Consider the following 83,466-nt stretch of genomic DNA (forward strand, 5'->3'; position numbering starts at 1 on the left):
TTAGCACAAGGGATTGAGTCCGGTGCAATACCGAACTCAATCCCTTTAGTTTTTGCTTGATTCGATCATGGTTGTAGTAATGGATATATTCCTTTAACTCGGTTTTAAATGATTGAACACTTTCAAACTTCTTTTGGTAAAAGAACTCCGTCTTCATAATGCCGAACCAGTTTTCCATCACGGCATTATCTAAGCAATTGCCTTTTCTAGACATGCTTTGATCTATGCCTTTTTCCTTTAAGGCTTGTTGATAGAGCCCCATCTGGTATTGCCAACCCTGATCTGAGTGCAGCATGGGTTGATCTTTTGGCCCCAGTTGTTTAAATGCGCTTTTGAGCATCTGCATGACGGTGCTAATCTGCGGCCGATCGCCAATCTCATAGGAGATGATCTCTTGGTTATAGAGGTCTAAGATCGGTGATAAGTACACTCGCTCGCCTTTGATGTTGAACTCAGTCACATCAGTTACCCACTTCTGATGAGGTTTACTTGCCCCAAAGTTACGCTCGAGTAAGTTAGGCGCCACCTTACCAACACCCCCTTTATAAGACTGATAGCGCTTGGGGCGTACGGTGGACTTGAGGCCAAGTTGGCCCATGAGCTTTTGTACGGTCTTGTGGTTTAAGTGTTGATGTTGATTACGTAGCTCTAGTAGCACCCGCCGATAGCCATAGCGACCCTGGTGGCGATGGTAGATTGCGCTAATTTGATTCTTAGCATCCAGATAGGGATCGGGCGCATGACTACTACTGGCTTTAAGCCAGTAGTAGTAAACGCTTTTAGCCATCTTGGCGATAGCGAGTAAATCGATTAAACGGTAATACGGCCTTAGCTCAGTGATGACTTGGGCTTGTTCTCTTTTGCAGCTTTGCTCTGAGCTAAGGCTTCTAACTTTTTTAGGTAGGCAGCCTCAGCCTCTGCGTACTCTAAGCGTCGTCGCATCTCTGCAGGTGTGAGTTCTGAGACAGGCTTTTTGAGCAGTGCTTTGATATTAAATTGGGACATAGGCGGTCGTCCTATAGGTCGATTAGCAAGGGCTGCAATACCGCCTTCATTGTAGAGTTTTTGCCATCGCAATACAGTGCTCATGCTGCGGATGCCAAAGTGGGCCGCAGTTGGTCTGGCCGATACTTGGTGCTTGGCCATGTACCGCAGAACCTGCAGTTTAAATTGGGGAGGGTGACGTTGATGGTCTGGAGTAAGGCCATCAGAGCCATGCGCCTGATAGGCTAAAGACCAGTCTCGGACCTGAGAGTGGTTCACTGTAAATAAATTGGCAACCCGCTTTAGACCGCCAAATTTTAAGAACTCTTTAACTACCTTTAGCTTGAACTGCTTGCTGTACTTGCTCATAAAACAAAACCCCCTTGGTTGGACATAACGTCCAACTTTTGGGGGTCAGTTCAGAGGGTGGCTTTTTTCCTTCTATAAATCCTACTACTTATTACTTGCGAATATGCGCTTTACGTGCAGCATCTTGTGACATACTAGCACCCGCACCTTCACGAGATTCTTTTTCTGCAGTAATTTCCTTGCGACGCTCTTTGCAAGAACCAGCAATCTCTTGTAAAGCCTTGCGAGCACGAGCAGCAGACGCTTTAATGCCTTTGCCTTGGAACTTCTCATTCTCCGCTTTATAAGTTTCAAAGGCCTCTAGCAATTTATCGTGATGGGACATATTTTCCTTTTTGAGTAGTGCGTCTGTGATTGATTACATTTCTTCTGCAGGTGCTACGTCCACCTTGGCGGCTTTGCCAGGTAACTTAGGAGCCTCAAAGTTCAACTGCACTTTGCCATCGGCATCAATATCCACATCGACATGACCGCCTTGCGCCAGCTTACCAAAGAGAAGTTCGTCAGCCAAAGCCTTGCGAACCGTGTCTTGAATGATGCGCTGCATTGGGCGAGCGCCCATTAAGGGATCAAAACCATGTTTTGCAAGGTGTGCGCGTAGTGCCGCACTGAAAGTGGCGTCAACCTTCTTCTCATGCAATTGCTCTTCTAGCTGCATTAAGAACTTATCAACTACGCGCATGATGATGGTCTCATCCAGCGCCTTGAAGGAAACAATGGCATCCAAGCGATTGCGGAACTCAGGCGTAAAGAACTTCTTAATGTCGGCCATCTCATCGCCAGACTCACGTGCGTTAGTAAAGCCAATGGTCGACTTCTGCATGGCTTCAGCACCAGCATTGGTAGTCATGATGATGATCACATTGCGGAAATCAGTCTTGCGACCGTTGTTATCCGTCAAGGTACCGTGATCCATCACTTGCAAGAGAATATTGAAAATATCAGGATGGGCTTTTTCAATTTCATCGAGCAAGAGGACGCAATGAGGCTTTTTATTCACCGCTTCTGTAAGTAAACCACCTTGATCAAAGCCCACATAACCTGGAGGCGCACCAATTAAGCGGCTCACTGCATGACGCTCCATATACTCAGACATATCAAAGCGCAAGAGCTCAATACCCAAAATGTAAGCAAGCTGTTTTGCAACCTCGGTCTTACCGACGCCAGTAGGACCCGAGAACAAGAAAGATCCAATGGGACGATCGATCTTGCCAAGCCCAGCGCGAGTCATCTTGATCGCACTCGCTAACGCTTCGATAGCAGGATCTTGACCAAAGACTACGCTCTTGATGTCACGATCCAAGGTCTGCAACTTACTACGATCGTCAACGGTGACAGATTGAGGCGGTATGCGCGCAATCTTAGCCACAATCTCTTCAATCTCAGGACGGCCAATGGTTTTCTTCTGCTTAGACTTTGGCAGGATACGTTGTGCAGCCCCCGCTTCATCAATCACGTCAATTGCTTTATCTGGTAAATGACGGTCATTGATATAACGAGCAGAAAGTTCTGCTGCTGCCACCAAGGCACCAGCAGCATATTTGACGCTGTGGTGCTCTTCGAAGCGAGATTTCAGGCCACGCAGAATTTGTACTGTTTGATCAACTGTTGGCTCAACCACATCGACCTTCTGGAAGCGACGCGATAAAGCAGCATCCTTTTCAAAGATGCCGCGGTATTCAGTAAAGGTGGTTGCACCAATACATTTGAGTTGGCCATTAGATAAAGCGGGCTTCAAGAGATTGCTTGCATCCAATGTTCCGCCTGATGCAGCACCGGCACCAATCAAGGTGTGAATCTCATCAATAAATAAGACACCATGTGCATGGTCTTTTAATGACTTGAGCACACTCTTCAGGCGTTGCTCAAAATCACCACGATATTTAGTGCCTGCTAACAAAGCGCCCATATCTAAGGAATACACTGTTGCGTTAGCCAAGATTTCAGGCACATCGCCTTTAACGATTCTCCAAGCCAAACCTTCAGCAATCGCAGTCTTACCAACACCGGCCTCGCCGACTAATAGCGGGTTGTTCTTGCGACGACGGCAAAGGACTTGAATCACTCGCTCTACTTCACTCTCACGGCCGATCAATGGATCAATCTTACCTTGGCGAGCGAGGGCATTGAGGTTTTGGGTGTATTGATCTAATGGACTCTCTTTACCTGAAGAAGCAGCTTCTTCGGTTTCTTGAGTAGTGTCAGCAGGTTTGACGTGCTCAGCTTGATCTTTGCGCACACCATGACTAATGAAATTCACCACATCTAAACGGGTGACCCCTTGCTGTTGCAAGAAATACACCGCATGAGAATCTTTTTCACCAAAAATCGCCACCAATACATTGGCACCAGTAACTTCTTTTTTGCCATTGGATGTTGACTGAACGTGCATGATCGCGCGCTGAATCACCCTCTGAAATCCTAAGGTTGGTTGTGTATCCACTTCATCATTGCCTGGCACCACAGGGGTGTTGTCATTGATAAAGTTTTTGAGTTGAGCACGTAGCTCTGCAATATTAACGGCGCAAGCCTTTAATACCTCGACGGCAGTAGCGTTATCGAGCAAGGCGGCGAGCAAATGTTCTACGGTAATGAACTCATGTCTTGATGCCCGCGCGTCAACAAACGCCATATGCAAGCTTACTTCTAGTTCTTGGGCAATCATACTTCCTCCATAGTGCACTGTAGTGGGTGACCCGCTTCACGGGATAATTCAATAACTTGATGCACCTTCGTGGCAGCAACGTCACGGGTAAATATTCCGCAAACACCTTTGCCAACCAAATGAACCTGCAACATGATGCGCGTTGCTGTTTCATGGTCCTTATTAAAATACTCCTGAATAACCATCACCACAAATTCCATTGGCGTGTAATCATCATTCAGTAATAAAACTTTATACATCGAAGGCGCCTTAACTTGCTCGACCTGTTTTTCGAGAAGAAGGGTGTCCTCAACATAAGGATTGGCAGGGACGCCAGTAGTGGGATTTTTAGGTGTGCGGCTCATGAGAAACATTCTAAACAGATATCTAAACTTGATTTAACCAGGGTCTTGTTGCGAAAACCCCTCAAAAACCCTTGTTTAACCCATATTGGGGCAATTTTCGATAAAAAAAGGGGTAATTACTGAGAGTGAAGTACATATAACTCCTTGACACCCCTACAAAAAGGGCAAACAATCGGGGGGTAGGCTTCAAAAGAGGTTCTATTTAGGCGTGTTGTGGATTGAGACTGATTAAAAAGTATTTACCCTCATCACGGTTGTTTTAAGTTTATGTAATGGAGTTCGCATGGCGACCGGAATTGTTAAGTGGTTCAATGATGCAAAAGGTTTTGGCTTTATCAAACCTGATGATGGTGAAGAAGAGTTGTTCGCGCATTTCAGCGCAATTACTATGCCTGGGTTTAAAACCCTTAAGGAAAACCAAAAGGTAACGTTTGACATTACCCAAGGCCCTAAAGGCAAGCAAGCTACCAATATCCAAGCGGCTTAATAGTCCTTAGATCATTATGGAAAACCCAGGATTCGTTCCTGGGTTTTTTTTCGCCTACAAATTGACTCGCCTAAAATTCTCAACATGGATACAAATAACAAACTAGTTCACACGCTTTTCTCTATTGCGTTTCTCATTTGCCCCGCCCTCGCATTAGCGCAGGTCAATGTTGGGCTACCGAGTATTGAACTCAAAACGGGAATCTATCGTATCCAAGCAGAGCTAGCTGATACGCCCAAGGCGAGAGAAGTGGGCCTCATGAATCGCACTAGCATGCCCACGAATTCAGGAATGCTGTTTATCTTTGAACAAAAAGCAGGTCATTGCTTTTGGATGAATAACACTAAGATTCCACTCTCGATTGCATTCATTGCTGACGATGGCAAGATTGTGAATATTGAAGAGATGCAAGCAGAGACCACCAACAATCATTGTCCCAAAGTAGCGATTCGTTACGCCCTGGAGATGAATAAGCAATGGTTCTCAGAAAGAGTGATTGCGCCTGGCAGCGTGATTAGTGGCTTACCTAAGAAATAATTAATCAACGCAGTGTGGCAAGGAAATAAAAAACGCAGACCTAGGTCTGCGTTTTCTTTAGGTGTAAATGCGTTTACTCAAAATGGCAAACGTAGTGCAATGGCTGCTCAGCACGAATGATGAAATAACCACCCTTTTCTACTTCCCAGCTTTGGCCAGCCTTAAATTCTTGCTCTGGAGCGCCGTTGATGCTGACAAAAGCATTGCCATCAACTACTTCCATGATCTCTTTGGTGCTCAGGTCAAAACGCAAAGTACTGGGTAGCACCACCCCAACTGACTTACGCACACCATTTGGCAAAGTCACTGTGTGGGAAACGCATTTACCGTCAAAATATACATTAGCTTTTTTGCCGACTGAAACTTGATCAAATTGCATCTGGGTTCTTTCTATTTTGTTTAGTTCTCAATATTTTTCTAATTACTTCTTGGCGCGCTTACGCTTTGCTATTTCGGCAATACGCATACGCAATGCATTGAGCTTGATGAAGCCACCAGCATCCGCTTGGTTGTATGCACCACCATCATCATCAAAGGTTGCAATATTTTGATCAAACAAGGTATTGGCTGAATCACGAGAAATCACCGATACAGAACCTTTGTAGAGCTTTAAGCGCACAACGCCATTGACCATCTGTTGCGTATGATCAATTAAGGTTTGCAAAGCAAGACGCTCAGGAGACCACCATAAGCCGTTATAGATCAAGCTTGCGTAGCGTGGCATCAAATCATCTTTCAAATGGGCCACTTCGCGATCAAGGGTAATACTCTCAATGCCGCGGTGCGCCTTCAGAAGAATGGTGCCACCAGGAGTTTCATAGCAACCACGGCTCTTCATGCCAACAAAACGGTTTTCAACTAAATCGAGACGACCAATGCCATGCATGCCACCAATACGATTGAGCTCAGCTAATAATTCATGTGGCTTGTAGGATTTGCCATCAATCGCAACTGGGTCGCCCGCTTTAAATTCGATTTCAATAATTTGCGGCGCATCGGGAGCTTTTTCTGGAGAAACTGTCCAACGCCACATAGACTCTTCAGCCTCGGCATTTGGATTTTCTAAATGACGGCCTTCATAGCTAATGTGCAATAAATTGGCATCCATAGAGTAAGGAGAGCCGCCTTGCTTATGTTTCATTTCAACTGGAATGCCATGCTTTTCTGCGTAAGCCATCAACTTCTCGCGTGACAGCAGATCCCATTGGCGCCAAGGGGCAATTACTTTGATTCCTGGCTCAAGTGCGTAGTAGCCCAATTCGAAGCGAACTTGGTCGTTACCTTTACCAGTGGCGCCATGAGATACAGAATCAGCGCCAGTTAAACGAGCGATTTCAATTTGACGCTTCGCAATTAATGGGCGCGCAATGGATGTACCCAAAAGATATTCACCTTCGTAAATCGTATTGGCGCGGAACATCGGGAACACAAAATCACGCACAAACTCTTCACGCAAGTCATCAATGAAAATATTTTCAGGCTTGATACCAAACTGTAACGCCTTGGCACGCGCTGGTTCTAATTCTTCGCCCTGACCCAAGTCAGCGGTGAAGGTAACGATCTCACAACCATAGGTATCTTGAAGCCACTTCAAGATCACACTAGTATCGAGTCCACCAGAATAGGCTAGTACAGCTTTTTTAATATCAGACATGATTTCTTATTCAATCAAAATTAATTAAAAACAAGTTACTTAATATTTTATTGCTTACGCTTTATTACTTAATCCAAATGACCGCAGAGCAAATACTCCATTAACGCTTTTTGAACATGCAAACGATTTTCTGCCTCTTCCCAAACAATACTTTGTGGACCGTCGATCACGCCCGCAGAAACTTCTTCGCCACGGTGCGCTGGTAAGCAATGCATGAATAAAGCATCTGGCTTTGCGACTGCCATTAGCTCCTCATCTACCATCCAGTCCTGGAAAGCATTCATACGTAAATTGTTTTCAGCCTCATAGCCCATGCTAGTCCAAACATCGGTCGTTACCAAGTCAGCACCTTTACAAGCATCTTTTGGATCAGCATAAATACTTAAATGTTTTGCGGCGTTCTTTGTTAAACGCGTTGGGTCTAGTTGATACCCCTCAGGCGCAGAGAAGTGCAACTGAAAATCCAAGCACTCGGCTGCCTGAATCCAGGTATAGGCCATATTGTTAGCATCACCAACCCAAGCTACGGTTTTTCCTTGAATCGGTCCACGGGCTTCAACAAAGGTGAAGATGTCTGCCAAAACTTGGCATGGATGATATTCATTGGTTAAACCATTAATTACTGGTACACGAGAGTTCGTAGCAAAACGCTCAATGATCTCCTGACCAAAGGTGCGGATCATGATGATGTCGGTCATCCGTGAAATCACCTGTGCAGCGTCCTCTACAGGCTCGCCACGACCTAACTGAGTATCTCGGGTGTTCAGGTATACAGCGTGGCCACCAAGCTGATGGATGCCCGCTTCAAAGGAGAGGCGCGTACGCGTGGAATGCTTTTCAAAAATCATGGCTAATGTGCGATCATGCAAAGGGTGCCAAGTCTCATAACTTTTGAACTTGGACTTTAACCATGCTGATCTTTTGAGCAGGTAGTCATACTCCTCACGAGTGAGGTCAGAAAACTGCAGATAGTGCCTTACCTGACCAGGCACTTGAGGCTTTGCCAGAGATGTCATAGTTGAGCTTTCTACTAAAGTTTTGGCTTGCATTTTTTTCTTAAAACATTCAACTGCACGAAAATAGAACATAAAGCCATCTTACGGTCACCTCCGGCTGTTAAGCTAGAGGGCTTAGCAATACGATTCTTACGAACTTCTTTACGCCAACTTGAACCACAAAAAGCTTTTCATTCAAGGCATCAACACTTCTGGCAAACCATTTCGGCCCAGTGATTGGGCGGAGCGTCTTTGCGGGGTAATGGCTACGTTTCGCCCTCCAGGAGATTCTGGAGACCCTCGCTTCACTTATTCGCCCTATGTCAGACCAGTGCTAATTGCAAAAGTGAAATGCGTTGTTATCGATACTAGACTAGGTGACCTCGATCCAAGAGCGCTCGACTTTGTCATGAACTTTGCCAAAGACAACAGTCTACCGATTGAAGAGGCCTGTGAGTTTGAACCCAAACCCCAAACCCAGTCCTAAAAACAAAAACCCGCTCTGATAAGGAGCGGGCTTAGGTCGAAATGATGATTCGACCAGCCTAAAACTTTTACTGAATTACGCTGCCATCGCCTTGATAGCTGCAGATAAACGTGACTTTTGACGTGCTGCAGTATTTTTGTGAGCAATCTTTTTGTCAGCAATCTTGTCGATAGTTGCTTGAGTTGCTGCGAACACTTTCGCTGCAGCAGCTTTATCACCAGTATCGATCGCCTTACGCACTGCCTTGATGGAAGTACGAAGCTTTGAACGCAAGCTGGAATTGTGCTCGTTCTGTTTTACTGCCTGGCGTGCGCGCTTACGCGCTTGTGCTGTATTGGCCATCTTTAAACCTTGCCTCTATAAATTGCAAAATGCGATTAGTTAAAAATCTCGCGGACTTGCCAGATTCATAAGCAAGCTCGCCAAAACCCAAGATTTTACCTGAAAGGGGCAAAAAAGCCCAGTCCACCCATAAATAGGTGAAAATCGGCTCATGAACCTGCTTTCTACCGCCGCCAAGGTTAGTTCCCTGACCATGCTTTCCCGTATTACGGGGCTGCTGCGGGAGACCCTGATCGCACGTAGTTTTGGGGCCTCAGAGTGGACAGACGCGTTTAATGTGGCTTTTAGGCTACCGAATTTGCTGCGCCGGCTTTTTGCCGAAGGGGCCTTTTCCCAGGCTTTTGTACCCATTTTGGGGGAAATCTCCACAAATGAGGACCAAAATAAGGCCAAAATCCTCATTAATGCGGTCGCTACGCTCTTATTTTGGGCCTTGTTGCTGACGGTACTCCTGGGAGTCATCGGCGCCCCCTTGCTCATTTTGGTGATTGCTACAGGCTTTTCCGGTGGGCCAGCCTATGACGCCAGCGTTGTCATGACCCAAATCATGTTTCCCTACATTGGGCTCATTTCCATGGTCTCTCTGTCCGCTGGGATTTTAAATACCTATCATCGCTTTGCGATTCCCGCATTTACCCCTGTTTTACTCAACCTGGCTTTAATCGGTAGCGCCCTCTTTTTGGCGCCCCACTTGGAGCAACCCATTTATGCATTAAGCATTGGCGTTCTGTTGGGCGGCGTTTTGCAATTAGCCATTCAAATTCCGGCGCTTGCTCGTCTTGGTCTTTTACCGCGCATTGGTTTATTGCCTGGCGCCATCAAAGCAGCAATCAGCAATCCTGATGCTCGGCGCGTTCTCAAGCTGATGGGGCCAGCAGTCTTTGCTGTATCGGTTGCGCAAATCTCTTTAATCATCAACACCAATATCGCATCGCGCTTACAAGCGGGTAGCGTCTCTTGGCTCTCTTATGCTGATCGTTTAATGGAGTTCCCAACTGCCCTACTTGGAGTTGCATTGGGTACAGTGTTGCTACCCAGTTTGAGTAAAGCCAATGCCAAAAATGACTTAACGCATGCAGGCGAATTACTCATTTGGGGATTACAACTTACCTTCTTGCTTGCAGCACCTGCCGCCATTGCACTCTTTATTTTTGGCGAGCCCTTAGCTGCTGTTTTGTATCACTATGGAAAATTTAATGCGCTGGATGTCTTAATGACGCAACGTGCCTTAGCAGCCTATGGCGTTGGTCTGATAGGCCTAATCCTCGTCAAGATTTTGGCGCCCGGGTTTTATTCCCGCCAAGACATTAGGACTCCAGTGAAGATTGGCTTGTTCGTGCTGATAGCTACGCAGCTGGCTAACCTGGTATTCGTGCCCTGGCTTGGTCATGCCGGCCTGGCTCTATCGGTTGGCGCCGGCGCCTGTCTGAATGCTGCCCTGCTCTGGGTTGGGCTGCATAAACGGGGCGCACTCCCAAGCGCCTCCTGGGCAAAGTATTTGGGACAACTCTTGCTGGCTTTAATTCCCTTTACGGCAGTGCTTTTTTATGCGGCAAATGCGCATAACTGGATCACCCTCCAGGCCGAACCCTGGATCCGTATTGGTCTATTGGCGATGTGGCTGGCTGCCGCAGCCTTGGTTTACTTTGGCGCCCTCGCTTTAGTCGGAATTCGCTGGCAAAAATTCTTGCGTCATGCAAAATAGAATGTATGCCAACACAACAACTCGACTATTTCACTTCATTAGTTGCTGAAGACGAACACTTTCCATTAACGGAAGCTGCCATCGCGGTAGCACAACATGCCTATCCAGATTTAGATGTGCAAGGTGTACTCGATCACCTCGATGAGTTAGGCAATAAATTAAAAACACGCATTACGCCAGATACTGCGCCGATGCAACGCTTACAAATTCTGAAGCACTTCTTTTATACCGAGTTAGGCTTTGGTCCAAACCCGAATGATTTCTACGCACCCGAAAATTCGTATTTGCACTATGTGCTCGAAAATCGCAGAGGCATTCCTATCTCACTAGCGATTTTGATTATCGAGCTAGGCCAGCAAATTGGTTTGAAGATTCGTGGTGTGTCATTCCCCAATCACTTCATGATGCGTATTTCATTACAACAGGGTGAAATCATCATGGATCCGTTGACTGGTGATTCACTTTCGAAGAATCAATTACAAGAGATGTTGGACCCCTACCTAGACGCCAAAGGCTATCGTGGTGAGCTCAGTCTTCCTCTTAACGTTTTCCTGCGGGCCTCTAGTCCAAGAGAGATCTTGTCGCGCTTTCTTAGAAACCTCAAAATGATCTACTCTGAGCATGAGCGCTGGGAGCGCTTACTGGGCATTCAAGAGCGCTTGGTCATTTTATTGCCCGATTCGGTTGAGGAAATTAGAGATCGCGGTTTGATCTTTGCACAACTAGAGTATTTGCGCCCTGCTATAGCCGATATGCATCGCTATCTCAGTGAAGCGCCTGAAGCGGAAGATGCTAGCGACATTCGTGAACACATCGCCACTTTAGAAAGTCAAACCAAGCTGCACTAAGTTAATGATTCAGTTTTGTTTGACTTGATTTAATTTTTCTTGCGCTGAAAAATTTTATAGAGTGCAGCTAAAACGACTGGTATCGCTGCTGCACCAATACCCACTAGTACGATCACATTTAAGTTTTGACGTATCACTGGAATATTTCCAAAGAAATATCCTGCAATCACCAAGCCAAAGACCCAGAGCACAGCGCCAGTGATATTGAATAACTGAAAGCGTGAGAAATTCATTTCCGAGACACCAGCAACAAAGGGTGCGAAGGTTCTGATGATGGGTAAAAAGCGTGCAACGATGATGGTTTTGCCGCCATGCTTTTCATAAAAAGCATGGGTCTTGAGTAAAGCGCCTTGGTCAATCCAGCGTGATTGACTGCTAAATACTTTCTTACCAATCCAACGGCCAATGAAGTAGTTCACTGTATTGCCAGCTATTGCTGCAATCAACAAACCAATACACAAAGTCCAAATGTTGAAGTGCTCGGTTGCACAGTAAGCACCCGCAATAAACAAAAGAGAATCCCCTGGGAGGAAGGGGGCGATAACCAGGCCAGTTTCTGCAAACACAATCGCAAATAGCAAGCCATATGCCCAAGGACCATATTGCGAGATCACAACATCCAAATGACGATCAATATGTAGCAATAAATCGCTTAATTGCAAAAGGGTATCAATCAACTTGCACTCCAAAGATAGGTTTGATGCGGATATTAACAGGCTCTTATAATGGATCATGCAATCTGAACCCTACATTCAGCCTATGCAGTCATCAGAAGTCAATCCCATACTCTGTATTGTGGGGCCTACTGGTGCAGGCAAAACCTATCTCGCCATGTCTTTAGCTGAACATGCTAAATCGATTGGCCTGACCATCGAACTCATCAGTATGGACTCTGCATTAGTCTATCGCGGCCTTGATATTGGCAGTGCCAAACCTAGCAAAGCAGAACAAGCTGCAGTGATTCATCACCTGATCGATATCCTGGAGCCGACAGAGGTTTATTCCGCAGCTCGATTTGCCAAAGATGCAAAACGACTTTGTGAAGAAATTCGTAATAGAGGCAATATTCCAGTAGTGGTTGGTGGAACCATGCTGTATTGGAGAGCTTGGGCGCATGGCCTTTCTACTTTACCAACAGCAAATCCTGAGATTCGTTCCCGCCTAGACGAAGAAGGCAAGACTCTAGGTTGGCCCGCGATGCATACCAAGTTGACCAAGGTAGACCCAGAAACTGCCGCTCGCCTAAAGCCCAATGATTCACAACGAGTGCAGCGTGCGCTAGAGGTATTTGAAATTACTGGCAAACCGATGTCGGCATTGCTCGCAGATTCACCTAGCGAAGATGGCAGAGAAGGATCGGCGATTCCTGCCTGGATTCATCTAGTATCCCTAGAACCAAGTGATCGAAAACGCTTGCATCAAAATTTAGAAAAACGGTTTGACGAAATGTTGCTCGCAGGATTTTTAGATGAAGTCAAAGCTCTACGAAATAATTCTGCGTTACATGCGGATCTGCCAGCCATTCGGTCGGTCGGTTATCGACAGGCTTGGGAATATCTCAACGGAGAAATCGACGCTGAGCAAATGCGCTACAAAGCATTAGCAGCAACCAGGCAACTTGGAAAGCGCCAACTGACATGGCTCAGAGCCATCGCCGGCAGAAATATCTTCGACCCCTTTAAACCAGCAGAGCTTAAGGCCGCATTGGATTACTGCAAAAGTCATTTGAAGAAGTAGGCTTGCAGCGATCGTTTAGATCACAATCGTTTGTGGTGCTCCCTGAGGGCGCTCAAGCACTTCACCAACTGTCCAAGCTTTTAAGCCATGTGCAGTTAATGATTTGATTGCAGCATCCGCTTGGGCTGGAGCAACAATCACCACCATACCAATACCGCAGTTAAACACTCGCACCATCTCCGCATCAGCCACCCCGCCCTTCATCTGCAACCAGCGAAAGAGTTGTGGCATTTGCCAACTGTCACGATGTAAAACTGCTTGCGTATTTTCTGGCAAGACACGTGGCACGTTATCCACTAAGCCACCACCCGTGATGTGCGCCATCCCTTTGACATCAATCTCAGAAATTAATTTCAGAAGCGGCTTCACATAAATTTCAGTTGGCGCCATCACCACATCGCCTAATGAGCGACCACCTAAATCATCAGTAGGTTTTGCACCAGCACGTTCGATAATTTTGCGCACCAAAGAATAACCATTGGAATGAGCGCCGCTGGAACCAATTGCCAACACCACATCTCCTGGAACAATGGTATTTCCCGTAATAATTTTAGATTTCTCAACTGCACCTACTGCAAAACCAGCCAAGTCATATTCACCTGGAGGGTACATGCCTGGCATTTCTGCAGTCTCACCACCGATCAATGCGCAGCCAGATAATTCACAGCCTGTGGCAATGCCACCAACGACGGTAGCTGCTGTATCTACCGTCAGCTTGCCGCAAGCAAAATAATCCAAGAAGAAGAGTGGCTCGGCGCCTTGCACCAAAATATCATTGACGCTCATCGCCACCAAGTCCTGGCCGATCGTATCGTGACGATTCCATTCAAATGCCAAGCGTAGCTTTGTACCCACACCATCGGTACCGGATACCAAAACAGGCTCTTTATAGCGCTTAGGCACCTCAAATAAAGCACCAAAACCACCAATTCCGGCCAAAACACCTTCCCGCATGGTCTTTTTAGCCAAAGGCTTGATCCGGTCTACTAAGGCGTCGCCAGCATCAATATCAACGCCCGCATCACGGTAAGAAAGGCCTTTTGAGGAAGAGTGAGTAGGTGAATTCATGTCTGAGCTGGAATATTAGTAAAAAATGCTACTGGGTCAGTAGAATCATTGAATTCTAGAGGATTACTAGTAATGGCTGAAATTTTTACCCCTTTTCTGACTGCATTCATTCTGGCATATGCCTTAAGACCCCTTTGCCTGTGGATGGAAAAGCGTCACCTTCCTAGGGCCTTAGCTGCAGCATTGGTCATGCTCATTGGTTTGAGCCTGGTTTTCTTTATTTTTGGTCTGTTGATTAGCCTTCTGAAATTCGAAATTCCCTTAATTAAGGCGCAGCTCCCAGAATGGATTGCCAATACCCAAGCCTGGCTTGGGCCTAAGTTGACAGAGCTTCATATCAATATTGATTGGGGGAACCTCAAAACCAGTGTGACCCAAAAAATCACTGAGCACATTAACGATAACGCTGACACTCTCATTAGCAACACACTGGATACCGTATTGGTATCTGGCAGCTCGGTTATCGCAGGCTTTGTAAATGGCGTATTAATTATTTTTGTAATGTTTTATTTGCTGATCGATTGGGATCATTTTTTCAGCCTTCTCAAAAATGCCGTTCCACTCCGCGCGCAAGAAACCGTTCATCACTTAGCGATGCATACCGATGGCTTACTTTCACAATATCTGCGTGGCATGTTGATTGTGATTTCCATCATGGCTATTTTCTATGGAGTGGGCTTGAGCATAGTCGGAATAAAGGGTGCCGTTGCGCTAGGTGTCTTTACTGCCCTCATGATTGTGATTCCTTACATTGGGATCGCCCTTGGTTTAACTCTAGCAATTCTTTCTGCGCTCTTGCAATTCGGCCTTGGCGCCCAACTTATTGGGGTGCTCCTTGTGTTTGGGCTTGGGCAATTTTTAGAAGGGTTCTTCTTAACGCCACGCCTAGTTGGTGAGCGCATTGGGCTACACCCTGTTGGAGTGGTATTTGCCTTGCTGCTCTTTGGAAAACTCTTTGGCTTCTTTGGCGTCCTATTGGCTTTACCAATCAGCGCAGTGAGCTTGGTGCTAGTGCAATATCTTTGGTCTGTTTATACGCAAAGCTCCTGGTATCAAAAATAATTTTGCTTGAATGAATACGCCCTCGCTTCCAAGACAATTCGCTTTAGACATCAGTCACACACCCAAAGCAAGTCTCGACAATTATCTGCCTAGCCAAGACCTCGCTCTTCTGTCGACACTACAAACACTTTGTAGCTCTTGGAAAGAATCATCCGAATTATCCGAATCAATACCAAACAATCCTCTGAATCACCGCTGGATGTATTGGTGGGGACCTGAAGGCTCTGGTCGCACGCATTTGCTCACAGCAATGACGAGTGCAGCTGATGATGCCGGCCTTGAATCTTTCTCTCTCAATCCGAATGAGCCAATCTCTTGGGTGCGCCTTGAGGAAAAATTGCCAAGCCTCACCCAAAGTAATGCCCCTTCAGTTATCGCCATAGACGATGTGGATTGTTTAGATGAGCGCTTAGTTGGAGCACTCTTTCGCATACTGAACGAGGTTCAGGCTAGCAAGAATATTCACATCTTCATGGCCGGCAACGAGGCCCCTGCCAACCTGACGCTCCGGGAAGACCTCAGGACACGCCTAGGATGGGGTTTGGTCTACCAAACCCAACTTTTAGATGATGATGAGAAAATACAAGCCTTAGAGCAAGCAGCCAAAGCTCGAGGGCTCGTTTTATCCCCAGACGTATTGCCATGGTTGTTAAACCGTTTTTATCGCGATATGCCCAATTTAATGGCCCTCATAGATGCTTTGGACGCCTATTCATTAGAAACAAAACGTGCTGTAACCTTGCCACTAGTACGCGAGCTCTTGCAACCTAAATAATTTATTCAATATTCCATTTGTGACCCAGCTAGCCCTTTTCGATTTAGATCACACCTTACTACCCTGCGATAGCGATTATGAGTGGGGTCAATTTTTAGCGCGTATTGGCGTTGTCGACAGTGCAGACTATGCGCACCAAAATGATCGCTTCTATCAAAACTACAAAGATGGCACGCTTGATATTCATGAATTTCTGCGCTTTGCCTTAAAGCCTCTGTCTCAGCACTCCCGCGCACAATTAAAAGAATGGCACGACCAATTCATGGAAGAAGTGATTCATGGGCAGCTTCGTCAAAAAGCAATTGATTTGGTAAAGCAGCATCAAGATGCTGGAGACTTGTGTTGCGTTGTCACTGCAACCAATAGCTTTGTTACCCGTCCGATTGTTGAAAGCTTTGGGATTGAACACCTCATTGCTACCGAGCCAGCAACCAGCAGTGAGAGCCCTTTAGCGAATTTCACAGGCGAAGTGAAAGGTATTCCAAATTTTCGTGAAGGCAAAATTCAGAATGTGCAAGATTGGCTAGCAAAACAGAAGCTTGCCTTGGGCGCATTGCCGCGGAGTTATTTCTACTCTGACTCCATGAACGACTTACCCTTAATGGAGCAAGTCAGCCATCCAGTTGCCACCAATCCAGATGATCGCCTTCGAAGTGAAGCTCAAAAGCGCAACTGGCCTATTCTTGAGCTGTTTGCATGATTACTAAATTCATTAATCGTATTTTGCGTCGTGACCCCATGGTCAAGCATACGCATGCGAACAATACGGGAGCACCAAAGCGTATCCCCAAAAAATCACATCACATCGATCCACACTTGCTTTCTAAAAATGCTGTCAAAGTAACCCAAACTTTACAGCAAGCTGGTTATGAGGCTTTCATTGTGGGCGGCGCCGTGCGCGATCTCGTCTTGGGGATTGGCCCCAAAGATTTTGATGTCGCTACTAATGCCACGCCCGATCAAGTACAAAGATTGTTTCGCAAAGCCCGCCTTATTGGGCGTCGTTTTCAGATTGTGCATGTGACTTTCTTTGGCAAAGGCCATCCCGAAATTATTGAGGTTTCTACCTTTAGAGCCTTACTAGATAACGCTGGTGACCATGTGGCAGAAAGTGGTCGCATTTTGCGAGACAACGTTTGGGGCTCACAAGGCGAAGATGCTGCACGCCGTGATTTCACTATCAATGCAATGTATTACGACCCGTCCACCGAGACTGTCTTGGACTATCACGGCGGCATGGTAGACATGCAAAAGAAAACCTTGCGCATGATCGGTGACCCCGCAAAGCGTTATCGCGAAGACCCAGTACGTATGCTCAGAGCAATTCGCTTTGCTGCTAAAACGGGGTTTGCTTTGGATGCCGATACGCGCGCACCAATTGCTAAGTTAGGCAAGCTATTACAAGACGTACCATCAGCAAGACTCTTTGATGAAATTCTCAAGCTCTTAATGTCAGGTTATTCTTGGGCGGCCATTCAGGGCCTCAGAGATGCTGGCCTGCATCATGGCCTGTTGCCGCTCCTAGATCACATTCTCGATAGCAGCGAATCCTCTAAAGGAGCCAATGATTTTGTCAAGCTTGCCCTAGCTAATACCGATCAACGCATTCAATCGGGCAAGAGTGCTTCGGCAGGATTCTTATTTGCCACCTTACTCTGGCCAGATCTTTTACAGAACTGGAAAGCGAATATCGCCAAAGGGATGGCCAACATCCCCGCACTGCATGATGCGATGGACGACACTATTGCCACCCAAAGCAGTGGCATGACGATTCAACGGCGCTTTGAAAGCGATATGCGGGAAATCTGGTCCATGCAGCCTCGCTTTGAAAAGCGGGTTGGACGCTACCCATACCGGCTCATCGAATCGCCCCGTTTTAGGGCAGGCTATGACTTCATGCTGCTACGTTGTGCAACTGGGGAGCAAAACCCAGCCATAGGAGACTGGTGGACTAACTTCATTGCGACCGATCCTGCAGGGCAAGAGGAGTTGATGGCTAGTGCCAAAAATGAATCCGGCTCAAGCGCAAGCTCTCCAGCCAAAAGACGGCGGCGCAGAAAACCCAAAGCAGCCATCGCACCAGAACCTTTAGCAGACTAAGCAGACTTAGAGAAATTTCAGTAAAGTAGTTTCATCTCTAGTTTGGAATCCTATGGCACGAGCTTTTATCGGATTTGGTGGCAATATCGGCGACACCCGTCAACTAATCACTGACGCAATCGTCTGCCTTGCACAACGCACAGAATTACATGTTCTAGCAAAGAGTTGCTTTTATCAAAGCGCGCCGGTTGAAGCCACTGGTGGTGACTACATCAATGCCGTGATTGAAATCGAGACGCAGTTAAGCCCCTACGGTCTTTTGCATGTTTGCCAAGCCATTGAATTAGAATTTGGCAGAGAGCGTCCTTATGCCAATGCGCCGCGTACTCTTGATTTAGATATTTTGTCTTTTGAGGGCGTTATTCAAAATGAGACTGAGCTCATACTCCCTCATCCAAAAATTATTGAGCGCTCATTTGTTCTTCTGCCCTTGCTAGAAATTGCACCCGACTTCTTTTTACCGAATGTTGGCGAACTCAAGGCTTACCTTCCCAAGGTGGCGCATCAAAAAATCGAAAAACTCACCTGCCGCAACTGCCATTGCGGGGGAAAAGACGTTTATAGCCAAACGGCCCATTAATTCATTAAACTCTCGCCATGGGTTACTTACAAGGCGACAAGCCAATCTCCATTACTAAGCTCTTGGCAATGCATGCCGAGCAAGAAAAAATCACGATGCTGACTGCATATGATTCGACGATGTCTGCATTGTTGAATCGCTGCGGGGTTGAAGTCATCTTGATTGGCGACTCTTTGGGTAATGTGATTCAAGGTCACTCTAGCACTACACCCGTCACTGTTGAGCAAATGGCTTATCACACTGAGTGTGTGGCGCGTGCCAATACCCATGCATTTTTAATTGCCGATTTACCATTTGCTAGCTATGGCGATCCAGTGCAGGCTTTAGATGCTGCAGCAGATCTCATGCGCGCCGGTGCTGATATGGTCAAGCTGGAAGGCGGAGATTGGCAAGTAGAGATCATTCAATACCTAGTTGAGCGTAGCGTTCCTGTTTGCGCCCACCTCGGATTACTGCCTCAATCGGTTCATGTCTTGGGCGGCTATAAGGTGCAAGGCAAATCAAAGGATGCCGCAACCCTCATGTTGGAACAAGCCATTGCGTGCCAAGAAGCCGGTGCTCAAATGGTCGTACTAGAAGCCATTCCTTCATCACTGGGTGAAAAAATTACAGCTGAACTACATATCCCGACGATCGGCATTGGTGCCGGTCTTGATTGCTCAGGTCAAGTATTGGTATTACAAGATATGCTGGGCATCAGCCCAGGCAAGCCTCCTAAGTTCGTGAAGAACTTTATGGAAGGCCAGCATTCGATTGAAGCTGCTATTAAAGCCTATGTACGGGAAGTGAAGTCCGGAAAATTTCCCGGACCCGAGCATAGCTTTGCTGGCTAATTAACTAAAGAAACTCTTAACACCATCAAACCAGCCTTTTTGCTGCGGGCTATGCTTATCCCCGGCAGATTTTAGACTGTCGTCAAACTGTTGCAGTAATTTCTTTTGCTCATCAGTCAACTTCACTGGCGTCTCTACCAAGACATGTACAAACAGATCGCCAACCAGTGCTGAACGCAGCCCTTTTATACCTTTGTTCCGTAAACGGAATGTTTTACCGGTCTGCGTACCTTCAGGAATCGGAAATTCGACGCGACCTGATAAGGTTGGCACTTCAATCTCGCCACCAATAGTTGCTATCGCAAAAGAGATTGGCATCTGCACATGCAAGTCACTACCGTCACGTTCAAATACTGGATGTGGCTTCACTCGCACTTCTACATAGAGATCTCCAGAGGGGCCACCATTAATACCGGGCTCCCCATTACCAACCGAACGAACACGCATGCCATCATCAATACCCGCAGGGATTTTGATTTCAAGTGTTTTTTGTTCTTTGTGTTTGCCTGTGCCATGACAAGTCTTGCAAGGCTTCGGAATATATTCGCCAGTGCCGCGACACTTTGGACAGGTTTGCTGCATCGAGAAGAAACCTTGCTGCACACGGACTTGACCATGACCATCACAGGTAGAACACTTCTCCGCTTTGGAGCCAGGCTCAGCACCAGTGCCGTGACATGGTTTGCAGTTACTCCAACTAGGCACCCGAATCTGGGTGGTATGCCCCTCAGCAGCTTGCTCAAGACTAATGTCCATGTTGTAGCGTAAGTCAGCACCTTTGTAGACCTGTGGACCAGCCTGACGACCGCCACCTTGACCAAAGATATCTCCAAAAATATCTCCAAAAGCATCTGCGAAGCCACCGCCAGCAAAACCGCCACCCCCAAAACCCCCACCACCCATAGATGGATCTACACCAGCATGGCCGTACTGATCGTATGCAGCGCGCTTGTTGGGATCGGTCAGCGTTTCGTACGCCTCCTTTACTTCTTTAAATTGGGCTTCAGCCGTTTTACTATCGGGGTTGCGATCAGGGTGATACTTCATTGCCATTTTGCGATAGGCTTTTTTGAGCTCTTCATCGCTAGCACCTTTTGCTACACCAAGCACTTCATAAAAATCGCGTTTACTTTTAGGCACGGCCTATTCCTCTCTACAACCTGAATGACACAAGTCGGCACGGGGCCGACTTGTTATTTAAGCACTGCAAAACTACGTTAATGAGTATGTAATTGAATGTCTAGCATTCGCTTACTTCTTATCATGAACTTCTTTAAAGTCAGCATCAACAACATCTGCGTCTGGAGCAGCTTTAGCTTCGCCGCCAGGGGCTGCACCAGCTGCAGCGCCAGCCTTCGCTTGCTCAGCAGCCATGACTTTTTCGCCCAGTTTCTGACTTGCTTTACCCAACGCTTCGGTCTTGGCTTCAATCGCTTCTTTATCGCTGCCTTTGATCGCTTCATCCAACTCTTTCAGAGCTGCTTCAATCGCTTCTTTTTCAGCAGCCTCTAAGCTAGCACCATGCTCTTCTAAAGCCTTCTTAGTAGAGTGAGCCAAGGCATCTGCAGTGTTACGGGCAGTGACTAGCTCTAATGCTTTCTTATCTTCAGCAGCATTGGCTTCAGCATCTTTCACCATGCGTTGAATTTCTTCTTCAGTCAAACCAGAGTTTGCCTTGATGGTGATCTTGTTCTCTTTACCAGTGGTTTTGTCTTTTGCAGTGACGTGCAAAATACCGTTAGCATCAATATCAAAAGTCACTTCAATTTGTGGCATACCGCGTTGCGCAGGCGCGATGCCTTCAAGGTTAAATTCACCAAGCAACTTATTAGCCGCAGCCATCTCACGCTCACCCTGGAAGCACTTAATCGTTACTGCAGGCTGATTATCTTCGGCAGTCGAGTAGACCTGTGAATGCTTGGTAGGAATCGTCGTGTTCTTTGGAATCATCTTAGTCATGACGCCGCCAAGAGTTTCGATACCCAAGGACAATGGGGTAACGTCCAAGAGCAATACGTCTTTACGATCGCCAGACAATACGGAACCCTGAATTGCAGCACCTACTGCCACCGCTTCATCTGGATTAACGTCTTTGCGTGGCTCTTTGCCAAAGATTTCTTTTACTTTGTCTTGAACAGCAGGCATACGAGTTTGACCGCCGACTAAAATCACGTCATCGATATCTGCTACGTTTACGCCAGCATCTTTAATGGCAGTTAAGCATGGGCCAGCTGTGCGCTTAATAAGCTCTTCAACCAAAGACTCTAACTTGGCACGAGTCAACTTTAAGTTCAAATGCTTAGGACCACTAGCATCAGCTGTCACATATGGCAAATTGATTTCCGTTTGCTGCGCAGATGACAATTCGATCTTGGCTTTTTCTGCAGCATCTTTCAAACGTTGCAATGCCAAAACGTCTTTGCTCAAATCCACGCCCTGTTCTTTCTTGAACTCAGCAATGATCCAGTCAATGATGCGCTGGTCAAAGTCTTCACCGCCCAAGAAGGTGTCACCGTTAGTAGAGAGGACTTCAAATTGCTTCTCACCATCCACGTTGGCAATTTCAATGATGGATACGTCGAATGTACCGCCACCCAAGTCATACACAGCGATCTTACGATCGACTTTGTCTTGTTTATCTAAACCAAATGCCAATGCAGCAGCAGTTGGCTCATTGATGATGCGCTTTACATCCAAGCCAGCAATACGACCAGCGTCTTTAGTTGCTTGACGTTGGCTGTCGTTAAAGTAAGCAGGGACAGTAATGACCGCCTCGGTCACTTCTTCGCCGAGATAGTCTTCGGCAGTCTTTTTCATCTTGCGCAAGATTTCAGCGGAAACTTGCTGTGGTGCCATTTTCTTATCACGTGCTTCAACCCAAGCATCACCGTTATCAGCAGCAATAATTGAATAAGGCATCAAGCCGATGTCTTTTTGCACTTCAGGATCTGTAAATTTACGACCCATTAAACGCTTCACTGCGTAGATGGTGTTCTTAGGATTCGTCACTGATTGACGTTTAGCTGGCGCACCAACCAATACTTCGCCATCTTCAACATAGGCAATGATGGATGGAGTTGTGCGAGCGCCTTCTGCGTTCTCGACCACTTTAGGTGCATTGTTTTCAACGACTGAAACGCACGAATTCGTGGTTCCCAAGTCAATACCGATAATCTTTCCCATAATTGCTCCAAAAAATTAAGTTACTTTGTTGTACTTCTAGGCTGTTTTAGGCGACTCATCTGAACCGCCGCGAATATTCCAATACTCAATAAATGGGGTCTAAAAATGCGAATTCAAGGGGTGAAATAGCAAAAAAGGCAGAAATCTGCCTTTTTTATCCCTTTTTTGAGGTTTTAGCCCTTATTGATGTGGCTTATTTCGGGGCGCTGACCGTCACTAAAGCAGGTCTGAGGACTCGATCGGCCACGGTATAGCCACGCTGGAGCACCGAAACTACGGTATTAGCTTCCTGCTCAGAAGGCACCGAAGCAATCGCTTGATGGTGGTGTGGATCAAATTTATCGCCCACCGCAGGATTGATTTCAGTCATGCGCCCCTTTTCAAAAGCGGATAAAAGCTGCTTTAAGGTGATTTCTAGGCCTTCTTTAAAAGCCTTCGCATCACCCGCATCCGTACTCAAGGCCGCATAGAGACTATCGGTCACCGGAACTAAGTGCTCAGCAAAACTCTCAATCGCAAATTTGTGAGCCTTGGCAACGTCCTCAACAGCACGGCGACGAATATTTTCACCTTCAGCCTTGGCACGCAAAAAGTTGTCTTGCAAATCAGACACCTGCTGATGGAGTTCAGCAATTTCTTGCTCAGGCGTTTTGATAGCCGGAGTTTCTGCTACAGCATCCGCCGCTGGCTCAGTTGCAGGATTGTCCTGCTCGGGTGAAGGATTTTGATTTTCTTGTGTCATAGACGCTATTTTACTTTTCTATCAAAGTGGCTAGTGCTTCTTCATATTGGGATAATTCGCTTTTTTTCAAGACTTAGATTTTTCGGCTAGCGCTGCTCTTTCGTTCCGCTTAGCTAATTCAGCTTCAGACTCAGTCCCCAAAGACCACCCTAGTAAGTGCTGATAGGCAATATCACGCAGCGCCTTGATCCACTTAGGGTTGCTGTTTAAGCAGGGAATATAACGATAGTCTTTGCCGCCATGCTCTAAGAAAGATTCTCTTGCTTCCATCGCAATCTCTTCTAAGGTCTCAAGACAATCTGCTGGAAAGCCTGGACAAAAAATATCTACTCGCTGGCAACCATCTTTAGCCAAGTTTTCGATCGTTAGTGCCGTGTAAGGCTTTAACCATTCCGCTTTTCCGAAACGGGACTGAAAGGTAACGATGTATTGACCTGGCTCTAAACCCAAAGACTCCCCAAGCAATCGTCCGGTCTTCAAACATTCGCAGTGATAGGGATCGCCCTGCATTAAATTGCGCTTGGGCAGGCCATGAAATGACATCACAAAACCATCACCCTTTGCAAAATCAGGCCTTCCATCTTGATCCCAATGACTGAGAACTTGATCACGCAGTGCTGCAATGTACGCAGGGTTGTCGTGATAGTGCTTTACCAAACGCAGCTCCGGCTGATCACGCCAAGTACTCAGAACACGGAATACTTCATCAAAACTTGAGGCGGTAGTGGTAGCTGAATATTGTGGGTAAAGGGGCAATAACAGTAAACGCTCCATCCCTTGAGCCTTCAGGCTCTCTAGGACCTCTTGGGCAGAAGGCTTGCCATAACGCATCGCCAAATCAACCAAAACAGTATGGCCCTCATTCGCAAACTTCTCCCCCAACTCTTTCGCTTGCAAGCGCGAGTAATGCATGAGTGGCGAACCGAATTGTGGCAACCAAATAGATGCATATTTTTTTGCAGAGGCACTACTGCGAATTGGCAAAATAATGCCATTCAAAATAAACCACCAAATAAAGCGTGGAATTTCTACGACGCGTGGATCCGAAAGAAATTCTTTCAAATACGATCTCACCGCTTTTGCTGTTGGCGCAGCTGGCGTACCCAAATTCAATAAGAGCACGGCTGTTTTAGAAGCGCGTAAGTGGGGATTTTGATTCAAAGTAATTTCTCTAGTAAATAATTTTCAGCATCAATGCATACTCAAGAGCTCAAGGCGCCTGATAATAACTTAGAGGTGATATCCACAATCGGAATCACTCGGTCATAAGCCATACGGGTTGGTCCAATGACGCCTAAGGTGCCCACGATCTGACCATCAACGCTATACGGAGCGCTGATGACCGCTAGGTCTTCATATGGCAAGAGATCGCTCTCGCCACCTATGAAAATCTGAATGCCGTCGGCATGGCTCGATACATCTAGCAATTGCATCAAGACCGATTTTTGCTCCAACATATCAAACATCTTGCGCAATTTATCAAGGTTAGAACTTAAGTCTCCTACATTCAGTAAGCGACGCTCACCAGAGAGCACCATCTCACCGCGACTCATATCGTAATCCGCAACACCACTTTGCAAGGCCAAGGCCATCAAACCAGAAATATCGGCACGCAAAGTATCGAGGTCAGATTTCAAATGTTGGCGCACTTGCTCAAAACTTTTACCAGCAAATTGTGCATTAATGTAATTTCCCGCCTCAATCAATTGACTTGGTGTGTAGTCTTGATTTGTTGGCAAGATACGATTTTGTACATCGCCCTCGGGAGTCACCATGATGAGCAAAATCTTGCCTTCACCCAAACGAAGAAATTCAATATGTTTAAAAACTTGGGCACGCTTTGGTGTCATCACCACACCAGCAAAATGGGTGAGATTAGACAGAATCTGGGCGGCTGAATTCAAAACCCTTTGTGGGGAGTCTGGCAAAAGCCCTTTTTCAACCTCACGGGCGGCGATCTCTTCGAGAGGACGAACCGTCACCATGGTGTCCACAAACAAGCGATAACCCCGTGGTGTGGGTATTCTGCCGGCAGAGGTATGAGGGCTAGTCACCAAGCCCATATCCTCTAGATCAGCCATGACATTGCGGATGGTGGCAGCAGAGAGGTCTAAACCCGAAAACCTTGAAAGCGTGCGCGAGCCAATAGGCTGACCCTCCTCGATATAGCGCTCGATGAGGGTTTTAAGTAAGGCGCGGGAACGTTCGTCCATGGTGGAAGGGATTTTATGCCTATGGTTTAATCGTTATATGTTAAGCCCATCCCCCAATTCCTCCAAGAAGGCATTTAGCCGGGTGGCACTCGTCGGCAAATTTCAAGCGGACGGCATTGAAGATCACCTGCGAGACCTGGCTAAATTGGTCTCAGGCTTGGGCTGTGAGGTCTTTATTGAGGCCGATACAGCCACTCACCTCGGTTTGAGTGACTATCCGACTAAAACCGCACAAGACTTTACTGGGGCAATTGACCTAGTTGTGGTTTTGGGTGGTGATGGCACCATGCTGGGCATTGCTCGCCAATTAGCAGGCAGCCATGTTCCCCTCGTGGGAATCAATATGGGTCGCCTTGGTTACATGACTGATATCCCGATTCAGTCTGTACAAACTACTTTGCCCAAAATTATTGAGGGCGACTATGAAGCGGATACTAGAACTCTCCTGCATGCTGTTGTTCTGCGTGACGGCAAGAAAATCAACCAGGGCTTAGCGCTTAACGATGTTGTTGTGAATCGCTCCGGCATTTCTGGGATGGTAGAGCTTGCTGTTCATGTCAATGGCTCCTTCATGTACAACCAACGCTCTGATGGTTTGATTGTCTCTACCCCGACTGGTTCAACTGCCTATGCACTTTCTGCTGGTGGCCCGATTTTGCATCCACATGTAGCAGGCATATTGCTCGTACCAATTGCGCCACACTCACTTTCCAATCGACCCATTGTTTTGCCACAAGATAGCGTGACGGTGATTGAGGTAGTCAACGGACTTGAGGTGATCGTCAATTTTGATATGCAATCACAAACAAATTTGCAAAGTGGCGATAAGGTTGAGGTGCGCCAATCCGACAAAACAATCGATCTGTTACACCCCAGCAATCACAGCGACTACAAAACTTTGCGTGAGAAATTGCACTGGAATGAATACCCATCGACTTTCTGATGTCGAGTTTATTGCTACGCTAATACATGCTTCAAACTATCTCCCTTCGTGACTTTGTCATTGTTGATCAGCTTGAACTCGACTTCGCTAGTGGCTTCACGGTGCTCACTGGTGAAACTGGGGCTGGTAAATCTATTTTGCTAGATGCCTTAAGCCTTGTCCTGGGTGAACGCGCAGATAGCAGTCAAATTCGTGAAGGTAGCAATCGTGCAGAGATTTCTGCCCTCTTTCGCATTGACGCAGAACTTATTCAATCCTTTGGCCAATGGTTAGATGCTCAAGGCTTCCCAGTTGAAGATAATGGTCAGAGTCTATTGCTCAAAAGAACTATTGAGAGCAACGGACGCAGTCGCGCTTTTATTAATGGAAGTGTTGCCACGCTAACTCAGTTGCGTGAAGCAGGCGATCAGTTGGTCGACATCCATGGGCAGCACGCGCATCAACTTCTTTTAAAGGGCGGCGCCCAACGTGAGCTCTTAGACCGTCATGCTGGATTACTGCCACTAGCCACAGAAGTAGCACAAGCCTTTAAAACGCTGAACGATTCTCGTCGTCGTTTAGAACAAGCAGAAAATGCTGGTCAGGATGTTGAGCGGGAACGTGAAAGATTGCAATGGCAATTAGAAGAACTCACCGAGCTCGCTCCACAAGAAGGTGAGTGGATCAACATTCAAAGCGAGCATGCTAGATTGGCTAATGGCGCCAAGCTAATTGGCGGCTGCCAAGAAGCTATAGACATATTGAGTGACGCGGATAACTCTCTAGAGTCTTCTCTATCTAAGGTCTGCGGTAATATCAGCGCCTTAGCCGAACACGACCAAGCCTTAAGTGGCATTAGCGAATCCTTGGAGAGTGCGCAAATTCAGCTAGATGAGGCGATTCATGGATTAAATCGCTATCTCCAAAAAATTGATTTAGATCCCGCTCGCCTTGAACAAGTCGAAGAACGTATGCAGGCCCTGCACAGTACTTCTAAAAAATATCGCACTGAAGTAGAGGCACTACCAACACTGCTTTTGGAAACTACCGAACGCTTGGAGGCACTGACTGCCTCACAAAATATGGATGCCCTCCGAGAAAAAGTAAAGCAAGAAGAGGCGGCCTATCTCAAGCTAGCAAAGCAACTCTCCCAAAAACGCAGTAAGGCAGCTACAGACCTAGGTCAGTTAGTGACAGATGCTATGCAAAATTTATCGATGGCTGGCGGACGATTGGAGATTGCTCTATCGCCACTACAAGAAGGTGGCTCGCATGGTCTCGAGCAAATCGAGTTTTTGGTGGCAGGCCATGCAGGTAGTACTCCTCGCTCATTAGCCAAAGTAGCATCGGGTGGAGAACTGGCTCGTATTAGTCTGGCAATTAGCGTAATCACCAGCAAAGCTTCATTCACCCCTACATTGATATTTGATGAGGTCGATGCTGGTATTGGGGGGGCTGTTGCAGAAACTGTTGGCAAACTTCTTCATCAGTTGGGTCAGTCCCACCAAATTCTGTGCGTTACCCATCTCCCGCAGGTAGCCGCCCAAGGCAATCATCACCTTAAAGTCAGTAAATCTCAAAGTGGCGACAAGACTGTGTCACAAGTTCAATCGCTTGGAAGAACAGAACGAGTAGAGGAAGTTGCCAGAATGCTAGGTGGCGCTACCATTACCGATACCACCCGTCGCCACGCACGCGAACTACTTGAGCAAGATTAAATTGATTTAAACGCTGGAAGGCGCTTCAAAAATTTCTTGCCACAGTTGTAAGACACAATCCCTAGCATTCAAGAGCTCAGGCTCACTCTCCAACAGAATGCGAGTTTTTTCTGCGCCGTCTAAGCGTAAACGGTGTTGACGCGCTCTTAATAAACGATAAGCGTCACCAACCTGTTTAGCACTAACTCCCTCGATTAGGCCCACTTCACCAGCAATTCGCAGTAAAGCAATATTGCCAAGATTGCCTATCAGCTGGGGATATTGATTTGCGTAGGCTAAGACTAGGAACTGCACCATAAACTCAATATCTACCATGCCGCCAGCATCGTGCTTTAAATCAAAATTCCCAGTTCCATTGGGATGCCCCTCATGCACCTTGCGACGCATAGCCAAAATCTCAGCACGCAAATGATCTACATTGCGCTTCTGACTCAACACCTCTGAACGAACTGCATCAAACTCAATACCAACCGAAGCATTACCAGCAGCAAAGCGAGCACGAGTTAAAGCCTGATGCTCCCATACCCAGGCGGCGTTGTCACCTTCACGCATCTGATATTTTTTAAACGCTTCTGTATTGGTCACCAAAAAACCAGCTGACCCATTGGGACGAAGGCGAGTATCAATTTCAAATAAGCTTCCGGTCGCAGTAAAGGTCGTCAACCAATTAATCATACGTTTAGCTAAAAGCGCATAAATTTCTTGGGCGGCATAATCGTTTTCACTCGACTGATATAAGAAGACTAAATCTAGATCAGAGGCATAGCCCAATTCTTTACCGCCCAACTTACCATATGCAATCACAGCAAAAGCGGGGGCTTCATTAGCGGGTAAGCCATACTTTTTCGCTACGGTAGGCCAAACGCGTTCAAGGGTAGCTTGCAAAATCAAATCCGCTAAAGCAGATAAATGATCGCTAACCTTTTCTACAGGAAGAGCGTGGTCCACCCCAATTCCCAAATCCGCTAGCAAGGTAATGAAGGTTTCGGTATGATGGGTCACGCGCAAAATATCCATTGCCTGCTCTGAACCATCTCCATCAGCCATGACATCGTCTAAACGAATATTTAAATTCATCTTTACTTCATGCCAATAGTCTTCTGGATGCTCAATCAGCGACCTTTCAGTACGAGAGTTCAGTAAATAATCTAATAAGTGTGGATGCTGGGTGAGGTACTGCGCGCCCCACTGAGATGCTTGGAGCAAAGCTAAGATATTCAACAGCGCCTTTGGATATTCGGCCAGGATAGATAAATAAGCGCTACGTCTCACAATGGCTTCGAGTAAATCGAAGAAGTGCAATAAAGTTTGATCTGCAGTCGCTAACTTACTATCTTCAGCCATCAAAATTTCTGCAGCACTACGAATTAAGTTATCAAAAATCAAGCGACTTTTATCTGGTAGCTGCTTTACCTTGGGGCTTGCAATCCATGATTGCCAATGGAGCAAGGACTTAGGAAAACAGGCTGCATCTAACTCCCAGTCATGACTTAAGGGTGCGAGATCCAGACGATTTTCATCATCTAATACAAAGGCTTTTTCAAATAGACGCGCTACATTATTTTGATGACGCTCTAACTCCGTCAAAAAACTTGACTCGTCTGAGAAGCCCATAGTATCAGCCAAACGAGCACGCACAAGCGCATCATCTGATAAATAATGGGTTTGCTGATCATCCCAAACCTGAATGCGATGCTCAAGGCGTCTCAGAAAAATATAGGCATCTTGTAGCTCATCAATCTCTTGTGCTGGCAATATGCCGCGCTGCTTGATAAGAGTAAGCACTTGTAATGTGGGACGCACTCTAAAACGAGGATCAGTACCACCCCGCATCAGTTGAAACATTTGCGCCAAAAACTCAATTTCCCGAATACCGCCGCGACCTAACTTAATGTCGTGTGATCGACCTTGATGTCCAGTAGATCGCTTCTCTGCCTCTTGCTGTATTTGTGCATGCAGATCTCGAATGGAGGCAATCACGCCATAGTCCAAATGCCGGCGATACACGAAGGGTCGAATCAGTTGCTCGAGGGCTTTTTCACAATGGGCAAAATCATGTGAGTCAGGCAAGGGCGCAATAAGCCTACCTTTAATCCAGGCGTAACGCTCCCACTCCCTGCCCTGTACTAGTAAATATTCTTCCAACATATCGAGACTGCATACCAAAGGACCGGAGTCCCCATTAGGTCGTAGGCGAATATCGACACGAAATACAAAACCATTCGCGTCCACCTCTGATAAGACCCTCATGAGGTTTCTCCCCAAACGGGTGAACCACTCGTGATGGGATAAGCTTTTGGGACCACCTTGCGTCTCGCCCTCATGCTCATACAAAAAGATCAGATCAATATCCGATGACAGGTTGAGCTCATACCCACCCAACTTACCCATACCCACCACCATCAAGGGCATTTCACTATTGGTTGAAAGACTCCAGGGCAGTCCAAAGCGATCTTGCAAATCTCTGCGCAGAAATGCAATGGAATCAGCAATCGCTAGTTGGGCAAAATGGCTGAGGCTATGCGTGACCTCATCTAAATCAGCCATGCCATTCAGATCACGAAAGGCCACCCATAGCATGAGGCGTTGACGAGCCAAGCGCAAATTGGCCATCCATCGCGCCTCATCATGCTCGCTACTCAGACTATCGACCTTACAGGTCTCAAGTAGACCTTGAATCCCGGGCAAATCAATTTTTTGGTGTCCATGGGCTTTTAGCCACTCAAGCCACTCGGGTTTGGCATGGAGCCAACGCCGCGCGTAATTGGAGTGCTGCTCTAAAAACGCAGTTTGCCTAGAAATATCATCCATACCCCCATCTTAATACCGACCAAAATTCAAGCACCCGGTGCTTGGCGGTCTAGCAGAGCCTGACGGATAATAGAGGCCATGCTGCAAAACATCATTCCGCCTCGACTCAAGAGCGTATTAACAAAACGTCCTCCAGGTTTAGGTGGCGAGTGGCGTAAGCGCGCCCTGATTCTGCTAGGTTTTGTGATGGCGCTTTTTCTACTCGGCCATCTTGGTGTGCGCTATGTGCTTTGGCCTCAAATTGAAAAATCCAAGGCATCAGTTGAAAAGCTCATTAGTAGTCGCGTCGGCGTCAATGTCTCGATCGATGATCTCCGAGTTTCTTGGACGGGGATCAGACCTTCCTTTGAGATGGATGGTTTGCGCTTCAGCAGCCCCGATCATTCAAAATCATTATTGATGATCGAAAAGATTTATGGTGAACTGAGCTGGAAATCTTTTTATCACTTAGCGCCATATTTTCATGAAATTCATTTTGAAAGCGCGGAAATTTATGCGCAAAGAAACTCCAAGGGTGCAATCACGATTGCTGGAATTCCGATTGATAGCGGCACCAGCGATTACTCTGCAGAGAATTGGTTATTTTCACAAGACACTATTGAAGTTAGCAAAGTCAAACTCTTTTGGGATGATCAGCTCAACAAAAAATCACAAACCTCTATTGAAGTCTTAAACCTATCGCTTCAGAACGGTATTCGTAGACACGAGGGCTCCATCACCACAACTACCCCGTGGACCAAGGGGCCAACAGAAGTCAAAGTCGACTTCGTTCACCATCTAGGTGGGCAAGCAGGAAATTGGCACGACTGGATTGGCACAATCACTTGGAATCTTACTGACCTAAATCTGAAGCAGATATCTCAAGAGTTCAAACTCGGCCTCCATACCTTAGAAGGGGTGCTGAGCTCAAAAGGAAGTCTCAAGATTGATAACGCCCAACCTGATGGTGGTGAATTTTTTGTCGCGGTTGATGACCTAGTGGTGCAATCTTCAAAAAGCGAAGATGCTATTGCACTAGGAAGACTCGAAGCCAATCTTCTACAAGAAACCAATGATGGCTTAATCGCCATCTCGACCAAAACATTCACTTGGCGCGATATGGATAGCCCAAAATCTGCACCCTTGGAAAATCTGAGTCCGATGACGTTTCGCTGGCGGCCTCCAGGTGCGGATGGAGAAATTAAAGAATTTGAATTTTCATCGCCAAAGATTTCAGTCGAAGATGTCGCATTATTTGCACTCAATTTACCGCTCTCTAAAAAAGTTCATCAATGGATTAAGACTTCTCAGGCTGAAGGAGATTTGGAAGATCTAAATATTCGTTGGTCAGAAAGCAAATCCCCTTTATCCGCTCTCAATATTCCTGGTGGCTGGTTTAAATCTAATAAATTAGACTTCACCGTGAGCGCCAAACTCATCAACCTCAGTTTTACTGGTATCAATAAATCGATACCTTCTGTTTCCAATTTATCCGGCTTTGTTACTGGCAACCAAAAAGAGGGGAGTTTTTCCTTAGATTCAAGTGATCTTGGTCTAGAGATTTATGACTTTCTGGAAGACCCCAAAATTCATTTGGAGCGTGCTAGCGGACAAATCAATTGGTCAAAGCAAAAAGGACATTGGGTTATTAATACCAAAAAACTTACTTTAAGCAATCCAGAACTCATAACTAATCTGAGCCTGAACTATATCCTCGGCAATCCCAAAGAGGCTGACTTCATGACCATGGACATGGAGCTTGTCAAAGCCAATGCAAAAACTGCCTATCGCTATTTACCGCTTGGCATGGGTAAGGACGCTAGGGTATATCTCAGCAAAGCATTTGATGCAGGTGTCATTCAAAATGGGCAAGTGCATATCAAGGGGGATCCTAATCAAGTGCCCTTTCCCGATAAGCAACAGGGTGAGTTCAGCTTGACGCTTCCGATTGCAGGCGCAGCGTTTAGCCCAGTTCCGCTATTACCAAACAATCAAGGAACTTGGTCTACCTTCACGAATGTGAATGGTAGTGTCGCGATGACAAACTCAAACCTAACTGTGGACATTGCAAAAGCCAATTACAAACAAATTGCCTTGAATGCATTTCATGCAGAAATTCCCAATGTCAGTGCAAAACAACTAACACTCTCAGTCACTGGTAAAGCAACCGGTGAAGCGCAACAGATGCTAGAGTATTTTTATGCTTCTCCTGTTAGCAAAAGACAAGCCAAAATGGAACAAAATCTCCGCGTCAGTGGTCCAGTAGATATAGGTCTTGGTATCAAGGTTCCACTCTCTAATTCTGCCGATACTAATGTTGATCTCAAATTAACACTACCAGGCAATAAAGCGGAATGGGCTGGTATTCCACCTTTTGAAAACCTCAAGGGCAGTATTCGTATCACCGAAATCAATCCTGAATTTGAAGATGTGTCAGCTAATTTCTTGGGTGGATCCATCAAAATTAGCAGCACTGATCAAAGTAGCAATAAGCAAAACTTCAAAATTGCTGGCGACATTCAAGCAAATTTTATAAAAGAATATTTTGCAAAATCTGCTCGTTCAGAGCTTAGCTCAATACTGAATGCCATGAATGGCTCAATTAAATATGACGGCGCTCTCAGCTTTAATAAACAAGGTAGTGACTCTAATATCCACTTTGATCTTCGGAACTGGTCCATGAATTTACCAGCACCAATTAGGAAATTAGCGGGCACCCCCATGGCTGGCGATATCAACGTTAAAACTTTCGCCAATGACAAAACAAATCCTAATCGACTGAGCTGGTCTGGAAAGATTGGCGATCTCTACTCCATTCAAGGAACACTTGGTCGTGATGACGAATTGCGTTACAGCCTGGGAATTGGCGCAGCGCCGAATCTACCTCAACAAGGGTTTAACTTAAATCTCGTTAGCAATGAACTCAATCTTGATGCCTGGCAAGATTTCTTGGGGGGTAAGAAGGGGTCGCGTAGTCAAGAAGCAGAAATGAGTTCAAGCTTTCAAGTCACAGCGCAAGTTAAAAAACTGACCTTATTTGAACGTCTCTGGCAGGATGTGAATGTCCTTGCAAACAATAAGAAGAATGTTTGGGATATACGTCTTGGATCACAACAGGTTACTGGACAAATTCAGTACTATGAATCCGACAAGACTCATACTAGCGGCCTTGTTAGTGGGCGTTTTGCAAAGCTCAAAATCGCCGAGTCAATTCCACAGCCCCCTGCAAAAGCAAATGCTCCTGTCAAAAAGGCACTGAGTCCTGAATCCATTCCCAGTTTAGATATCAGTATCGATGACTTATCTTGGATGAAAGCCCAGCTTGGTCAAGTCAAAATCAAAACCAAAACAAGTGACAACACTCTAAAAATTGATTCCATCCAGTCCAACAATCCCCAGGGCTCAAGCACCATCAACGGCCAATGGAATGGCAACACGAAAAATACCATGAATCACAGCGTTCTCAGTATCGATATGAACGTAAAAGATGCTGGCCAAATTATTGCGCATTGGACCCCTCAAAAATCGATTGAAGGCGGACAAGGAAAAGTTACTGCCAATATGGAATGGGATGGTTCACCCTTCAGCCCGAAATTCGAAACACTTTCTGGCAAGGTAGGCATTAATCTTGAAAAGGGTCGATTGTTAGAGGTAAATACTAGCGGCGCCAAAATATTAGACGTACTTAGTCTGCAAAGTTTATTCCGCTTTGCTACGCTCGACCTGCAAGGTAGTCTTGGTAACATTGTGACCAAGGGGACACCCTTTAACTCGATTAACAGTAACTTCGATATCAGCAATGGTGTTGCACAAACTCAGCAATTCAATATGAATTTAGACCAAGCTCGTGTGGCGATGAGCGGTCAAATTAATATTCCAAAACAAACGCAAGATCTGCGGATCACAATCTTCCCAACGATTGATGCCACAGCTGGCTCACTGGCTGCTTTTGCAATCAACCCCATTGTTGGCTTAGGCGCTCTCGTTGGGCAATATCTCCTCACGAGCCAGATCAACCGTAGCCTGCAATCAGATTACTTAGTCCAAGGATCTTGGGATGACCCTGAAGTCATCCCCTTAGATCAAAAGGGTCAACCCATCGACACCAAAACACTCAATTCCATTCGCAGCAAAGAATTGTTGAAAGAGCAGAGTAAACCGAACTCTAATGCCAACCCAAACTCCCCACCCCAAAATAATTTGGGCAATCCTACTAAATCCTCCAATTAGATTCTTATGAGCACCTCAACGACACTGAAGATCGCATCTATTCAGATGGTCTCTTCTCCAGATCTTCAAGAAAATCTCAATACTGCGGGCAGGCTCATTAGCGCAGCTACCCAAGATGGCGCACAACTCATCGTACTTCCGGAATACTTTTGCATGATGGGCCTGAAAGACACTGACAAAGTACGTGTTCGAGAGACTTTTGGTAGCGGCCCTATTCAAGAGCAGCTTGCCAGCTTTGCCAAAGACAATCAAATTTATCTTGTTGCAGGCACAATCCCACTGGAGTCCAAAGACCCAGGCAAGGTACTCAATACGATGCTCGCATTTGATACGGCAGGCCAACATATCGGACGCTACGACAAAATTCATTTATTTGGTTTTCAAACCAAAACCGAGCGCTATCAAGAATCCGAAACAATTGAAGCTGGTATTACGCCAGGGATTCTCAAAATCACTCACAATCAGCAAGATTGGTCTTTTGGGCTGAGCATTTGTTATGACTTGCGATTTCCCGAACTATATCGAGCAATGGGTGCTGTTGATTGCCACATCATTCCTGCAGCCTTTACTTACACTACCGGTAAAGATCACTGGGAGATTCTCTTGCGCGCTCGCGCCATTGAAAATCAATGCTATGTTTTAGCTTCGGCACAAGGCGGTATTCATCTCAATCAACGACGCACATGGGGTCACAGCATGCTGATTGACCCTTGGGGCGCCGTATTAGCCGACCTGCCCGAAGGAGAAGGCTTTATCTCAGGGGTTTTAAGCAAAGAAAAATTAAACGAGGTACGCTCTCAGTTACCAGCTCTTGCGCACCGCAAGCTTTAAAGAAAGATCTGCCGAATCACATGAATGCACCCGAAGCACTATTTCCAGCCAATTGGACAAAAACCAAAAAGCAGGCAGACCTCATCAAAGTAGCAAAATCCATCTTGCTTGAGCCAACCGGTTTATCAGAGCAAGATCTACATCGCACCTTTGGCAATATGTTTTCTCATCGGCTAGACGATGCTGACCTCTATTTTCAACATACTCGCAGTGAAAGCTGGAGCCTTGAAGAAGGAATTGTGAAGTCTGGCAGCTTCAACATTGACCAAGGTGTTGGGGTACGCGCTATCTATGGTGATAAAACTGCTTTTGCCTATTCTGATGAAATCAATTTAGAGGCTTTAAGCAAAGCCGCAAAAGCGACCCGCGTGATTGGCCCAGAGGGTGGCAAACAAGCGGTGGTAAGTAAGTTATTCAACCCCCTGTCAAATAAGCTGTATTCCGATCTGAATCCCCTTGATTCATTACAACCTAAAGAAAAAATTGCTTTGCTCGAAAGCATTGAGCGTCGTGCCAAAGCTCGCGACCCTCGCATCATTCAAGTCATGGCTAGCCTTGCTGGTGAATTTGATGTCGTCTTAGTTGCAAGAGCGGATGGATTACTTGCAGCCGATATTCGCCCGCTAGTGCGTGTCTCTGTTCATGTCATTGCGGAACAAAATGGCCGACGTGAATCTGGCTCTTCGGGTGGTGGCGCTCGCCATGACTACCTCTACTTTAATACTGAGTTGATCAATCGTTATGTTGATGAGGCGGTCGATGGGGCGCTAGTCAATTTAGAATCGCGCCCTGCACCAGCTGGCCCAATGACAGTCGTTATGGGTCCAGGCTGGCCGGGCGTACTCTTACATGAAGCAGTAGGTCACGGTCTTGAGGGTGACTTTAATCGCAAGGGCTCCTCTGCATTTGCAGGACGCATTGGTCAACGCGTTGCAGCCAAGGGTGTCACTGTAGTGGATGATGGAACATTATCTGGGCGTAGAGGTTCTCTCAATATTGATGATGAAGGTACTCCGACGCAGTGCACTACATTGATTGAAGACGGTATTTTGAAGGCTTACATTCAGGATAGTCTCAATGCACGACTCATGAATATGCCCTTAACAGGTAATGGGCGCCGCGAAAGTTTTGCTTCCTTGCCCATGCCGCGCATGACGAATACCTATATGTTGGCCGGCAAAGATGATCCCCAAGAAATTGTGGCCAGCATTAAGCGAGGCCTATATGCAGTCAATTTTGGCGGTGGCCAAGTAGATATCACCAGCGGTAAATTTGTATTTTCAGCTTCAGAAGCCTACTGGGTAGAGAATGGAAAAATTCAATATCCCGTGAAAGGCGCCACTATCATCGGTAGCGGGCCAGAGTCCTTAAAACAGGTCTCCATGATCGGTAATGACCTCAAATTAGATGGCGGCGTTGGGGTTTGTGGCAAAGAAGGTCAAAGTGTGCCAGTTGGGGTTGGACAGCCCACTTTAAGAATCGACAGCCTGACTGTTGGTGGCACTGCCTGATATTGGCAAATTACGGCTTAAAATAGCCGGATGAGCCAACAAAATACTAATCCCGCTAATTGGTACTCCGCCGTTGATAAAACGTCGGATACCGACGATCAACGCATTGATAACATCTCTGTTCTGCCACCTCCAGAACATCTGATTCGTTTTTTTCCGATCTCCGGAACGCCGACTGAAGCATTAATCAGTAAAACTCGGAAAAAGATTCGCGACATTATTCACGGTAAAGATGATCGCTTACTCGTCATCATTGGGCCTTGCTCGATTCATGATCCAAGAGCAGCATTGGAATATTGCCAACGACTCTTAGCCGAGCGTGAACGCTTTGCTGGTGAATTAGAAATCGTGATGCGGGTCTATTTTGAAAAACCTCGCACTACTGTTGGCTGGAAGGGTTTAATTAATGATCCTTACCTCGATGAGTCCTATCGCATTGAAGAAGGTCTCCGCCTTGCTCGCCAAGTACTCATGGAAATCAATCGTCTTGGCATGCCTGCTGGCAGCGAATTCTTGGATGTGATTTCTCCGCAATACATTGCTGACCTCATTTCTTGGGGCGCTATTGGTGCGCGCACAACCGAGAGCCAAGTACATCGTGAGCTCGCTTCCGGTTTGTCTGCACCCATTGGATTTAAAAATGGCACCGATGGCAACATCAAAATTGCAACGGATGCGATTCAAGCGGCAGGTCGTCCACACCACTTCTTGTCAGTCCACAAGAACGGTCAAGTCTCTGTTGTGGAAACCAAGGGCAATAAAGATTGCCACGTTATTTTGCGCGGCGGTAAAGAGCCTAATTATGAAGAAAAATATGTTCAGGCAGCCTGCTCTGAGCTAGCAGCTGGCAAGCTTCGCGGTAGTTTGATGGTTGATCTGTCTCATGCCAATTCCAGTAAACAGCATGAGCGTCAAATCCTAGTGGCAGATGACGTTGCCAAGCAAATTGAAGCTGGTTCTCATCAAGTTTTTGGTGTGATGATTGAAAGTCATCTCAACGATGGTGCTCAGAAATTTACCCCAGGAAAAGATGATCCTAGCAAGCTGGAATACGGCAAGAGTATTACGGATGCCTGTATTAATTGGGATGATTCAGTTCAAGTACTAGAGCGTCTTGCTGCGGCCGTCAAAAAACGCAGAAGTAAGAAAAAGTAATGCTTTAAAAATAATTAGAGCAAGTGAAAGAGGCTAATTTACTTAGTCTCTTTTTTTTCGTGCTTCCACAATACATCGGTACCGCCCGCAGCTCTATTGAGAATGCGTGCGATGACAAACAAAAGATCTGATAAACGATTGACGTACTGTCGTGGCGCGTCATACAAAGGCTCTTCCCAACCTAAACGTACAATCGAGCGCTCTGCTCTTCTGCATACCGTGCGGCATACATGAGCTTGTGCAGCAGCTCGAGTACCACCCGGCAGAATAAATTCTGTTAGCGGAGGTAATTGCTGGTTGTATTTCTCTAGCCAGATATCCAATTGAGCTACGTGCTCCGGATTGAGTAACTTGTAGTTCGGAATGCAGAGTTCGCCGCCTAAATCAAACAAATCATGCTGTATTTGTAAAAAGAGGGGTTTTAACTCATTGGCAATGCTTTCTGGGATCTCTTCGGTCATCAAAACACCGATTTCGGAGTTGAGCTCATCGACATCACCCATAGCGCAAATGCGTAAATGATCCTTTTCAACGCGACTGCCGTCTCCAAGGCCAGTCATGCCAGCATCGCCCGTTCTAGTGGCGATTTTTGATAGTCGATTTCCCATGAGCTTAATTATAGGTAAATGGCTAAAATGGTTGTCATGAATATGGTGACCCCGCCCCCCGATCTTGCTGCGATTAGCGTCCTTCAGTCCAAACTGGTTTCGGCTCTACGCCCAATCCTCCCAGAACATGCCCTCCTTTGGGAGCCTGAAGACACCATTCCCTATGAATGTGATGGTTTAGCAGCCTATCGGCGTATGCCCTTAGCTGTTGCCCTTCCAGAAACGAAAGCGCAAGTAGCCCAAATTCTGAAGATTTGCTCTGAGATGCAAATCCCAGTAGTACCTCGAGGATCTGGTACCGGTCTGTCTGGCGGAGCCATGCCGCTTTCTCAAGGTCTTGTACTTTCGCTAGCGAAGCTCAAAAAGATCATCAGCATCGATCCATTTACTCGAACTGCAGTGGTTCAGCCGGGCGTTCGTAATTTGGCAATCTCAGAAGCAGTAAGTCATTTAGGTTTGTATTACGCTCCAGATCCGTCATCTCAAATTGCTTGTTCAATTGGAGGCAATGTCAATGAGAACTCTGGGGGAGTGCACTGCCTTAAATATGGCTTGACTCTTCATAACGTCTTGCGTGTTCGTGGCGTACTCATGAATGGCGAGATCGTAGAGTTCGGTAGCTTGGCTCCAGATTCTCCTGGCTTAGATTTACTCGCGATTGTTCTGGGCAGTGAAGGCATGCTAGCGGTTGTCACGGAAGTCACTGTGAAGTTAGTTGCTAAACCAAAACTAGCCCGCGTGATCATGGCTAGCTTTGACGATATTGAAAAAGGTGGCAATGCTGTTGCGGCAATCATCGCTGCCGGCATTATTCCTGCCGGTCTTGAGATGATGGACAAAGCCACCACTCGTGCAGTAGAAGAATTTGTGCATGCAGGCTATGACCTAGAGGCTGCAGCCATTTTGCTTTGCGAATCTGATGGCACGCCTGAAGAAGTCGCCGAAGAAATTGAACGCATGACTAAAGTGCTTGAGCAATCCGGTGCTAGTGGTATTAGGATCTCCAAAGATGAGACTGAACGCTTGAAGTTTTGGAGTGGTCGCAAGAACGCCTTTCCCGCTGCTGGTCGCATTGCTGCTGACTACTACTGTATGGATGGCACGATTCCGCGTCGTCACATTGCAACCTTGCTAAAGCGTATTCAAGGCATGGAAGCCAAATACGGTCTTGGCTGCTTAAACGTATTTCATGCGGGTGACGGCAATATGCACCCTCTCATTTTGTTTAATGGTGCAGATGAAGAAGAGTGGCATCGCGCAGAAGAATTCGGCACCGAAATATTAGAAGCTTGTGTTGAGCTCGGTGGCACAATTACAGGCGAACATGGTGTGGGCATTGAAAAAATTAATTCAATGTGCGTGCAGTTTGGCGAAGGTGAGCGCGAATCTTTCTGGGGTGTCAAAGCAGCATTTGATCCTGAAAAACTTCTGAATCCTGATAAGGGCATCCCAACACTGAGTCGCTGCGCTGAATATGGCCGCATGCGCATTAGTGGAGGCAAACTACCGCATCCAGAACTGGAGCGCTTTTAATGATCAGCTCCAACAGCCAGATTGAAGCATTCCGCGAACAAGTCCTGAACGCAGCAAAAAATAAAGCGCAACTCTCCATTGAGGGCGGCGGTTCGAAAGCTTGGTACGGAAACCCAAATCAATTTACAAAATTAAATACGCGCAGCTATTCCGGTATTTTGGAATATCAGCCTGAAGAGTTGGTGATTACCGCTTGCGCTGGTACCCCTCTGCAAGAAATTGAAGCAGCTCTCGAGAAAAAAAATCAGGTACTCGCCTTTGAGCCACCTCACTTTGGTGAGCATGCTACTTTTGGCGGTGCGATTGCTGCAGGGCTCGCTGGTCCTGGTCGCATCAGCGCCGGTAATTTCCGCGACTTTGTTTTAGGCGCCCGCATTCTAGATGGCAAGGGGCAAGATCTTTCCTTCGGCGGCAAAGTGATGAAGAATGTTGCCGGGTATGACATTTCTCGTTTGCTACCTGGATCTATGGGTACATTTTCTTTATTACTAGAAGCGTCAGTTAAGGTATTGCCAAAACCTGCTGCAACAGCAACACTACGTTGCCAAATCCCTCAAGAGAAAGCGTTGAAAGTTTTAAATGAGTGGGCAGGACAACCTTTTCCTCTCTCAGCTAGCTGCTGGATTGGGAATAGCAAAGATGGAGATGGCGAACTGACGATTCGCCTAGCAGGCGCTGCAGCAGCAGTGAAAGCTGCCATTCCTTTAATGAGCTCTCTAGTGCTTGCCAAGGAAATGGATCCTGAAACAGCTGAGCTTTTTTGGAAAGATTTGCGTGAGCAAAAACTTACATCATTTACCAATCTTGGCGCAGACCAAACTCTCTATCGCTTAGCGCTTCCAGCAGCCTGTGGCCCACTTGCACTACCCAACTCCAGCGATGATCTCGTGCTGGAGTGGCATGGGCAGCAACGCTGGATGAAAGCTGCTGGTGATGAAGCTACATTTGCCTCTATTAAGCAATTAGTCAACAGTCATGGTGGTCATGCAACGCGCTTCAGGCAGGGTAGCAAGGTTAATCCCTCTTTTGAGCGCTTCACCTTGCTGAGCGAGCAAGCATACTCTAAAGCTCTTGAAGCAGTACAAGCACGCCTGAGATCTGCATTTGATCCAGCTGGTGTATTTGCCACTAACCGTCTTCCATAAGTATTGCTATGTACACTCAACTTGCCCCTCAATTTGCCAATACACCAGAAGGTATAGAGGCAGCGCGCATTCTTGGTAATTGTGTTCACTGTGGTTTTTGTACTGCCACTTGCCCAACCTATCAAATACTGGGTGACGAACTCGATGGTCCTCGCGGTCGCATCTACCTCATCAAGCAAATGGCTGAAGGGCAAGAGCCGACTGAAAAGACCCGCTTACATTTGGATCGCTGCTTAACATGCCGTAACTGCGAAAGCACTTGTCCTAGTGGCGTGCAATATGGCAACTTGGTAGATATTGGTCGTAAATGGGCAGAAGAAAATACTCCCGAGCGCCCCCTTGGCGAGCGCCTTACTCGTTGGGCTCTCAAGGAAGGCTTAACCAAGCCAGCCTTGTTTAATTCCGCGATGGCATTAGGTCGTTTAGTACGCCCCCTCATGCCAAGTAGCGTCAAACGCAAGATTCCACTCGCTAAAAATAAAGCCTTAGATCAAACAACTGATCCTTATGCAAGACCCAGCACACAACATACGCGCAAGATGCTGATTCTGGAGGGATGCGTTCAACCTGGCATGCTACCCAACATCAATTCAGCAACAGCAAGAGTATTAGATGCACTCAAGATTCAACTCATCAGCGCTCCCAATGCAACTTGTTGTGGTGCGCTGCGCTATCACCTAAATGATCAATCAGGTGGACTAGAGAATGCCAAGCAAAATATTGATGCTTGGTGGCCCCTCGTTGAGCAAGGCGTTGAAGCTATTGTGATGACTGCATCTGGATGTGGTGTGATGGTCAAAGATTATGGCCATCTCTTGGTGAACGATTCTTTATACGCTACCAAGGCAAAAAAGATTTCTGAGTTAACTAAAGATATTGCGGAGATTTTGCCCTCGTTACAAAATGAGCTAGTTCAACTCATTGGCTCGGATCAAAAACCAGGCGTGGTCTATCACCCGCCTTGCACCTTGCAGCATGGCCAACAAATACGTGGCAAAGTTGAAGGCCTGCTTTCTGGCTTGGGAATTGGTGTACGCTTGTGTAGTGACAGTCACCTTTGCTGTGGCTCGGCTGGAACCTACTCAGTCACTCAGCCAGAGCTCTCAGAACAATTACGCAAGAATAAATTGACCCACCTAAATGCAGCCTGTGAGGAGTCAGGAGCTAATGTGATTGTCTCCGGAAATATTGGGTGCATTGCCCATCTCCAACAAGAAGACACACCAGTACTTCACTGGATTGAGATCGTAGATCAACTGATTAGCAAATCATCTAAGGCCCGATGAATTCAATTGTGGTTAATCTCATGCAGGTTCGGCAGCGCATTGAACTTGCAGCCCTAGCTGCAAAACGTGAGCCTGAAGAGATTGAACTCTTGGCAGTTAGCAAAACCTTTCCAGCATCTGCTATTGAAGAAGCGATGCATGCAGGTCAATCGGCTTTTGGTGAAAATTATGTCCAAGAAGGCGTTGAAAAAATTATCCAGCTTGAAAAGCTACGTCCTTGGCTGGTGTGGCATTTTATTGGGCCACTCCAAAGTAATAAAACTAGGGAGGTCGCTGAGCATTTTGACTGGGTGCATAGCGTGGATCGACTCAAAATTGCAGAACGCCTATCAGCGCAACGAGCAGAGTTTCTTCACTTGGCAGAATTACAAGTTTGCGTACAGGTCAATGTCAGCGAAGAAGATAGTAAAAGTGGTGTTCCGCTTGCAGATGCACAGGCTCTTTGCGACGCCATCAGCAAATTACCGAACGTGATCCTGAGAGGCTTAATGGCCATCCCAGCACCCAACCCAGACCCCAAGATTCAGCGGGAGGCATTTGCTGCCGTCCGCGCTTGTTTTCAAAGTATTCAAGCGAGTCATTTGGTTGATCCAGGCTATCAATTCTTCGACACCTTATCCATGGGGATGTCCGATGATTTAGAGGCAGCCATAGCCGAAGGCAGCACCATGGTTCGTATTGGAACTGCTATTTTTGGGAAGCGCGATAAGATTAGCAAATGAGCCTACAAAAGAACCTGCAAAAGAATAGCAATGCACACATCACCTTTATTGGTGGTGGCAATATGGGTCGCGCCTTAATTAGCGGTCTACTGGCAAATGGGTTTGAATCTAAGCAAATTTCAGTGGTTGAAGCAAATGCAAGCACTGCCTTAAAACTATATGAAGATTTTGGTATTCAAGGTATCGATACCCTGGAACAAATTGCATTTGATTTTTCAAAAAATAATGTAGTGGTTATGGCCATCAAGCCACAAGACTTTAATGTCGTTGCCAAAAACTTAGCCTCCAAACTCAAACATGCCAGCGCACCTGGCCCACTGATTCTGAGTATTGCTGCAGGCATTCGACTCAAAGATATAAGTCGCTGGCTCGACCATACGCGTTGCGTGCGCGCTATGCCCAACACGCCTGCTCTGATTGGTAAAGGCATCACAGGTTTATTTGCAGATGCTGCAGTCAATGAATCTGATCGCGACCTAGCAGAAACGATTTGTAATGCTGTTGGTCAAGCGGTTTGGGTTTCTGAAGAAAAATTAATGGATGCCGTAACAGCAGTCTCTGGTAGCGGCCCTGCTTATGTGTTTGCATTTTTAGAAGCCATGCAATCCGCTGGTGAAAAGCTGGGGCTTGACGCACAAACTGCTCGTCAATTAGCTTATGCGACCCTCGAAGGCGCTACCCAGCTAGCGCACAACTCTGATGAGCATGCTGGCATCTTACGTGAACGCGTCACCTCCAAAGGCGGCACAACCGCTGCTGCACTTGAGGTCATGCAGCAGCATGGCTGGCATGAGATCTTGGAAAAAGCAATTGATGCAGCTAGTCAGCGTGGCAAAACGATGGGTGATGAATTAGGTAAAAACTAGCTTAGTGAATACCGAGTCCCAACACAATTCCCAAAAATAAAAATCCGCCCAACCAATTGTTGTGACGGAAAGCCAAAAAACATTGTTCTCGCCCTCTAGTAGAGATGAGTTTAAGGTGATATATCGAGCAACCTAAAGCTATGAACCAGCCGACTAAAAAATAATTGCTTAAGTCCGCTAGTTGCGCCACCCAAAGTTGACTTACAAACAAGATGCCATAACTTACAGCGATTGCTAGCACGTCACACTTTCCGAAAGTAATCGCCGAAGTTCTCAGACCTAAACGCAGGTCATCATCTCGATCGACCATTGCGTATGCCGTGTCATAGGCAATGGCCCAAAAAATATTCCCCACAAACAAGACCCACGCTTCCAAAGGAATGAAATCCAAAATCGCTGCATAAGCCATGGGAATCCCAAAACCAAATGCAATCCCTAGCACAGCCTGCGGCATGGCAAAGAAGCGTTTGGTGAATGGATAAACAAAGGCTACCAATAAGGCGAGTACTGAAAGTTGCTTAGTAAAAGTATTGAGGGGTTGAATCAGCAAAAAAGCAATTAGGGCCAAGCTAGCCGCTACAGCAACTGCTTCTTTCCCAGAAATTTTTCCACTAGTGACAGGACGCCCTTTCGTTCTCTCAACATGACGATCAAAATCACGATCTGCATAATCGTTGATGGCGCACCCCGCACTACGCATCAGAAACGTACCGACTATAAAAATAAACAAAATGGTCAAATCCGGAATGCCCGAGCTTGCCAACCACAGCGCCCATAAAGTGGGCCATAAGAGCAAGAGCGTACCAATCGGCTTATCTAGGCGGATTAAGTAGGCGTAAGCTTTCAGACGTTCAGTGAGTGGCATAGCCAGAATTATGCCTTCAGAAACTCTGCTCGAGAGCCTAGCCAACGCTCTAAATGACGCTCAACGATATCAGCATGGTCCGCCAGTAAACGTTCTGCTGCCTGCTGAGCCAACTCAATCAGCCAAGCATCCCGTTGCAAGTCTACAAAGCGCAACATGGCATCACCAGATTGCTTTGCACCCAATAGCTCACCAGGACCCCGAAGGGATAAGTCGCGCTCGGCAATCACAAAACCATCAGAGATCTCGCGTAGAGTTTGTAGGCGCTCTTTAGCTGCTAAAGACAAAGGTTCTGCATACATCAAAATACATACTGAATCCGCAGAACCTCGGCCTACGCGCCCGCGCAACTGATGAATCTGGGCATAACCAAATCGTTCAGCGTGCTCAATTACCATTAAGGCCGCATTAGGAACATCAACACCCACTTCAATAACGGTGGTAGCTACTAGTAATTGGATTTCATTGGCTTTAAATGCTGCCATCACTGCTGCTTTTTCTTCTGCCTTTAAACGTCCGTGTACTAGGCCGACTTTAAATTCTGGCAAGGCCTGAGTGAGCTGCTCAAAACTTTCCACAGCTGTTTGTAATTGCAAAGCTTCTGATTCTTCAATTAAGGGGCAAACCCAATAAGCTTGCAAACCTTTAGAGAGCCAGCTTTGTAGACCACCAATCACTTCATCACGACGGGTAGCCTTCACAACTTTGGTAGTAATTGGCTTACGCCCTGGCGGCAACTCATCAATTACGGATACATCTAAATCAGCGTAATAGGTCATTGCTAAAGTACGAGGAATGGGTGTGGCAGACATCATCAACTGATGGCAGTAAAATAATTCAGAGCCTACCCGTTGCTGAATTTCTAAACGCTGACGTACTCCAAAACGATGTTGCTCATCTATCACCGCTAAACCTAATTTAGCAAAACTCACATTCTCCTGAATCAGTGCATGCGTACCAATAATGAGTTGAGCGCTACCACTCTCAATCATTTCTTGCGCTAATCTTTTTTCTTTTGCTTTTAAGCTACCTGATAACCAGGCAACTTGAACTCCCAAAGGCTCAAACCACTCTTTCATCTTCAGATAATGTTGCTCAGCTAATATCTCAGTAGGCGCCATCACTGCTGCTTGATAGCCATGATCTATGACACGCGCTGCTGCTAAGGCGGCCACGACTGTCTTACCACTACCAACGTCGCCCTGAAGAAGGCGATTCATCGGAAATGATTTGGATAAGTCATGACCAATTTCGTCCCACACACGTGTTTGAGCAGTGGTTAATTCAAACGGCAAAGCCTTCAGCAATCCCACTTCAAGACTCTGAGCCTTTTCAGCTTGTTTAAAGCTCGGCGCATGACGCTCTTGACGAATGGCATGTGCACGCTTTAAAGAAATTTGTTGGGCAAGGAGTTCTTCAAACTGTACGCGGCGCCATGCAGAATGAGTCCGCTCTAGTAAAGCCTGTGTATCAGCATCTGCTGGTGGTTGATGCAAATAGGTAATTGCAGACTGTAAGTTAGGCCAATCGTTACTGGGCAGTAATTCAGCCATCAGTTTTTGAGGTAAGAACTCGGCCAAACTCTCATGCAAACTTGGATCACGTAATGCCTGAGTGACCGCCTTACGAATTGCAGCTTGCGATACGCCAGCGCTTGCTGGATAGACTGGCGTCAAGCTGGTCGGCAGCGGTGCATCTGCAGTGACCGCTCGCACAGTTGGATGCACTATCTCGGGACCTTGAAAGCCCTCGCGTACCTCTCCTCGCACACGAATATGAGCACCTACTGCCATTTGCTTTTGATGACTTGGATAAAAATTCAAAAACCGTAACTGCAAAGTTGCAGAGTCGTCTTCAATAGTGACAAGCATCTGCCGTCTAGGTCGAAAAAGGACTTGATTTCGAATCACTACGCCCTGAGTTTGTACCGAGTGAAAGCGCCCCTGAATCAAGCCTTCTTCGATAGTACATAACTCTGTCTCATCCTCATAACGGGATGGAAGATGCAAAGCAAGGGCCATTGGGCTGTCTAAACCCATTTTTTGGGGTGTGTTTGGCGCTGGCTTAGTGGTCATCGTTAAAATCCAATACCTGATGGTAATGCTATGCAACTCTCCGACTTCAATTACGAACTCCCAGCCGAACTAATCGCCCAACATCCCTTGGCGAATAGAACCGACAGCCGCCTGCTTGAGCTCAAGCTTGATGGGGGAAATCATGTCCATTTAATAGATCGTCAGTTTAAGGATATTCTTAGCCTATTTAAGCCAGGGGACTTATTAGTATTTAACGATACCAAGGTCATTCCAGCTCGACTACACGGCAAAAAAGAGACGGGAGGCAATGTCGAGCTCCTGATCGAGCGTATTAGCGGCGATAAACAAGCCTGGGTCCAGATCAGGGCATCCAAAGTTCCTAAGACTGGATCTATTGTTCATATTCATAACCAGGCTGGAGAGAGCTTTCCTGTTGAAATGATTGGCTACGATGGACGCTTTTATGAAGTTCGCTTTCCAGGGAATATATTTGGATTGCTTGAGCGTTTTGGTGAACTTCCCTTACCGCCTTATATTGAGCATCAACCCGACGGTGAGGATGTTCAGCGCTATCAAACTGTCCTTGCTAAAAATCCGGGCGCAGTTGCAGCGCCCACAGCAGGGCTGCACTTTGACAAAGATATTCTGCAGCAATTAAATGATCTGGGAATTGAGCAGGCTACAGTTACCTTACATGTTGGTGCTGGTACCTTTACCCCAGTTCGTGAAGAAGACCTCTCTAAACATAAGATGCACTATGAGTGGTTTTCCATTCCAGAGAAGACTTCACAAGCCATTGCAAAAACTAAGCGTCATGGTGGACGAGTCATTGCAGTTGGCACTACCAGCCTGCGCGCCCTAGAGAGCCAAGCTTTGAATGGTCAAAGCAGTGGTGAAACCAATTTATTTATTACCCCGGGTTTTCAATTTAGGGTCGTAGATTGTTTGCTAACTAACTTTCATCTGCCAAAATCTACCTTATTGATGTTGGTTAGCGCCTTTGCAGGTATGAATCATATTCGTGCTGCATACCAACACGCTATTCATCAGAAATATCGTTTCTTCAGTTATGGAGATGCCATGTTTCTGTGTCGACTTGAGAATATAAAGCCATGACCAAACCTGTTCACTTTAATATTTTGGCGCGCGACTCCCAAAGTCCTGCGCGTCTTGGTCAGCTTGACCTGCCCCATGGCAGTGTGCAAACCCCCATCTTTATGCCGGTCGGAACCTATGGCACTGTAAAGGCGATGACTCCGCGTGACCTCAATGAAGCCAAAGCACAAATCATTTTAGGAAATACTTTTCATCTTTGGTTGAGACCAGGTTTAGATGTCATCAAAAAACATGGTGGCTTGCATCGCTTCATGGCCTGGGATAAGCCCATCCTGACTGACTCAGGTGGCTTTCAAGTATTTAGCTTAGGCGCATTGCGCAAGATCTCTGAAGAAGGCGTGACCTTTGCCTCCCCAATTAATGGTGACAAGCTGTTTATGTCTCCAGAAGTTTCAATGGAGATTCAGGCGGTTTTAAATAGTGATATTGCGATGCAATTTGATGAATGCACACCTTATGAGATCAAGGGTCAGCCTACCTCTGAGAAAACAGCGCGTGCCTCACTCGAAATGTCACTGCGCTGGGGAGATCGCTCACTCAAACGTTTTAGAGAACTTAATACAGGTAATGGGCTCTTTGGGATCGTGCAAGGTGGCATGTTTGAAAATTTGCGGAAATTTTCTTTAGACGCTGTGAGTCAGCAAGGTTTTGATGGCATTGCCATTGGTGGTTTATCCGTTGGAGAGCCAAAGCCTGAGTTTGAAAGAATTCTCAATTTCACAGCACCCAAATTGCCGGAACACATGCCTCACTACCTCATGGGGGTAGGAACTCCTGAAGATCTCATCTTGGGAGTAAGCCTAGGAATTGATATGTTCGATTGCGTCATGCCTACTCGCAATGCTCGCAATGGCTGGCTATTCACGCGTTTTGGCGACCTTAAATTACGCAATTCTGGCTATAAGGACGATGATCGCCCGCTTGACCCCACATGCGCTTGCTATACCTGCCAAAACTTCACTCGCTCCTACTTAAATCATCTGCAAAAAGCGAATGAAATTTTAGGCTCACAGCTCAATACCATCCATAACCTCACTTATTACCTTCAACTGATGACCGAGGTCAGGGAAGCCCTCAGCAAGGATCGTTTTAGCGCCTATCGCGAGGAATTCCACGCCAATCGCCAGCGGGGCGTCGAGCCTGGGCAGGATTAATCACCCTAAGATGGGTATTGACCCCTTCAAATCACCTCTAAAGCCCCATACCGTTTAGAATTGCGGGTTTACGGCTTCTTTTAAGGCCTAAAAATAAAGCAGTTTCCAATTGGTAATTAACGGAGGTTTTGTATGTGGATTAGTAATGCTTTTGCTCAGGCTCCAGCCGCGGGCGCAGATGCGGGTGGCTTAATGAGCTTCCTTCCTTTGGTGTTGATGTTTGCAGTGTTGTACTTCATCATGATTCGCCCACAAATGAAGCGTCAAAAAGAAACCAAGGCAATGCTTGAGGCTCTAGCAGTTGGCGATGAAGTGCTCACTGTTGGCGGCATTTTTGGCAAAGTAACGGCGCTAAAGGATGATGCAGTCACTGTTGAGATTGCTACTGGCACACAAGTGCAATTGCAAAAAGGCGCTATCACCACAGTATTGCCTAAAGGCACTCTGAAGTCTGCTTAATACGTTTGTTTAAAAGTATCTCGATATGAATCGCTACCCTCTTTGGAAATATATAGTTATCGCTGTTGCATTACTGATTGGCGGACTGTACTCATTACCTAATTTCTATGGTGAGGCGCCAGCGGTTCAGGTCTCGTCCGCCAAACCAACCATCAAGGTTGATTTGGCGACACAGTCTCGAGTTGAAAAGATCCTGACTGATGCTGATATCAAGAGCACTGGGATATTTTTTGAGAGCACTGGTAATGTAGGCTCCATCAAAATTCGCTTTAACAATACCGATATTCAATTACGTGCACGAGATCTCTTGCAGCAAAAATTGAATCTTGATCAAAATGATCCTAATTACACAGTTGCATTAAACCTCCTATCCAATACACCTGGCTGGTTAAATGCAATTAACGCCCTTCCAATGCCCCTAGGTCTGGACTTGCGCGGTGGAGTCTATTTCCTTCTTCAAGTGGATATGAAGGGCGCTGTACAGAAGAAAGTGACTTCTTTAGCGACCGATATCCGCAGTCAATTGCGAGATAAAAATATCCGTCATCAAGGCATTGATCGCGGCCCAGATTCTATCTCCATTAATTTTGGCAGCACTGCAGATGCCGATGCTGCGCGTTCGATATTGATGACTTCTCAACCAGAGCTCATTTGGCAAGTGAAACCAACTGGGCTTTCACCAAAATTAGTTGGTGAATTTAAACCAACAGCCTTAAAAGAAATTCAAGATAGCGCGGTTAAGCAAAATATTATTACCTTGAACAAGCGTGTCAATGAGTTAGCAGTAAAAGAGCCGGTCATTCAACAGCAAGGTGCTGAGCGTATCGTGGTACAGCTCCCGGGCGTTCAAGATACCGCACGTGCCAAAGATATTATTGGTCGTACAGCAACCTTAGAATCTCGCCTTGCCGATCCAATCGTTTCTTCGATTGGTCTTGGCGAAACGCCTCCTCCAGGTATGGATACCTTCCGCTTTGGTGAGAACCGCTTAGGTGTATTTAAAAAATCCGTGATTTTTAGCGGTGATCGTATTACTGACGCTAGCGCTGGCTTTGATCAAAACCAACGCCCTGCGGTCAATATCTCCTTGGATGCTGCTGGTGGTCGCGTGATGCAAGAAGTCACTCGTGAAAACATCGGTAAACCCATGGGCATGATTTTGTTTGAGAAGGGTAAGGGTGAAGTTCTCACGATTGCAACTATTCAAGGTGAATTCGGCTCTAAATTCCAAATTACCGGTCAACCGACTACCGAGAGCGCTAATGATTTGGCCCTGCTTCTGCGCGCTGGCTCTTTAGCGGCTCCAATGGAAATTATTGAAGAGCGCACTATTGGACCAAGCTTAGGCGCTGAGAATATTGAGAAGGGCTTCAAGTCTCTCTTAATTGGATTTGCTGCAATCGCGATTTTCATGATGGCTTACTACTTATTGTTTGGCACTTTCTCAGTCCTTGCTTTGGCTGTGAACTTGCTATTGTTGATTTCTGTGCTGTCGATGCTGCAAGCCACTCTCACCTTACCGGGTATTGCAGCGATGGCATTGGCACTCGGTATGGCTATTGACTCCAACGTGTTAATTAACGAACGTATTCGCGAGGAGTTGCGTAACGGCGCACCTCCACAAACTGCGATTGCCGTTGGCTTTGATAAGGCTTGGGCAACCATCTTGGACTCTAACGTGACGACCTTGATCGCTGGCTTAGCGCTCCTTGCCTTTGGTTCTGGCCCTATCAAAGGCTTTGCAGTGGTTCACTGCTTGGGCATTCTGACTTCAATGTTCTCAGCTGTCTTCTTCTCGCGCGGTCTTGTCAATCTTTGGTACGGCAGAAACAAGAAGACTCAAAAACTCGCGATCGGCCAAGTTTGGCGTCCACAGGGGAAATAAGCCATGGAATTTTTTCGAATCAAAAAAGATATTCCATTCATGCGCCATGCATTGGTGCTCAATGCAATATCTTTGATTACCTTTTTAGCAGCAGTTTTTTTCCTTTGGCAAAACGGCCTTCATCTTTCGATTGAATTTACCGGCGGTACGGTAATGGAAGTTACCTATCCTCAAACCGCCCCGCTAGAGTCCATTCGCTCTAAAGTCGAAAAACTGGGATATGCAGATAGCCAAATTCAGAACTTTGGTAGTTCACGTGATGTGATGATTCGCTTGCCTTTGCAAAAAGATGCTGAGGGCAAACTGATTTCCTCCGCAGACCAAAGCAATGCTGTGATGCAAGCGCTTGACCCAGCGACTTCTGGAGTGAAGCTGCAGCGTGTTGAATTCGTTGGTCCGCAAGTCGGTCAAGAGTTAGCGATTGATGGCTTAAAAGCCTTGATATTTGTGATTATTGGCATCGTGCTGTATCTCTCCTTCCGCTTTGAATGGAAGTTTGCTCTTGCCGGCATTATTGCAAACTTACATGATGTAGTGATCATTTTGGGCTTCTTTGCCTTCTTCCACTGGGAGTTCTCGCTCTCCGTATTGGCAGCTGTCCTCGCAGTTCTAGGCTACTCCGTAAATGAGTCTGTGGTGATCTTTGACCGAATTCGTGAGAACTTCCGCAAATATCGCAAGATGAATACCCGTGAAATTATTGATAACGCTATTACCAGCACCATCAGTCGGACCGTCATTACTCACGGCAGCACCGAGATGATGGTACTTGCTATGCTCATCTTTGGCGGACCAACACTGTTCTACTTTGCCTTGGCGCTGACTATCGGTATTTTGTTTGGTATTTACTCTTCAGTCTTCGTTGCTGCTGCATTAGCAATGTGGCTTGGTGTCACTCGGGAAGATTTGGTGAAGGGCGATAAAAAGCCAGATGACAATGCTCGCAATGATGACCCGAACTTCGGAGCACGGGTTTAAGCGAAACTAGCTTTAAGCCATTTTTTATTGATCAAGAGCAGCTAAGATTCTTTTGCTTGCCCCTTGATGCTCAATTGAGTACGTCTTCGCAGCCTCACTCATCTTGGTAAGTTCTGAGGAGTTTAAGAGCAAGCTCTTTAAAGACTCCACTAAAGCAGTCGTGTCACCCAAGAGCAAATCACCCTTGATTCGCTTTGCGGCGCCAACCGTAATTGCATCTAAAGCAGCTTGCTGAAAGTTATAGGTATACTCACCAAGCAATACTGGGCAACCAGCTGCACAAGCTTCAATGAGGTTCTGGCCACCGAAGGACAATAGGCTTCCACCCATCACCACTAAATCAGATGCGCTGTAGTACAGGGGCATCTCACCCATAGAATCGCCTAGGATCACATCTAATCCTGCACTATCTTTTGGTAAGCCAGACCACTCAGAACGGCGGCGAAACTTGAGGTCAGCAGCATGAATTTGATTAGCCACTTCGGCAAAGCGTTCTGGGTGACGGGGCACTAACAGAAGTAAAGGCTGTACTTCAAAAGCATTGCTCAGGAGCAAATCTTTCCAGGCTTTGAGAATAAGTCCTTCCTCACCATCACGCGTACTAGCAGCACATACCATGAGGCGCTTAGTAGCATGCAAATCATGTTGCCACTCTTTTCCTTGAGAAACTAGCTGAGGATCAAGGGGCACATCAAATTTCAGATTACCGGTGATGAGAACATTCTTTACGCCAAGGCTGCGATAACGCTGCGCATCAAATTCAGTTTGTGCCAGAACGCCTGCAAATGCCTGGAATAAAGCACGTCCGGCCTTACCAAAGCGCTTGATTCGACGAGCACTTCTTTCTGATAAACGGGCATTAACTAAAAATAAAGGCAAGTCAATTTCGGCACAACGAAATACTACGGTTGGCCAAGCCTCGGTTTCCATAAAGAGACCAAACTTGGGCTTGAATGTTTTTAAGAAATGTTCTACGCACCAACAGAGGTCATAAGGCAAATACACCTGACGAATTTGTCCTGCGGCAATCGCTTTAGCAAAGAGTTGCTTACCAGTACGACGACCATTTAAAGTCATGTGCGTGAGCAAAATAGATTCGCCCCTCGCAAGGTAGGCATCAATCAATGGTTGAGCTGCGCGAGTCTCACCAACAGAAACTGCATGAATCCAAATCGAGTCTTTGGTAATTGGTTTGTCATAACCAAAACCAAGACGCTCTGGGATGTGATGCAGATAGGCAAATGAATGGCGTGCGCGCCAAGCTAAACGGACAAAAGCCAATGGCAGCAAGAGATGCCAGAGCAGTTGATAAACTGCAAACCAGAATAGAGGACGCGCCCGGTATTCTGAATAGGAAGTCACACTCACTTTTTGAGACGTTCGGTCAATTCAACCGCCTTGCCAAGATAAGAAGATGGTGTCATCTCTAGTAAACGTGCTTTGGCATCTTCTGGAATCTTTAAACCACGAATAAAGTTTTGCAGATCCGCTTGATTGATCCCTTTGCCACGAGTCAATTCTTTTAATTGTTCATAGGGATTCTCAATGCCATAGCGACGCATCACGGTTTGTACTGGCTCAGCCAATACTTCCCAACATCCGTCTAAATCAGCTGCAATCGCAGCATGATTAACCTCCAATTTGCCAAGACCGCGCAGTGCGCTGTCATAAGCTAATACGCTATGACCAAATGCAGGGCCTAGATTACGCAAAACCGTTGAGTCAGTGAGGTCGCGCTGCCAACGAGAAATCGGTAACTTCTCCGCCAAGTGACGCAACAACGCATTAGCAACACCCAAGTTACCTTCAGAATTTTCAAAGTCGATAGGGTTGACTTTATGTGGCATGGTAGATGAACCAATCTCACCCGCTTTAGTGCGCTGCTTAAAGTAACCGACAGAAATATATGCCCAGAAATCACGATCCATGTCTAACAGAATCGTATTCGCACGCGCAATCGCATCAAACAATTGCGCCATACCATCATGCGGCTCAATTTGAATCGTGTAGGGATTGAAAGTTAAACCGAGGCGCTTCTCAACAACGCTCTTGGAGAAATTCTCCCAATCAAAATCAGGGTAAGCAGACAAATGTGCGTTGTAGTTACCAACGGCGCCATTCATTTTGCCAAGTAATGGGGCTGCGACAATGGATTCAATTGCGCGCTCTAGACGCTTGGCGATATTAGCAATCTCTTTACCCAGGGTACTCGGTGAAGCGGGTTGCCCATGTGTGCGCGAGAGTAATGGCACCTTGGCATGCTCAATAGCTAAATCAGTCAATACTGAAAGTACTTTGCGAAGCTGTGGCAAAAGTACTTCGTCACGCGCACCACGCAACATCAAACCATGTGAGGTATTGTTGATATCTTCAGATGTGCAGGCGAAATGAATGAACTCGCTCGCTTTTAATAAATCAGGGCGACCAGCTACTTTTTCTTTTAAGAAATATTCAACTGCCTTAACGTCATGATTGGTTACTGCTTCAATATCTTTAATACGCTGCGCATCGGCATCAGAAAAGTTTTCTGGCAAAGAAAGCAAAAAGGCTTCATCAGCGGCATTGATTTTAGGTACATCCGGGAGGCCCGCCCCCGCCAAAGCCAGCAACCAATGAATCTCCACAAAAACGCGCTGGCGCATGAAAGCAGCTTCAGATAGCCAGGGACGTAAGGCGTCTAGTTTTCCAGCATAGCGGCCATCTAGAGGGGAAAGGGCATTGAGGGTAGAAAGCGGCTGACTCACGAATATTGCCTTTGCATTGGATATTTCAATAAAACCTAATTTTAATGCGTTCTGCGCCTGGGTAAACCTGAGTTTGGTTGGCTATACTGTGCCCTATGAAACTGATCGGATCCCTTACCAGCCCCTACGTACGTAAAGTACGCATCGTTTTCTTGGAAAAAAAGCTTGATGTAGACCTTGAATTAGAGAATGTTTGGGCTGCAGACACCAAAATTACCAATTCCAACCCTTTGGGGAAGGTTCCGTGCCTGATTCCAGATGATGGCGAGCCAATCTATGACTCCCGCGTGATTGCAGAATATGCCGACGCCTTAAGCCCCGTCAGCAAGCTCATTCCTGCGAATAATCGTGAATGTGCGGCGGTTAAAACTTGGGAAGCCCTTGCTGACGGCGTGATGGATGCTGGTATTTTGGCTCGCCTAGAGCGCACTTGGCGCCCAGCGGACCAACAAAGCTCTGCTTGGGTTGATCGTCAAATGGGCAAAATTCAAAACTCGCTACGCCAAATGTCCGAGAAACTCGGTGGGAATGCATGGTGCCATGGCAATCAAATGACCTTGGCTGATGTTGCTGTTGGATGCGCAGTGGGCTATTTGTTGCTGCGTTTTCCAGATATCAAATGGCAAGCAGAATACCCAAACTTAGACCGCTTGTATCAAAAATTATTACAGCGCCCTTCGTTTATTGAAACTGAACCACCCGTTGCGTAAATTCTATTTTTACAATTAGGCGGAAATAATACCGCCGCCTAAACAGATATCGCCGTCGTATAAGACAGCAGATTGTCCAGGCGTTACTGCCCATTGAGCCTCTGAAAAATTCAAGCTGAAATTCAAAGACTCAGCGCCTGGATTCAAAGTGCAAGCTGAATCCGCTTGACGATAGCGTGTCTTTGCAGAGTAATTTCCAGGAGAGGGTGCAGTGCCCGCAATCCAACTAGCATCGATGGCCTCAAGCCGATTGGCCAATAGCCACGGGTGCTCATGACCCTGAACGACATACAAGGTGTTATTGACTATATCTTTGCGCGCGACATACCAAGCATCTCCGTTGCCATCTTGGCTCCCGCCTAGTCCAATACCCTTACGCTGGCCGAGCGTAAAAAACGCTAAACCCATATGTTCACCCACTATTTTTTCTTCGGGGGTTTTAATGGGACCCGGCACGCGCGGTAAGTAGCGATTTAAGAATTCTCTGAATGGTCTCTCGCCAATAAAACATATTCCAGTCGAATCTTTTTTGCGGGCGTTGTGTAAACCAATTTTTTCTGCAATCGTGCGCACTTCAGTTTTTGGAATTTCCCCCAAAGGGAATAAAACATTGGCTAACTGCTGCTGAGTTAAGCGATGCAAAAAATAGCTCTGATCTTTGGTGGCATCCAAGGCCTTCAATAATTGCACCCTGCCGCCCTCATGGCGTACTCTTGCATAGTGACCTGTAGCAATCGCATCTGCGCCCAAACTCATGGCGTGATCTAAGAAGGCCTTGAACTTAATTTCAGCATTACAAAGTACATCGGGATTAGGGGTTCGCCCTGCAGCATATTCGCGCAAAAACTCGGCAAATACCCGCTCACGATACTCGGCAGCAAAGTTGACTGCCTCAACATCAATGCCGATCAAATCCGCTACAGAAACGACATCCAACCAATCCTGGCGGGCGGAACAATATTCATCGTTATCGTCATCCTCCCAATTCTTCATAAAAAGGCCAATAACCTCATAGCCCTGCTCCTTCAGCATCCAAGCAGCAACTGACGAATCTACCCCTCCAGACATGCCTATGACGACTTTCTTGGGCTTTTTAAGGGGGGTTTCAGAAGAATTAGGCTGGCTCATCAAAAAAATGCGAAAATGCTTTATAGACAGATAAACCCCATTGTAGAAGTCTCAACCAGACTTCGCATGATTTTAGGCAAAACCATAGCCGGCAGCCCTGGGGTCCCAATAGATAGGTAAAACCTTCCCTGTTTATCTATAAAATAGATTCTTTATAAATTTTGCTTTTGGAGACATGCCATGCGCATAGGAGTGCCGCTGGAAACTAAATCTGGGGAAACGCGGGTTGCTGCCACACCAGAAACTGTTAAAAAATTAATTGCTCAAGGCCATACTGTTGTCATCCAAAAAGATGCTGGTGTCCAAGCAAGCCAACCTGACTCTGCTTATGTAGCCGTTGGTGCATCTATCGGTAGCGCAGCAGATGCCTTTGGCGCGGAAATTGTTCTCAAGGTGCGCGCTCCCGAAGCTGCAGAGCTGAAGCAAATGAACTCTGGTAGCGTACTCATTGGCATGCTCGATCCATTTGATAACGACAACATTGCTGCAATGGCTGCGCAAGGCATTACCGGCTTCTCATTAGAAGCTGCACCACGTACAACTCGCGCACAAAGCATGGATGTCTTGTCATCTCAAGCAAATATCGCTGGCTACAAAGCCGTGATGGTTGCTGCCAATGAATATCAACGTTTCATGCCAATGCTAATGACAGCTGCTGGCACGGTTAAGGCAGCGCGTGTATTGATTTTGGGTGCTGGCGTTGCTGGTTTACAAGCAATTGCAACAGCAAAACGTCTGGGTGCTGTGATTGAAGCATCTGATGTTCGTCCTGCGGCGAAAGAACAAATTGAATCTTTAGGCGCCAAGTTTGTTGATGTTCCGTATGAGACCGATGAAGAACGTGAAATTGCTAAAGGTGTTGGTGGCTATGCTCGCCCAATGCCAGAAGCCTGGATGAAGCGTCAAGCAGCATTGGTTGCAGAGCGTGCACAACAAGCTGATATTGTTATTGCCACTGCCTTGATCCCAGGTCGTAAACCGCCTGTTCTCTTGCATAGCGATACGGTTACCAATATGAAACCAGGCTCAATTGTGATCGACTTGGCTGCTGGTAAAGGAGATAACGGTTCAGGTAACTGCCCTCTCACTCAAGCAGACAAAGTAGTTGACGTTAATGGCGTGAAAATTGTCGGCTATACCAATCTAGCAAGCATGGTGGCTGCTGATGCCTCTGCACTCTATGCACGCAACTTACTTGACTTTATGAAACTCATCGTCGACAAAGAAGCGAAGTTAGTGATCCCAAGTGATGACGACATCGTGACTGCCTGCTTAATGTGTCGTGATGGTCAAGCCATCCGCAAAAACTAATAGAACATTCATACTAAGGAAACATCATGGATCTCGCTGCTTTTCAAAGCATCCTCACTGTTCAAAACATCACTGTGTTTGTATTGGCCATTTTTGTTGGCTACCACGTGGTTTGGAACGTCACTCCTGCGCTACACACACCTTTGATGGCTGTTACTAATGCTATTTCTGGAATTATCATTGTTGGCGCACTCTTGCAGACGGAAGTCATCGGCGGCGATGAAATTACCCTCACTAGCGTGATTGGTGCCGTTGCGGTTTTCTTAGCCTCAATTAATATTTTCGGTGGCTTTATGGTTACCCGTCGCATGCTAGAGATGTTTAAGAAAAAAGCACCTAAAGCAAATGCGGCTGATGTAGCCAAATAAATAGAACAAGATCTATAGAGACCAAAATAATGTCAAACATAACTGCTATTTCTTATCTCATTTCGTCGGTGTTATTCATCCTCGCATTGCGTGGCTTGTCATCACCAACTACCTCACGCCAAGGCAATACCTTCGGTATGGTTGGTATGTTGCTCGCCGTCATTACTACTTTCTTCATTCCGGACTTTAAGCCAGTCTTTTCGCTCATCATTGGCGCCGTTGTCGGTGGTGCCATTATTGGTACGATCGCAGCTAAACGTGTGCAAATGACCAAGATGCCTGAGCTCGTAGCATTGATGCACTCCTTTGTTGGTTTATCAGCAGTATTGATCGCGATTGCAGCAGTCTTTAATCCAGCACAAGACCATACTGGCGCGCAAAAGATTGAACTCTTTATTGGCGCATTTATTGGTGCCATCACCTTTACTGCATCAGTGATTGCTTTCGGTAAATTATCAGGCAAGGTCAGCGGTAAGCCGGTGACCTTCTCTGGTCAGCACTTACTGAACTTAGTCTTAGCTATTGCGATGGTTGGCGCTGGCATCGCTTACTACATGGGCGATAGCCATGCCGCTTTCTTGGCAATGTGCGCGATTGCCTTGGTATTAGGGGTGACCTTAATTATTCCTATCGGTGGCGCTGATATGCCAGTAGTGGTCTCCATGCTCAACAGCTACTCTGGTTGGGCAGCGGCAGGCATCGGCTTTACCTTGAACAACCCAGTATTGATCATTGCAGGCGCTTGCGTAGGTTCTTCAGGCGCAATTCTGTCTTACATTATGTGTAAGGCAATGAACCGCTCTATTGTTGCGGTATTGCTTGGTGGCTTTGGCGCTGAGGCAGCCGCTGGTGGCGGCGATGATGGTGGTCCTAAGAATTATAAAACTGGCTCCCCAGAAGATGCGGCCTTCCTAATGGAGAATGCTGATACTGTCATCATCGTTCCTGGTTATGGTCTCGCAGTTGCGCGCGCTCAACACGCCTTAAAAGAATTAACTGAGAAATTAACTCACCATGGTGTGACAGTGAAATACGCGATACACCCAGTGGCAGGTCGTATGCCTGGTCATATGAACGTTCTTTTAGCAGAAGCTGAAGTGCCATACGATCAAGTATTTGAAATGGAAGATATCAACAGCGACTTTGGACAGGCTGACGTTGTCTTAGTACTAGGTGCAAACGACGTGGTGAACCCTGCTGCTCGCACACCCGGTAGCCCCATTTTTGGCATGCCGATTTTGGAAGCCTTTAAAGCTAAAACAATTATTGTGAACAAACGCTCTATGGCTGCTGGCTACGCCGGTTTGGATAATGAACTCTTCTATATGGATAAAACCATGATGGTCTTCGGTGATGCGAAGAAGGTGGTTGAGGACATGGTCAAGGCTGTTGAGTAAGAGTAAACAATGAGTTACTTCAGAAAACCGCCTACGGGCGGTTTTTTAATGCGCTAAGATATGCCAAAGAAGTGTCAACAGAATGCTTCATCACTTCATAAGTCGAGACAATATGCAAATCAAGTCAGCATTACTAGCTTTACTCTTTTCCATATGTAATCTATTTTGGAATGGGTTCGCACACGCACAAACTAACTATCCCACTCGTACTATCCAAACCATCATGCCACTTCAAGCCGGTAGCGGTGTTGATATCTTGATGCGCCCGATTGCACAGAAAATGAGTGAGAGCTTGGGTCAAGCAATCACGATCGAGAATATCCCTGGAGGTGCAGGGTTAATTGGGACAGCCAAGGTCGCACAAAGTCCAGCTGATGGTTATGTTTTAGGTGCATTTAATGACAGCATCCTAACCATGTTGCCTAATCTTTATAAGAAGATTGATTACGATCCCGTACAAAGTTTTGCACCAATATCTGAAGTTGCTGCAATTACCTTTGTGATGGTTGCCAATCCGTCCTTTCCTGGCAACACTGCAGCAGACTTAGTGCGCATTGCCAAAGAGAAACCTGGCAAGATTGACTACGCCTCTGGAGGAAATGGCTCGCCACAACATATTGGTATGGAAATCTTCCGTCAATATACGGGCGCTCCCATTGTGCATATTCCTTATCGTGGTGCGACTGCTGCAGTCACTGACGTCATGGCTGGCCAAGTGCCCGTGATGATTAGTGCACTGTCTGTAGTGCTTCCCCATATTCGCGCCGGGAAGCTAAAGGTATTAGGGGTTGCCAGTAAAGCACGGTCTCCATTGCTGCCCAACACACCAACAATCAACGAAAGCGTGAAAGGGTATGAGTTCTCAACCTGGGGCGCTCTGCTAGCACCCAAAGGTACTTCACCAGTCATGATTGAAAAACTAAATGAGTCTTTAGCTACTGCTCTAAAGGACCCGAAAATACGGGAACAACTCATTCAGCAAGGCTTTGAATTTGTCCCACTTGGCCCAGATCATCTAAAAGAAATGATTGCACAGGGATTGGTAAGGATGAAAAAGGTCATCAAGGATGGCGGCATTCAGCCTGATTGATAAAGAAGAGTAAGCAATAAAAAACGCCTGGTCTTTTGAACCAGGCGTTTTTACTTCAACGATCAGATGACCGCAGAAATGAACAGCTATTACATCATGCCGCCCATTCCACCCATACCGCCCATGCCACCCATATCAGGCATACCGCCACCAGCAGACTCATCTTTTGGTGCTTCGGAGATTGCGCAGTCAGTAGTCAACAACAAACCAGCAACAGAAGCTGCATTTACCAATGCTGTCTTCGTCACCTTAGTTGGGTCGATCACACCTTGTGCAACGAGGTCACCGTATTCACCGGTAGCTGCGTTGTAGCCATTATTGCCTTTACTTTCTTGTACGGCATTCACAACTACACCAGCATCTTCACCGGCATTGCTGACAATAGTACGAAGTGGCTCTTGCATAGCGCGCAATACGATGCTGATACCAGCGTCTTGATCAGCGTTATCGCCTTTCAAGCCCTTGATGCCTTGCATCGCACGAATCAACGCAACGCCACCGCCAGGAACAATACCTTCTTCAACTGCGGCACGAGTAGCATGTAATGCGTCATCAACGCGAGCTTTCTTCTCTTTCATTTCAACTTCAGTAGCTGCGCCAACACGAATCACTGCAACACCGCCTGCCAACTTCGCAACGCGCTCTTGCAATTTTTCCTTGTCGTAGTCGCTAGTCGCTTCGTCGATCTGAACACGAATATTTTTCACGCGAGCTTCAATCGCTTTAGCATCGCCAGCACCATCAATAATGATGGTGTTTTCTTTGCCTACTTCGATACGCTTTGCTTGACCTAAGTGCTCAAGAGTCGTCTTCTCAAGTGTCAGGCCAATTTCTTCAGCAATAACAGTACCGCCAGTCAATATGGCGATGTCTTCTAACATTGCCTTACGACGATCACCGAAACCTGGAGCCTTAACAGCACAAGTTTTGATGATGCCGCGAATATTATTTACAACCAAAGTTGCCAAGGCTTCACCTTCAACATCTTCAGCGATGATCAACAATGGGCGACCAGACTTAGCCACTTGCTCGAGCACTGGGAGCAAATCACGGATGTTGGCAATTTTCTTGTCAAACAAGAGAACGTATGGAGATTCCAGTACCGCTACTTGTTTTTCTGGTTGATTAATGAAGTATGGAGAGAGGTAGCCACGGTCAAACTGCATACCTTCAACCACTTCAAGCTCATCTTCTAAAGACTTGCCATCTTCAACGGTGATAACACCCTCTTTGCCTACCTTTTCCATTGCTTCTGCAATACGCTGACCAATGCTATGGTCGCTGTTTGCAGAAATAGAACCTACTTGAGCAATTTCTTTAGTAGTAGTGCAAGGCTTGCTAATTTTTGCGAGCTCACCGATTGCGGCTGTGACAGCCTTGTCGATACCACGCTTCAAGTCCATTGGGTTATGACCTGAAACTACATACTTCATACCTTCGCGAACGATAGATTGCGCTAAAACAGTCGCAGTAGTTGTTCCGTCACCAGCGATATCTGCAGTTTTAGAAGCAACTTCCTTCACCATCTGCGCGCCCATGTTTTGAAGCTTGTCTTTGAGTTCGATTTCTTTTGCGACAGTTACACCATCTTTAGTGATGGTTGGACCACCGAATGAACGTTCAATAACTACGTTACGACCTTTTGGCCCCAAAGTAGTTTTTACTGCGTTCGCCAGAATATTGACGCCTTCGACCATCTTGGTGCGAGCGTTATCTCCAAATACAACGTCTTTTGCTGCCATGATTAAATTCCTCTCTTAAATACCGAAATTACTTCTGTACAACAGCCATGATGTCGTCTTCACGCATCACGATGAGTTCGTCGCCATCGACCTTAACGGTTTGACCAGCATATTTGCCAAACAACACGCGCTCGCCAACTTTGACGTCGAGTGCATTTAACTTGCCAGTTTCATCGCGCTTTCCTGGGCCAACTGCCAATACTTCACCTTGATCAGGCTTTTCTGCAGCCGCGTCAGGAATGATGATTCCAGATGCAGTTTTTGATTCTTGATCTAAACGCTTGATGATTACGCGATCATGTAAGGGACGCAAATTCATCTCTTCTCCTATGTTAGTAAGTGTTAACTCATTAAAAATCTATATAAATCAATGCTTTATAATCTCCCACAAACAAACTAAAGCTAATTTACTGGAAAACCAGCTTTTTAGCACTCGCGTGTAGGGAGTGCTGATTATATAGGTCTGATTGCCAAGATTTCAAGGGCAGATCTCCATAAATTCTTTAAGGATTTAACTCTTCCCTATACTTTGGACAGGCTGGTAGGACTATTCCTACAGATAAATCAGCCCAAAGCCCTTACCGCTCCAATCCGTCCTGCCTAGACTGGACAGTCACCGATTGGAGAATGCTGATGAGCCCGAAATCCCGGCTGTACACGCTTGTAAAGGCATGGAAGAACAAACCCTTCCAAGAAGTACGCGACGCCTGTGGCGCACCCTGGCTTGGCCTAAGTGGCCAAGCTCTTGAAGAACACCAATCCTGGTCCAAGCGACAAGCGATTAGTCATGAACCCATTTTTAACTGCAAGGGAACAAAACTGACCAGCTCTTTATTTAGACCATTGCTCGCAGCCTCCGATATGCAATTACTGCGTTTATTTATGGAGGGCTTAGATACGATTTCTTACTGGTATCGAAGTGGCCGTTTTATTCCTGGCATTTTGCCCATCCCAACGCACGTCATTGCTTCGAGTGCTTATGTGGATGCTTTGAGCGACCTCATTCTCAATTCACGACTGCCAGTAGGTCTAGTGACTCTGGGTATGCAAACACTTCCAACACCAGAACTTGTGGATGACTGTAAAGAAGGCTTGCTGCGCATGCGTCGACTTGGCGTCTTACTGCACTACCTTCAATTCACAGGAAGTGGAGATCAGCTGCATTGGGTTGAAGAGATGCAGATGGAGGGAGTCCATTTAGACATGAGCGTTCTTCGCGAGCAAACACTCTCACATGATGCGCTCGCAAAAATCAGACGCTCACCATATTCACCAACACAAATTTATGCAAGCAATATAGGACTCGTTAAAGATTTAGAGAATGCCTCAGATTGGCAAATGGATCACTGCTATGGCGGCCTTATGATGGCGCCAATAAGCCGACATCAAATGCTCCAGATCAACGATAGCCGCATAGCAAAAGCCATTTTTTCGCTGCACCCTCATCAACACCTAAACCTAAACGGAGACAAGTAATGAGAAAACGCGTGATGTTGGTAGATGACCATCCAGCAATGCTGATGGCTCTTAAAAGTATGTTGCAAGACCAGTTGCTATTCGAGGTAGTGGGCCAAGCCCAGAATGGCGAGGAATGCCTTCGATCCATTAAAGAGGTCAATCCAAATATGGTCATTCTAGATTTGGATATGCCCAAAACAGATGGGTTTGATGTTATTCGACGCATTGGTCTTATGTACCCGGATGTGCGCATGTTGATTTTATCCAGCATGGATGAAGCAGTTTATGGCGGTAGAGTGCGATCTTTAGGCGGTCATGGCTTTGTCAATAAAACGGCTGGTGCTGATGTCATCTTGGCAGCTTGTGTTGCAATCTCTCAGGGTTATAACTTTTTCACCCACGGGAAAAATGGTAATAGCTCTTTAACTGATAACGACAAACTTGCCCTGATTTCAGACCGAGAATTACAAGTCATGAAATACCTTGGTAAAGGTAATACCAACCAACAAATTTCTGACATGCTTCACATCAGCAATAAAACGGTGGCTACTTACAAGACTCGAGTCTTTGATAAGCTTGGTATTAATAATATTGCGGATTTAATTTTGTTCTGCCGAATGAACAATATTATCGAAAGCTAAACAGTATGCATCGATTGATCATTCGCTCTATTGTTATGTCTGGCTTAATTTCTAGTGGTGCATTACACGCCATGACCTTGAGCCCTGCAGAGCAACGGTGGATCGATGCCCATCCAGTAGTGCACTTTAGTATTCATGAAAAATATGCCCCATATCTTGAAAATCAACTAGGCCGGGGAACAGCTGGAGTTTTCAATGGATTACTCCAAAAGCTTGGGAACTTTACCCAGCAAGAATTTCGTCCAAAGTGGAGACGATCAGAGCAGGAAGGATTAAAGCAACTCTCTAGCGGTGAAGTTGACTTCATGATTGATCCACCCACCATGAATGATGACTACCTTCGCTTTGGCTCCCTATCAGAAGCCATCTTTTGGGGGCAGGATGCAGTTGTTACTAGAACAGATAGAGCAAGTAGCATGATTTCTCCAGCAAACATTGCTTACTTTGATCGCGGCTATGAAAACTCACCAATAAGATCTGACCCACAAGCCCGCGTTTCAAATCATGCAGAAAAACTCATGGTCGATCTCTTAAAAAATGATATCGAGGCATTAGTACTTCCTATTCGCTTGGCACAACAACTCATTGAGAGGCTAGATAAACCCCAACTACAGATTGATGGCTTATATCAGCGCGAGCCTTTTGCCTATCGATGGTTGGTTTCGAATGAAGATGCTGCGCTTCATGCAGTGCTCGATCGATTTCTAGATAACCTTGACCCCATAGAGTCACGTCAACTCTTTGCGCTAGAGATCAACAAGCCAGAAGTCAGAAGCAATTACTGGAAGGTGCTACCCTGGCTATCGACCTTAGCAATATTTTTAGGTGGAAGCTTGCTGCTATGGCAGATGCGTAAAAGACAGTTACTTCAAGAGCAAGAGGCTGCGACGCTACTCTCCTCAAAAGAACTGGCTGAAAAAGCAAACGCCGCCAAGTCCTCCTTCTTAGCAACCATGAGCCATGAAATTCGTACGCCGATGAACGCCATTCTTGGAGTGCAAGAGCTTCTCTTAAATAGCCAACAATTTCCTCCGCATGAAAAATCTTTACTAAAGAGCGCTCATACTTCTGCCGAATCCCTTTTAGGGATTCTCAATCAAGTGTTAGATCTTTCTAAAATTGAAGCAGGTAAGCTGATCTTGAACCCAGAACCCTGCTGCCTCAATAGTTTGATCGACAATATTGATCATGCGTTCTCGGCGGTCGCTCAAAAACAAAATCTCAGACTCCATACCTCCAAGGATCCTCGGATTGCTGAAGTGCTCATGATTGATTCATTGCGCCTGCGTCAAACCTTACAAAACCTCATCAGCAATGCCATTAAATTTACCGATCATGGTGAAATTTACTTCTCCATAAGTGTTTTAGCAGATGATCATGCGGGTCAACTCATTGAATTTCGTGTAATTGATACTGGCGTAGGCATGGGTGCAGAAGAAATTCATCTTGCTCTACAAGCCTTTGAACAGATCCCAGGCAAAGGTGATCAAGAGAATGGCACTGGTCTTGGTCTAACGATTACCAATCACCTTGTCACTTCCATGAACAGCCAACTTTACTTTGAGAGCGCTCCTGGTTTTGGAAGTAATATCCATTTCTGCGTAGCCTTCCCACGTACGAGCATTGCACCATCAAAAAATCAATGTCCTACAGGTTTAACCTCTAGAAAACTCGTCTCAAAAAATCCTCGGGAGAAAGATCGGGAACTATTTGCCTTGGTGGTTGAGGATCATCCTGCAAGCAGGCAGATTATCTCCTTACAGCTTCAAGCGCTTGGCATCCAAGTATCCGTCTGTGATAACGCCAACACAGCACTTAAGATGATTACTGAAGATGACTTTGATCTTTTAATCACAGATCAATCGATCCCGGGTATGCAGGGCTCTGAATTAGCACAAAAAATTCGAGCACTGGGTCTTAAGAATCTTGTCATCATTGGGGTAACGGCAGATATCTACGCCCTTGAATCTCGCTACCAGTTTCTAGCAGCGGGTATGAATGGTGTACTCATTAAACCCCTCAGCCTTATGAGTCTTGAAAATGAGCTCGCACGTTATTTTGACTCCAAAGAGGTAGTTCAATATGGATCGCCTTCTGAGGGAGATTACCGGTTTGATGCCTTCTCCAATCTTCTGAAAAATAATCCTGCACATATACTCGTCATACTGGATGAGATTAAAAAAGTACATGACGAAGCTCTACTAGCGATTGACTCTGAGGCCCTCGATGAAGCGACCGTATCAAGCCTCATTCATAAGGTGAAGGGTGGCGCACAATTGCTTAATGCAAAGAAATTTATTCAATCCTGTGAATCTTTAGAAAAAGAGCAGGATCTTCAAAATAAGATCTCTTCTTTCCAAAAGCTTCTTGAGGAACAAAACCAAGCAATCAAGCGTTACCAAACAAAGTATGCTGCCCCCTAAACCTGGGGAGATTTATATTCTGGCTCTCTAGGTTTATTCTATGGTGAATGAAACAAGCCATTCACCGATTAGCTTACCTATTTTTAGCAATCCTTTGGATTGGTAACCCCCTCATCGCTCATGCTGCGAAATCGGGAAATCCTGTAATCCCTCCTGCTATTGCAGGCAGCTTAGAGCGCAATCAGATCCCACTAGATGCTATTAGCATTTCAGTAACCGAAATTGAGCAGAGTAAGTCTGGCAAGTACGAAGCCAAAACCATCCTAGACTGGCGCGCTACTGAGGCCATGAATCCCGCCTCAACCATGAAGGTGCTTACAACGCTGGCTGGCCTGGATATTCTTGGGCCACAGTATCGCTGGCGTACCAAAGTATTTACTGATGGGTTTATTCGTAAGGGCACACTTAAAGGCAATCTCTATTTGCAAGGTAGTGGCGATCCTAAAATGATCCCCGAAGAGCTTGCCAAGCTCATGAAGAACTTGCAAGCACTGGGTATCCAAAAAATTGATGGTAATTTATTGTTTGATCGAAGCGCCTTTGCTCCCAACGTCATGGAACACAACACGATTGATGGCGAATCACTGCGTGCGTATAACGTGCCGCCAGACCCCTTGCTATACGCGTTTAGAACGCTGTCCTTTCAAATAGGCAAATCACGCACGGCTGACTTCATCGATCTTAGCTATACACCTGCATTATCCCAACTCAAGGTTGTAAACCAAATGCAATTGGTTGACCGTTCCTGTGATAGCTGGAAAAGTAATATTCGCTTTAGCCTAGAACCAGAAACAGGGAGCAATACAGACCGATTACTGACTGCTCAGTTCTCAGGCGTCTTTCCTAGTAGCTGCAAGGGGGTTGATTACAACGTGGTCGCTCTTGATGCCAATACCTTTCTAACACAAGGATTTACTGCAGCCTGGGAATTAGCTGGCGGCACTTGGGCAAAGCCCCCTACCGGCAAAGATGCCGTAGTCCCAATAGCCGCGAGACTTTTGCTGCAGTTCGAAGGCATCAATTTGGCCGAAGATGTACAGGATATTAATAAATACTCCAACAATGTGATGGCGCGCCAACTCTTACTCACACTAGCACTAGAAAAAATGGGTAAACCAGCAACCACTAGTAATGGGGAGCTTGTCATACAAGGTTGGCTCAAACAAAATGGTTTGGAGTTCCCTGGCTTAGTGATCGAGAATGGCTCTGGTCTATCTCGTAATGAAGCTATTTCTGCAGGGCAAATGAATCAACTATTACTAACCGCCCACAATCTACCAATTAAAGAGGTGTTTTATAACAGTCTGCCAATTGCTGGGGCAGATGGCACGATGCGAAATCGCTTAATGACGCAACTCCGTAAATTTTTACATCTTAAGAAAAAGCCTGAGGCCAGAATTAAAACGGGATCACTTGCTGATGTACGCGCAATTGCTGGCTACGTAGTGAGTAAATCTGGAAAGATGTATGCAGTAAGCTCTTTTATTAACCACCCTAATGCATGGCGTGGCTTAGATGCCCACGATCAATTGCTGTCGTGGTTATTAGAAGGTGGCCCTGAACCAAAACAAGCACGCTGAAGTCGATCTCTAACGCCATCCCATTCCTCACCAGCAGGAGACTCCGGGAATAAAATGAGATCCCAGCCCTGCTGGTCTAGATCCCTGAGCGTACGATAGAGACGACTTGCAAAAGTAGTGGCATCACTAGATACAATTATTTCCTCAACATCAATTGAGGGATGATCTTCCAGAACTAAGGAAGACTCTGAGTCCCACACTGCTACTGCCACTCGTGACTTAGTATCTGGGAACTCACTGAGCGTATCTAGCACTCGCCCTGGAGCATACAAGCGCAATGGAGTTGTTGGCGCGTAGTGCGCCTTGAGGTTACCTGATACTCTGGGTAGACTATCAAGGTCTTTCAATACTTCACCGACTTGATAGATCTTGATTCCCGTCTTGGCAAAAATTGCTTTCGGAGTAATCAATCCCGGGCGAAGCAAGACTGCATGATCGCCACTTGATAAATCAATAATGGTCGACTCGATCCCCACTTCACAATCGCCACCATCAAGCACCATCAATCCTAATTCACCTTCAAACTCACTGCGAACATCAGCCGCACTGGTAGGAGATACCCTACCAAAACGATTTGCTGACGGCGCTACAACACCGCCCTTAAATTTTCGCAATAACTCTTGAGCCACCGGATGGGCTGGTGCACGAATCGCAACAGTGTCTTGACCTCCAGTAAGATCGCTCAGAACACTCTTATCTTTTTTGAATACCAGCGTTAATGGTCCAGGCCAAAATGTATTCATGAGTTTGAGCGCATTCTCAGATAAATCTCTTGCCCATGGTGCTAAGACTGGGACCCAATCCACTTGAGTTTGGTCAAATTTATCTGGTGCTGCTAAATGCACAATTAAAGGATGGTTTGAAGGTCTACCTTTCACTGTGAAGATCTTCTTGATGGCCTCAGGATTTCTGGCATCTGCCCCTAAGCCATATACCGTCTCAGTAGGGAATGCGACTAATCCGCCATTACGCAAGGTTTGAACTGCTTCATGAATCACTGCAGAAGATTGCAGTGGTGCACTGTCCGATGTATCCCTAGACATTTCTAGGGCTCGATACCTAATTCAGTAGCAACAGCTGCACAATTTTGGCGTGCTTCATTTAAAACTTCACCTAAGCAATTAATGTGTCCCATTTTTCTGCCAATACGGGGGGCTGATTTTCCATAGAGGTGCAATTTCACATCGGGATGCGCAAGCACTTTATCCCAGGCAGGTTCTTTTGCCTGATCTTCACTACCCTCGAACCAAAGATCGCCTAGAAGATTTAACATCGAAACTGGCGCCAATTGACGAGTGTCACCTAATGGCAAGCGAGCCATAGCTCTGACTTGCTGCTCAAATTGACTGCTCACACAAGCATCCATGGTGTAGTGACCGGAGTTATGGGGGCGTGGTGCGATCTCATTAGCAACGATGTCACCATTCTTCAGAATGAAAAATTCAATACACAGTACGCCTACATAATCAATCTTCCGAATCAGCGCTTTGGCCGCTTCAATAATTTTCTTTTCTTGAGCAGGCTTTAAGGATGGTGCTGGCACCGTAGAGGTATGCAAAATACCATCGCGATGAATATTTTGAGAGACGGGATAAGCAACTACCGTATCGTCATAGCCCCGCACCACCAAAGCAGAGACCTCAAAATCCAATTCCATACGTTTTTCTAATACGCAAGGCACTTTACCTAGCTCAGCCCAGGCAGCGGGCAAGTCAGCAGCAGCAAGGACGGTGATTTGACCCTTACCGTCATAACCCATGCGAGCTGTTTTCAAAATCCCAGGGAACAGTTCTCCTGGCGTATGCGCAATATCAGCATCGCGCTCAATAACAAAGTTTGGAGCTGGCCCAATATTGGTTTCAGACTTCCAGGTAGCCAAGAAATTTTTTTCAGCAATCCGGTTCTGCGCCAAAGAAACACAGCTACTACGAGGAGCAACAAAAACGCCTAAAGATTCCAACTCATCCAATGCTTGTGCAGGAACATTTTCAAACTCAGTACTCACAGATGAGCAAAGAGATGCCATTTCCTTTAAAGCTGCAGAATCGATGTAATCAGCTTGGATAAATTTTTCAGCAATGGAGCCTGCGGGACTATCAGAACCCGGGTCTAGAACGCATACTTTGTAGCCCATCGCTTGAGCAGCCTGAGTGAACATCCGCCCTAATTGACCGCCACCTAATATTCCCAAATACGAACCCGGCAAAATGGGTTCCATGCGATCTGCCATGTAATTAATATCCCGGCAAGTTCATAGAACGCGCGGTATCGGATTGCTTCACGCGGAACTCTTCAAGACGCTTAGCCAAATCAGCATCATGCAAGGCTAAGCCTGCAATAACGTGCAAGGCGGCGTTTGCTGCACCAGCTTCGCCAATCGCAAAGGTTGCTACAGGAACACCCTTTGGCATTTGTACGATCGAATATAAAGAGTCTTCACCACGCAAATATTTGCTGGCGACTGGAACACCATAAATCGGAATAATTGTTTTAGAGGCCAGCATACCTGGTAAGTGAGCTGCTCCACCTGCACCAGCAATGATGGCTTGCAAGCCATTAGCTTGGGCGTTTTCAGCATACTGAAACATATCATCGGGCATGCGGTGTGCGGAGAGTACTTTTGCTTCGTGAGCAATGCCAAATTGCTCAAGCATCTGAGCGGCGTGCTGCATGGTATCCCAATCTGAATTGGAACCCATCACTATTCCGACTATTGGCTTCTTGCTCATTTACCTCTCCAAATACCCTAACTATTGAGTCAATATATATTAAGGACTCTATTATCCCTGAGTTAGGTCTACTCAGTTAAGCGACTCAGGGCTTCACGATACTTTTGAGCCGTCTTTTCAATTACTTCAGCGGGTAATTGCGGGGCAGGCGCTGTCTTAGGCCATAGCTGGCCATTTACCTGAGCAGTTTCCAGCCAATCACGCACAAACTGCTTGTCATAAGACGGCGGGTTTGAGCCTACGTAATAGGTCTCAGCCGGCCAAAAACGTGAAGAATCTGCCGTGAGAATCTCATCCATTAAAACCAATTGACCGGCATCATCCAGACCAAACTCAAACTTCGTATCGGCAATGATGATTCCGCGAGTAGCAGCATATTCAGAAGCTTCTTGATAAAGACGAATGCTGACTTCACGAATTTGATTAGCTAATTTTTCGCCAATCAAATCAATAACCTTTTCAAAGGTAATATTTTCATCATGCTCACCAACTTCAGCTTTAGCGGCAGGAGTGAAAATAGGTTTGGGCAATTTTTGGGCGTTCTCTAATCCAGCGGGCAATGCAATGCCACAAACTTTACCGGTGTCTTTGTAATCCTTCCAACCGCTACCAGCAAGATAGCCTCGTACCACTGCCTCAACCAATATAGGCTTTAAACGCTTCGCAACTACTGCGCGCCCCTTAACTTGCTCCACTTCATCAGCTGCGACGACAGTTACAGGATCGATACCAGTCAAATGGTTTGGGATTACCTTGCTTAACTTATCAAACCAAAAGTTAGCCATTTGATTGAGGACAATACCTTTTTCTGGAATAGGCTCGCCCATCACTACATCAAACGCAGATAAGCGATCCGTTGTAATCATGAGAAGCTTGTCATCGCCCAGTGCATAGACATCACGCACCTTGCCTTTGGACAGCAAAGGCAATGACTTAATCGAAGTTGCGTATAGAGCGGGCATATTTAAATCACTTGACGATCTGAGCTAACTTACCGCTCTTATACAGCTCAGCCATTTTTTCCAAAGGAATCGGTTTAATTTTAGAAGCTTGGCCAGCAGAACCAAATGCTTGGAAACGCGCAATACAAACTTTCTTAGCCGCTTCGCGGGCTGGCTTCAGATAATCACGTGGATCAAATTTGCTTGGGTTCTCAAACAGATAACGGCGGATAGCCCCCGTCATCGCCAAACGGATATCGGTATCAATGTTGATCTTACGAACACCATTCTTAATGCCCTCTTGAATTTCTTCAACTGGCACACCGTAGGTTTCTTTCATATCACCACCAAACTCACGAATCTCAGCGAGCAACTCTTGTGGCACGCTAGAGGAGCCATGCATTACCAGGTGGGTATTCGGAATACGCGCATGAATTTCTTTAATACGTTCAATTGCCAAAATATCGCCCGTAGGTTTTTTGGTGAATTTATAGGCCCCATGACTGGTACCAATCGCAATAGCCAAAGCATCACACTGAGTTGCCTTCACAAAGTCCGCAGCCTGCTCTACATCCGTTAACAATTGCTCGCGAGTCATCTTGCCATCAGCACCATGGCCATCTTCTTTGTCGCCCTGCATGGTTTCTAAAGAACCTAATACGCCAAGCTCAGCTTCAACGGTAACGCCAATAGAGTGAGAGAACTTCACGACTTCTCTAGAAACATCTACGTTGTATTCATAACTTGCAACAGATTTGCCATCAGCCTCTAGGGAGCCATCCATCATGACACTCGTAAAACCGCTCTTGATAGCAGCCATACAGACTGCTGGGCTTTGACCGTGATCCTGATGCATCACTACTGGGATGTGGGGATAAGCTTCAACTGCTGCAGATATCAGATGACGCAAGAAGGCTTCACCAGCATATTTACGAGCGCCAGCGGATGCTTGCATGATCACTGGAGAATCAGCCTCATTTGCAGCTTCCATAATCGCAGTCACTTGCTCTAAGTTATTGACGTTGAAGGCTGGTAAGCCATAGCCATTTTCGGCAGCATGATCCAAGAGTTGTCGTAAAGATACTAAAGCCATGATGTTCTCTTAATGTGTATTGAGTAAATAGTTAAATTTGATGAGTGGTGAATTACTTCACATGAATGATCTTGAGAGTATTGGTACCACCGGGCTCACCCATTGGCTCACCAGAAGTTAATACCACCGTATCGCCTTTTTTGACTGCCCCTAATTTCTTTAAGCATGCCTCTACTTCTTGCAAGGCAGTGTCACGATCCTTGGTGTAATCCAAGCCAATTGGCGTGACATTACGGTAAGTACTTAAGGCACGTTGAGTGGCAATCTTAGAGGTCAATGCAAAGATGGGCACATGAATATTGTGACGACTCATCCAAATTGCCGTTGAACCTGAATCAGTCAAAGCAGCAATCGCGTTTGCATTGAGGTGATGAGCGGTAAATAAAGCGCCTAAGGCAATCGTTTGATCAATCCGCGTAAAGGTTTGATCCAAGAAATCGGTATCTATTTTCACGCGATCTGACTTCTCTGCCTCCACACAGATCTCTGCCATCGCTTTGATGGTTTGAACTGGATACATGCCAGCGGCAGATTCAGCGGAAAGCATAACGGCATCAGTACCATCTAGCACTGCGTTTGCCACGTCGCTGACTTCTGCACGCGTTGGCACTGGAGCATTAATCATGGACTCCATCATTTGGGTGGCAGTGATTGTGAATTTATCGGCTTCAAGAGCCCATGCAATCATGCGTTTTTGCAAAGCTGGTACTGCGGCATTGCCAACTTCAATCGCTAGGTCACCACGGGCAACCATGATGCCATCGCTTTCAGCAATAATGCTTTTTAATGCTTCAGGCTCAATCGCTTCTGCACGCTCTACTTTAGCAATTGTTCTTACCTTACCAACGCCATACTTAGCGCTAGCAGCATCTGCTAACTTACGCGCGTAAGCCATATCAGCACCATCTTTAGGGAAGCTGATCGCTAAAAAATCAACGCCCATTGCAATGGCTGCATCCAAGTCAGCAATATCTTTTTCAGTCAAAGCGGGTGCGGTTAAGCCACCGCCAGCACGGTTAATGCCTTTATTATTTGAGAGCGGGCCACCTTGCTCCACGAGCGTGAAAATTTCTCCGCCCTTAACGCTTTCAACACGGAGCACAACTAGACCGTCATTTAATAAAAGGCGATCGCCCGACTTCACATCGCTAGGCAGTTCTTTATAGTCGAGGCCAACACGTTCTTGATTACCAAGCTCACAAGCCACATCGAGAATAAATTTCTCACCCTCTTTCAGCAAAATTTTGCTGTCCACAAATTTGCCAACACGAATCTTTGGTCCTTGCAGATCGGCCATGATGCCAACTTCTCTGCCGACTTCAGCAGAAATGCTGCGGACTAAATCGTGACGCGCCTTGTGATCTGCCACGGTGCCATGTGAAAAATTCATGCGGACCACATCAACACCCGCACGAATCATGTCGCGTAAAACTTCAGGCTTTTCTGATGCTGGCCCTAAGGTTGCAATAATTTTGGTCGCTCTAAGCATAATTAGTCTTTCGCCCTTTCGGCAAGAACTGCAAAGGCTGGGAGGGTTTTACCTTCGAGAAATTCCAAGAAAGCGCCCCCGCCAGTTGAGATGTAATCCACTTGATTTTCAATACCATACTTGGCAATCGCTGCCAAAGTATCGCCACCACCTGCAATCGAGAATGCAGGTGAATGAGCAATTGCTGCAGCCAACATTTTCGTACCACCACCAAATTGATCAATCTCAAATACACCGAGAGGACCATTCCAAACGATCGTGCCAGCATGCGCAAGCATGATCGATAAACGTGCCGCCGTTTTAGGGCCAATATCCAAAATCATGTCATCTTCTGCAACTTGATCTGCAGGTACACGGTTTGCGCGAGCTAGTGGCGAGAGTTCATTCGCGACCACGACATCTTCGGGAATGGGCACATGTGCGCCACGCTTTTCCATGAGATCCATGATTTCTCGGGCCTCATTAACCAAGTCTGGCTCAGCAAGAGACTTCCCAATTGACAAGCCCTTCGCCAACATAAATGTATTCGCAATACCACCACCAACAATCAACTCATCTACTTTTTCAGAGAGTGCTTTGAGAATGGTCAACTTAGAAGATACTTTAGAGCCTGCCACAATCGCTATGAGCGGGCGCTTCGGACTTGCTAACGCACGACTCAAAGCATCTAACTCAGCCGCCATTAGTGGCCCAGCACAAGCAATCGGTGCAAACTTCGCCACCCCATTCGTGGTTGCTTCAGCACGATGTGCTGTGCCAAAGGCATCATTTACATATACATCACACAGAGCAGCAATTTTTTTTGCTAACTCATCATTATTCTTTTTTTCGCCAACATTTAAACGGCAATTTTCTAAAAGAACTATTTCACCTGGATTGACTTCAAAGCCGCCATCTACCCAATTACTAATCAAAGGTACTTTACGATTGAGTAAAGTGGCAATACGATCCGCTACCGGAGCCAAACTATCTTCAGGCTTAAATTCACCTTCAGTGGGTCGACCTAAATGTGATGTGACCATGACTGCTGCACCAGCATCCAAACACATTTGTACTGCTAGCATAGATGCCCGAATACGAGTGTCTTCGGTAATATTTCCAGCCTCGTCTTGCGGCACATTGAGGTCAGCGCGAATGAAGACCCGTTTTCCCTTTAATTGGCCTGATTGGGCTAATTCACTTAAACGCTTAACTTTAAATAAGGATTCCGGCATGAAGATGGCTAAATATGGTGATTTATGGGAAAACTCCATTCTAAATCCTCTAGCCCTGCCACACCAAAGGACCCAAGCATCTGACTCGGCAGCCTGCTCTACAATAGAGGCTTGGACGCACTTTGAGTCAAAAGGCCTAAAACCCCCTGACCTGGCATCCCGATTAATCCGCTATTACATGTAGCCTATAGACATAAAAGGTAGAGAAAATGTCGATGTCCGACCGCGATGGCTTTATTTGGTCCGATGGGAAGCTAATTCCTTGGCGTGAGGCCAATATTCACGTTCTAACCCATAGCCTACATTACGGCATGGGCGTATTTGAAGGTATTCGTGCCTATAAAACCCCCCAAGGTACCGCGATTTTCCGCCTCCCAGAGCACGTTAAACGTCTCTTTAATGGCACCAAGATCTTCCAAATGAACATGCCTTATAGCCAGGAAGAGATCACTAAAGGCATTATTGACGTAGTGAACAGCAATAAGCTGGAATCCTGCTATATCCGCCCCATCATCTTTATTGGGTCCCAAAAACTGGGCATCTCCCCTAAAGGCAATAGTATTCACACCGCCATCGCCGCTTGGGAGTGGGGTGCTTATTTAGGCGAAGATGGCCTCAATAAAGGCATTCGCGTTAAAACCTCCTCCTTTACCCGCCACTTCGTGAATTCTTCACTTGTGCGCGCCAAAGCATCTGGCTATTACATCAACTCCATTCTGGCTAATCAAGAAGTCACTGCCAATGGATATGACGAAGCGTTATTGCTTGATACCGAGGGTTATGTTTCTGAAGGCTCCGGCGAGAATATTTTTATGACCAGTAATGGCATTGTTTACACGCCTGACTTAGCCTCCTGTCTTGACGGCATCACCCGTGGCTCAATCATTCAGATTGTGAAAGACATGGGACTTGAGTTGCGTGAAAAACGTATCACTCGCGATGAGATCTACTCTGCTGATGAAGCCTTCTTTACTGGCACCGCCGCAGAAGTGACACCAATTCGTGAACTTGATGACCGGACGATTGGTGACGGTAAGCGCGGCCCTATCACTGAAAAAATTCAGAAGATCTATTTCGATGCGGTCTATGGCAGAAGCGACAAGTACAAATCCTGGCTTACTTACGTTAAATAAGTTAAATCAAATTTAGCCATTAGGAAGCAGAACATGACTCAAGCTCAAGCAATGATGGTAGATGGTAAAGATCTACCATTGCATTGCCCTACCAATAAAACGCCTGCATGGAACTCTCATCCACGGGTATTTTTGGATATCACTAAAACCGGGGAAGCAAAGTGTCCGTATTGCGGCGCTGAGTACAAACTCATTCCTGGCACAGAGCCACACGGACACTAAGCCTTATCAGCACCTCCGGCTAACTCGGGGTGCTGAGTCGGGATACATCACATGCAAGGTATTCTGATCATCGCCCCTAACTGGATTGGGGATGCTGTCATGACACAGCCTTTATTGACAAGGCTTAAGGTGCAATATCCAGAATCAAAAATAGATGTACTTGCGAGCACCTGGGTTGGGCCTATTTATCGTGCCTGTCATGAAGTGAACGAAGTCATTGAAGCAAAATTTGAGCATCAGCAATTACAGTGGAGATTGCGCAAGCAGTTAGCAAGAGATCTTCAATCCAAAAACTATCAAGCCTGCTTTGTTTTGCCGAATAGCTTTAAATCCGCACTAATTCCCTGGTTGGCGAACATTCCATTCCGCATTGGGTATCGCGGTGAACTTCGTTATGGATTAATTAATTTATCACTTGATAACCCAAGCAAAATCAATCGCCCACCGATGGTAGAGCACTACCTCGCCCTTAGTCAGCTCTTACAAGATGACGAAGAAAGTTCATCATCCGCATTAAGACCAACACTTAATGTTTCATCTCTTGCAAAGCGGTCCGTAGAGCAAAAATTGGCGGGGGGCAACATCAATCCCAAATCTCTTTTTGTATTCTGCCCAGGCGCTGAATATGGTCCCACAAAGCGCTGGCCCACCAAGCATTTCGCCCAGCTTGCAAAAAATATTCTTGAAGGGGATGCAAACGCCCAAATCATTCTTTTGGGTGGTAAAGGTGATCAAGAAATTGCACAAAATATTCAAGCAGAAACCGGCCTTCACTCGAACATACATAACTGGTGTGGCAGTACTTCTTTGGATGAAGCGATTGCTCTGATTGGCATAGCTAAGGCCGTAGTGAGCAATGACTCTGGATTAATGCATATTGCAGCGGCACTGAAAACTCCTCAGGTAGCCATTTTTGGGTCTAGCGATCCTGCTCACACCCCACCCTTGTCTGATAAGGCTAAAGTGCTTTGGCTTAATCTTCCCTGTAGCCCTTGTCACCAAAAGATCTGTCCATTAGGACATTTACGGTGCCTCAATGAAATCCTGCCGCAGCAAGTTTTGGCTACACTGAATACCTTGCAATAAATTCCCAGGAAATATGAGCCATGACCAAACTAGCCAGACTCTTTCACAATGCAGATGAGGTGGTTGAGGCTTGGCGTGATGCTCTGCGTCATCGAGACGTTAAAGGTGCATTAGACATTTGGTTAGATGATGACTCCATCACTTGCGTACTTCCTGAGGGACATCGTCTCAGTGGTCACGCCGAAATTCGTGAAGGTTTAGAAAGACTGTTATCTAAACAAGCCTTATTTTTAGAGCCGATTGCTTGCATTAGCCACTCTATTCTTGGAGCGTCGGTGTATGACACTACAGAAGCGGTTCACCTAAGAGCAGATCAAGTCGAGGCTGAATTTTTTCTCAACATCACTTTAGTACTGTTACAAGATAGTCAAGGTTGGCGTATTGCTCACCTGCATGCTAGTCGTTCAACGGATGACACGTTTGATGCACCCTCTACTCCACACGGCTTGCATTAATTAATATGGACGAGCAAGTACTGCGCTCGCTCATTAAATGGCCCAATGTGCCAGATTGCTTTGGCTGGTTAGCCTTAGATCGCCGTGGTCAATGGCGGATGGTTGACGAATTTGCACAACAAAATAAATTACCAGGTCAAGTCATTCAGCATATTGCTTTAAATGAATTCATCTCCCGCAATTACGCGAGCGACCAATTAGGAAGATTCTTTTTCCAGAATGGTCCGCAACGGGTTTTCATTAGTCTAGCGGCAACGCCTTGGATCGTTCGTATCATCCCAAGCGAACAAGGCCAGCAACTCATGACCCAATGTCAAACGCAAATGAAACCAAGCGCTGCGCTTAGTGATGAGAATGGCAGTATCTATATTCTTGGATCGATTAAGCAAGCAATTTATCAAGACCTTAAGACCCAACAGTTTGAAGTCGAAGAACACGCTAGCATTGCCCTTTTGCATGATCATGATTTAGATCAATTTTCTGAGCTAGCCCAGCTTCGTGAAGAAGCCTGTAGTTTCGGTGGATCTTGGAATTGGCATGGCGAACAATTACCTCTAGACCCAATACATTCCGAAGAGCTAGCTAAGCGATTTGGTTTCGTTAAACAACCAAAGCCTTAACTCCAAAAACCTAAACCTACCCAGGAAGTTGTTTACCCTGCTCTTTGAGCTCGTCTTGGTATTGCCTTTGCATTTCACGAAGACGCGCATCAATGCTCGAACCTTGGTAAAAATCTGAGCCGCCGGCACTGCGAGCAATTTTGAGTTGCTCAATTGCAGATGGCCAAGCACCCTCAAGCGCATATTTCTCACCCAAAGCATAGTGACGCATAGGCACATTGTTTGCCTGATCATACGCATTTGATAGCATGCTCCACCAAACAATTTCATTTGGCTGGGATCTGGTGCGAGACTTTAGCCAAGCAATTGCATCATTAGTGCGACCCGTCTTGAGCTCGGCATTCACCATAGCTGCTCCAGCAGCGTAAGACTGAGGATAAGCACGCAATGCAGCCTGTGCAATCTGTAAAGCTTCTTCTTTTTTACCCTTAGCCAAAGCAAGCTCTGAGGCGGTAATCTCAAGAGATAGGCTTTGACGCTGAATCGGCGAGCCCGGTGCACTAGCCTTTTGCGCTAAATTGCGAGCCTGTTGTAAATCGACTTCTGCCTGATCCCATTTACCCTGACGCTGAGCGATGAGTGAAAGCCCATAAAAGCCTTCTATCTGTTTACCAATTGGTTGCTGCTTACTGAGACTATCAAAAGTATTTTTTAAGTCGTAGAGCCCACTCGAGCTACCAGCCTGCTCCATTCGAGCGCGCGCCTTAATAAAATAAAACTCAACAGCAGTTGGTACATTGCGAGAAGGAACAGTACGTGCGCGATCCTGCATATCAGCGATACGATCAGTAGTTAAAGGGTGAGTGCGCACATATGCTGGTACGCCCTTATCCATAATGCCAGTCGCTTTTTGCAAACGCTGAAAAAAACCGGGGGCACCATTCACATCATATCCACTAGCATCCAAGATCTGAAAGCCAATACGATCCGCCTCACGCTCTGCATCTCTTGAATAAGACAGTTGATTATTGATTGCTGCGGCTTGACCACCCTGCATTAAGCCAGCAGCGGCCTGAGGATTGCGTGACATCGCCAATGCACCTAATACCATGCCAGCAATCGCAATCATGGTATTTGTTGTCTGCTTATCCATTTGTCTGGCTAGGTGGCGCTGCAAGACGTGACCTGTTTCATGACCCATGACTGAAGCAACTTCAGAGTCCGACTCTGCACTGACTATCAAACCAGTATGAAAGCCAATAAAGCCGCCCGGTAAGGCAAACGCATTAATGCTGCTATCTTTGACCGCAAATACTTCAAAGTTATAGGCGCCGCTACCTTGTTCGTTCGCACCACCAAGTTGTAATTTTTTAGCGGCCTGTATTAAGCGGCGCTCCATTTGATTGAGATAGTCATATATAGGCAAATCATTTGAATAATCTGCGTCAGGCCTAATTTGGCGCATGATCAACTCACCGTATCTTCGCTCGTCTACCCGACTTAAAGCATCACCGCCTGGATCACCCATGTCAGGCAAAATAATCGTTGGCTGACTTTGAAGAGTATTGCGTGTTGGAGCATTAGCAGGACGGGCATCTGGAGACTGCATCGCCCGACCAATATTTTGGATGGCGGCAGAATTTCCCTCTACAGAAACATCTCCAGTAGCAGGTGCGGCATACAGAGGAGTAGTCCCAGTACAAGCCAGCCCCAGAACGAGGTGCATCGCTAAAAGACGCTGCCAAACCGAAATATTTTTAACAGACTTTATATCTTGCATCCCTATATGGTAAAACTTATCCCATGAACAAACTAACTCATTTTGATGCCAGTGGCCAAGCCCACATGGTAAATGTTGGCAATAAGCCCAATACTCATCGCATAGCAATTGCTACCGGGACTATTACGATGCTTCTGGAGACCTTTAAAATGGTTGAGGCTGGCACCCATAAAAAGGGTGATGTTTTAGGAATTGCTCGTATTGCAGGTATTCAAGCTTCCAAAAGAACTTCGGATCTGATTCCTCTGTGTCATCCACTGGCACTCACTCACGTTAACCTCGAATTTCAACTGGATCAAAAAACGAGCAGCATCGCTTGCCAAGTTAGGGCCGAAACTACGGGGCCAACGGGCGTAGAAATGGAAGCCCTCACCGCAGTCCAAGTTGCCCTTCTCACAATCTATGACATGTGCAAAGCAGTAGACCGTGGCATGGTGATGAGTGATGTCAAGCTGTTGGAAAAAAGTGGCGGTAAATCTGGGGAATGGAAGGCTGAATAATAACAGCTCATTAAAAAGCCACCCGATGAACTGACCCCCAGTAGTTGGACAGTTTAGTTAGGTTAGCACAAGGGATTGAGTTCGGTATTGCACCGGGCTCAATCCCTTTAGTTTTTGCTTGATTCGATCATGGTTGTAGTAGTGGATATATT

The 83,466-nt window shown here is 46.3% G+C and carries 76 protein-coding genes (1 of these 76 only partly in view); 43 read left to right on the plus strand and 33 right to left on the minus strand.

Features of this window, described 5'->3' with window-relative positions; translation table 11 throughout:
* The 4 genes from ICN21_RS10120 to clpS all read right to left on the minus strand — a co-directional run.
* Window positions 1–1,353 (minus strand): IS3 family transposase gene (locus ICN21_RS10120; RefSeq protein WP_370624087.1). Its coding sequence is split into 2 segments (ribosomal slippage): window positions 1–891 and window positions 891–1,353, totalling 1,359 coding nucleotides (it extends 5 nt beyond the left edge of the window); the frame shifts between segments, so codons are not numbered across the junction.
* 91 nt (window positions 1,354–1,444) lie between these two features.
* Window positions 1,445–1,678: a hypothetical protein gene (locus ICN21_RS10125; protein ID WP_216178328.1), complete on the minus strand. Its 234-nt coding sequence runs from the start codon at window positions 1,676–1,678 to the stop codon at window positions 1,445–1,447.
* 33 nt (window positions 1,679–1,711) lie between these two features.
* Window positions 1,712–4,018: an ATP-dependent Clp protease ATP-binding subunit ClpA gene (gene clpA / locus ICN21_RS10130; RefSeq protein ID WP_216178329.1), complete on the minus strand. Its 2,307-nt coding sequence runs from the start codon at window positions 4,016–4,018 to the stop codon at window positions 1,712–1,714.
* Window positions 4,015–4,371, minus strand: a complete 357-nt coding sequence (gene clpS / locus ICN21_RS10135) for an ATP-dependent Clp protease adapter ClpS (RefSeq protein WP_215295735.1) — start codon at window positions 4,369–4,371, stop codon at window positions 4,015–4,017. Before clpS ends, clpA begins: the two co-directional genes overlap by 4 nt.
* A 274-nt stretch (window positions 4,372–4,645) precedes the next feature.
* On the opposite strand from clpS, the gene ICN21_RS10140 reads away from it, so the two are divergent.
* A complete protein-coding gene (locus ICN21_RS10140) occupies window positions 4,646–4,849 on the plus strand; it encodes a cold-shock protein (RefSeq protein WP_011903586.1) in 204 nt (67 codons plus the stop codon).
* Between the two features lie 84 nt (window positions 4,850–4,933).
* Complete coding sequence (locus ICN21_RS10145; protein WP_215295736.1) at window positions 4,934–5,386, plus strand: DUF192 domain-containing protein; 453 nt, start codon at window positions 4,934–4,936, stop codon at window positions 5,384–5,386.
* 73 nt (window positions 5,387–5,459) lie between these two features.
* Here ICN21_RS10145 and ICN21_RS10150 read toward each other — a convergent pair whose 3' ends face one another.
* The 3 genes from ICN21_RS10150 to argF form a co-directional block, all read right to left on the minus strand.
* Window positions 5,460–5,765, minus strand: a complete 306-nt coding sequence (locus ICN21_RS10150; RefSeq protein ID WP_216178330.1) for a pyrimidine/purine nucleoside phosphorylase — start codon at window positions 5,763–5,765, stop codon at window positions 5,460–5,462.
* A gap of 42 nt (window positions 5,766–5,807) precedes the next feature.
* Window positions 5,808–7,040, minus strand: coding sequence for an argininosuccinate synthase (locus ICN21_RS10155; RefSeq protein WP_216178331.1), 1,233 nt, complete (start codon window positions 7,038–7,040; stop codon window positions 5,808–5,810).
* Between the two features lie 68 nt (window positions 7,041–7,108).
* Window positions 7,109–8,056: an ornithine carbamoyltransferase gene (gene argF, locus ICN21_RS10160; RefSeq protein ID WP_216178377.1), complete on the minus strand. Its 948-nt coding sequence runs from the start codon at window positions 8,054–8,056 to the stop codon at window positions 7,109–7,111.
* Between the two features lie 151 nt (window positions 8,057–8,207).
* Between argF and ICN21_RS10165 the strand changes: the two genes are divergently transcribed.
* Window positions 8,208–8,522 carry a DUF3579 domain-containing protein gene (locus ICN21_RS10165; protein ID WP_215295739.1) on the plus strand — a complete coding sequence of 105 codons (315 nt, stop codon included), beginning with the start codon at window positions 8,208–8,210 and terminating at the stop codon, window positions 8,520–8,522.
* Between the two features lie 75 nt (window positions 8,523–8,597).
* Here the strand turns inward: ICN21_RS10165 and rpsT are convergent, their stop codons facing one another.
* Window positions 8,598–8,864, minus strand: coding sequence for a 30S ribosomal protein S20 (rpsT, locus tag ICN21_RS10170; protein ID WP_068949332.1), 267 nt, complete (start codon window positions 8,862–8,864; stop codon window positions 8,598–8,600).
* 151 nt (window positions 8,865–9,015) lie between these two features.
* Here rpsT and murJ point away from each other — a divergent pair, with 151 nt between their 5' ends.
* Together murJ and ICN21_RS10180 are read left to right on the plus strand one after the other, a co-directional pair.
* Complete coding sequence (gene murJ, locus ICN21_RS10175) at window positions 9,016–10,569, plus strand: murein biosynthesis integral membrane protein MurJ (protein ID WP_216178332.1); 1,554 nt, start codon at window positions 9,016–9,018, stop codon at window positions 10,567–10,569.
* A gap of 5 nt (window positions 10,570–10,574) precedes the next feature.
* Window positions 10,575–11,417 (plus strand): SirB1 family protein, encoded by an 843-nt coding sequence (locus tag ICN21_RS10180; protein WP_216178333.1) that lies wholly within the window; start codon window positions 10,575–10,577, stop codon window positions 11,415–11,417.
* Between the two features lie 29 nt (window positions 11,418–11,446).
* Here the strand turns inward: ICN21_RS10180 and ICN21_RS10185 are convergent, their stop codons facing one another.
* Window positions 11,447–12,091 (minus strand): VTT domain-containing protein, encoded by a 645-nt coding sequence (locus ICN21_RS10185; RefSeq protein WP_215320944.1) that lies wholly within the window; start codon window positions 12,089–12,091, stop codon window positions 11,447–11,449.
* A gap of 58 nt (window positions 12,092–12,149) precedes the next feature.
* On the opposite strand from ICN21_RS10185, the gene miaA reads away from it, so the two are divergent.
* Complete coding sequence (gene miaA / locus ICN21_RS10190) at window positions 12,150–13,154, plus strand: tRNA (adenosine(37)-N6)-dimethylallyltransferase MiaA (RefSeq protein WP_216178334.1); 1,005 nt, start codon at window positions 12,150–12,152, stop codon at window positions 13,152–13,154.
* Window positions 13,155–13,169: 15 nt separating this feature from the next.
* Here miaA and purM read toward each other — a convergent pair whose 3' ends face one another.
* Window positions 13,170–14,222, minus strand: coding sequence for a phosphoribosylformylglycinamidine cyclo-ligase (gene purM, locus ICN21_RS10195; protein ID WP_216178335.1), 1,053 nt, complete (start codon window positions 14,220–14,222; stop codon window positions 13,170–13,172).
* 72 nt (window positions 14,223–14,294) lie between these two features.
* On the opposite strand from purM, the gene ICN21_RS10200 reads away from it, so the two are divergent.
* The 6 genes from ICN21_RS10200 to panB are packed head-to-tail and all read left to right on the plus strand — an operon-like array spanning window position 14,295 to window position 19,572.
* The gene (locus tag ICN21_RS10200) at window positions 14,295–15,284 is read left to right on the plus strand and encodes an AI-2E family transporter (protein ID WP_216178336.1); all 990 of its coding nucleotides are present in this window, start codon (window positions 14,295–14,297) and stop codon (window positions 15,282–15,284) included.
* A gap of 10 nt (window positions 15,285–15,294) precedes the next feature.
* Window positions 15,295–16,059 carry a DnaA regulatory inactivator Hda gene (hda, locus tag ICN21_RS10205; RefSeq protein ID WP_216178337.1) on the plus strand — a complete coding sequence of 255 codons (765 nt, stop codon included), beginning with the start codon at window positions 15,295–15,297 and terminating at the stop codon, window positions 16,057–16,059.
* Between the two features lie 19 nt (window positions 16,060–16,078).
* A complete protein-coding gene (locus ICN21_RS10210) occupies window positions 16,079–16,759 on the plus strand; it encodes an HAD family phosphatase (RefSeq protein WP_215295746.1) in 681 nt (226 codons plus the stop codon).
* Complete coding sequence (pcnB, locus tag ICN21_RS10215) at window positions 16,756–18,159, plus strand: polynucleotide adenylyltransferase PcnB (protein WP_216178338.1); 1,404 nt, start codon at window positions 16,756–16,758, stop codon at window positions 18,157–18,159. The genes ICN21_RS10210 and pcnB overlap by 4 nt, the downstream gene beginning before the upstream one ends.
* Window positions 18,160–18,211: 52 nt before the next feature.
* The gene (gene folK, locus ICN21_RS10220) at window positions 18,212–18,739 is read left to right on the plus strand and encodes a 2-amino-4-hydroxy-6-hydroxymethyldihydropteridine diphosphokinase (RefSeq protein WP_216178339.1); all 528 of its coding nucleotides are present in this window, start codon (window positions 18,212–18,214) and stop codon (window positions 18,737–18,739) included.
* A gap of 17 nt (window positions 18,740–18,756) precedes the next feature.
* Entirely contained in the window at window positions 18,757–19,572 is an 816-nt protein-coding gene (panB, locus tag ICN21_RS10225) for a 3-methyl-2-oxobutanoate hydroxymethyltransferase (protein WP_215295749.1), read from the plus strand.
* On the opposite strand, the gene dnaJ is transcribed toward panB, so the two are convergent.
* The 5 genes from dnaJ to hrcA form a co-directional block, all read right to left on the minus strand.
* Window positions 19,573–20,712, minus strand: coding sequence for a molecular chaperone DnaJ (gene dnaJ, locus ICN21_RS10230; RefSeq protein WP_216178340.1), 1,140 nt, complete (start codon window positions 20,710–20,712; stop codon window positions 19,573–19,575).
* Window positions 20,713–20,823: 111 nt separating this feature from the next.
* Window positions 20,824–22,755 carry a molecular chaperone DnaK gene (gene dnaK / locus ICN21_RS10235; RefSeq protein WP_215295751.1) on the minus strand — a complete coding sequence of 644 codons (1,932 nt, stop codon included), beginning with the start codon at window positions 22,753–22,755 and terminating at the stop codon, window positions 20,824–20,826.
* A gap of 193 nt (window positions 22,756–22,948) precedes the next feature.
* Window positions 22,949–23,497, minus strand: coding sequence for a nucleotide exchange factor GrpE (grpE, locus tag ICN21_RS10240; RefSeq protein ID WP_216178341.1), 549 nt, complete (start codon window positions 23,495–23,497; stop codon window positions 22,949–22,951).
* Between the two features lie 66 nt (window positions 23,498–23,563).
* Window positions 23,564–24,664, minus strand: a complete 1,101-nt coding sequence (gene hemH, locus ICN21_RS10245) for a ferrochelatase (protein ID WP_370624090.1) — start codon at window positions 24,662–24,664, stop codon at window positions 23,564–23,566.
* A gap of 35 nt (window positions 24,665–24,699) precedes the next feature.
* Window positions 24,700–25,710, minus strand: coding sequence for a heat-inducible transcriptional repressor HrcA (gene hrcA / locus ICN21_RS10250; protein WP_216178343.1), 1,011 nt, complete (start codon window positions 25,708–25,710; stop codon window positions 24,700–24,702).
* Window positions 25,711–25,747: 37 nt separating this feature from the next.
* On the opposite strand from hrcA, the gene ICN21_RS10255 reads away from it, so the two are divergent.
* Together ICN21_RS10255 and recN are read left to right on the plus strand one after the other, a co-directional pair.
* Window positions 25,748–26,653, plus strand: coding sequence for an NAD kinase (locus ICN21_RS10255; protein ID WP_216178344.1), 906 nt, complete (start codon window positions 25,748–25,750; stop codon window positions 26,651–26,653).
* Between the two features lie 26 nt (window positions 26,654–26,679).
* Window positions 26,680–28,350 carry a DNA repair protein RecN gene (gene recN / locus ICN21_RS10260; RefSeq protein WP_216178345.1) on the plus strand — a complete coding sequence of 557 codons (1,671 nt, stop codon included), beginning with the start codon at window positions 26,680–26,682 and terminating at the stop codon, window positions 28,348–28,350.
* 6 nt (window positions 28,351–28,356) lie between these two features.
* Here the strand turns inward: recN and glnE are convergent, their stop codons facing one another.
* Window positions 28,357–31,161, minus strand: a complete 2,805-nt coding sequence (gene glnE, locus ICN21_RS10265) for a bifunctional [glutamate--ammonia ligase]-adenylyl-L-tyrosine phosphorylase/[glutamate--ammonia-ligase] adenylyltransferase (RefSeq protein ID WP_216178346.1) — start codon at window positions 31,159–31,161, stop codon at window positions 28,357–28,359.
* A 78-nt stretch (window positions 31,162–31,239) separates the two neighbouring features.
* On the opposite strand from glnE, the gene ICN21_RS10270 reads away from it, so the two are divergent.
* From ICN21_RS10270 to ICN21_RS10285, 4 genes are read left to right on the plus strand one after another with little or no spacing between them, the layout of a single operon-like run.
* Window positions 31,240–35,370: a YhdP family protein gene (locus tag ICN21_RS10270; RefSeq protein ID WP_216178347.1), complete on the plus strand. Its 4,131-nt coding sequence runs from the start codon at window positions 31,240–31,242 to the stop codon at window positions 35,368–35,370.
* Window positions 35,371–35,376: 6 nt separating this feature from the next.
* A complete protein-coding gene (locus ICN21_RS10275; RefSeq protein ID WP_216178348.1) occupies window positions 35,377–36,201 on the plus strand; it encodes a carbon-nitrogen hydrolase family protein in 825 nt (274 codons plus the stop codon).
* Window positions 36,202–36,221: 20 nt separating this feature from the next.
* Window positions 36,222–37,712, plus strand: a complete 1,491-nt coding sequence (gene tldD / locus ICN21_RS10280) for a metalloprotease TldD (RefSeq protein WP_255534298.1) — start codon at window positions 36,222–36,224, stop codon at window positions 37,710–37,712.
* Between the two features lie 30 nt (window positions 37,713–37,742).
* Window positions 37,743–38,867, plus strand: a complete 1,125-nt coding sequence (locus ICN21_RS10285; RefSeq protein WP_215318873.1) for a 3-deoxy-7-phosphoheptulonate synthase — start codon at window positions 37,743–37,745, stop codon at window positions 38,865–38,867.
* 38 nt (window positions 38,868–38,905) lie between these two features.
* Here the strand turns inward: ICN21_RS10285 and ICN21_RS10290 are convergent, their stop codons facing one another.
* Window positions 38,906–39,475: a cob(I)yrinic acid a,c-diamide adenosyltransferase gene (locus ICN21_RS10290; RefSeq protein ID WP_216178349.1), complete on the minus strand. Its 570-nt coding sequence runs from the start codon at window positions 39,473–39,475 to the stop codon at window positions 38,906–38,908.
* Window positions 39,476–39,517: 42 nt separating this feature from the next.
* Between ICN21_RS10290 and ICN21_RS10295 the strand changes: the two genes are divergently transcribed.
* From ICN21_RS10295 to proC, 5 genes are read left to right on the plus strand one after another with little or no spacing between them, the layout of a single operon-like run.
* The gene (locus ICN21_RS10295; RefSeq protein ID WP_216178379.1) at window positions 39,518–41,008 is read left to right on the plus strand and encodes an FAD-linked oxidase C-terminal domain-containing protein; all 1,491 of its coding nucleotides are present in this window, start codon (window positions 39,518–39,520) and stop codon (window positions 41,006–41,008) included.
* Window positions 41,008–42,153, plus strand: a complete 1,146-nt coding sequence (gene glcE, locus ICN21_RS10300; RefSeq protein WP_216178350.1) for a glycolate oxidase subunit GlcE — start codon at window positions 41,008–41,010, stop codon at window positions 42,151–42,153. The genes ICN21_RS10295 and glcE overlap by 1 nt, the downstream gene beginning before the upstream one ends.
* Window positions 42,154–42,161: 8 nt before the next feature.
* A complete protein-coding gene (glcF, locus tag ICN21_RS10305) occupies window positions 42,162–43,439 on the plus strand; it encodes a glycolate oxidase subunit GlcF (protein ID WP_216178351.1) in 1,278 nt (425 codons plus the stop codon).
* On the plus strand, window positions 43,436–44,161 hold the full coding sequence (locus ICN21_RS10310) for a YggS family pyridoxal phosphate-dependent enzyme (RefSeq protein ID WP_216178352.1): 726 nt from the start codon (window positions 43,436–43,438) through the stop codon (window positions 44,159–44,161). Before glcF ends, ICN21_RS10310 begins: the two co-directional genes overlap by 4 nt.
* Entirely contained in the window at window positions 44,158–45,027 is an 870-nt protein-coding gene (gene proC, locus ICN21_RS10315; RefSeq protein WP_216178353.1) for a pyrroline-5-carboxylate reductase, read from the plus strand. The genes ICN21_RS10310 and proC overlap by 4 nt, the downstream gene beginning before the upstream one ends.
* Before the next feature lies 1 nt (window position 45,028).
* Here proC and ubiA read toward each other — a convergent pair whose 3' ends face one another.
* Together ubiA and recG are read right to left on the minus strand one after the other, a co-directional pair.
* On the minus strand, window positions 45,029–45,892 hold the full coding sequence (gene ubiA, locus ICN21_RS10320) for a 4-hydroxybenzoate octaprenyltransferase (RefSeq protein ID WP_216178354.1): 864 nt from the start codon (window positions 45,890–45,892) through the stop codon (window positions 45,029–45,031).
* 8 nt (window positions 45,893–45,900) lie between these two features.
* Window positions 45,901–47,967 (minus strand): ATP-dependent DNA helicase RecG, encoded by a 2,067-nt coding sequence (gene recG, locus ICN21_RS10325; protein WP_216178355.1) that lies wholly within the window; start codon window positions 47,965–47,967, stop codon window positions 45,901–45,903.
* A 30-nt stretch (window positions 47,968–47,997) separates the two neighbouring features.
* On the opposite strand from recG, the gene queA reads away from it, so the two are divergent.
* The 5 genes from queA (at window position 47,998) to secF (ending at window position 53,520) form a co-directional block, all read left to right on the plus strand.
* A complete protein-coding gene (gene queA / locus ICN21_RS10330) occupies window positions 47,998–49,044 on the plus strand; it encodes a tRNA preQ1(34) S-adenosylmethionine ribosyltransferase-isomerase QueA (protein WP_216178356.1) in 1,047 nt (348 codons plus the stop codon).
* Window positions 49,041–50,198 (plus strand): tRNA guanosine(34) transglycosylase Tgt, encoded by a 1,158-nt coding sequence (gene tgt, locus ICN21_RS10335; protein WP_216178357.1) that lies wholly within the window; start codon window positions 49,041–49,043, stop codon window positions 50,196–50,198. The genes queA and tgt overlap by 4 nt, the downstream gene beginning before the upstream one ends.
* 132 nt (window positions 50,199–50,330) lie before the next feature.
* Entirely contained in the window at window positions 50,331–50,657 is a 327-nt protein-coding gene (yajC, locus tag ICN21_RS10340; protein WP_216178358.1) for a preprotein translocase subunit YajC, read from the plus strand.
* Between the two features lie 25 nt (window positions 50,658–50,682).
* Window positions 50,683–52,542 carry a protein translocase subunit SecD gene (gene secD / locus ICN21_RS10345; RefSeq protein ID WP_215295771.1) on the plus strand — a complete coding sequence of 620 codons (1,860 nt, stop codon included), beginning with the start codon at window positions 50,683–50,685 and terminating at the stop codon, window positions 52,540–52,542.
* 3 nt (window positions 52,543–52,545) lie between these two features.
* Window positions 52,546–53,520, plus strand: a complete 975-nt coding sequence (gene secF, locus ICN21_RS10350; protein ID WP_216178359.1) for a protein translocase subunit SecF — start codon at window positions 52,546–52,548, stop codon at window positions 53,518–53,520.
* A 24-nt stretch (window positions 53,521–53,544) separates the two neighbouring features.
* Here secF and ICN21_RS10355 read toward each other — a convergent pair whose 3' ends face one another.
* Together ICN21_RS10355 and purB are read right to left on the minus strand one after the other, a co-directional pair.
* Complete coding sequence (locus ICN21_RS10355; RefSeq protein ID WP_370624088.1) at window positions 53,545–54,882, minus strand: 3-deoxy-D-manno-octulosonic acid transferase; 1,338 nt, start codon at window positions 54,880–54,882, stop codon at window positions 53,545–53,547.
* Between the two features lie 2 nt (window positions 54,883–54,884).
* Window positions 54,885–56,264 (minus strand): adenylosuccinate lyase, encoded by a 1,380-nt coding sequence (gene purB / locus ICN21_RS10360; protein ID WP_216124708.1) that lies wholly within the window; start codon window positions 56,262–56,264, stop codon window positions 54,885–54,887.
* Window positions 56,265–56,359: 95 nt separating this feature from the next.
* Here purB and ICN21_RS10365 point away from each other — a divergent pair, with 95 nt between their 5' ends.
* Entirely contained in the window at window positions 56,360–56,974 is a 615-nt protein-coding gene (locus ICN21_RS10365) for a glutathione S-transferase (RefSeq protein ID WP_216178361.1), read from the plus strand.
* Window positions 56,975–56,989: 15 nt separating this feature from the next.
* On the opposite strand, the gene mnmA is transcribed toward ICN21_RS10365, so the two are convergent.
* On the minus strand, window positions 56,990–58,102 hold the full coding sequence (mnmA, locus tag ICN21_RS10370; RefSeq protein WP_215318904.1) for a tRNA 2-thiouridine(34) synthase MnmA: 1,113 nt from the start codon (window positions 58,100–58,102) through the stop codon (window positions 56,990–56,992).
* Window positions 58,103–58,282: 180 nt separating this feature from the next.
* Here mnmA and ICN21_RS10375 point away from each other — a divergent pair, with 180 nt between their 5' ends.
* From ICN21_RS10375 to ICN21_RS10390, 4 genes are all read left to right on the plus strand, one after another.
* Entirely contained in the window at window positions 58,283–59,413 is a 1,131-nt protein-coding gene (locus ICN21_RS10375; protein WP_216178362.1) for a Re/Si-specific NAD(P)(+) transhydrogenase subunit alpha, read from the plus strand.
* Between the two features lie 26 nt (window positions 59,414–59,439).
* Window positions 59,440–59,781, plus strand: a complete 342-nt coding sequence (locus ICN21_RS10380; protein WP_216178363.1) for a proton-translocating transhydrogenase family protein — start codon at window positions 59,440–59,442, stop codon at window positions 59,779–59,781.
* Window positions 59,782–59,810: 29 nt separating this feature from the next.
* Window positions 59,811–61,178, plus strand: a complete 1,368-nt coding sequence (locus ICN21_RS10385) for an NAD(P)(+) transhydrogenase (Re/Si-specific) subunit beta (protein WP_215295778.1) — start codon at window positions 59,811–59,813, stop codon at window positions 61,176–61,178.
* A gap of 223 nt (window positions 61,179–61,401) precedes the next feature.
* Window positions 61,402–62,268, plus strand: coding sequence for a tripartite tricarboxylate transporter substrate binding protein (locus tag ICN21_RS10390; RefSeq protein ID WP_216178364.1), 867 nt, complete (start codon window positions 61,402–61,404; stop codon window positions 62,266–62,268).
* Window positions 62,269–62,357: 89 nt separating this feature from the next.
* On the opposite strand, the gene groL is transcribed toward ICN21_RS10390, so the two are convergent.
* Complete coding sequence (gene groL, locus ICN21_RS10395; RefSeq protein ID WP_215295780.1) at window positions 62,358–64,010, minus strand: chaperonin GroEL; 1,653 nt, start codon at window positions 64,008–64,010, stop codon at window positions 62,358–62,360.
* A 28-nt stretch (window positions 64,011–64,038) separates the two neighbouring features.
* The gene (locus ICN21_RS10400; protein WP_215295781.1) at window positions 64,039–64,329 is read right to left on the minus strand and encodes a co-chaperone GroES; all 291 of its coding nucleotides are present in this window, start codon (window positions 64,327–64,329) and stop codon (window positions 64,039–64,041) included.
* Between the two features lie 314 nt (window positions 64,330–64,643).
* On the opposite strand from ICN21_RS10400, the gene ICN21_RS10405 reads away from it, so the two are divergent.
* The 4 genes from ICN21_RS10405 to dacB are packed head-to-tail and all read left to right on the plus strand — an operon-like array spanning window position 64,644 to window position 70,112.
* Window positions 64,644–65,486 carry a diguanylate phosphodiesterase gene (locus tag ICN21_RS10405; RefSeq protein ID WP_215295782.1) on the plus strand — a complete coding sequence of 281 codons (843 nt, stop codon included), beginning with the start codon at window positions 64,644–64,646 and terminating at the stop codon, window positions 65,484–65,486.
* On the plus strand, window positions 65,486–66,109 hold the full coding sequence (locus ICN21_RS10410) for a response regulator transcription factor (RefSeq protein ID WP_215318914.1): 624 nt from the start codon (window positions 65,486–65,488) through the stop codon (window positions 66,107–66,109). Before ICN21_RS10405 ends, ICN21_RS10410 begins: the two co-directional genes overlap by 1 nt.
* Window positions 66,110–66,114: 5 nt before the next feature.
* Window positions 66,115–68,532: a response regulator gene (locus ICN21_RS10415; protein ID WP_216178365.1), complete on the plus strand. Its 2,418-nt coding sequence runs from the start codon at window positions 66,115–66,117 to the stop codon at window positions 68,530–68,532.
* Window positions 68,533–68,579: 47 nt separating this feature from the next.
* Window positions 68,580–70,112: a D-alanyl-D-alanine carboxypeptidase/D-alanyl-D-alanine-endopeptidase gene (gene dacB / locus ICN21_RS10420; protein WP_216178366.1), complete on the plus strand. Its 1,533-nt coding sequence runs from the start codon at window positions 68,580–68,582 to the stop codon at window positions 70,110–70,112.
* Here the strand turns inward: dacB and ICN21_RS10425 are convergent.
* The 7 genes from ICN21_RS10425 to ICN21_RS10455 all read right to left on the minus strand — a co-directional run bounded on the left by ICN21_RS10425 (window position 70,058) and on the right by ICN21_RS10455 (window position 77,578).
* Window positions 70,058–71,155, minus strand: coding sequence for an L-threonylcarbamoyladenylate synthase (locus ICN21_RS10425; RefSeq protein ID WP_216178367.1), 1,098 nt, complete (start codon window positions 71,153–71,155; stop codon window positions 70,058–70,060). The two genes, dacB and ICN21_RS10425, sit on opposite strands and share 55 nt — an antisense overlap.
* Before the next feature lie 2 nt (window positions 71,156–71,157).
* On the minus strand, window positions 71,158–72,342 hold the full coding sequence (locus ICN21_RS10430) for a 5-(carboxyamino)imidazole ribonucleotide synthase (protein ID WP_216178368.1): 1,185 nt from the start codon (window positions 72,340–72,342) through the stop codon (window positions 71,158–71,160).
* Window positions 72,343–72,346: 4 nt separating this feature from the next.
* Window positions 72,347–72,841 (minus strand): 5-(carboxyamino)imidazole ribonucleotide mutase, encoded by a 495-nt coding sequence (purE, locus tag ICN21_RS10435; RefSeq protein WP_215318924.1) that lies wholly within the window; start codon window positions 72,839–72,841, stop codon window positions 72,347–72,349.
* 68 nt (window positions 72,842–72,909) lie between these two features.
* Window positions 72,910–73,803: a phosphoribosylaminoimidazolesuccinocarboxamide synthase gene (locus ICN21_RS10440; RefSeq protein WP_216178369.1), complete on the minus strand. Its 894-nt coding sequence runs from the start codon at window positions 73,801–73,803 to the stop codon at window positions 72,910–72,912.
* 7 nt (window positions 73,804–73,810) lie between these two features.
* Entirely contained in the window at window positions 73,811–74,875 is a 1,065-nt protein-coding gene (gene fba / locus ICN21_RS10445) for a class II fructose-bisphosphate aldolase (protein WP_216178370.1), read from the minus strand.
* 52 nt (window positions 74,876–74,927) lie between these two features.
* On the minus strand, window positions 74,928–76,364 hold the full coding sequence (pyk, locus tag ICN21_RS10450; RefSeq protein WP_215295791.1) for a pyruvate kinase: 1,437 nt from the start codon (window positions 76,362–76,364) through the stop codon (window positions 74,928–74,930).
* 2 nt (window positions 76,365–76,366) lie between these two features.
* A complete protein-coding gene (locus ICN21_RS10455) occupies window positions 76,367–77,578 on the minus strand; it encodes a phosphoglycerate kinase (RefSeq protein WP_216178380.1) in 1,212 nt (403 codons plus the stop codon).
* A 209-nt stretch (window positions 77,579–77,787) separates the two neighbouring features.
* Between ICN21_RS10455 and ICN21_RS10460 the strand changes: the two genes are divergently transcribed.
* From ICN21_RS10460 to ICN21_RS10480, 5 genes are read left to right on the plus strand one after another with little or no spacing between them, the layout of a single operon-like run.
* Entirely contained in the window at window positions 77,788–78,711 is a 924-nt protein-coding gene (locus tag ICN21_RS10460; RefSeq protein ID WP_216178371.1) for a branched-chain amino acid transaminase, read from the plus strand.
* 33 nt (window positions 78,712–78,744) lie between these two features.
* Entirely contained in the window at window positions 78,745–78,933 is a 189-nt protein-coding gene (locus ICN21_RS10465) for a zinc-finger domain-containing protein (protein ID WP_215295793.1), read from the plus strand.
* A 51-nt stretch (window positions 78,934–78,984) separates the two neighbouring features.
* A complete protein-coding gene (gene waaF, locus ICN21_RS10470; protein WP_216178372.1) occupies window positions 78,985–80,019 on the plus strand; it encodes a lipopolysaccharide heptosyltransferase II in 1,035 nt (344 codons plus the stop codon).
* Window positions 80,020–80,039: 20 nt separating this feature from the next.
* Window positions 80,040–80,474, plus strand: coding sequence for a nuclear transport factor 2 family protein (locus ICN21_RS10475; protein WP_216178373.1), 435 nt, complete (start codon window positions 80,040–80,042; stop codon window positions 80,472–80,474).
* A 5-nt stretch (window positions 80,475–80,479) separates the two neighbouring features.
* Window positions 80,480–81,094: a DUF2946 family protein gene (locus ICN21_RS10480; protein WP_216124749.1), complete on the plus strand. Its 615-nt coding sequence runs from the start codon at window positions 80,480–80,482 to the stop codon at window positions 81,092–81,094.
* 16 nt (window positions 81,095–81,110) lie between these two features.
* Here the strand turns inward: ICN21_RS10480 and ICN21_RS10485 are convergent, their stop codons facing one another.
* The gene (locus ICN21_RS10485; protein WP_216178374.1) at window positions 81,111–82,814 is read right to left on the minus strand and encodes a M48 family metalloprotease; all 1,704 of its coding nucleotides are present in this window, start codon (window positions 82,812–82,814) and stop codon (window positions 81,111–81,113) included.
* A gap of 23 nt (window positions 82,815–82,837) precedes the next feature.
* Between ICN21_RS10485 and moaC the strand changes: the two genes are divergently transcribed.
* The gene (gene moaC, locus ICN21_RS10490) at window positions 82,838–83,314 is read left to right on the plus strand and encodes a cyclic pyranopterin monophosphate synthase MoaC (RefSeq protein ID WP_216178375.1); all 477 of its coding nucleotides are present in this window, start codon (window positions 82,838–82,840) and stop codon (window positions 83,312–83,314) included.
* A 57-nt stretch (window positions 83,315–83,371) separates the two neighbouring features.
* Here moaC and ICN21_RS10495 read toward each other — a convergent pair.
* Window positions 83,372–83,466: IS3 family transposase (locus tag ICN21_RS10495; RefSeq protein ID WP_216176193.1), on the minus strand; the 95-nt coding region annotated here is incomplete at its 5' end.

The sequence above is a fragment of the Polynucleobacter sp. AP-Feld-500C-C5 genome, from assembly GCF_018882265.1.
Classification (GTDB): Bacteria; Pseudomonadota; Gammaproteobacteria; order Burkholderiales; family Burkholderiaceae; genus Polynucleobacter.

What these genes read in the sequence shown, in the direction of transcription:
- secF (WP_216178359.1), top strand. Translation starts at nt 52,546, where the DNA reads ATGGAATTTTTTCGAATCAAAAAAGATATTCCATTCATGCGCCATGCA.
- ICN21_RS10415 (WP_216178365.1), top strand. Translation starts at nt 66,115, where the DNA reads ATGCATCGATTGATCATTCGCTCTATTGTTATGTCTGGCTTAATTTCT.
- mnmA (WP_215318904.1), bottom strand. Translation starts at nt 58,102, where the DNA reads ATGAGCCAGCCTAATTCTTCTGAAACCCCCCTTAAAAAGCCCAAGAAA.
- yajC (WP_216178358.1), top strand. Translation starts at nt 50,331, where the DNA reads ATGTGGATTAGTAATGCTTTTGCTCAGGCTCCAGCCGCGGGCGCAGAT.
- clpS (WP_215295735.1), bottom strand. Translation starts at nt 4,371, where the DNA reads ATGTTTCTCATGAGCCGCACACCTAAAAATCCCACTACTGGCGTCCCT.
- ICN21_RS10375 (WP_216178362.1), top strand. Translation starts at nt 58,283, where the DNA reads ATGCGCATAGGAGTGCCGCTGGAAACTAAATCTGGGGAAACGCGGGTT.
- tgt (WP_216178357.1), top strand. Translation starts at nt 49,041, where the DNA reads ATGACCAAACCTGTTCACTTTAATATTTTGGCGCGCGACTCCCAAAGT.
- ICN21_RS10155 (WP_216178331.1), bottom strand. Translation starts at nt 7,040, where the DNA reads ATGTCTGATATTAAAAAAGCTGTACTAGCCTATTCTGGTGGACTCGAT.
- grpE (WP_216178341.1), bottom strand. Translation starts at nt 23,497, where the DNA reads ATGACACAAGAAAATCAAAATCCTTCACCCGAGCAGGACAATCCTGCA.
- ICN21_RS10290 (WP_216178349.1), bottom strand. Translation starts at nt 39,475, where the DNA reads ATGGGAAATCGACTATCAAAAATCGCCACTAGAACGGGCGATGCTGGC.
- hda (WP_216178337.1), top strand. Translation starts at nt 15,295, where the DNA reads ATGAATACGCCCTCGCTTCCAAGACAATTCGCTTTAGACATCAGTCAC.
- ICN21_RS10475 (WP_216178373.1), top strand. Translation starts at nt 80,040, where the DNA reads ATGACCAAACTAGCCAGACTCTTTCACAATGCAGATGAGGTGGTTGAG.
- ICN21_RS10430 (WP_216178368.1), bottom strand. Translation starts at nt 72,342, where the DNA reads ATGGCAGATCGCATGGAACCCATTTTGCCGGGTTCGTATTTGGGAATA.
- ICN21_RS10365 (WP_216178361.1), top strand. Translation starts at nt 56,360, where the DNA reads ATGAAACTGATCGGATCCCTTACCAGCCCCTACGTACGTAAAGTACGC.
- ubiA (WP_216178354.1), bottom strand. Translation starts at nt 45,892, where the DNA reads ATGCCACTCACTGAACGTCTGAAAGCTTACGCCTACTTAATCCGCCTA.
- purE (WP_215318924.1), bottom strand. Translation starts at nt 72,841, where the DNA reads ATGAGCAAGAAGCCAATAGTCGGAATAGTGATGGGTTCCAATTCAGAT.
- ICN21_RS10285 (WP_215318873.1), top strand. Translation starts at nt 37,743, where the DNA reads ATGAGCCAACAAAATACTAATCCCGCTAATTGGTACTCCGCCGTTGAT.
- proC (WP_216178353.1), top strand. Translation starts at nt 44,158, where the DNA reads ATGAGCCTACAAAAGAACCTGCAAAAGAATAGCAATGCACACATCACC.
- fba (WP_216178370.1), bottom strand. Translation starts at nt 74,875, where the DNA reads ATGGCTTTAGTATCTTTACGACAACTCTTGGATCATGCTGCCGAAAAT.
- tldD (WP_255534298.1), top strand. Translation starts at nt 36,222, where the DNA reads ATGAATGCACCCGAAGCACTATTTCCAGCCAATTGGACAAAAACCAAA.
- folK (WP_216178339.1), top strand. Translation starts at nt 18,212, where the DNA reads ATGGCACGAGCTTTTATCGGATTTGGTGGCAATATCGGCGACACCCGT.
- ICN21_RS10140 (WP_011903586.1), top strand. Translation starts at nt 4,646, where the DNA reads ATGGCGACCGGAATTGTTAAGTGGTTCAATGATGCAAAAGGTTTTGGC.
- murJ (WP_216178332.1), top strand. Translation starts at nt 9,016, where the DNA reads ATGAACCTGCTTTCTACCGCCGCCAAGGTTAGTTCCCTGACCATGCTT.
- groL (WP_215295780.1), bottom strand. Translation starts at nt 64,010, where the DNA reads ATGGCAGCAAAAGACGTTGTATTTGGAGATAACGCTCGCACCAAGATG.
- ICN21_RS10145 (WP_215295736.1), top strand. Translation starts at nt 4,934, where the DNA reads ATGGATACAAATAACAAACTAGTTCACACGCTTTTCTCTATTGCGTTT.
- ICN21_RS10275 (WP_216178348.1), top strand. Translation starts at nt 35,377, where the DNA reads ATGAGCACCTCAACGACACTGAAGATCGCATCTATTCAGATGGTCTCT.
- ICN21_RS10180 (WP_216178333.1), top strand. Translation starts at nt 10,575, where the DNA reads ATGCCAACACAACAACTCGACTATTTCACTTCATTAGTTGCTGAAGAC.
- ICN21_RS10440 (WP_216178369.1), bottom strand. Translation starts at nt 73,803, where the DNA reads ATGCCCGCTCTATACGCAACTTCGATTAAGTCATTGCCTTTGCTGTCC.
- pyk (WP_215295791.1), bottom strand. Translation starts at nt 76,364, where the DNA reads ATGCTTAGAGCGACCAAAATTATTGCAACCTTAGGGCCAGCATCAGAA.
- ICN21_RS10485 (WP_216178374.1), bottom strand. Translation starts at nt 82,814, where the DNA reads ATGCAAGATATAAAGTCTGTTAAAAATATTTCGGTTTGGCAGCGTCTT.
- ICN21_RS10390 (WP_216178364.1), top strand. Translation starts at nt 61,402, where the DNA reads ATGCCACTTCAAGCCGGTAGCGGTGTTGATATCTTGATGCGCCCGATT.
- ICN21_RS10455 (WP_216178380.1), bottom strand. Translation starts at nt 77,578, where the DNA reads ATGCCGGAATCCTTATTTAAAGTTAAGCGTTTAAGTGAATTAGCCCAA.
- ICN21_RS10310 (WP_216178352.1), top strand. Translation starts at nt 43,436, where the DNA reads ATGAATTCAATTGTGGTTAATCTCATGCAGGTTCGGCAGCGCATTGAA.
- rpsT (WP_068949332.1), bottom strand. Translation starts at nt 8,864, where the DNA reads ATGGCCAATACAGCACAAGCGCGTAAGCGCGCACGCCAGGCAGTAAAA.
- ICN21_RS10405 (WP_215295782.1), top strand. Translation starts at nt 64,644, where the DNA reads ATGAGCCCGAAATCCCGGCTGTACACGCTTGTAAAGGCATGGAAGAAC.
- moaC (WP_216178375.1), top strand. Translation starts at nt 82,838, where the DNA reads ATGAACAAACTAACTCATTTTGATGCCAGTGGCCAAGCCCACATGGTA.
- ICN21_RS10295 (WP_216178379.1), top strand. Translation starts at nt 39,518, where the DNA reads ATGGTGACCCCGCCCCCCGATCTTGCTGCGATTAGCGTCCTTCAGTCC.
- glnE (WP_216178346.1), bottom strand. Translation starts at nt 31,161, where the DNA reads ATGGATGATATTTCTAGGCAAACTGCGTTTTTAGAGCAGCACTCCAAT.
- glcF (WP_216178351.1), top strand. Translation starts at nt 42,162, where the DNA reads ATGTACACTCAACTTGCCCCTCAATTTGCCAATACACCAGAAGGTATA.
- ICN21_RS10460 (WP_216178371.1), top strand. Translation starts at nt 77,788, where the DNA reads ATGTCGATGTCCGACCGCGATGGCTTTATTTGGTCCGATGGGAAGCTA.
- ICN21_RS10150 (WP_216178330.1), bottom strand. Translation starts at nt 5,765, where the DNA reads ATGCAATTTGATCAAGTTTCAGTCGGCAAAAAAGCTAATGTATATTTT.
- recN (WP_216178345.1), top strand. Translation starts at nt 26,680, where the DNA reads ATGCTTCAAACTATCTCCCTTCGTGACTTTGTCATTGTTGATCAGCTT.
- ICN21_RS10385 (WP_215295778.1), top strand. Translation starts at nt 59,811, where the DNA reads ATGTCAAACATAACTGCTATTTCTTATCTCATTTCGTCGGTGTTATTC.
- clpA (WP_216178329.1), bottom strand. Translation starts at nt 4,018, where the DNA reads ATGATTGCCCAAGAACTAGAAGTAAGCTTGCATATGGCGTTTGTTGAC.
- ICN21_RS10270 (WP_216178347.1), top strand. Translation starts at nt 31,240, where the DNA reads ATGCTGCAAAACATCATTCCGCCTCGACTCAAGAGCGTATTAACAAAA.
- argF (WP_216178377.1), bottom strand. Translation starts at nt 8,056, where the DNA reads ATGACATCTCTGGCAAAGCCTCAAGTGCCTGGTCAGGTAAGGCACTAT.
- dacB (WP_216178366.1), top strand. Translation starts at nt 68,580, where the DNA reads ATGAAACAAGCCATTCACCGATTAGCTTACCTATTTTTAGCAATCCTT.
- ICN21_RS10400 (WP_215295781.1), bottom strand. Translation starts at nt 64,329, where the DNA reads ATGAATTTGCGTCCCTTACATGATCGCGTAATCATCAAGCGTTTAGAT.
- purM (WP_216178335.1), bottom strand. Translation starts at nt 14,222, where the DNA reads ATGAATTCACCTACTCACTCTTCCTCAAAAGGCCTTTCTTACCGTGAT.
- dnaK (WP_215295751.1), bottom strand. Translation starts at nt 22,755, where the DNA reads ATGGGAAAGATTATCGGTATTGACTTGGGAACCACGAATTCGTGCGTT.
- ICN21_RS10465 (WP_215295793.1), top strand. Translation starts at nt 78,745, where the DNA reads ATGACTCAAGCTCAAGCAATGATGGTAGATGGTAAAGATCTACCATTG.
- waaF (WP_216178372.1), top strand. Translation starts at nt 78,985, where the DNA reads ATGCAAGGTATTCTGATCATCGCCCCTAACTGGATTGGGGATGCTGTC.
- panB (WP_215295749.1), top strand. Translation starts at nt 18,757, where the DNA reads ATGGGTTACTTACAAGGCGACAAGCCAATCTCCATTACTAAGCTCTTG.
- hrcA (WP_216178343.1), bottom strand. Translation starts at nt 25,710, where the DNA reads ATGGACGAACGTTCCCGCGCCTTACTTAAAACCCTCATCGAGCGCTAT.
- ICN21_RS10425 (WP_216178367.1), bottom strand. Translation starts at nt 71,155, where the DNA reads ATGTCTAGGGATACATCGGACAGTGCACCACTGCAATCTTCTGCAGTG.
- glcE (WP_216178350.1), top strand. Translation starts at nt 41,008, where the DNA reads ATGATCAGCTCCAACAGCCAGATTGAAGCATTCCGCGAACAAGTCCTG.
- secD (WP_215295771.1), top strand. Translation starts at nt 50,683, where the DNA reads ATGAATCGCTACCCTCTTTGGAAATATATAGTTATCGCTGTTGCATTA.
- recG (WP_216178355.1), bottom strand. Translation starts at nt 47,967, where the DNA reads ATGACCACTAAGCCAGCGCCAAACACACCCCAAAAAATGGGTTTAGAC.
- queA (WP_216178356.1), top strand. Translation starts at nt 47,998, where the DNA reads ATGCAACTCTCCGACTTCAATTACGAACTCCCAGCCGAACTAATCGCC.
- pcnB (WP_216178338.1), top strand. Translation starts at nt 16,756, where the DNA reads ATGATTACTAAATTCATTAATCGTATTTTGCGTCGTGACCCCATGGTC.
- ICN21_RS10480 (WP_216124749.1), top strand. Translation starts at nt 80,480, where the DNA reads ATGGACGAGCAAGTACTGCGCTCGCTCATTAAATGGCCCAATGTGCCA.
- miaA (WP_216178334.1), top strand. Translation starts at nt 12,150, where the DNA reads ATGCAATCTGAACCCTACATTCAGCCTATGCAGTCATCAGAAGTCAAT.
- ICN21_RS10410 (WP_215318914.1), top strand. Translation starts at nt 65,486, where the DNA reads ATGAGAAAACGCGTGATGTTGGTAGATGACCATCCAGCAATGCTGATG.
- ICN21_RS10255 (WP_216178344.1), top strand. Translation starts at nt 25,748, where the DNA reads ATGTTAAGCCCATCCCCCAATTCCTCCAAGAAGGCATTTAGCCGGGTG.
- ICN21_RS10125 (WP_216178328.1), bottom strand. Translation starts at nt 1,678, where the DNA reads ATGTCCCATCACGATAAATTGCTAGAGGCCTTTGAAACTTATAAAGCG.
- ICN21_RS10380 (WP_216178363.1), top strand. Translation starts at nt 59,440, where the DNA reads ATGGATCTCGCTGCTTTTCAAAGCATCCTCACTGTTCAAAACATCACT.
- ICN21_RS10200 (WP_216178336.1), top strand. Translation starts at nt 14,295, where the DNA reads ATGGCTGAAATTTTTACCCCTTTTCTGACTGCATTCATTCTGGCATAT.